Source organism: Agromyces kandeliae, assembly GCF_009674665.1.
Taxonomy (GTDB): Bacteria; Actinomycetota; Actinomycetes; order Actinomycetales; family Microbacteriaceae; genus Agromyces; species Agromyces kandeliae.
The window spans coordinates 1-112521 of sequence record NZ_WKJD01000016.1 but is presented as its reverse complement, the minus strand read 5'-3'; the positions used below and the strand labels follow the sequence as shown (position 1 = coordinate 112521).

Sequence of the window (112521 nt, the reverse complement as noted above, 5' to 3'; positions counted from 1 at the left end):
TGGTGGCGACGAGCACCGCACCGCCGACGCCGGCGCCGAGGGCGACCGCTGCGCTCGTGCCGGACGCCGCGCCCGCCGCTGCCGCGCCCCCCGCGGCTCCGGCCGCGTGGCCGGCGCCGCCGACGGCGGTCCCGGCGACCACGTCAGAACCGGCTGCGGCCGCGCCCGCCGCGCCGATCCCGCCCGCGCCCGCCGCCGTGGTCGCGATGGGTGCCGCGTTGCCGAGCCAGGCCGTGTACGCGGTCGCCGCCGTCGTCCCCGCGGCGAGGGGGAGCAGGACGAGCGCGAGCCGCATGCCGACCTCGCGCGCCTCCGCCGCCACGATCGTGCACTTCGCGCAGCCGTCGAGGTGGGCCTCGACCTTGGCGGTGTCGCGCGAGCGGAGGCGCCCGCGCATGTACGCGCCGAGGCGGTCGACCGTCCAGCCGCACTCGGGCTCCCGGTGGGCGTCGGCGAGGTGCGCCCGGATCCACTGCTGGCGCAGGCCCTCGCGTGCGCGGTAGGCGAGCGCCGCCGTCGCGTTCGCGCTCATGCCGAGCAGCGGCGCGATCTGCTGCGGCGACATCCGCTCTACCTCCGCGTACCAGAGCACCTCCTGCCATCGCTCGGGCAGGGCGCGGAACGCGGTCGCGGTCGTCGACCGGTCGAGCGCCTCGAGCGCGGCCGCGTCGCCGGTCGCGGGATCCTCCACCGACTCGAGCTGGTCGAGCGGCGCCTCCCGGTTGGCGCGGCCCCAGCTGGCGGCCGTGTTCCGGATCGTCGTGAAGAGGTACGGGCGGAACGCCCCGTGCGGGCCCTTGCCCGACCGGATGGCGTCGAAGGTCCGCGTGAACGCCTCTGCGACGAGGTCGTCGGCGTCGAGCGTGGTGTGCGAGCGGGCGACGGTGCGGGCGGATGCCTCGTGGCGACGCCAGAGTTCGGCGTACGCCTCGCGGTCGCCGGTGCGGGTCGCCGCGATCAGGTCGGCGTCGGCGGGCGCTGAACGTGCTGGGGTCACGTGCCTGGTCCTCCTCGTGCGGGCGCGCTCGCCCGGATCGCGTGCGATGCCCTCGGGTGCCGGCGGTCCGCGCCGGTCGGGCCGCAGTGCGGTCCCGCTCATTCCACCAGATGAGCGGCCGGATCGACGAAACGCGATATCAGCCGACCGGCTTCCGTCGCCGGATCGTGGGAAGTCGCGTCATGATCCGGCCGGGATCGCGTCTCTCATGGTGAGGGACCGCGCACCGGGGAAGGGCCGGGTGGTCGCTCGGGATCGAGCGGACCGCGTGGGGGATCGCGCGGAACGGCGACCGGGACGGAGCGAGGGGCGAAGGGGAACAGGCCCCCCGCTCCGCCCGGGGCGGGGGTCTGCCGCGCCGACCCGCGGCGTCCGTGTCAGGCGATGCGCCCGCCCGCGCCCCACACCGCGGTGACGGCGAGGTCGTCGTCGAGCAGCACCGCGTCTGCGGCGAATCCGACGTCGAGTCGGCCGAGGTCGCCCGCGCGCCCGATCGCGGACGCGGGCGTGACCGTGAGCGCGCCGACCGCCTCGTGCAGCGGGATCCCCGAGTCGAGGACGGCGCGTCGCAGCGCCTCGTCCTGCGTGAGCGTCGACCCGGCGATCGCGCCCGTGTCGGCGAGTCGCGCGACGCCGTCGCGCACGTCCACCGAGAGCGATCCGAGCACGTACTCGCCGTCCGATGCCCCGGTCGCGGCCATCGCGTCGGTCACCAGCGCGACCCTCCCCGACGCGCCCGAGAACGCCAGGCGCACCACGTCCGGATGCACGTGCACCCCGTCGCCGATCACCTCGAGGGTCACGTGGTCGGCGTGCATCGCGGCGACGACCGGTCCGGGTGCGCGGTGGTGGATGCCGCGCATGCCGTTGAACGCATGCGTGAGGATCGACGCCCCCGCGTCGAACGCGCGGAGCGCGGTGTCGAAGTCGGCGCCCGTGTGGCCGACGGCGACCGCGACGTCCGCGTCGACGAGTCGCGCGATCGCCGCGGTCGCCCCCTCGTGCTCCGGCGCGATCGTGACCTGGCGGAGCGTGCCGCCGGCAGCCTCCAGCAGCCGGTCGAGCGCCGCGTCGTCGGCGGTGCGCAGCATCGACGGGTCGTGCGCGCCGCGGAACTCGTGGTCGAGGAACGGGCCCTCCAGGTGGGCGCCGAGCACGAGCGGGTCGGATGCCACGACCGCTGCGATCGCGGTCAGTCGCTCGGCGAGCACGTCGACGGGCGCCGTCACCAGCGAGCAGACGCTCCGCGTCGTTCCATGCGCCCGGTGCACCGCCAGCGCCGCGCCGATGGCGCCGGCGCCCTCGTCGAACGCCGCGCCCCCCGCGCCGTGGCAGTGGATGTCGACGAAGCCGGGCGTGAGCCATCGGCCCGCGGCATCCGTCACCTCGGCCCCGCCCGCCCGCACGGCGGGTGCATCGCGCCACGCCTCGCCGATGCCCCGCCCCGCGATCCGGTCGCCCTCGAACCGGACCCACGCGTCGGGAACGCTGTCGCCGCCCGAGACGATGCGGGCGGAGTGGATGACGGTCGTCGGCGCGGAGGTCACCGGGCCACGATATCGCCGGCACCCGCGAGGTCGTCGGGCACCGCGACCGCGCACGTCATCCGCGGCATGGCCTCGCGGCATCCGTTGCTATGCTTGGCGGCGTCGCGACTGGCGTTGAGATGGGTGACCATCGGGGAGCGACTGGCACGGACCGACCGCACGCCTGGGCCGGTACGCGAGGCCTCGGGGCGCGAGTCGCGCACGAGGCGATTTCCGCAGGTCCGCATGTCATCTTCGAAGGAGCCATCCATTGGCTGAGTCACTCACCACCGACGCCCCCGCCGACGCCGTCGCGGGCGCCGCATCCGTCTTCAACCAGCCTCTCGCCGAGGTCGACCCCGAGATCGCCGAGGTCCTCGAGCTCGAGCTCAACCGCCAGCGCTCGACGCTCGAGATGATCGCGAGCGAGAACTTCGTGCCGGTCTCGATCCTGCAGTCGCAGGGCTCGGTGCTCACGAACAAGTACGCCGAGGGCTACCCCGGTCGCCGCTACTACGGCGGCTGCGAGTTCGTCGACGTCGCCGAGAACCTGGCGATCCAGCGCGCGAAGAGCCTCTTCGGCGCCGAGTACGCGAACGTGCAGCCCCACTCGGGCGCGACCGCGAACGCCGCGGTGCTCTCCGCGATCGCCACGCCCGGCGACACGATCCTCGGCCTCGAGCTCGCGCACGGCGGTCACCTCACGCACGGCATGAAGCTGAACTTCTCGGGCAAGCTCTACAACGCCGTCGCGTACGGCGTCGACCCCGAGACCTTCCAGGTCGACATGAACGTGGTGCGCGACAAGGCGCTCGAGCACCGCCCGCAGGTCATCATCGCGGGCTGGTCGGCCTACCCGCGCCAGCTCGACTTCGCCGCGTTCCGCGAGATCGCCGACGAGGTCGGCGCGAAGCTCTGGGTCGACATGGCGCACTTCGCCGGACTCGTCGCCGCCGGCCTGCACCCCAACCCCGTGCCGCACGCCGACGTCGTCTCGTCGACCGTGCACAAGACGATCGGCGGCCCGCGCTCGGGCTTCATCCTCGCCCGCGACATGGAGCTGGCGAAGAAGCTCAACTCCAACGTGTTCCCCGGCCAGCAGGGCGGCCCGCTCATGCACGTGATCGCCGCGAAGGCGACGGCGTTCAAGATCGCGGCGTCCGAGGAGTTCCGCGACCGCCAGGAGCGCACGGTGCGCGGCGCGCGGATCCTCGCGGAGCGCCTCGTCGCCGACGACTCGCGCGCGGCGGGCGTCGACGTGCTCACGGGCGGCACCGACGTGCACCTCGTGCTCGCCGACCTGCGCACCTCCGAGCTCGACGGCCAGCAGGCCGAGGACCGCCTGCACGAGGTCGGCATCACCGTGAACCGCAACGCGGTGCCGTTCGACCCGCGCCCCCCGATGGTCACCTCGGGCCTGCGCATCGGCACGCCGGCGCTCGCGACCCGCGGGTTCGGCGACGCCGAGTTCACCGAGGTCGCCGACGTCATCGCGCTGGCGCTGCAGGCGAACCCGGATGTCGCGGCGCTCCGGTCGCGCGTCGATGCGCTGACCGCGGCGTTCCCGCTCTACCCCGGCCTCCAGCAGTAGCCGGCCGCCGCGGCCCCGGGGCGAGCGCTCGCCCGCCCCGGGCCCCGGCCGGACTCGGTGAAGGAGTTCCGTCGCGACACGCCGCCCGTGGCATCCGCCGACCGGCATGTCGGCCGGAATCTCCTTCGCTCCGCACCCGATGACCAGCTCGGAAAGGCTCCCGAAATGACCGCGATCACCCTCGACGGCGTCGCCACCGCGTCGGCCGTGAAGTCCGAACTCGTCTCGCGCATCACCGACCTCCGAGCCAACGGCGTCGTGCCGGGCCTCGGCACCCTGCTCGTCGGCGACGACCCCGCGTCGCGCTCCTACGTCGCGGGCAAGCACCGCGACTGCGCCGAGGTCGGCATCGAGTCGATCCGCGTCGACCTGCCCGCGTCGGCCACGACCGCCGACGTCCGCGCCGCGATCGACGACCTCAACTCGGCGCGCGAGGTCACCGGCTACATCGTGCAGCTCCCGCTGCCCACCGGCCACGACGAGAACGCGATGCTCGAGCTCATCGACCCCGACAAGGACGCCGACGGGTTGCACCCCACCAACCTCGGCCGGCTCGTGCTGGGCATCGAGGGCGAGCTGCGCTCCCCGCTGCCGTGCACGCCGGCCGGCATCGTCGAGATGCTGCAGCGCTACGACGTCCCGATCCGCGGACAGCACGTGACGGTCATCGGCCGCGGCCTCACCGTCGGACGCCCGCTCGGCCTGCTCTTCACCCGCAAGGGCCTCGATGCCACGGTCACCCTCACGCACTCGCGCACCCGGGACCTCGCCGCCGAGGTCGCCCGCGCCGACATCGTCGTCGCGGCCGTCGGGGTGCCGCACATGGTCAAGGCCGAGTGGATCAAGCCCGGTGCCGCGGTCCTCGACGTGGGCATCACGCGCGTCGCCGACGAGGAGACCGGCAAGGGCAGGCTCACGGGCGACGTCGACCCGGCGGTCGCCGAGGTCGCCGGCCACCTCTCGCCGAACCCCGGCGGCGTCGGCCCGATGACCCGGGCCATGCTCCTCGCCAACGTGGTGAAGGCGGCCGAGATCAAGCTGCACGGCCGCTGAGGCGTGCGGCGGATGCCGCGGCATCCGCTGTCAGCCTGAACGTCCCCCGGCGTTCACCGGGCGTGCACCCCGCGGACGCATCGCGAGCCTAGCTTCGCGGCATGAGCCGCAGCGACTCCACCGAGGCCACGGCCGCCGCGCCCGCGATCGCGATCATCCCGGCCCGCGGCGGGTCCCAGGGGCTGCCGGGCAAGAACGTGGCGCGCGTCGGGGGCGTCCCGCTCGTCGCGAGAGCCGTGCATGCCGCGCTCGCCGCGGAGCGCATCGGGCGCGTCGTGGTGACCACCGACGACGAGGAGATCGCGGATGCCGCGCGCGGCGCCGGCGCCGAGGTGATCGATCGTCCGGCCGACCTCGCGAACGCGACCGCATCGAGCGAGTCGGCGCTGCTGCACGCGATCGGGGCGCTGGCGCACGGGCCCGAGGCGGCGGAGCGGCGTCGGGCGCCCGAGGTCGTCGTCTTCATCCAGGCGACCTCGCCGTTCATCGACCCGGCCGACCTCGACGCCGCCGTCGCGCGCGTCGGGCAGGGCGAGCGCGACGTCGTGTTCGCCGCGACGCCCACCCACGGGTTCCTCTGGCGCGAGCGCGCCGACGACGCCGACGGCGCGAGTGCGGTCGGCGTGAACCACGACCCGACGAACCGGCCGCGGCGTCAGGACCGCGAGCCCGAGTTCCTCGAGACCGGCGCGTTCTACGTGCTCCGCACCGACGGCTTCGTGCTGGCCGGGCACCGCTTCTTCGGCCGCATCGGCATCCAGCGCGTCCACCCCGACACGGCCATCGAGATCGACGACGCGGCCGACCTCGCGCGTGCCCGAGTGCTCGCACCGCGCGTCGACCGGCGGCTCGCAGGCGGAATCGCCGCCGCGCTGGCACGCCGCGAGGGCGCGGCGTGGGTGGCCGACCCGCGCCATCCGTTCATCGACGTCGACGCGGTCGTCACCGACTTCGACGGCGTGCACACCGACGACACGGCCGCGGTCGACGAGCTCGGTCGGGAGTCGGTCCGCGTGAGCCGGGCCGACGGGCACGGCGTGGCGCGCCTGCGCGACGCCGGCATCCCCGTGCTCATCCTGTCGGCCGAGGCGAACCCGGTCGTCAGCCGTCGCGCCGAGAAGCTCGGCGTCGACGTGATCCAGGGCCTCGCCGACAAGGGCGCCGCGCTCCGCGAGTGGGCGGCCGCGCGCGGCATCCGCCTCGACCGCATCGCCTACGTCGGCAACGACCGCGGCGACATCCCCGCGCTCGACCTCGTCGGCTGGCCGCTCGCCGTGCCCGACGCCGCCCCCGACGCGCTCGAGCGCGCCCGTCACGTGCTCGAGCGGCACGGCGGCCACGGCGCGGTGCGCGAGCTCGCCGAGCTCGTGCTCGCCGCGCGCGACGCGAAGCTCGGCTCAGCGGCATCCGACCTGGCGCGCGAGTCGCGCGAACTCGACCCCGCCCACCCCACTCGCGAGCAGCGCGAGGCCATCGCCGCGGCGTCCTCCGCGACCTGACCCGACCACGAAAGCGAGCCACCTTGTCCCTGCGCATCGGCCACGCCGCCATCGGCGAGTACGAACCCGCCTACGTCATCGCCGAGATCGGCCTGAACCACAACGGCGACGTCGAGATCGCCAAGCGCCTCATCGAGGTCGCCGCACGCGCCGGCGCACAGGCGGTGAAGTTCCAGAAGCGCACGCCCGACCTCTCGACGCCCGAGCACATGAAGCTCATGCCGCGCGAGACGCCATGGGGCACGATGACGTACCTCGACTACCGCCACCGGGTCGAGTTCGGTCGCGACGAGTACGCGGAGATCGCGCGGCACGCCGCCCTGCAGGGGCTCGACTGGTTCGCCTCGCCGTGGGATGTCCCGGCAGTGGCCGACCTGGAGTCGTACGGGGTCGTCGCGCACAAGGTCGCGTCGGCGTCGGTGACCGACCTCGAGCTCCTCGAGGCGGTCCGCGACACGGGCAAGCCCGTCATCCTCTCGACCGGCATGTCGACGCTCGACGAGATCGACCGTGCCGTGACCGTGCTCGGCACCGAGCGCCTCGTGATCATGCACGCCACGTCGAGCTACCCGATGCCGTCCGAGGAGGCGAACCTCCTCATGATCCCGGCGCTGAAGCGACGCTTCCCGGGCGTGCCGGTCGGCTACTCGGGTCACGAGCGCGGCCTGCAGATCTCGATCGCCGCGGTCGCCCTCGGTGCGGTCGCCGTCGAGCGGCACGTCACGCTCGACCGCACCATGTGGGGGTCCGACCACTCCGCCTCGCTCGAGCCGCAGGGCCTCGAGCACCTCGTGCGCGACATCCGCATCATCGGCGAGGCCCTCGGCGACGGCGTCAAGCGCGTCTACCCGGGCGAGGAGGCCCCGAAGGCCAAGCTCCGCCGGGTGCCCGCGTGACGGGTGCCCCGAGGCCGGCGGCTCCCGGGACGGATGGCGTGGCGCGGCGCCTGCTCGTCGTCGGCGACTCCGACTCGTACGTCAAGTGGGGCGCGGCGCTCGCCTCGACGCTGCCCGGCGAGTGGACGTCGCGACTCGTCGTCGTCGCCTCGCCGGTGCAGCCGAGCGAGCGGCAGCTCGGGCACGCGCTCGACGGGACGCGCTTCGCGCCCGCCGACGTGCGGATCCTGCCGCTCGACGGGCGGGCGGGCCTCCCGGGGCTGGACGACGAACTCGACGCCTTCGATCCGCACGCGGTGCTGCTCGCGCTGCGCGGCCCGTTCGTCCGGGTGGTCGCACCGCGGCTGCTCGGGCGCCGGAACCGTCCGGTGCTCGTGAGCGGATTCCCGGGCCTCACCATCCCGGCCGTCCCGAAGGCCGTCGTCTACCGCGAGCAGACCGACCTGATCGTGCTGCACAGCCGCCGCGAGGTGCGCGAGTTCCGTGCCAACGCCGAGGACCTCGGCGTGGACCCCATGTTCGGGCTCGCGACGCTGCCGTTCCTCTCGAGCGTCGACTCGACGGATGGCACGGCTCCGCCCGGAACGGACGTCATCTTCGCGGCGCAGGCGAAGGTCCCCGTCGGTCCCGATGAGCGGATGCTCGTCCTCTCCTCCCTCGCGGGGCTCGCCCGACGGCGGCCCGACCGACGCGTCGTCGTCAAGGTCCGCGCCCGCGCGGGCGAGGCGCAGACGCACGCGGAGGCGCACGACTACGCCGGACTGATGGCCCGTCTCGGCGCCGCAGATGGCGTCCCGCCGAACCTCGTCGTCGAGGACGGGCCGATGGCGGCCCACCTCGCGCGCGCAGGCGCGCTCGTGACCGTGAGCTCGACGGCCGCGCTCGAGTCGATCGCGCTCGGCCTCCCGACGCTGCTCCTCGACGACTTCGGGGTCTCGCCGGCGATGATCAACACGGTGTTCGAGGGCGCCGGGCTGTTCGGGTCGACCGACGACCTGGCGGCGGGGCGCTTCCGGCTCGCCGAGCCCGCCTGGCTCGAGGACAACTACTCCCACGGCCGAGACGCCGACGACTGGGCGGCGCGGCTCGCCGCGCTCGTCGAGGCGCGCGAGATCGTGCCGCTGCCCGGCATCGAGCGGCGACACGACCTGTCGGGAGGCGCGCTCCGCTCCGCGTTCGAGCGGCGCCGCATGCTCGGCGAGCACGATCGGAGCCTCACGGGCGCGCTCGCCTGGGGCGTGGGCGTGCCGGCTCGGGGGATCGTCCGACGCGTGCGGCGCGCGCGGCGCCGACTCGCGCGAGCGCTGGCCGCCGTGGCTGCGGCGGGCGCGGCCGGGGGCGGGGCATCCGCCGCCGGGACCGGGACGGCCGCCTCAGTCGACCCGGGTCGCGTGCCGGGCGACGTGCGCGAGGTACGCCTCGGCGTTGCGCCGGATGCCGGCCTGCTCGTCGGCGGTGAGTTCGCGCCGGACCTTGCCGGGGACGCCCGCGACCAGTGAGCCGGGCGGCACCACGGTGCCCTCGAGCACCACGGCACCGGCCGCGACGAGGGACCCAGCGCCGATCACCGCACCGTTGAGGATCGTCGCACCCATGCCGATGAGGCAGTCGTCCTCCACGGTGCAGCCGTGCAGCACGGCGCGGTGGCCCACCGAGACGCCTGCGCCGATCGCGACGGGGTAGCCGGCGTCGACGTGGCAGACCACGCCGTCCTGCAGGTTGGAGCGCTCGCCGAGCGCGATCGGCTCGGCCTCGGCGCGCAGCACCGCGTTGTACCAGACGCTCGACTGCGCGGCGAGGCGCACGTGCCCGACGACGACGGCGCCGGGCGCGACGAAGGCGGTCGGATCGAGCTCGGGCGCGGGCACGTCGGCGAGCGCGAGGATGCGGGCGGAGGCGTCGGCGGTCATGCCGCCAGCCTATTCCCGGCTGCTGCGGCCCGATCGAACGGATCCCATCCGCACCGTCGCGGGGCCCGAGCGGTGCAGTCGGCATCCCCTCGACACCGGGCTAGTCCTCGGGAGTGCCGGAACGCCGTCCGACGGCGAGGCGGATGCCGCGCACGGCGGCGCCCAGGGCGAGGACCGCCACGCCCGCCGCGATCGACGCGACCGGGAGCGTGACGACGAGCACGACGCATCCGACCGCCCCGAACCACGAGAGCCAGCGCGGCACGAGCCGTTCGCCGGCCGGCTGCGTGATGGCCGAGGCGTTCGCCACCAGGTAGTACAGCAGCACGCCGAACGACGAGAAGCCGATCGCGCCGCGGAGGTCGGCGACGAGCAGGAGCACGATGACGGCGGCGCCCGTCGCGAGCTCGGCGACGTGGGGCACGCCGAACCTCGGATGCACCGCCGTCAGCTGGCGGGGCAGTTCGCCGTCGCGCGCCATCGCGAGGCTCGTGCGGCCGACGCCGGCGACGAGCGCGAGCAACGAGCCGAGCGCGGCCACCCCCGCAGCGATGCGGACGACGGGCTCGGCCCAGAGCCACCCGGCGACCGCGACGACGTCGACGAGGGGGGCGACGGATGCCGCGAGCGCGTCGGACCCGAGCGCGCCCACCGCCGCCGTGCCGACGAGGGCGTACACGACCACGACGACCGCGAAGGCGACGCCGATCGCGCGAGGGATCGTCCGGCGGGGCTCGCGCACCTCCTCGCCGAGCGTCGCGATGCGGGCGTAGCCGGCGAACGCGAAGAAGACCAGGGCGGCGGCCTGCAGCACGCCGTAGACGTCGAGCGCGCCGGGCGCGGCGTCCGTCACCTGCAGGGATGCCTCGGGCGCGGTGCCGCCGACGCCCCATCCGACGCCCGCGACCGCGGCGAACCCGGCGGCGACGACCACGACGAGCACCGCGAGCACGGCCGAGACGATCACCGAGGCGACGCGCGCGGTGCGCGTGACGCCGAGCACGTTGACGCCGACGAGCACCACGACGGCGGCAATGGCGACCGGTTTCTGCCACGCGAGCGGTACGAGGTAGGCGGCGGCGGTGAGCGCCATCGCGGCGCAGCTCGCGGTCTTGCCGATGACGAAGCCCCATCCGGCGAGGAACCCGGGCCAGGCGCCGAGCCGCTCGCGCCCGTACCGGTACGCGCCGCCGGCCTCGGGGTACCGCACGGCGAGCTGCGCGGTCGACCCCGCGTTGGCGAACGCGACGGCCGCGGCGATCGCGAGCCCGGCGAGGAGCCACCCGCCCGCGGCCTGCGCCGCCGGCGCCCACACCGCGAACACGCCCGCGCCGATCATCGCGGCGAGCCCGATCGCGACCGCGCCGCGGAGCCCCAGACGACGGGCGAGGCGGTCGTGCGGCGAGGGGGAGGCGGTCACGCTCGAACCCTACGGCAGCGCGGCGGACGCCCGGGGCGACGACGGGCGACCGGATGACGCGGCATCCGCTCGTAGGATCGGAACCATGACCGCCGAGCCGACCGCCGCCCCCTCGCACGCCGCCGTCGACCGCGTCGCCGCCGCACTCGCAGCCGACGGGATCGAGCCGCGCATCGTGTGGTTCGACGACGCCGTCACGACCGCCAAGCTCGCCGCCGACGCGCTCGGCGTCGAGGTCGGCCAGATCGCGAACTCGCTCGTCTTCACGCTCGACGACGAGCCGATCCTCGTGCTCACCTCCGGGGCGCACCGCGTCGACACCGCGTGGCTGGGCGCCGAGCTCGGCGGAACGATCGGCCGCGCGTCGAAGGATGTCGTGAAGGCCGCGACCGGGCAGGTCATCGGCGGGGTCGCCCCGGTGGGGCACCCGGCGCCGGTGCGCACGTTCGTCGATGTCGACCTCGCCGGCTACGACGAGGTGTGGGCCGCGGCGGGTCACGCGAAGACGGTGTTCCCGACCACGTTCGACGAGCTCGTCCGCATCACGGGCGGCACGCCCACCGCGGTCGAGCCCGGCTGAGCCGGGGCGCGCCGCCGCAGGGCCGGTCGATCAGGCGTCGCGCCGCGCGCCCTGCGCGGCGTGCACGGTGAACACGCCCGGCTCGCGGAAGCCGTGCTCGGCGAACGCCTCGACGACCTTGCGCGCGACGACGGGAACGAGGTCGTCGATCACGAGCGCGATCGCCGCACCACCGAAGCCGCCGCCCGTCATGCGCGCCCCGATCGCGCCGTTCGCCTGGGCGGTCTCGACCGCGAGGTCGAGCTCGGGCACCGAGATCTCGAAGTCGTCGCGCATCGACACGTGCGAGGCGTCGAGGAGCGGCCCGATCGCGCCCGGGCCCAGCTCCCGGAGCGTGCGCACCGTGTCGAGCACGCGCTGGTTCTCGGTGACGACGTGCCGCACGCGGCGGAAGGTCTCGTCGTCGAGCAGGTCCTGCGCGCGGTCGAGGTCGTCGACGGCCACCTCGCGGAGCGACGCCGCGCCGAGCGCCGCGGCGCCCGCCTCGCACGACGCCCGCCGGGCGGCGTAGCCGCCGGTCGCGTGGGCGTGGCTGACGCGCGTGTCGATGACGAGCAGCGACAGGCCGGCCTCGGCGAAGCCGAGCGGGATGACGTCGGCGTCGAGGCTTCGGCAGTCGAGGAACACCCCGGAGTCGGCCTCGCCGAGAAGCGACGCGGACTGGTCCATGATCCCGGTGGGTGCGCCGACGACGCGGTTCTCGGCGAGCCGCCCGACCTTCGCGAGCGTCGGGCGGTCGAAGCCGAGCCCCCAGTGCTCGTCGAGGGCGAGCGCCACGGCGCACTCGATCGCCGCCGACGACGAGAGGCCGGCGCCGACGGGCACGTCGGAGTCGATGTGCAGGTCGACGCCGCGCACGTGCGCGAGGTCGGCGCCGGACTCGCCGAGCGCCCAGACCACGCCCAGGGGGTACGCGGCCCAGCCGCTCACGGCGTCGGGGGTCAGCTCGTCGAGGTGCACCTCGATCGTGTCGGGCGAGAACGTCGACGAGACCCGCACGACGCGGTCGTCGCGGTCGCCGAGCGCGACCGTCGTGCGGCGGTCGATCGCGAACGGGAAGACGAAGCCGTCGTTGTAGTCGGTGTGCTCGCCGATCAGGTTCGCACGGCCGGGGGCCGACCACACGCCGGCGGGGCGGCGGCCGTACTGCTCGGCGAAGAGGTGCTGGGCGGAGGCCACGGCGTCGGTCACAGGACAACTCCTTCGATGGCGGTGCGCAGCGCGGCGGCCTGCGTCTCGGGCGGGACGTCGCCGATCCAGGCGCCCATGGCGGCCTCGGACCCGGCGAGGTACTTGAGCCGATCGGCGGCGCGGCGCGGGCTCGTGAGCTGCATGGTGAGCCGGACGTCGTCGCGGTGCTCGTGCACCGGGGCCTGGTGCCAGGCCGCGATGTACGGCGTGGGCGTGTCGTAGAGCCGGTCGACCCCGCGGAGCAGCCGCAGGTAGACGCGCGAGAGCTCGTCGCGCTCCTCGGCCGTCGTCTCGGCCAGGTCGGGCACGTGCCGGTTCGGCACGAGGTGGATCTCGACGGGCCAGCGCGCCGCGAACGGGACGTACGCGGTCCAGTGGTCGGCGGCGAGGAGCACCCGCTCGCCGGAGCGCTCGCGCTCGAGCACGTCGGCCTGGAGCGTGGACCCGTAGGCGTCGATCGCGGCGAGCAGCCGCTCGGTGCGCGGGGTCACGTAGGGGTAGGCGTAGATCTGGCCGTGCGGGTGGGGGAGCGTGACGCCGATCTCGCGGCCGCGGTTCTCGAACGGGAACACCTGCTGCACCCCCGGGAGCGCGGACAGCGCAGCGGTCCGGTGCGCCCAGGCCTCGATGACCGTGCGGGCGCGCGAGACCGACTGGGTGCCGAACGAGCCCTCGTGCTCGGGGCTGAAGCACACGACCTCGCAGCGGCCGTGGGAGGGCAGGCGGCGGCCGATGCCGACCGAGCGCACGTCGTCGAGGGCGGATGCCGCGGCATCCGTCGTGCCGTCGGCCGGCCACTCGGGCAGGTCGGGCCCGAACGAGGGCGAGCGGTTCTCGAACACGGCGACGTCGTAGGTGCTCGGGATCTCGGACGGGTTCGTCTGAGTCTGCGGCGCGAGGGGGTCGGCGTCGGCCGGCGGCAGGAACACGCGGTTCTGCCGTGCGGCGGCGATCGAGACCCATTCGCCCGTCAGCGGGTCCTGCCGCATCTCGGCGATCGCGGGGCGTGGGTCGAGGGCGCGCGCGTCGACGGCGCGCTCGGGCGGGAGCGTCGTGTCGGCGTCGTCGAAGTAGAGGAGCTCGCGGCCGTCGGCGAGCGTCGAGCGACGCACGGCGATGCGCGGGTCGAGGAGGCCGGGTTCGGTCTGGTGCACGGCGCCACGGTACGCGATTTTCGTTTGAGAAACAAGAGGGTTTCGTATTGCAAAGTCGGTTGCCACGCCCCACACTGGTCCTCATGCAGCCCGATGCCGCACACCGCCGCAGGCTCACCGCCGACCTCGTCGCCGAGCGCGGGTTCGTCCGCGTCGTCGAGCTCAGCGAGTCGTTCGGCGTCACCCCCGTCACCGCGCGCGCCGACCTCGACGCGCTCGAGCGCGGAGGCCTCGTCCGTCGCGTCCACGGCGGCGCCGTGCCCTCGGGGGCGGGTGCCGCCGAGCCGCGGCCCGAGCGCGAACCGAGCTTCGAGGAGGCCCTCGCGTCATCCGTCGTCCCCAAGCAGCTCATCGGCGAGCGAGCCGCGGCGCTCGTGCGGAGCGGCCAGAGCGTCATCCTCGACGTGGGCACGACGACGCTCCAGGTCGCCCGGGCGCTCCGCGCCCGCGACGACCTCGACGACCTGACGATCTTCACCAACGGCCTCTCGATCGCCCTCGAGCTCGAGTCGGAGATCCCGCGGTTCACCGTCATCGTGACGGGCGGGACGCTCCGCCCCCGCCAGCACTCGCTCGTCCACCCGCTCGCGGGCTCCGTGCTCGACGAGGTGCACGTCGACCTCGCCGTGATCGGCTGCAACGGCGTGGACCCGGGGCTCGGCGTGACGAACGCCAACCTGCCCGAGGCATCCGTCAAGTCGCTCATGCTCCAGCGCGCCGCGCGCGCCGTCGTCGTGGCCGACGCGTCCAAGCTCGGCGAGGTCCACCTCGGGCGCATCGCCCCGGTCGACGCGTTCGACGCGCTCGTGACGGATGCCGCGGCCCCCGGCATCCTCATCGGCGAACTGCGCGACGCCGGACTCGACGTCCTCGTCGCCCGACCCGCCGACGCGCCATAGGGTGGTGTGCATGAATCTCCCCACGGGCGATCAGTTCGAGCTCGAGACGACCACCTCCACGGGCGATGTCCGCGCGACGATCACCGCCGTCGCCGCAGGGCTGCGCACCCTCACGATCAACGGGATCGACCTCGTCCCGCCGTACGGCGAGGACCAGACGCCGCCCTCGGGCTCGGGCATCGTGCTCGTGCCGTGGCCGAACCGGATCCGCGACGGCGTGTGGCGCCACGGCGAGCAGACGTACCAGCTCGCGATCACCGAGCCCGCGAGGCAGAACGCGATCCACGGGCTGCTCCGGTACGCCGAGTACGTGCCCGTCGAGCAGGACCGCGACTCGGTCACGCTCGCCGCGACGATCTTCCCGCAGCTCGGCTACCCGTTCCTCGTGCGCACCGCGGTGCGGTACGAGCTGGTCTCCGACGGGTTGAAGGTCACGCACTTCCTCGAGAACGTCGGCGGCGAGCCTGCGCCGGTCGCGGTCGGGACCCACCCCTTCCTCAAGATCGGCGGCGTGCCGACGGAGGACCTCGTGCTGCGGCTCGACGCGGCCAGCCACCTCGAGGTCGACGACCGCCTGCTGCCGACCGGCGAGGTCCCCGTCGACGGCACCGAGTGGGACTTCCGCGAGGGGCGCCGCGTCGGCGACGTCGACCTCGACGACGCGTTCGGCGAGGTCGCCTCGGTCGACGGCACCGTCGAGCACACGCTCGCGGCCCCCGACGGCCGGACGGTGTCCGTGTGGGCCGACGACGAGTTCGCGTACGTGCAGGTCTACACGACCGAGAGCTACCCCGGGGAGAGCCGGGCGATCGCGGTCGAGCCGATGACCGCTCCCGCCGAGGCGTTCAACTCGGGCAAGGGGCTGCGCTGGCTCGACCCGGGCGAGCAGTGGGAGGTCAGCTGGGGCATCCGCTTCGCCGGCTTCACCGCCGAGTGACCCACTGCCCCCGATCTGTGCTCGGCCGCGTCAGAACGCGCAGCTGCCCGAGTCGACGCGGTCGCTGAGCGACGGCGCCTCGTCGGCGAGCGGCCCGAGCGTGCCGACCGGAACGGCGAAGCCCACGTTGTCGACGGTCTGCGACTTCGCGAACACCACGCCGCCGACCTCGCCGTCGCCCGTGAGCACGGGGCCGCCCGAGTTGCCGTGGTCGACCTCGGCCGCGAGCGTGACGACGTCTCGCGAGGTCGTGTCGCCGTCGATCGAGATCGTGATCGGCCCGTTCGCCATGACCCGCGCCGGTCGCAGCTCCAGCGGACCGCCGAACGGGTAGCCCGCGACGGCCACGTCGGCGTCCGCACCCGGCGAGTCGGCGATGGCGAGCGGCGCGACGTCCAGGCCGTCGACGGCGATCACCGCGAGGTCCACGTCGGGATCGAACGCGACGACGCGGCCCGCGACCGGGCCGCGGCCCGGCGCCTCGACCATCGGCTCGGTGACGCCGGCGACGACGTGCGCGTTCGTGACCACCCGGTCGGGCGCCACCACGAAGCCCGATCCGGTGAGGTTGCCGCCGCACTCGAAGGCCAGCCCGGTGACCCTGACGACGGATGCCGCTGCCGCGTTCAGCTCGGGATCGTCGACGCCGCCCGACGGCAGCTCCGGCGCGACCGTCGGCCCGTCGAGGACGCCGGTGAGCCACGGGATCGCCTCGCCGAACGCCGCGGTGCGGAGTTCGGCCATGAGCGTGCGCGCCGGCTGCGGCGTGACCTGGTCGATGCCGCGGACCACCCAGGAGCCCGCGACCGCCGGCGAGACGACGGGGACGCCCATCGAGCCGACGCCCGAGGCGACGAGCGCGACGACGAACGCGGTCACCATGGTGTTCACGATCGCGCCGAGCACCCGGTCGATCGGTCCGAGCTTCACGGTCTCGGCGCCCCGGCCGAGCGCGCGCCCGATCGCGCTGCCGATCGAGACGCCCGCGACGAGGAGCAGCACGGCGACCGCGATCGCGATCGGCGCGCGCCACTCGGGCGCCGCGACGAACGACACCACCCACGGCATCGCGAGGTACGCGGCGATGCCGCCGCCCACGAGGCCGAGGAGTCCGCCGAGGGTCCGGAGCAGGCCGGCGCGCCATCCGTGCACGAGCGCGCCGATGAGGACGAGCACGAGCAGGATGTCGAGGACGAGGCTCCAGGTCATGCGGGTTCGCTCCGATCTGCCGGACGACCAGCCTGTCGCATCCGCCTCGGAGCGCGCTGTGGGTGCGCCGGCGCCCGGCTCGGGCGCCGTGCGCGCCGGGACCGACGCCGACGGCCCCTCCAGCGTGCCGGAGGGGCCGTCGGTCGCGGGGTCGGTGCCCGCGGTGTCCGCCTACTGCGGCATGAGCACCGAGTCGATGAGGTACACGGTCGCGTTCGCGGTCATGACGCCGCCGCAGATCACGTTCGCGTCGTTCACCATGAGCTCGTCGCCCGAGCCGGTCACCTCGACGGTGCCGCCCTGGACGGTGGTCTGCATGCCGACGACCTCGTCGGGCGCGAGCTGCCCGGGCACCACGTGGTAGGTGAGGATCGAGGTCAGCAGTTCGCTGTCGCCCTGCAGGGTCTCGATCGTGGCCGCGTCGATCTCGGCGAACGCGTCGTCGACGGGTGCGAAGACGGTGAACTCGTCGCCGTTCAGCGTGTCGACGAGGTCGACGTCGGGGTTGATCCCGCCAGAGACCGCCGCGACGAGCGTCGTGAGCAGCGGGTTGTTCGAGGCCGCCACGGCGACGGGGTCCATCGCCATGCCCTCGACCGAGCCGGCGCCGTCCGGCACCTGCTCGGCGTACCCGGCGCATCCGGGGCCGACCAGGTTCGCCGCCGGGTCGGCCATCGTCTCCTCGGTCTCCATGGGCTCCTCGCTCATCGAGGTCTCGTCGTCGGTCGCGGGCTCGTCGGTCGTGCCGGCGCTGCAGCCGGCGAGGCCGAGCGCGGCGACGGCCACGATCGAGAACGCCGCCAGTGCGGTGCGGTGCGTGCTGCGCGTGGATCGCATCGGTCTCCTCCTTGGATGGTGCGGCCCGCTCTCGGGCCGTCGTGTGGGGTTCGGGGCGGCGTGCGCGACGGTTTGGTCCGGCCCGGCCCGGGCGTGTCGGCGGTGCCGGATGCCGCGGCGAGCGACCGCGCGATCAGGTTCCGTTCACCCGGCATCCCATAGCCTCGACACCATGACGACGACCCTCATCGCCGCCGCCGAACCCGAACTCACCGGCCTCGCCGCCTGGGCCGTCGACCTCATGGAGACCCTCGGCGCCCCGGGCGCGGGCCTCGCGATCGCGCTCGAGAACCTGTTCCCCCCGCTGCCGAGCGAGGTCATCCTGCCGCTCGCGGGGTTCACGGCCAGCCAGGGATCGTTCTCGCTCGCCGAGGTGCTGTTCTGGACCACCCTCGGCTCGGTCGTCGGCGCCCTCGCGCTGTACTCGGTCGGCGCGCTGCTCGGGCGCGAGCGGACGCGCGCGATCATCAAGGCCGTGCCCCTCGTCGACGTCGCCGACGTCGACCGCACCGAGGAATGGTTCACCAGGCACGGGAAGAAGGCGGTGTTCCTCGGGCGCATGATCCCGCTCTTCCGCAGCCTCATCTCCGTGCCGGCGGGCGTCACCCGCATGAACCTCGCGCTGTTCCTCGTGCTCACCACGACGGGCAGCCTCATCTGGAACACGGTCTTCGTGCTCGCGGGCTACGTGCTCGGTGAGAACTGGGCGGTCGTCGAGCCCTGGGCCGACGGGTTCCAGGTGGCCGTGATCGTCGCCGTCGTGATCGCGGTCGGCGCATTCGTGGCGAAGCGGGTCGTCCGCAATCGCGAGCACCGGCGCCGTGTGGCGGCCGGCCAGGAGACCCGCGGCGGCATCTGAGCCCGCCACTGCCGCTCCGGGGTCGCGGCCTCATGTCACCCGTGCACCGGCGAGCCCTTCCGGACTACCCTGATCGCGTGGGCAGCCCCCGAGGTCGTCGCGGAGCCGGAACGTGATCCCGGCCACCCGGTACGCCGGTCGGAACGGCGTCGACCTCGCCTACAAGGTGTTCGGCGAGGGCGACCGCGACATCGTGCTCTCGTTCGCGTTCATCTCCAACGTCGACGTGTTCTGCGAGCTGCCCGAGCACCTCGAGTTCATCGAGCGGCTGAGCGGCCTCGGCGCTCGGGTGATCCTGTTCGACAAGCGGGGCACCGGGCTCTCGGATCGCGGCGGCCTCGACGCGAGCCTCGAGGACCACGCCGACGACCTCGCCGCGATCCTCGACGCGGCCGGCAGCAGGCGGGCGACCATCATCGGTTGGTTCGACGGCGGCGCCACCGCGCTCGTCACCGCGGCGCGGCACCCCGAGCGCATCGACGCGGTCATCGCCTACGAGGTGCTCGCGGTCGGTCACGCCGACGAGGACTTCCCCTGGGAGCTGGACGCATCCTGGATCGCGAGCCTGATGGCCGGCCTCGACGCGTCCGAGTGGGGTCGCGGGCTCGTCGTCCGGCAGTTCTGGCAGGCCGAGGGCGCCGACCGACTCGTCGCGTGGTGGGAGCGCTACGAGAGCATGTCCGCGACGCCGACGGCCGCGCGGCGGCTCGCCGAGGCCATCGTCCGGCTCGACATCCGGCCGTACCTCGCGGAGGTGCGCGCGCCCGTCCTCGTGCTGCACGACACCGCGCTCGAGGCGATCGACGAGGCGCCCATCCGATGGCTCGCCGACGCGCTCCCCGAGGGGCGGCTGCAGCTCGTGCACCGGTCGTCGGCGCTGCCGGCGATCCTCCCCGACAGCGCGCTCGTCGACGAGATGGAGGAGTTCCTCACGGGCAGCCGCAGCGGTGGGCGGCGCGACGTGCTCACGACCGTGTTCACCGACATCGTCGGCTCCACGGCCGCGCTCGCGCAGACCGGCGACGAGCGCTGGCGCAGCATCCACGCCGCGCACGACGAGGCCCTGCGGCGCTCGATCGCCCGATTCTCGGGCACGGAGGCCAACACCACCGGCGACGGGATCGTGGCCACCTTCGCCCTGCCGTCGTCCGCGCTGCACTTCGCCACCCAGGCGCTCGAGTCGGCCGCCGCGCTCGACCTCGAGCTGCGCGTCGGCGTCCACTCGGGCGAGCTGATCATGCGGGGCGACGACCTCGTCGGGCTGGCCGTGCACGCGGCGGCACGCATCTGCGCGGCCGCCGACCCCGGGCGCATCATGGTGAGCGACACGGTCCGCACGCTCCTGCTCGGACTCCCGTTCGCCTTCGAACCCGCCGGCGAGCGCGACCTGAAGGGCGTGCCGGACCGGTGGCGGCTCTGGTACTGCGTGGACGGGCCGGACGGCACCGAGGCGCGGCGGGCCTGATCCCCGCGCCGACGGCACCGCTCCGTCGACGGCCCCGCCAATCCCGGCGGCGTCCCGCACCGAATCACCAGCGACCCTCCCCGCCACCGCAGGAGCACCGAATGACCCTCGTCCAGGCGCCGCCCCCGGTGACGCTCCGCGCCGCACCCGCGGCCGCGCGGCGTCGACCGGCTCGGTCTGACATGCTGGAACGCGTGACGGACGGCGAGCACGGGCCCGCGGCATCCGACCCGACCCTCGACGACCTGCTGGTCGCCACGGGTGTCGGCGATCGGGCCGCGTTCGGCGCGCTGTACGACCGCACCGCGGCCCGGATCCTCGGCCTCGTGCGTCGTGTCGTGGTCGACCCGGCCCAGGCCGAGGAGGTCGCACAGGACGTGTTCCTCGAGGTGTGGCAGACCGCACCGCGGTTCGAGGCCGCGAGGGGATCCGCGATCTCGTGGATGTTCACGCTCGCGCACCGGCGCGCGGTCGACCGGGTGCGCTCCGCGCAGTCGGCCCGCGACCGCGACGCCCGCATCGGGGCGCGCGACCTGGACGTGCCGGTCGACAGCGTCGCTGAGGCGGTCGAGGTACGGCTCGACCACGAGCGGGCGCACGTCGCGCTCGCCGAGCTCAGCGACCTGCAGCGCGAGTGCGTCACGCTCGCGTACTACGGCGGGCTGACGCAGTCCGAGATCGCCGAACGGCTCGACGTCCCGCTCGGCACCGTGAAGACGAGGATGCGCGACGGCATGATCCGCCTGCGGCGCGTGATGGGGGTGAGCACATGACCGACGCCGAGTCCCCGGCGCGTCGGGAGCCCGACGACTTCGACGCGCTGCTCGCGGCCTACGCGCTCGACGCGGTGACCGAAGAGGAACGTGCGATCGTCGAGGCCCGCCTGGCGGAATCGCCCGAGCTCCGCGCGGAACTCGCGGCGCACCTCGAGGCGGCCGCCGTGCTCGCCGACGCCGCTCCGCCCGTCGCGCCGCCGCCGGCGCTCAAGGCGTCCGTCTTCGACCGCCTCGACGACGTGCCGCAGGTCTCCGCCGCGGGCGCCACCGCGCCCGGGGGGCCGGCCCCTGCCGCGCCGGGAGCCGAGCCGCCGGGAGCCGAGCCGCCGGGAGCCGAGCCGCCGGGAGCCGAGCCGCCGGCCGCATCGACGGCCGACGAGCGCGAGCCCGGGGCATCCCTCGCCGGGCCCGCCGAGCGCGCCGCCCGCCGACGCTGGTTCCAGCGCCCCGGCGTGGTCATCGCCGCGGCCGCGGCCGCCGTGCTCGTCGTCGCCGGCGCCGTGGTCGGCGTGAACTGGCCGGGGCCGGCCGGGTGGGGAGCGCAGCGTTCGGTCCAGGCGATCGCGGAGGCCCCCGACGCCGAGTCGGTCACGGTGCCGTCCGCCGAGGGCGGCGAGGTGACGATCGTGTGGTCCGAGGAGCTCGGTCGATCCGCGGTGCGCGCGTCCGACCTGCCCGACGTCGGCTCGGCCTCGACCTACGAGCTCTGGTACATCGACGAGGCCGGCGCTCGGCCGGCGGGAACGTTCGACCCGGACGCGGGCGCGGCCTACGTCGTGCTCGAGGGGGAGTTCACCCCCGGGGTCGTCGTCGGGATGACGGTCGAACCGGCGGGCGGGTCCGAGGCGCCGACCACCGACCCCATCGTCGTCGTCGAGACCTGATCGGTTCGGCTAGGGTCTGAGAGGGCTGCGCGCCCCCACCTCCACCCCCGACGACGAGGAGTGACGCATGCGCATCGGCATGTTCCTGAGCTACGCAGGCGGCTTCCGCGAGGCCGCCGCCGAGGTCGCCGAACTCGAGCGCGCCGGAGTCGACCTGGTCGTCGTCCCCGAGGTCTACTCGTTCGACGCGGTGAGCCAGCTCGGGTTCCTCGCGGCCCGCACCTCGCGCATGACGCTCATGAGCGGCATCCTGCAGCTCTACACCCGCACGCCGTCGCTCACGGCGATGACCGCGGCCGGCCTCGACTACGTCTCGGAGGGCAGGTTCGAGCTTGGCATCGGCGCCTCGGGGCCGCAGGTCATCGAGGGCTTCCACGGCGTGCCGTACGACGCGCCCCTCGGTCGCATGCGCGAGATCGTCGACGTGTGCCGCATGGTGTGGCGTCGCGAGCGCGTCGTCCACGAGGGCAGGAACTACACGATCCCGCTCGCGGCGGGTCGCGGCACGGGCCTCGGCAAGCCGCTGAAGCTCATCAACCAGCCGGTGCGGGAGCGGATCCCGATCACCATCGCATCGCTGGGCCCGAAGTCGGTCGAGCAGACCGCGGAGATCGCGGAGGGCTGGCTGCCCATGTTCTTCCACCCGGAGCGCGCAGCCGACGTGTGGGGCGCGTCGCTCGAGGCGGGCCGCGCGCGCCGGGCGCCCGAACTCGGAGCGCTCGACGTGTTCGCGAGCCCCGCGCTCGCGATCACCGATCGACCCGAGCTGATCGAGGCGGCGATCGCGGCGGTCAAGCCGAACCTCGGCCTCTACATCGGCGGCATGGGCGCGCGGGGCAAGAACTTCTACAACGACCTGATCGCGAGCTACGGGTTCGCGGCGGAGGCCGAGCGGATCCAGGACCTCTACCTCGACGGCCGTCGCGACGAGGCGGTGGCCGCGGTGCCCGACGAGCTCGTCCGCGCGATCTCGCTCATCGGGTCGCCCGCCGAGGTCGCCGAGCGCGTCGACGCGTTCGCGCGGGCCGGCGTGACGACGCTGAACGCGACGCCGCTCGGTCGCGATGCCGGCGAGCGACTCGCGCTCATGTCGGGACTGCGCCGCATCGTCGGCTGACCGGAGCCCTGCGCGGTCGCGGGGTGGCCGAGCCGCCCCCGGCCGGATCGGCACCGCACATCGCGCGGCCGCGCCGCCATGCGGCGTCGACCCCCGTTCGAGGGTGTTCCCAGCACCCGGTCGCGGACGTACGCTCGGTGCACCGCACGAGGCAGTGCGGAAGGGGACACCTGGGGAGGAGCCGCCGCGTCGGGGCATCGGGGCCCAGCACGTCCCCGGATTCCCCCACGGCGGTGCCCCGGTCCGCCGCTCGCCGTCGACGCACCGGTCGCGTGACATCATGGTGCCGAACGCGCAGCGCACGCACGCGGACGGGGAGGTCGGATGGCCCGGGGTGACGCCGTCGACGCGATCGTGGTGGGATCGGGCCCCAACGGGCTCGCCGCCGCAGTCACCCTCGCCCGCGCCGGGCTCTCGGTCCGCGTCCACGAGGCGGCGGCGGAACCGGGGGGAGGCGCCCGCACCGCGGAGCTCACGCTGCCCGGGTTCCGTCACGACGTGTGCTCGGCCGTCCACCCGATGGCGCTCGCGTCGCCGTTCTTCCGCGCCTTCGGGCTCGAGCGGCGCATCGAGCTCCGGGTGCCCGAGCTCTCCTTCGCCCACCCGCTCGACGGCGGACGGGCGGGACTCGCCTGGCGCGACTTCGACCGGACGGTCGCGGGGCTCGGCCGCGACGGCCGCGCGTACCGCCGCCTGCTGGCACAGCTCGTCGCGCACGAGGCGGCCGTGACCGAGTTCACCGGGTCGACGCTGCTGCGCGCGCCGCGGCATCCGCTCGTCGCCGCCGGGTTCGGACTGCGGGCGCTCGAGCAGGGCACGCCGGCGTGGAACCTGCGATTCCGGGGCGACGTGGCACCGGCGATGCTCACCGGCGTCGCCGCGCACGCGATCCGACCGCTGCCGAGCCTCGGGACCGCCGGCACGGGCCTCGTGCTCACCACGCACGCGCACGCGCGCGGCTGGCCGATCCCCGTCGGGGGCAGCGGTGCGATCGTCGCCGCCCTCGTCGACGACCTCGTCGCGCACGGCGGCGAGGTGGCGACGGATGCCGCGGTCGACGACCTCGCGGCGCTGCCGCCGGCCCGTGCCGTCCTCCTCGACGTCACCCCGCGCGCGCTCGCGCGCCTGGCGGGCGACCGGCTGCCGGCCCGGTACCGCCGCGCACTCCGCGGATTCAGGTACGGCAACGCCGCAGCCAAGGTGGACTTCGCGCTCGCGGGGCCGGTGCCCTGGGCGGATCCCGCGGTGGCAGGCGCGGGAACCGTGCACCTCGGGGGCACCCGGGAGGAGATCGCCGCGGGCGAGCGCGACGTGGCGCGCGGGCGGCATCCGTCGTCACCGTACGTGCTGGTGTCGCAGCCGTCGACGCTCGACGAGTCGCGCGCGCCCGAGGGACGGCACGTGCTGTGGACGTACACGCACGTCCCCGCCGGCTCGACGCTCGACCCCACCGAGGCGGTCACGCGGCAGGTCGAGCGCTTCGCGCCGGGATTCCGCGACCTCGTGCTCGCGTCGTCGTCGCGCTCGGCCGAGCAGATGCAGGCGGAGAACCCGAACTACATCGGCGGCGACATCGCCTCGGGCGCCCCGTCGCTCGCACAGCTCGTACGTCGCCCCGTGCTGTCGCCGGACCCGTGGCGCACCCCGCTCGCGGGCGTCTACCTCGCGTCGGCCTCGACGCCGCCCGGCCCGGGCGTGCACGGCCTCGCCGGCTGGCACGCGGCCGCGAGCGCCCTGCGTCACGAGTTCGGGCTCGGGATGCCGCGGCTCGCGCCGTGACGGCCATCGCGTCGGCGTGAGGATCGGTGGGCCCCGTCGGGCTCGAACCGACGACCCGCGGATTAAAAGTCCGCTGCTCTGCCAACTGAGCTAGAGGCCCGCCTCCAGCGTACCGCCCGCGACGGCGACGATTCCGCCGACCGCGGAACGCCCGCCCGACCGTGGGCGGTTCCCGGCCGGCGGGGGTATCGTGTCCGCGATGACCGCAGACTTCCACCGCCCCACGCGGTTCCCGCCGCGCATGTTCGAGGGGTACCTGGGCGCCGAGGACCCGGCGTACGTGAGCCGTGTCGCGCACGACACCGCCGCAGCGGTGCTCTCGCGTGTGCGGGAGGACCCCGACCCCGAGGTGGTCGCCCGCCTCGTGTCGTACACCGACGAGCACGGCATCGACGCGATCGCCGAGCTGTGGTCGCAGGCGTCGCCGAAGAGCCTGCCGGGCGCGCTCTGGCGCATCTACCTGCTGCGGACGATGATCCGGCAGGATGCGCAGGGGGTCAGCCTCGCGTTCCAGCGCGGCGCCGAGGTCTCGCGCACGATCGACCAGGTCGTCGCGGGCGCGCCGACCCCGGCCGGGCCGGCGGAGGTGCGCGAGCTCGCCGACACGATCCTGCGCGGCGTGTTCTCGGGCGACTTCGCCGCGGCGCTCGAGCGCGCCACCGCGTTCTGCCGGGTCGCCTCGGCCGGCTTCGCGAGCCTCGCCGACGATGCGGATGCCGCGGACGCCGCGCATCCCGACCGGCCGGGAATCCTCACCCAGCGTGCGCTGCGGCTCTCCTCGCTCGCCGAGGAGCTCGCGGCGTGCGCGCGCCTCTGGCGTCACGACAGCCTCGACTGAGTGCGTCGCGGCGTCGTTCGACTCGACGGGGAATAGACCCGCGGTCGACCTCGTTTAGACTGTTCGTGGCCGGTCGCAGTAACCCCGGGCTCCAATATTCGCCGCTCCGAGCGGCCTCGCGCCGAGAGGCGTTCTGCGGCCGGCCATCTTCCTGCCCGCCTGCACGCGGGCCCGGCGAACGAGGCATGGACGCCTGGGCCGGCACGTCACCGGTCCGCTCGGCGTAGCATCGAGGAATGGCCGACACCGTCTCGTTCCTCGTCGACCCGCTGCCCGTCGATGCGTCGCCGGAGTTCCTCGAGGCGTCCTTCCGCGAGATCGAGCCGGGATCCGGCGCGCTCGCCGTGAACGACCTCGCGCCGCACCGCGGCGACGGCGTCTTCGAGACGCTCGCGATCGTCGACGGGCACGTTCAGGAGATCGGGCCGCACCTCGCCCGCCTGGCGAACTCGGCGCGCCTCACCGAACTGCCGGAGCCCAACCTCGAGCAGTGGTCGCTCGTCATCCGCCGCGCTGCCGAGCGGGTCCCGGCCGAAGGCGAGTTCGCCCTCAAGATCGCGCTCAGCCGCGGGGTGGACCCGGGCACCACGCCGACGGGCTGGGTGCACATCACGCCCGGCGCCGACTTCCAGGCCGCGCGGGAGCGCGGCATCCGCGTCGTCAGCCTCGACCGCGGCGTGTCGCGCGGCGCGGGGGAGCGAGCGCCGTGGCTGCTGCTCGGCGCGAAGACGCTGAGCTACGCGGCGAACATGGCGGCGATCCGCGAGGCCAAGCGCCGCGGAGCCGACGACGCGCTGTTCACCTCGTCGGACGGATTCGTCCTCGAGGGGCCGACGTCGAGCGTGATCGCGCGGCTCGGCGACGAGTTCGTCACGCCGCCGCCCGCCGCCGGCATCCTGCACGGCACGACCCAGCGCAGCATCTTCGCGCACCTCGAGCGGCAGGGCCGCACGGTCGCCTACCGCGACCTCACCCTCGACGACCTCAGGCGAGCGGATGCCGCGTGGCTGGTGTCGAGCGTGCGCATGGCCGCGCCGATCGTCGAGCTCGACGGCGAACCGCTCGCCGTCGACCTCGAGGAGACGGCCGCGCTGAACGCGTACCTCCTCAGCCCGCGCGACTGACGGTCGACCGACCGTCGCGCCGCCGACGAACGACCTCCGGCCGACGGACCACGACGACCATCCACGACGACGACGGCCCGGCCCCCTGCGGGGACCGGGCCGCGACGCGCGGAGCGAGGATCAACCGAAGCGACCGGACACGTAGTCCTCGGTGGCCTTCTCGGACGGGTTCGAGAAGATCGTCGTCGTCTCGTCGTACTCGATGAGCTTGCCCGGCTTGCCGGTTCCCGCGATGTTGAAGAACGCGGTCTTGTCGGAGACGCGCGAGGCCTGCTGCATGTTGTGGGTCACGATGACGATCGTGTAGTCCTGCTTGAGCTCCTCGATGAGGTCCTCGATCGCGAGGGTCGAGATCGGGTCGAGCGCCGAGCAGGGCTCGTCCATCAGGATGACCTCGGGCGAGACCGCGATCGCGCGCGCGATGCAGAGACGCTGCTGCTGCCCGCCGGACAGGCCCGAGCCCGGACGGTCGAGCCGGTCCTTGACCTCGTTCCAGAGGTTCGCGCCCTGCAGCGACTGCTCGACGAGGGCGTCCGCATCGGACTTCGAGATGCGCTTGTTGTTGAGCTTCACGCCCGCGAGGACGTTCTCCTTGATCGACATCGTCGGGAACGGGTTGGGCCGCTGGAAGACCATGCCGACCTGGCGGCGCACGAGCACGGGGTCGACCTCGGGGTCGTACAGGTTGTTGCCGTCGATGAGCACCTCGCCCTCGACGCGCGCGCCCGGGATGACCTCGTGCATGCGGTTCAGGGTGCGGAGGAAGGTCGACTTGCCGCAGCCCGACGGGCCGATGAACGCGGTGACGCTCCGCGGCTCGATCTCGAGGGAGACGCCCTCGACGGCGAGGAACTTGCTGTAGTAGACGTTCAGGTCTCGGACTTCGATGCGCTTGGACACTGTGGTTCCTATCTGGGGGTCAGCGACCGTACTTGGGGGCGAAGAACCGCGCGACGAGTCGGGCGACGAGGTTCAGCACCATGACGATGAGGATGAGCGTGAGGGCGGCGGCCCACGCGCGGTCGAGGTACGCCTCGGGCGGGTTCCCCTGGTTGGCGTACTGGGTGTAGACGAACACGGGGAGGGACTGCATGCGCCCCTCGGTCATGTCGTAGTTCACGCTGTTGGTGAATCCCGCGGCGATGAGCAGCGGAGCGGTCTCGCCGATGACGCGGGCGATCGAGAGCATGATGCCCGTCGTGATGCCGGCGATCGAGGTGGGCAGCACGACCTTCACGATCGTCAGCCACTTCGGCACGCCGAGCGCGTACGAGGCCTCGCGGAGTTCGACCGGGACGAGGCGCAGCATCTCCTCGCTGGAGCGCACGACGACCGGGATCATCAGCACCGCGAGGGCCACCGCACCGGCGATGCCGGTGCGCGTGCCGGGACCCCAGAAGATCGCGAAGAGCGCGTAGGCGAAGAGGCCGGCGACGATCGAGGGGATGCCCGTCATGACGTCGACGAGGAAGGTGATGCCACGGGCGAGGCGGCCGCGGCCGTACTCGACGAGGTAGATCGAGGTCATCAGCCCGATCGGGATCGAGATGAGCGCAGCGGTGCCCGTCATGAGGACGGTGCCGACGATCGCGTGCAGCGCACCGCCGCCCTCGCCGGTCACGTTGCGCATCGAGTAGGTGAAGAACTCGACGTCGAAGCGGTTGAGCCCGAACGTGACGACCGTGATCGACAGCGAGATCAGCGGGATCATCGCGAGGAGGAACGCGCCGGTGACCAGCGCGGTCACGAAGCGGTCGGTCGAGCGTCGCGCCCCTTCGACGATGCGCGAGAGCAGGGTGATCGTGGCGACGTAGATGATCGCGGCGACCACGAACGTGCCGACCCAGTTGAACTCGGCGCCGCTCAACGCGATGACGCCGAACAGGCCGGCCGAGACCAGGAGGCTCGCGCCGAGCACCATCCACGGCGCACCGTTGGGGAGCTTGCCGGCGGTGAGCGAGTTGCTGACCGGTGCCGCGGTCGGACCGCGGGTCTCGGGAGGGGTGATCGTCGTGGTCATCAGTTCGCTCCCGAGAACTCGGCGCGGCGAGCGACGATCCAACGGGCGATCGCGTTCACCGCGAAGGTGACGATGAAGAGGATGAGGCCCGTCGCGATGAGGACGTTGACGTTGATGCCGTACGCCTCCGGGAAGCTCAGGGCGATGTTCGCGGCGATCGTCGACGGGTTGACCGACGTAAGCAGTTGGAACGTGATCGCGCCGGTCGCCGAGAGCACCATCGCGACGGCCATCGTCTCGCCGAGTGCGCGACCGAGGCCGAGCACGGCGGCCGAGATGATGCCGGGACGACCGAACGGGAGGACCGCGGTCCGGATCATCTCCCACCGCGTGGCGCCGAGGGCGAGCGCGGCCTCCTCGTGGAGGACCGGCGTCTGGAGGAAGACCTCGCGCGAGATCGCGGTGATGATCGGGATGATCATGACGGCGAGCACGAGGGCTGCGGTGAGGATGGTGCGGCCGGTGCCGGAGACCGGCCCGGCGAAGAGCGGGAACCAGCCCAGGTTGTCCACGAGCCAGGTGTAGATCGGCTGGACGGCGGGGGCGAGCACGCCGATGCCCCAGAGGCCGAACACGACCGACGGGACGGCGGCGAGCAGGTCGACGATGTAGCCCAGCACCGACGCGAGGCGGCGCGGGGCGTAGTGCGAGATGAAGAGCGCGATGCCGATCGAGATCGGCAGGGCGATGAGCAGCGCGAGTGCCGCGGCCCAGATGGTGCCGAAGACCAGGGGCCCCACGTAAGCCCAGAAGTTGCTGTCGAGGATCGAGGCGTCCTCGCTGTCGGCGACGAACGCCGGGATGCTCTGGACGATGAGGAACGTCGCGACCGCGGCGAGCGTGACGAGGATCATCGAGCCGGCGAAGACCGCCGACTTTGAGAAGACGCGGTCGCCTGGGCGCTGCTTCGCCCGGATCGGCGCGGCTGCGGTGGTCATCTGGAGATCCTCCGGTCGGTGGTGCGTGGGACATGGCCGTGCCCGGCCCCGGTGCTGCTGACGCTACCGGGGCCGGGCACGTGCCACCTACTGGATCGAGTCGATCGCCGCGGTGACCTTCTCGCGGAGCGAGTCGGAGATCGGGGCCGAACCGGCGGACTCGGCCGCGACGTCCTGGCCCTCGGGGCTGGCGATGTACGACAGGTACGCCTTCACGAGCTCGACGTTCTCGGGCTCGGCGTACTCCTGGCAGGCGATGAGGTAGCTGACGAGGACGATCGGGTAGACGCCGGCCTCCTCCGAGGTGCGGTCGAGCTCGATCGCGAGGTCGTGCTCGTCGCGGCCCTCGACGAACGGCGAGGCGTCGACGATGGCCGCAGCGGCCTCCGGCGAGTACTCGACGAACTCGCCGCCCACGCCGACCGCCACGGTGCCGAGGTCACCGGCGCGCGACGCGTCGGCGTAGCCGATGGTGCCGGTGCCGTTGGTCACGGCGTCGACGACACCCGAGGTGCCCTGGGCGCCCTCGCCGCCCTCGAACGGCCACACGCCGTCGGCCTCGTAGGTCCACACGTCGGGCGCGGCCGCACCGAGGTAGTCGGTGAAGTTCTCGGTGGTGCCCGAGTCGTCCGAGCGGTGGACCGGGGTGATCGCGAGGTCGGGGAGCTCGACGCCCTCGTTCGTGGCGGCGATCGCCTCGTCGTTCCAGTTGGTGATGTCGCCGGCGAAGATGCCCGCGATCGTGGCCGGGTCGAGGGAGAGGCTGTCCACGCCCTCGAGGTTGAAGATCACGGCGATCGGCGAGATGTAGAGCGGGAGCTCGACGACGCTCGTGTCGGGCGCGCACTTGGCGAAGCCGCCCTCGGCGATCTCCTCGTCGTTGAACGCGCGGTCGGAGCCGGCGTAGTCGCTGGCGCCCGAGAGGAAGGTGTCGCGACCGGCGCCCGAGCCCGAGGGGTCGTAGTCGATGGTCACGTCGGGGTTCGCGGTCTGGAAGCCGGCGATCCACGCCTGCTGGGCCGAGTCCTGCGACGACGCGCCGGCGCCGACCAGGTTGCCCGAGAGCGTCGAGTCGGAGCCGGACTCGCCCGAGCCGCCCTCGTTCGCGGCGCAGGAGCTGAGCGCGAGGGCCGCCGTCATGGCGATGACGGCAGGCGCGGCGAAACGCTTGAGGTTCACGTGATTCCCTTCCGGGGGTTGGATTGCAGGTTGTGGGGCCGGGTGCCGACCCGCCTGCGACGCTAACCAGCGTGCGTGACGAGCGTCCCCCACGGTGGTGAACGGAAGGTGAACTGGGTCTGTCCGGCCGGGATGCCGTCGCTGTGAGTCCACCGTGACGGCGGCGCCCCGCAGATCGTCGGGTCCGTGGGTGCTAGCCGCTGATGGACTCGATCGCCTGCATGGCCCGCTCGCGCAGCGATTCCGAGATCGGCGCCGATCCAGCCCCGACGGCGGCGGCCCGCTGGCCCTCCTCGCTCGCGATGTACGCCAGGTACTCCCGCACGACCTCGACGTTCCGAGGGGAGGCGTACTGCTCGCAGGCGATGAGGTAGCTGACGAGGACGATCGGGTAGACACCGGCCTGCTCGGTGGTCCGATCGAGGCTGATGGCCAGGTCGCCGTCCGCCCGCCGCTCCTCGAGCGGTGACGCGTCGACGATCGCCGCGGCCGCCTCGGGGGAGAACGAGACGAACTCATCGCCGACGCGGACCGCCGCCGTGCCGAGGTCTCCGGCGCGCGACGCATCTGCATAGCCGATGGTCCCCACGCCGTTGCCGACAGTGTCGACCACGCCCGAATTGCCCTGCGCGGCCTCGCCGCCCGAGAACGGCCACACGCCGTCGGCCTCCCATTCCCACACCTCGGGTGCGGCGGCGTGCAGGTAGTCGGTGAAGTTCTCGGTCGTGCCCGAGTCGTCGGAGCGGTGCACCGCGGTGATGGGGAGATCGGGAAGCGCCGCCTCGGGGTTCGTCGCGGCGATCGCCGGATCGTTCCAGTCCGTGATGTCGCCGGCGAAGATGCCCGCGATCGTCGCGGGGTCGAGGTCCAGCGTGTCGACGTCGTCGAGGCGGAACACCACGGCGATCGGGGAGATGTACAGGGGCAACTCGATGACCGTGGAGTCCGGGGCGCAACGACCGAAGCGGCCCTCCGCGAGTTCGTCCGCGGTGTAGGCGCGATCCGAGCCGGCGAAGTCGCTCGCGCCCTCCATGAAGGTGTCGCGTCCGGCGCCCGAGCCTGCCGGGTCGTAGTCGACCGTGACGGCGGGGTGTGCGGTCTGGAACGCCGCCACCCACGACTGCTGCGCCGCGCCCTGCGCCGATGAACCTGCGCCGACCACGTATCCGTCGAGCGTCGACCCCGTGTCGCCGGTCGACATCTCGTTGACGGCGCAGGAGGAGAGGACGGATGCGGCGACGGCGGCGAGCGCGACGGCCGCGGTCGTGCGGATGCGGTTCACGGGGACCCTTCGGGGACGTTCGGGGGGATCGGGAGCGGGGCGGGAGTCGACCGGTGCGAGCCGGACTCGTGGCCGCGTCCGGTGAACATCGAAACCGAGACGGGTGAACGGATGGTGAACACTCGGAGTCGTGAGGGTGTGTGGAACCTGCGTATCCCCTGCATCCCGCCGGCCCGCGGCTCCGGCTCAGGCGGCCGGCGCGTGCGTCTCGATCGCGATGATGCCCGACGACGGGTTCGTGGACGACAGGTGCACGACGCTGAACGCGCCGACCTCGAGGCTCGCGGCATCCGTGACGTAGGACCCGAGGGGGGTCCCGGTCGCGAGCGCGATCTCGCGCATCATCTCGGGCATGACGGGGCCGTGACCGCAGATCACGGCCGTCTTGCCGACGCGCACGCGCTTGCCGATCACGCGGCGCACCTCGTCGTTGCCGGCTTCCCACGCGTCCTGGCTGATTCCCTCGTCGCGCTTGACCTTCATCCCCGTGGCCGCCGAGAGCGGGGCCACGGTCGTCACGCACCGGACCGCCGGGCTCGAGACGATCTTCCGCGGGCCCCAGGCGAGGACGGTGCCGACGAGCGCGGCGGCCTGCTGCACGCCCCGCTCGACGAGCGGCCTGGTGCTGTCGGTGCCCTTCCAGTTCGAGCGATTCTGCGCCTTGCCGTGCCGGAGCACGATGAGCGCGAACGTCTCGGTCACGCCCTGGTCGACGAGCGCGGCGAAGTTGTCGAGGATCTCGCGGTCGGGGCCGTAGGTGAGGTACCCGCGGGCGCGCTTGATGGTCACCCACTCGAGCGCGGCGATCTCGGCGTTCGGCCGGAACGTCGACGCGAGCACCGCCTTCTCCGTGACCTCGGCCGCCCAGTAGTGCACGATCTTCTCCCGGCCGCTCGGCAGCGGGTAGCGCGAGACGCCGACGGGCACGCCCAGGGCGACGGCCAGCCCGGTCTCCTCGGCGATCTCGCGGACGGCGGTCTGCGGGAGCGTCTCGCCCGGGTCGACCTTGCCCTTCGGGATCGTCACGTCGCCGTGCACCGTGCGGTGCACGACGAGCACGTGGATGCGACCGTCGATCACGCGCCAGCAGACGGCGCCGGCCGCGTAGACGGCGGTGGCGACCTGGCTCATCGGCGCGCCGCTCGCGTCGCACGCTGCGCGATGCGCTTGCTGCGCTGCGCGACGCGCTGGATGCGGAGGTGCTGCAGGTCGTCGAGCGGGCGGCCGGAGTCGTCCGTCGAATGCCTGACCCAGGTGCCGTCGCCGTCGAGCCACCACGATCCGGTGCGCTCGTCCATCGCCTCGTCGAAGAGGCCGCCGATCGCGCTCACGTGGTCGGGGTCGGTGAGCCGCACGAGCGCCTCGACCCGACGGTCGAGGTTGCGGTGCATCATGTCGGCCGACCCGATGTAGACGACCGGGTCGCCGTCGTTCCGGAACGAGAAGATGCGCGAGTGCTCGAGGTAGCGGCCGAGGATCGAGCGGACCCGGATGTTCTCGCTCAGCCCGGGGATGCCGGGGCGGAGGCTGCAGATGCCCCGAACCCAGACCTCGACCGGCACGCCCTCGTTCGACGCGCGGTACAGCGCATCGATGATGGCCTCGTCGACCATCGAGTTGACCTTGATGCGGATGCCGGCGGGCTTGCCCTCCTGCGCGTTGGCGGTCTCCTGCGCGATGAGCTTCAGCAGGCCCTTGCGGAGGTGGAGCGGAGCGACGAGCAGGCGCTTGAACTTCTTCTCGATCGCATAGCCGGAGAGCTCGTTGAACAACCGGGTGAGGTCCTTGCCGACCTGGTCGTCGGCGGTCAGCAGCCCGAGGTCCTCGTAGATGCGGCTGGTCTTCGGGTTGTAGTTGCCGGTGCCGATGTGGCTGTAGTGCTTGAGGCCGTCCTTCTCCTGTCGGATGACGAGCGCGAGCTTGCAGTGCGTCTTCAGCCCGACGAGGCCGTAGACCACGTGCACGCCCGCCTTCTCGAGCTTGCGCGCCCACGTGATGTTGGCCGCCTCGTCGAACCGCGCCTTGATCTCGACGAGTGCGAGGACCTGCTTGCCCGCCTCGGCGGCGTCGATCAGGGCCTCGACGATGGGACTGTCGCCCGAGGTCCGGTAGAGGGTCTGCTTGATCGCGAGCACGCCGGGGTCGGCCGCCGCCTGCTCGAGGAACGCCTGGACGCTCGTCGCGAACGACTCGTACGGGTGGTGCAGCAGCACGTCCTTCTCCGCGACGGCGGCGAAGATGTCGGCGGGGCGGTTCGGCTCGGACGGCTGCAGCTGCACGTTCGTGGTCGGGACGTGCGTCGGGTAGTGCAGCTCGGGTCGGTCGATGCGCGCGAGGTCGAAGAGCCCGCCGAGGTCGAGCGGGGAGGGCAGGGTGTAGACCTCCTGCTCGGTGACGTCGAGCTCGCGCACCAGGAGGCCGAGCGTGACCTCGTCCATGTCGTCCGAGATCTCGAGTCGGATCGGAGGACCGAAGCGCCGACGCAGCAGCTCCTTCTCGAGCGCCTTGATGAGGTTCTCGGTCTCGTCCTCCTCGATCTCGACGTCCTCGTTGCGGGTGACGCGGAACACGTGGTGGTCGAGGACCTCCATCCCCGGGAAGAGGTCGCCGAGGTGGTTCGAGATGAGCTCCTCGAGCGCGATGTAGCGGGCGTCCTCGACGGGCTCGGCCGGGTCGACGCGCACGAAGCGCGGGAGCATCTGCGGCACCTTCACGCGCGCGAACTCCTGTCGGCCCGTGCGGCTGTTCCGCACGCGGACCGACAGGTTCAGCGACAGGCCGGAGATGTAGGGGAACGGGTGGGCCGGGTCGACCGCGAGCGGCATCAGCACGGGGAAGATCTGCGAGCTGAAGTACCCGTGCAGGTGCTCGCGGTGCGTCTCGTCGAGCTCGCCCCACGAGACGATGCGGATGCCGGCTTCCGCCAGCGCCGGCTTGACCAGCTCCTGGTAGGCGGCGGCGTGGCGCGACTGCAGTTCGTGCGCCTTCTGCGAGATGTCGGCGAGCACCTCGTGAGGGGTCCGTCCCACGTTCGTCGGGACGGCGAGGCCCGTGTTGATCCGGCGCTTCAGGCCCGCGACGCGGACCATGAAGAACTCGTCGAGGTTGGAGGCGAAGATGGCGAGGAAGTTGGCTCGCTCGAGCACGGGCAGTCGGGGGTCCTCGGCGAGTTCGAGGACGCGCTGGTTGAAGGCCAGCCAGCTGAGCTCCCGGTCGAGGTAGCGCTCGGCGAGGAGTTCGGGCGCACCGTCGGTGTCGAGCGGTTCGAAGTCGTCGTCGAAGTCGCTCGCGGTGCGGTCGTCGTCGAGGGTGCTCTCCGCAGTCATCCACACATCATGCCACCGGGCTGCGACGCGGTGGTGAAGCGCAGGTCACCGGGCGGTGACGTTCGCGTCCTGCTCGTCCTCCTCGTGGACGTTGAAGCGGTAGCCGACGTTGCGCACCGTGCCGATCAGGCTGTCGAGGTCGCCGAGCTTCGCGCGGAGTCGACGGACGTGGACGTCGACGGTGCGCGTTCCGCCGAAGTAGTCGTAGCCCCACACCTCGCTGAGCAGCTGCTCCCGAGTGAACACGCGCGACGGGTGGGCCGCCAGGAACCGGAGCAGCTCGAACTCCTTGTAGGTCAGGTCGAGCGTGCGACCGTGGACCTTCGCGGAATAGCTGGCCTCGTCGATCACGACGCCGGACGTCTGGATGCGCTCGGCAGGCTGGGCCGCCTGCGCGCGGCCCAGCGCGAGTCGGATCCGCGCGTCGATCTCGGCGGGGCCCGCGTGCTCGAGGATCACGTCGTCGATGCCCCAGTCCGAGGTCACCGCGGTGAGCCCGCCCTCCGTCACGACGAGGATCAGCGGCACCGAGAGACCGGTCGTCCGCAGGATCTGGGCGAGGGCCTTCGCACCGGCGAGGTTGGTCCGGGCGTCGAGGAAGACGAGGTCGGCCTCCGGCGCGCGCACCAACTGATCGGGTGACGCCGGGATCACGCGCACTCGATGCGTCAGGAGAGACAGGGCCGGGAGAACATCTTCGTTTGCTGCCGGCGTCAGGATCAGCAGCTGCGCCACGCACACCCTCCAGTAGTAAGGTGCGGTCAATACTACGGGACACCGAGCGGTGGACGACGGCGAAGGGGGACGGCGTGACGCAGGACGACGCGGCAGCACCGGCGACGGGCCTCGCGCGGTGGGCCGTTCCCGCCGTCTGGCTCATCTCCGCGATCGGGTCCGCCGTGGTCGTCGGACTCGCTTGGTCAGGAACGCGCGTGTGGTTCCACGACACGGGCCCGTACGCCGCGCTCGGCGTGCTGGGCATGGTGTTCGCGGCATCCGTCATCGCAGCGCTGCTGCTGCAGCTCGCCTCGCGGAGGCCGCACGGATACGTCGGACGGGCCAGCGCGTCGATCGCCGGCGCCGTCGTCCCGGTGGCCGTCGGAGCGCTCGCGCTGCTGCCGGTCGTCGGTTGAGCAACGGGTAGACTCGCACCATGTCCTCGCTGCTCGCGCTCGAACTGTTCTTCATCGGCCTGCTCGGTCTCGCGAGCCTCACGATCGCCTGGATCAGCGGCGTCGTCGTCTACAAGCTCTTCAAGGGCCAGCGCTAGATCGTGATCGAACTGCCGGTCGACCTCCCAGCGGAGCTCGTTCCGCTCTCCTGGCTCATCGGGGTCTGGGAGGGTTCCGGCGTGATCGACTACGCCATCGGCGACGGCTCGGTCACCCACGAGTTCGGACAGCGCGTGAGCTTCAGCCACGACGGCCTGCCGTACCTCAACTACACGTCCTACACGTGGCTGTTCCCGTCGGATGCCGACGGCGAGCCGACGCCGCTCGCCGCGGAGACCGGCTACTGGCGCCTCGCCCGTCCGCTCGGAGAAGGCGACCAGGGCCCGGCGATGCTTCCCGCGGTCGGCGCGACCCGGTTCCCCGACGCCGAGGCCGTCGAGACGCTGCGCAACGACGCCGGCGGCTTCGACCTCGAGGTCTCGATCGTGCATCCGGGCGGCGTGAGCGAGCTCTACCTCGGCCAGGTGAAGGGACCGCGCATCGACCTCGCGACCGATGCCGTCATGCGCACCGCCGGTGCGAAGGAGTACGCCGCGGCGACCAGGCTCTACGGGCTCGTCGAGAACCACCTCCTCTGGGCGTGGGACATCGCGGCACTCGGCCAGGACCTGCGCACGCACGCGTCCGCCCGGCTCGCGAAGGTCGACTGATGTCCGGCTCGCCGTTCCTCGCGCTGCCCGGCGCGGTCGTCGGGGATGCGCCCGATGAGGCGGTCGCCGCGCACTACGGCAACCCGATGGTCGAGCAGCGCCGGCTCGAGGAGGGGCGCGCGATCGTCGACCTGTCGGACCGCGGCGTGCTCACCGTCACCGGTCCCGACCGGCGGTCGTGGCTGAACTCGATGGCGAGCCGAGCGCTCGACCACCTCGCTCCCGGCGAGAGCGCCGAGGCGCTGTTCCTCGACGCGTCGGGCCACGTCGAGCATGCCGTGCACGTCGTGGACGACGGCGAGCGTACGTGGCTGGTGCTCGACGGCGACGCGGCGCCGTCGCTCGCGACCTGGCTCGATCGCATGCGGTTCATGCTGCGCGTCGAGGTCGCCGACGTGAGCGACGGGTTCGCCGTGGTGGCGGCGATGCCGCGCGACGACGGGTTCCCGGTCGAGCTCCCCGACGGCGCCCTGGTCTGGCGCGATCCGTGGCGGCAGGTGCTCCCGGACGGATACGGGTACGCCCCGGAGGACGGCCACGCGGGTGCCGGCTGGAACTACGCCGAGGCGATCGTGGCGCGCGATGCGCTCGGGGCCCTCGTCGGCGCCGTGCGATCGGGGGCCGTCGAGGTCGCCGGCTCCCTCGCGCTCGAGGCGCTGCGCATCGCGGCCTGGCGTCCGCGCTTCGCGACCGAGGTCGACGAGCGCACATTGCCGCACGAGCTCGACTGGCTGCGCAGCGCGGTCGACCTGCACAAGGGCTGCTATCGCGGGCAGGAGACCGTCGCGAAGGTCGTGAACCTCGGTCGGCCGCCGCGTCGACTGGTGATGCTGCACCTCGACGGCAGCGACACCATCCTGCCGAAGCCCGGCGACCCGGTCGTCGGGCTCAAGGCCCGTCCCGAACCCGCCCCGGGCGAGGAGCCCGAGCGGCGCGCGGTCGGCGCCGTCACCTCGGCGGCGATGCACCACGAGCTCGGCCCGATCGCCCTCGCGGTGATCAAGCGCTCGGTTCCCGCCGACCTCGAGCTCATCGTGGAGAGCCACGGCATCGACGTCGCCGCGTCCCAGGTCGAGATCGTGCCGGCCGGAGCCGCCGCGGCGGTCGACGTGCCCCGCCTGCCGAGGCTCGGCATCCGCCCGTGACCCGTTCGCCCGGCGGGGCGGGCCGGCTGGCCGGTCGTCTCGGTCGGCTGCGCGACTCGCTTCCGGCGATCGTGCAGATCACCGTCACCGCGATCGCGGCGTACTCGTTCTCCGTGTTCGTCGTCGGGCACGAGCAGCCGCTCATCTCCGCCCTCGTCGCGATCACCTCGCTGGGGTTCGTGCGCGATGCGCGGCCCGTCCGCGTGCTCGAGACCGTCATCGCGATGACGCTCGGCATCGCCCTCGCCGAGGCGCTGCTGCTCGTCGCGGGCAGCGGCATCTGGCAGTACGCGCTCGCGCTGGCGGTGACGCTCGCCGTGGCGCGATTCCTGTCCGGCAACGCCTCGTTCGCGATCGCCGCTGCCGTGCAGTGCTCGCTCGTGATGCTCGTGCCCGCACCGGAGGGCGGCCCCTTCGTCCGCACGCTCGACGCCGTCGTCGGCGGAGCGTTCGCGCTCCTCGCGACCGCGGTCATCCCACGCGATCCGCGGCGCACGGCGCTCCGCGACGGTCGGCGCCTGCTCGACGAGCACGTCGCGGTCCTGCTCGAGCTGGCCGCCGCACTCGGCAGGGGTGAATCGGATGCCGCAGGGCGGGCGCTCTCTCGCGCTCGTGCCACCCAGCCCGCGGTCGAGGCGTGGACGGCGAGCGTCGACTCGGGCATCGCGATCGCCCGCCTCTCGCCGATCGTGCGCCGGGCCAGGTTCGACCTGGAGCGGCAGCGGGCGATGCTCTCGGGCGTGGACCTCGCGACCCGCAACCTCCGCATCATCGCGCGCCGGGTCGAGTGGAGCCTCCGGGACGGTCGTCCGCGCGAGGAGGTCGCCGACGTGGTCGCCCGCATCGCCGTCGCCGTCGAGGTGCTCGACGAGTCGCTGCGCGACGTCGCCCAGCAGCCCGTCGCGAGGCAGGGATTCTCGGAGATCCTCAAGCACCTCGACCCCGTCGCGATCCTCCCGGACGGCTCGCAGGGCGACAGGAACACGCTCGCGGCGCTCCGCCCGTACCTCGTCGACCTCCTCACCGCGACCGGGCTCGACCTCGACGAGGCACGGGCACTGCTTCCGGGCGACTGAGCCGCCGCTCAGCGGGGTGCGACCGACGCCCAGTCGAGCGTGAGCTCGCCGAGACGCCAGCGCCGAGCGCCGTCGCGCACCGGCCAGCCGGCATCGCGCAGGTCTCGCGCGAGCGCGATCCAGCGTTGCGACGGGCCGTACACGGACAGCGGCGCATGCACGCGCCAGCCGCGGTCGAGGGCCTCGAGCAGGTCGTGGACGCGCTCGCCGGGGACGTTGCGGTGGATCAGGGCCTTCGGCAGTCGCTCGGCCACCACCGACGGCGCGTGCAGGCCGGTGAGGCGCAGGCTGATCGTGAAGCTCTGCGGGCCGGCATCCGTCACGCCCACCCAGCTCGAGATCCGGCCGACCTCGTCGCAGGTGCCCTCGACGAGCAGGCCGCCCGGCGCGAGCCGGCCGGTCATGCGCGCCCAGGCATCGGCGACGTCGCCCTCGTCGTACTGGCGGAGGACGTTGAACGCGCGGATCACGGCGGGTCTTCCACCCCCGGGCACCGGAACCTCGAAGCCGCCGAGGCCGAACGAGACGGGCAGGTCGTCGGGGAACGGCGTGCGGCCGGCGCGCACCGCATCGAGCTGCGCCTCCGCGGCGCGCACGCGGGCCGGCTCGATCTCCAGCCCGAGCACCTCGACGTCCGGTCGGGCGCGGCGGAGCCTCGCCGCGAGCTCGAACGCGGTCACGCCGCTCGCCCCGTAGCCGAGGTCGACCACGAGCGGCTCGGCGGCACGGCGGAACGCCGCCTGCTCCGCGATCCAGCGATCGACGCGGCGCAGGCGGTTCGTGTTCGTCGTTCCCCGCGTGACCGAGCCGACCGGCATGTCCTCCAGTGTCGCAGCCCGACGCGGCTCCGGCAGTCCGTGCCGGCGGCGGCATCCGTCATGGTTCGACCCCGCCGATGGCCGAGGGCGACCGGGTCGCTAGGCTGGACCGCATGGTCTACACCCTCGTGCTGCTGCGCCACGGCCAGAGCGACTGGAACCAGAAGAACCTGTTCACCGGCTGGGTCGACGTGCGGCTCAGCGACCAGGGCCGCGCGGAGGCGACCCGCGGCGGCGAACTGCTCGTCGAGAAGGGGGTCCTGCCCGACGTGCTGCACACCTCGGTGCTGACCCGCGCCATCCAGACCGCGGACCTCGCGCTCGAGGCCGCGGACCGGCTCTGGATCGACGTGCGTCGCTCGTGGCGGCTCAACGAGCGCCACTACGGCGCGCTGCAGGGGCTCGACAAGGCCGAGACCCTCGAGAAGTACGGCCCCGAGCAGTTCATGCTCTGGCGCCGCTCGTTCGACACGCCTCCGCCGCCCCTCGCGGACGACGCGGAGTGGTCGCAGGTCGGCGACCCGCGCTACGCGAACCTCTCCGACGACGAGATGCCCCGCACCGAGTGCCTGAAGGACGTCATCGCACGCATGCTCCCGTACTGGGAGTCCGACATCATCCCCGACCTGCAGGCCGGCAAGACGGTGCTCGTCACGGCGCACGGCAACTCGCTGCGCGCGCTCGTGAAGCACCTCGACGGGATCTCCGACGACGACATCGCGGAGCTGAACATCCCGACCGGCATCCCGCTGGTCTACGAGCTCGGCGACGACTTCATGCCGACGAAGCCCGGCGAGTACCTCGATCCCGAGGCCGCCGCCGCGGGCGCCGCGGCCGTCGCCGCGCAGGGCAAGAAGTAGCCAACCGGACGAGCACGACGACGAGGGCCGAGCGGATGTCGCATCCGCTCGGCCCTCGTCGTGCGACGGGCGGGTTCCCCCGTCAGGCGACCGGCTCGGGCACCCAGTCGCCGGTGGCGAGGTAGTCGACCTTCTGCGCGATCGCGACCGCGTGGTCGGCGAACCGCTCGTGGTACCGACTGGCCAGGGTCGAGTCGACGGTGTCGACGGCCTGGCCCTTCCAGGTCTCGCCGAGCACCTTGTCGAACACCGAGAGGTGCAGCGCGTCGACCTTGTCGTCCTCGTTGCGGATGGCCTTGGCCAACTCGACGTCCTCGCTCTCGAGGAGGGTGACGAGCTTGCGTGCGATCTCGACGTCGAGCGCACCCATCTCGATGAAGGTGGGGCGGAGGGACTTCGGCACCACCTTGTCGGGGAAGCGGTACCGCGCCAGCTGCGAGATGTGCGTCGCGAGGTCGCCCATGCGCTCGAGCGAGGCCGAGATGCGCAGCGCGCTGACGACGATGCGCAGGTCGCGCGCGACGGGCTGCTGCCGGGCGAGGATCGTGATGGCGAGCTCGTCGAGCGCCTGGGCGCGCTGGTCGATGAGGTGGTCGTCGGCGATGACCTCCTCGGCGAGGCTGACGTTCGACTCGTTGAACGCGCGCGTCGCCTTCTCGATGGCCTGGGCGACGAGCGTCGCGATCTCGACGAGGCCGTCCTGAACCTCGCGCAGTTCCTGCTGGAACACCTCACGCATGTGTTTGACCCCTTCGATGGTCTCGGGCTCCCACGACGGGCACGCGGGATGACCGGTCGCTGACCGGCACTCGACATCCTCGCCGTCGAAGGTGAACGGCAGGTGCCGTGCTGCTGAACTCTCCCTAACCTACCCCCGGCCGGCCTCCGCCCGGGTGAGGCGGGGGTGACCGGCATGGTTAGGGTGGTGCCATGGACTCCACCTGGTCGGTGCTGGTCGCGCTGACCTTCGGCATCCTCCTCGGGGCCGGGTTCACGGTCGTGCTGCACATGGCCGAGCGCCGCGGCCAGAGCGCGGCTCGCGTCGTGGCACCGACGATCCCCGACGGCGTCGACCAGGTGCTCGACGTCCTCGAGTCCGCCGGCGTCGTGCTCGATCCGTCCAACAATGTGCTGCGCGCGTCGCCGGGCGCCCTCGCGATGGGGCTCGTCCGCAACCAGATGCTCGCGCACGCCGAGCTGGTCGACCTCGTCTCGGGCGTGCGTCGGACGGGTGAGCCCGCCGCGCTCGAGATCGAACTCCCGCGGGGCCCGTTCGGCGACGCGACGATGCAGCTCCAGGTCCGCGTGGCGCGCCTCGGGACGCGGTTCGTGCTCCTCCTCGCCGATGACCGCACCGAGGCGCACCGGCTCGACGAGGTGCGCCGCGACTTCATCGCGAACATCAGCCACGAGCTGAAGACGCCGATCGCCTCCGTGAGCCTGCTCGCCGAGGCGCTCGACCAGGCCGCCGACGAGCCCGAGCAGGTTCGCCGCTTCGCCGACCGCCTCGGGGTCGAGTCGACCCGGCTGGCGCACATCACCGGCGAGGTCATCGAGCTCTCCCGGCTGCAGGCGCGTGATGCGCTCCGCCGCGACGAGCTCGTCCAGGTCGACCGAGTGGTCGCCGCCGCGGTCGACCAGAACCGGGTGGTCGCCGCGGCGAAGGGCGTCGACGTGGCCGTCCGGGCGAAGTCCCGCGCCGAGGTCTACGGCGACGAAGCGCTCCTCGTCGTCGCCCTGCACAACCTGATCTCGAACGCGATCGCCTACTCGAGCGAGGGCGGGCGGGTCGGGGTCGGCGTCATCGTCGACGACGACGCCGTGGAGATCTCGATCGCCGACCAGGGCATCGGCATCGCGCCGGAGGACCTGGACCGCGTGTTCGAGCGCTTCTACCGCGTCGACCAGGCGCGCTCGCGGAACACGGGCGGCTCCGGCCTCGGCCTGAGCATCGTCAAGCACACGGTCCAGAACCACGGCGGCGACGTGCGCGTGTGGTCGCGGCCCGGTCGCGGCTCGACGTTCACGATCCGCCTCCCGCTCGCGGAGCGACCGATCGCCCGCGAGGCCGGCGTCGCCGCCGCGCCCGATTCCGTCGCGCCGGCACCCGTCGCGCAGGACGCCAAGACCCGTATCGCCGCGGCACTTCCGGCCGCGCCATCCCGAGGAGACCGAGAGTGACCCGCATCCTGCTCGTCGAGGACGAGATCGCGTTGAGCGACCCGCTGAGCTTCCTGCTCGAGCGCGAGGGCTACGAGGTGGAGGTCGCCGCCGACGGCCTCGCCGCCGTGGCCGCATTCGATCGCGACGGCGCCGACCTCGTGCTGCTCGACCTCATGCTCCCCGGCCTGCCGGGGACGGAGGTCTGCCGCGAGATCCGCCAGAGCTCGAACGTGCCCATCATCATGCTCACCGCCAAGGACTCCGAGGTGGACATCGTCGTCGGGCTCGAGCTCGGCGCCGACGACTACGTGACGAAGCCCTACTCGACCCGCGAGCTGCTCGCGCGCATCCGCGCGGTGCTGCGCCGCCGCATCGAGCCCGACGACCTCGACGAGGCCGTCATCGAGGGAGGCCGGGTCAGGATGGACGTCGACCGCCACACCGTCGAGGTCGACGGCGAGGCCGTCGCGATGCCCCTCAAGGAGTTCGAGCTGCTCGAGCTGCTCATGCGCAACGCCGGCCGCGTGCTCACGCGCGGCCAGCTCATCGACCGCGTGTGGGGGAGCGACTACTTCGGCGACACGAAGACCCTCGACGTCCACATCAAGCGGATCCGGTCGAAGATCGAGGTCACGCCCTCCGAGCCCGTGCAGCTCGTGACCGTGCGCGGGCTCGGCTACCGATTCGAGGCGTAGCCCCCGAACGAGAAGAGCGGATGCCGCCGGCTCGCGCCGCGGCATCCGCTCTCGTGGTCGTGGCGTCCCTACGGGACGAGGTCCTCGTACTCGGGGAGGCGGCCGTCGAGGACGGGCACCTGGATCTCGACGCCCTCGGCGCTGCCGGCCTGCAGGTAGACGGACACGAGCCCGCCCACCTCGGCGTCGAGGTTCTCGATGAGCAGCGGCTCCTCTTCGGCGGTGCCGAGGGAGACGGTCTCGCCGCCGTCGACGTCGATCTCGAAGGTGTCGCCCTGGTCGACGAACTGCAGCGAGAGCGTCTCGTCGTCGGTGCTCGTGTTCGTCACCGAGAGCACGAGGTTGCCCTCCTCGCCGTCGTCGCTCACGACGAGCACGTTGCGCACGTCGAGCGCGCCGACATCGGCGGAGACGCCGTCGCTCGCGTCGTACTTCTCGGTGGTCGCCTGGTAGGTCAGCATGGCGCAGCCGCTGCCGCCGAGGGCGATGCCGAGAGCCAGTGCAGCGGATGCCGCGAGACGCGCCTTCACAGAACCTCCAAGGACGAGCGTGCGCGCAGCGGAATGCGCCCGCGCGCGTGTGATCGAAGTCGAGTGTAGCCTAGCGCGTCGCCGCCCTCGGGGCGGGGAGGCGGAACCTTAGCACTACCTCGGTGTGATATCCTGAAAGTTGCCGAAAGGACGTCTATTCATGCTTTTTGAGGTTGGCGAGACCGTCGTTTACCCCCACCACGGTGCCGCAACGATCGTCGAAGTCAAGAAACGCATCATCAAGGGCGAAGAGAAGCTCTACCTCAAGCTGAACGTCACGCAGGGAGACCTCGTGATCGAGGTGCCCGCAGAGAACGTCGACCTGGTCGGCGTGCGTGACGTGATCGGCAAGGAGGGCCTCGACAAGGTCTTCGAGGTGCTGCGCGCCCCCTTCACCGAGGAGCCGACCAACTGGTCGCGTCGCTACAAGGCGAACCTCGAGAAGCTCGCCTCGGGCGACGTGATCAAGGTCTCCGAGGTCGTGCGCGACCTCTGGCGCCGCGATCAGGACCGCGGCCTGTCCGCAGGCGAGAAGCGCATGCTCGCGAAGGCCCGCCAGATCCTGATCTCCGAGCTCGCGCTCGCAGAGAAGACCGACGAGGAGCAGGCATCGACCGTCCTCGACGAGGTGCTCGCCTCCTAGGCCGAGCCCCATCGACGATCGCCGCCTGCGCTGACGCGCACGGCGGCGATCGTCGTCTCGGGGTGGATCCGGGCGGGGCCATCGACCCGCGAGCGACGTGTCACGGCGACTACGGTGGAGGCGTGAACGACTCCACCGTCGCCGTCATCGTCGTCGCTGCCGGCTCCGGCACGCGACTCGGGCATCCGGAACCCAAGGCCCTCGTCCCCCTCGGCGACGACACGATCCTCGGTGTCGCATTGGATGCCGTGCTCGGCATGCGCGAGGCGCCGTTCGTCGTCGTGGTGGCGCCGGCCGATCGCGTCGACGAGGTGCGCGAGCGCTGTGCGACGCGCGCGGCCGAGGCAACCGTCGACCTCGTGGTCGTCGCCGGCGGCCTGACCCGGCAGGAGTCCGTGGCGCTCGGCCTCGCCGAACTCCCGCGCGAGATCGAGGTCGTGCTCGTGCACGACGCGGCTCGGCCGCTCGCGCCCTCCGCGGTGTTCGACGAGGTCGCGGCCGCGGTCGAGGCGCGCGGGCACGGGATCGTGCCGGGCCTCCCCGTCGTCGACACGGTCAAGCGAGTCGACGGCGAGGGACACGTCCTGGAGACCGTGGATCGCTCCGAGCTCGCCGCGATGCAGACGCCGCAGGGCTTCCCGCGGGAGGTGCTCGAGTCGGCGTACGCGGCGGCCGGGGCCGACTTCACGGATGACGCGGCGCTGGTGGCCGCCGCCGGGGTGCCGGTCGACGTCGTTCCGGGCGACGCGCGCGCATTCAAGGTCACGGTGCCGTCCGACCTGCACCGTGCCGAGCAGCTGCTCGCCGAGCGCCGGGCCGCCGTCGCAGCGGCCGAGAGGTCGGCGCCGCGCGCGCTGCCAGCGCACTCGGCGCCGACCCGCGTCGGCACCGGCATCGACGTGCACGCCTTCGCCGACGCGCCGGACACGCCGCTCTGGCTCGCGGGCCTGCACTGGCCCGGAGAGCGCGGCCTCTCCGGGCATTCCGACGGCGACGCCGTCGCACACGCGATCTGCGACGCGCTGCTCGCCGCCGCCGGTCTCGGCGACATCGGCGGCATGTTCGGCACCGACGACCCGCGGTTCTCCGGCGCGCACGGCGAGGTGTTCCTCGCCGAGACCGTGCGACGGCTGCGCGAGGCCGGATGGCGCATCGGCAACGTCTCCGTCCAGGTCGTCGGCACTCGTCCGAAGCTCGCGCCCCGCCGCACCGAGGCCGAGACCCTGCTGACCGGCATCGTCGGCGCGCCCGTCAGCGTCGCCGCGACGACGACCGACGGACTCGGCTTCACCGGCCGCGGCGAGGGCATCACCGCGATCGCGACCGCGGTCATCTTCCCGGCCCCGGGCTCGGCGTGAGTCGGCGAGTCGATCCGCATCCCTCCGGGCCCGTTCCCGATCGCAGCGTCGCGCGAGCCGTTCTCCGAGCTGGCGCGCCGGTACGCTTGACCCGTGACCGTGCGACTCCACGATTCGAAGGCCCAGGCCCTGCGTGACTTCGTGCCCCTCGAGGAGGGGCACGTCGGCATGTACGTCTGCGGACCGACCGTGCAGTCGAGCCCCCACATCGGGCACCTCCGGAGCGCGCTCGTCTACGACATCATGCGTCGCTGGTTCGTGGCGAGCGGGTACGCGGTCACGTTCGTCCGCAACGTCACCGACATCGACGACAAGATCCTGAACGCCGCCGCCGAGGAGGGCATCGGCGAGCAGTGGTGGTCGCTCGCGTACCGGGTCGAGCTCGAGTTCACCGCCGCCTACAACGCGCTCGGCATCCTGCCGCCCACGTACGAGCCGCGGGCGACCGCGAGCGTCACGCAGATGCAGCGCATCATCCAGCGGCTCATCGATCGCGGGCACGCCTACCCGGCGCCCGACGGCTCCGGCGACGTCTACTTCGACACCGGCAGCTGGCCGACCTACGGCGAGCTGACCCGGCAGGCGCGCGAGAACATGGAGGCGGCCGCCGACTCCGACCCGCGCGGCAAGCGCGACCCGCGCGACTTCGCCCTCTGGAAGGGGCACAAGCCGACCGAGCCGCGCTCGGCCGGATGGGAGTCGCCGTGGGGCCCCGGTCGTCCCGGATGGCACATCGAGTGCTCGGCGATGGCCGCGCGCTACCTCGGCGCGGAGTTCGACATCCACGGGGGCGGCCTCGACCTGCGCTTCCCGCACCACGAGAACGAGCTCGCCCAGTCCACCGCGGCCGGCGACGGCTTCGCGCGCTACTGGGTGCACAACGGCCTCGTGAACGTCGGCGGCCAGAAGATGTCGAAGTCGCTCGGCAACTCGGTGTACGCGCACGAGCTGACGGCGCTCGCCTCGCCGCTCGCGGTCCGATACCTGCTCGGGCAGGCGCACTACCGATCGACACTCGACTACTCGGCCGACTCGCTCGCCGAGTCCGAGGCGGCGGTCGACCGCATCCGGACCTTCCTCACGCGCGTCGAACGGCGCCTCGCCGGAACCCGCTACGCCGAAGGGGGTGCGGATGCGACGTGGCCGGACCAGTTCGCGGAGGCAATGGACGACGACCTCGGCGTGCCGCAGGCGCTCGCCGTGCTGCACGAGACCGTGCGCGCCGGCAACCAGGCCCTCGACGGCGAGGACCTCGCGACCGCCGCCGACCTGCGCGGGCAGGTGCTCGCGATGGTCCGGGTGCTCGGCATCGACCCGACGGACCGGCTCTGGGCGACGGATGCCGGGCCCGCGGCGACCGCGCTCGACACGCTCGTCGCCCGGCTCATCGAGGATCGCCGCGCTGCGCGCGCGTCGAAGGACTGGGCCGCCGCCGATCGCATCCGGGCCGAGCTCGCCGATGCCGGCATCACCATCGAAGACAGCCAGACCGGAACGCATTGGAGCCTCACCTCATGAAGGGCAGCAGCGGAAAGCCTCGCGCGGGAGCCGTGCGCAAGAAGGGCAAGGGCCAGAAGGTCGGGACCGGCGGCCACAGCCGCAAGGCCCTCGAGGGCAAGGGCCCGACGCCGAAGGCCGAGGATCGTCCGTACCACCAGGCGCACAAGCGCAAGGCGGCCGCCGAGCGCGCCGCGGCGAAGTCCGGCGGGCGCGGCGGGCAGCGGCCCGGCGCCCCGCGCGGTGCGTCGGGTGCGGCGCGCCGGTCGAAGTCGGGCGACGAGTCCGAGATCGTGACCGGGCGCAACGCCGTCGTCGAGGCCCTCCGCTCCCGGATCCCGGCCACGACGCTGTACGTCGCCGCCCGGATCGAGATGGACGACCGCGTCAAGGAGGCGCTCAAGGTCGCCACCAACCGCGGCATCGCCGTCCTCGAGGTCATGCGCCCCGAGCTCGACCGGCTGGCCGGCGAGGGCGGAGTGCACCAGGGGATCGCGCTCAAGGTCCCGCCGTACGAGTACGCGCACCCGGTCGACCTGCTCGACGAGGTCGTCGACTCGGGCGAGACGCCGCTGTTCGTCGCGCTGGACGGCGTGACCGACCCGCGCAACCTCGGCGCGATCATCCGCTCGACCGCCGCCTTCGGGGGGCAGGGCGTCATCGTGCCGCAGCGTCGGTCGGTCGGGGTGACCGCGTCCGCGTGGAAGACGTCGGCGGGCGCCGCCGCACGCGTGCCCGTCGCGATGGCGTCGAACCTCACGCAGACGCTGAAGGCGCTGAAGGAGCGCGGCGTGTTCGTGCTCGGCCTCGACGGCGGCGGCGACGTGTCGCTGCCGGGCCTCGACTTCGCCGACCGACCGATCGTGGTCGTCGTCGGCTCCGAGGGCAAGGGCCTCTCGCGCCTGGTCACCGAGACCTGCGACGCGGTGGTGTCGATTCCCATCTCGGCGGCGACCGAGTCGCTGAACGCGGGCATCGCGGCATCCGTCACGCTCTACGAGATCTCCAAGCTGCGCGCCGGATCCGCGGAATAGCCCGCGACGTCGGACGTCGGAGGCGCCGGGGCGTGGCCGCCCGGCGCCTCAGACCTTGAGCCGCCAGTCGCCCTCGTCGTCAGGGTCGTGCACGGCGATCGCCGCGGTGTCGGGCGCGACCGCCGGGAGCTCCGCAGTGATCGCCTCCGTGGGCGGGCCGATCACGGTCGCCTCGTCTCGGCGGTGGCGCAGCACGTCGTTGATGTACGCCGTGAGGGCCTCGGCGAGGGGGATGTCGCGGCCCTCGGTCTGCGCCATGTACCACCGGTGCTCGAGCATCTCGTGGAACACCTCGGCCGGCTCGAGCTTGCCGCGCAACTCCTGCGGCACCGCGCGGACGACGGGCTCGAAGACCCGCATGAGCCACTCGTGCGCGACCATCTCCTCGTCCTCGTCCCGACGGTAGGTGGCACGGTACGAGTCGAGGTCGTTGAGCAGTCGGCGCGCCTGGTTCTCGCCGGCGTCGAGGCCCGTGAGCCGCAGGAGCCGGCGCTGGTGATGCCCGGCGTCCACCACCTTCGGCTGGATGCGCAGCGTGGTACCGGTGGTGTCCGTGCGGATGGCGAGTTCTTCGATGTCGAAGCCGAGGTCGTTCAGCCGGTTCACGCGTTCGTTGATCCGCCAGCGCTCCGCGACGCCGAAGGACTCGCTGCCCGTGAGCTCGCTCCAGAGCTTGCGGTAGGCGTCGACGATGCCGTCCGAGATCCGCACGGGGTCGAGTTCGTCGGCGACGCGTCCGCCTGCCTCGAGGTCGAGCAGTTCGCCCGCGATGTTGACGCGGGCGATCTCGAGGTCGTTCTCGCGCTGTCCGTTGGAGAGCCCGCCCTCGTAGAGCTTGCCGGTCTCGGCGTCGACGAGGTAGGCCGCGAAAGCGCCGGCATCGCGCCGGAACAGCGTGTTGGAGAGCGAGACGTCGCCCCAGAAGAAGCCGATGATGTGCAGGCGGACCAGCAGCACGGCCAGCGCGTCCACGAGTCGCGTGGCCGTGTCGGGCCGGAGGGTCTGCGAGAACAGCGCACGGTACGGTAGCGAGAACCTGAGGTGGCGCGTGACGAGCACGGGCGCGAGGGCCTCTCCGTCGGCGTCCGTCCGGTTCGTGATGACGGCCACGGGCTCGACGCACGGGATCTCGAGGCGCTGCAGCGTCCGGAGCATCTCGTACTCGCCCTTGGCCATCTCGGCCGTCGTCTCCTTGATGGCCACGACGTGTCCGCTGAGGTGGGCGAAGCGCACGAGGTGCCGGGAGATGCCCTTGGGGAGCGCGGCGATGTGCTCGCTGGGCCAGGCCTCGAGCGGGAGATCCCACGGGAGGTCGAGCAGGGCCGGGTCGGTCATCGCCGACGTGATCGAGAGAGTGCCGCTCATCAGCCCCAGCGTAGCGGGGAACGACGAAGCCGGCCGGGCCGAGGGCCCGACCGGCTTCGTGGACGACCGGAGTCGATCAGCTGGCGACTGCCTCCTTGAGCAGGCGCTCGCCAGACTCGGCGTCGAAGACGTGCACGTGCTTCGGGGTCGGCAGCAGGTAGACCGTGTCGCCCGCGAACGGGTGGCTGCGACCGTCGACGCGCGCGACGATGTCGGTGCGCTTGCCCTCGATCTCGGAGTGGCCGTAGAGGTAGCCGTCGGCGCCGAGCTCCTCGACGAGGTCGACCTTCACCTCGAGGCCCTCGCCGGGCGTGTTCGAGACCTGGATGTCCTCGGGGCGGACACCCACGGTCACGACGTTGCTCGAGGCGGTCGCGAGCGCTTCGCGCTGCACGTCCACCGTGGCGGTGCCGAACTTGATGCCGCCCTCGACGAGCTCCGCGTGGAACAGGTTCATGGCGGGCGATCCGATGAAGCCGGCGACGAACACGTTGCTCGGCCGCTCGTACAGCTCGCGCGGGGTGCCGACCTGCTGGAGGACGCCGTCCTTCAGGACCGCGATGCGGTCGCCCATGGTGAGCGCCTCGGTCTGGTCGTGGGTGACGTAGACCGTGGTGACGCCGAGGCGGCGCTGCAGCGAGGCGATCTGGGTGCGGGTCTGGACACGGAGCTTGGCGTCGAGGTTCGACAGCGGCTCGTCCATGAGGAACACCTGGGGCTGGCGGACGATCGCGCGGCCCATGGCGACGCGCTGGCGCTGGCCGCCCGAGAGCGCCTTGGGCTTGCGGTTGAGGTACGGCTCGAGGTCGAGCAGCTTCGCGGCCTCGAGGACGCGCGCAGCGCGCTCCTCCTTGCCGACGCCCGCGATCTTGAGCGCGAAGCCCATGTTCTCCGCGACGGTCATGTGCGGGTACAGCGCGTAGTTCTGGAAGACCATCGCGATGTCGCGGTCCTTCGGCGGAACATCGGTGACGTTGCGGTCGCCGATGAAGATGTTCCCGTCGTTGACCTCTTCGAGGCCGGCGAGCATTCGGAGCGACGTGGACTTGCCGCAGCCGGAGGGACCGACGAGGACGAGGAACTCGCCGTCTGCGATCTCGAGGTCGAGCTGGTCGACGGCGGGACGGGTGCCACCCGGGTACAGGCGGGTGGCCTTGTCGAACGTGACTGACGCCATGGTTCTGTTCTCCTTCACCGGCAGGTACGTGCCGGACGATCCGTTGTGAATGGAAACGTCGACTTCGATGTCGACGCCTCCTCAGTATGCCATGGGTGCGCCGGTCGTCCGTCATCGTGACGTCCGCACCCCCCCTGCGGGCGGGTGGGGCGGATGCCCCGTCCGGCCCGCGTCCGGGCGTCGTTTGGACGATTCCCAGTGATCGCTCCTACACTCTTCGGTGCGTGCGCCCGCATGCGCGCGCGCCCCCACAGCGACCCGGAGTTGACCCACGATGAGCACTGGCGGATCAGAGCCACGCCCCACCCGCAACCAACGCCGAGAGGCCGCCCGCGAGAAGGCCCGCGTCCTTCGGGAGGAGCAGCGCAAGCGCGACCGTCGGAACAAGTTCCTCATCCAGGGCGGTGTCGTGCTGGCGATCGTCGCGGTCGCGGCGCTGATCGGCGGCCTGATCTTCAACAGCGTCCGCCCCGAGGGCCCCGGTCCGCAGAACATGGCGAGCGACGGCATCCTCCTCGTCGGCGGCGAGGGCGGCATCGAGGCCGTGGAGACCCCGGCGATCCCCGCCGGAGGGGAGCCGACCGCCACGGTGCCCGACGAGAGCGGCACGGTCGCCAACGTCGTCGTCTACGTCGACTACCTGTGCCCGTTCTGCGGTCAGTTCGAGACGACCAACTCCGCGACCATGCGCACCATGGTCGAGCAGGGCGCAGCGACCCTCGAGATCCACCCGATCGCGATCCTCACGAACAAGTCCGCCGGCACGCAGTACTCGCTCCGCGCCGCGAACGCCGCCGCATGCGTGGCGGAGGAGTCGCCCGAGGCGTTCTTCGACTTCAACGCGCTCATGTTCGAGAACCAGCCCGAGGAACTCACCGCTGGGCTCACGAACGACGAGATCAAGGACATCGCCGCGCAGGCCGGCGCCGCCTCCTCGGTGGACTCCTGCATCGACGACACCCGGTTCAAGAGCTGGGTGCAGGATGCCACGGAGCGGGCGCTCACCCAGCCGATCCCGAACTCCGAGCTCGCGTCGGTGACGGGCACGCCCACCGTGCTGGTCAACGGCAAGCAGTACGTCGGTTCGCTCGAGGACCCTGCCGAGTTCCAGGCGTTCGTCCTGCAGGCCACCGGCGAGAGCTACTCGGAGTCGGAGGCCACCCCGACCCCGACCCCGACGCCCGAGGCGGGCTGACCCGACCGCGATCGCGCTGCGCGGGCCCGGCCGCCGGCCGGGCCTTCGCCGTGCGTGCCTGACCCGCGCATCGGTAGGATGTCAGGGTCCCTGCCGGCTTGGCGCAATTGGTAGCGCACCGCTCTTGTAAAGCGGTGGTTACGGGTTCGAGTCCCGTAGCCGGCTCGATGTCGAGATCCTCCCGCGGCCCGGAGCCGAGCCCGGCGCCATCCCGTCCCGCCGTGCCCGCCGACCGGGACCGCGCCCACCACCACGCGCACGCCGAGTCCTCCCGGATGCCGATGTGGGCGGCCATCGCGCTCACGATCGTGACGGGCGGCCTGGTCGCGCTGCAGTCGCGGGTCAACGGCGAGCTCGCGCGCGAGCTCGCCGACTTCTCGGTCGCCGCGGCGATCTCGTTCGGCTCGGGCCTGGCGATCCTCGTGCTGCTCGCGGCCGTCTGGCCCGAGGGGCGACGGGGGCTGGTGCGCCTGCGCGGCGCGCTGCGGGCCGGCCGACTGGCGTGGTGGATGCTCCTGGGCGGCGTCGCCGGCGCCTGGTTCGTGGCGACCCAGGGGCTCGCGGCGGGCGTGCTCGGCGTGGCGCTGTTCACGGTGGCGTTCGTCGCGGGGCAGACCCTCGGCGGCGTCGTCTTCGACGCGATCGGGCTGGGGCCGGGCGGCCGCCGGCCGCTCAGCCCGACCCGCATCGCGGGGGCCGCACTGGCGCTCGTCGCCATCGGCTGGGCGGTGTCCGCCCAGGTCGCCGGGGCCGTGCCGATCTGGCTCATGCTGCTGCCGTTCTCGGCCGGCATCGGGGCGTCCTGGCAGCAGGCGATGAACGGCCGCGTCCGCACGGCGTCCGCGAGCGCGCTCGCGGCGACGCTCATGAACTTCCTGGTGGGCACCGCGGTGCTGGTCGTCGTGATGCTCGCGCACGCGGCATCCGTCGGCTGGCCCATCGCGTTCCCGACGGCCCCGTGGCTCTACGCGGGCGGCGCCATCGGGTGCGTGTTCATCGCAGCGCAGGCGGTGCTGGTCCGGCGAGTGGGCGTGCTCGTGCTCGCGCTCGGCCTCGTTGCCGGCCAGCTCGCGGCCGCGCTCGCGCTCGACCTGCTGCTGCCGACCTCGGCGCGGCCCGTCGGCTTCGCGACGGTCGGCGGGACCGTGCTCGCGCTCGTCGCCGTCGCGCTCGCGAGCATCCGCTGGCGCCCCGCGCGGCACCTCGCCGCCGAGGCGGGACCGACGGTGACGACCGAGGAGGCCGGCGAGGTCACGTCAGGGCGGTGAACCGCTCCGCGACGGGGGACCCGGCGCGACGCTGCGGTCGGTCGGCCGTGCTGCGGCCGCCGACGTAGAGCCAGCCGAGCAGGTGCTCGTGGTCGGCGAGGCCGTGCATCCGCGCCACCGCCGGATGGCGCGTGAACGGTCCCGTGCGCCACATGACGCCCCACCCGGCGTCGTCGAGCAGCAGGGCGAGAAGGTGCCCGACGCCGGCCGCGGACACCTCCTGCTCCCAGGCCGGGACCTTCGGGTGCGGTCGCGCGATCGCGACCAGCGCGAGCAGCAGGGGGGCGCGCAGCGGCTTGGCCGCGAGCTTCGCCGCGGCGGCGCCGTCGAATCCGGACGCCTCGACGAGCGCTTCCCCGAGACGGGCCCGGGCGTCGCCGCGCAGTGCGATCACGCGCCACGGCGCGAGGGCGGCGTGATCGGCGACGGTCGACGCGGCCTCGAGCAGCGAGACCAGTTCGGCATCGCTCGGCGCGTCATCCGTCACCTTCGGCCAGGAGCGACGTGCCAGGACGGCGTCGCGGGCGGCGCCCACGCTCAGGACTCGGGCGTGAACTCGAGTGCGATCGAGTTCATGCAGTAGCGGTCGCCGGTCGGGGTGCCGAAGCCGTCGGGGAAGACGTGGCCGAGGTGCGAGCCGCAGTTCGCGCAGCGAACCTCGGTGCGCATCATGCCGAGCGACGTGTCCTCGATGAGCTCGACCGCCTCGGGTCGCACCGACTCGTAGAAGCTCGGCCAGCCGCAGCCGGAGTCGAACTTGGTGCCCGACTTGAACAGCTCGCTGCTGCACGCGGCGCATGCGTAGATCCCGGCGCGCTCCTCGTCGAGCAGCTCGCCCGTCCACGGGCGCTCGGTCGCGGCCTCGCGGAGCACGGCGTACTGCTCGTCGTCGAGCTGGGCGCGCCACTCGTCGTCGGACTTGTCCACCTGGTACGTCATGCAGTCTCCTCGGGGTCGGATGGGCGTCTCCCATCGTCGCAGCTTTGCCGGACGTCGAGTGCAACGTGTCCCGGAGCGACGGTGTTCCCGGCGGCTGCGCCGCAGCCGGTCGAGGACGGCAGCGGGTCCCGCATCCGGGCCGCGCCGACGTGCGGGGCGGGCTCCCGGCATCCGCTCCCTAGGATGTGGTCGACGGCGGATGCGGGAAGCGAGGCGCGATGGACGCGAATGGGCTCGACGAGGTGCAGCGCGACATCCTCGCCTTCGAATCGCGGCCGTGGCGCGACCCCGCGCGGAAGGCCGACGCCATCCGCGACGAACTCGGACTCTCCGCGGCCCGGTACTATCGGCTCCTCGGCGCGCTCGTCGACTCGCCGGCCGCCCTGCGGTTCGACCCGATGCTCATCGGTCGCCTGCAGCGGCAGCGCGACGCACGTGCGCAGTCGCGTGCGCGCCGAACCATCCCGACCGCCCGGCCGCTCGCCTGAGCGCCCCGACCGACTGGACGACAGGTGCAGAAGTTCCCCCGCGACCGGTTCGATTCGATCCCGCACGGCATGGACCGGGTCGGCGCCCACCGCGCCCCGGCCCGCCGCGGGCGCCGCTGGGTGACCTTCGCGTGGGCCGCGCTCGCGACCGTCGTGCTGGCCGGGGCGGGCATCGCCGCCGTCGCGGCGTACAACCAGCGACTCGACTTCGACGACACCGCCCTGCCGACGGCGCCGGCCTCGGCCGTGCCGACCGCGGAGCCCACCCTCGCCCCGGACGTGACCGTCGCGGTCCTGAACGGCACGACGACGAGCGGCCTCGCCGCGCGGGCGGGCGAGGTGCTCACCGCCGCGGGCGTTCCCGTCGGCATCACCACGAACGCCGACCGCTCGGACATCGAGCAGACCGTCGTGTACTACGCGTCGGCCGACCTCGAGGGCGCCGCCCGAGGCGTGGCGCAGCAGCTCCCCGAGGCCGAGGTGCGGCTGTCCGAGGAGTTCGGCGAGGAGGGCATGCAGCTCGTGGTCGTCCTGGGTGCGGATTACGCGGACGCCGTCGCCGAATGACCCGTCGGCGAATCGTTGCCATTCTGCGACCATTCGCGGCGCCGGAGCCCTTGTGCGGGGCCGCCACCCCGTGAGTATCTAGAAACGGCCGCTCGAACACCCGTGTGAGCACCCGACGCCGGTCCCCGTCGTCGACGTCGGCACGACGACGGCCCGGTACAGCCGAAGGCACGTGCTGACTTCGATACACACGGCAACATGGGAGCAACGCATGGCGAACGGAACCGTGAAGTGGTTCAACGCTGAAAAGGGATACGGATTCATCACCGTCGACGGCGGGGGGCAGGACGTCTTCGTCCACTACTCCGCCATCGACATGGCCGGCTACAAGGTCCTCGAAGAGGGTCAGCAGGTGACCTTCGAGGTGGGCTCGGGCTCGAAGGGCCCGCAGGCCGAGGCGGTCCGCCCCGCCTGAGTTCGATTCTTCGGAAGCGCCGCCGGATGCCCCCGGCGGCGCTTCCGCATGTCCGCGTGCCCGGGCCGGGCGTCGCCTCGCTTGCACTCGACGCATGCGAGTGCCAGAATCGGTTTAGCACTCAGTCGATTCGAGTGCTAACCCACGGTTCTTAGACGTCCGGGAAGGGACGAGAGACACACATGGCAAAGATCATTGCTTTCGATGAGGAGGCCCGCCGTGGCCTCGAGCGTGGCCTCAACACGCTCGCCGACGCGGTCAAGGTGACCCTCGGCCCGCGCGGCCGCAACGTCGTGCTCGAGAAGAAGTGGGGCGCCCCCACCATCACGAACGACGGCGTGTCGATCGCCAAGGAGATCGAGCTCGACGACCCGTACGAGAAGATCGGTGCGGAGCTCGTCAAGGAGGTCGCGAAGAAGACCGACGACGTCGCCGGCGACGGAACCACGACCTCGGTCGTGCTCGCCCAGGCGCTCGTCCGCGAGGGCCTCCGGAACGTCGCGGCAGGCGCCGACCCCATCTCGCTCAAGCGCGGCATCGAGAAGGCCGTCTCGGCCGTCTCCGAGGAGCTCCTCGCCACCGCCAAGGAGGTCGAGACCAAGGACGAGATCGCCGCGACCGCGTCCATCTCGGCCGCCGACCCGCAGATCGGCGAGATCATCGCCGAGGCGATCGACAAGGTCGGCAAGGAGGGCGTCGTCACCGTCGAGGAGTCGAACACCTTCGGCACCGAGCTCGAGCTGACCGAGGGCATGCGCTTCGACAAGGGCTACCTGTCGGCGTACTTCGTCACCGACCCGGAGCGCCAGGAGGCGGTCTTCGAGGACCCGTACATCCTCATCGCCAACCAGAAGATCTCGAACATCAAGGACCTGCTCCCGATCGTCGACAAGGTGATCCAGTCGGGCAAGCAGCTCCTGATCATCGCCGAGGACGTCGACGGCGAGGCCCTGGCCACGCTCGTCGTGAACAAGATCCGCGGCATCTTCAAGTCGGTCGCCGTCAAGGCGCCGGGCTTCGGCGACCGCCGCAAGGCCCAGCTCCAGGACATCGCGATCCTCACCGGCGGCCAGGTCATCTCCGAGGAGGTCGGCCTCAAGCTCGAGAACGCCACCCTCGACCTGCTCGGCCAGGCGCGCAAGGTCGTCATCACCAAGGACGAGACCACCATCGTCGAGGGCGCTGGCGACCCCGACCAGATCGCGGGCCGCGTCGCCCAGATCCGCTCGGAGATCGACAACACCGACTCGGACTACGACCGCGAGAAGCTCCAGGAGCGCCTCGCGAAGCTCGCCGGCGGCGTCGCCGTCATCAAGGCGGGCGCGGCCACCGAGGTCGAGCTCAAGGAGCGCAAGCACCGCATCGAGGACGCCGTCCGCAACGCGAAGGCCGCCGTCGAGGAGGGCATCGTCGCCGGTGGCGGCGTGGCGCTCATCCAGGCCGGCAAGGTCGCCTTCGGCAAGCTCGAGCTCTCGGGCGACGAGGCGACCGGCGCGAACATCGTCAAGGTCGCGATCGAGGCTCCGCTCAAGCAGATCGCCCTCAACGCCGGCCTCGAGCCGGGCGTCGTCGCGAACAAGGTCTCGGAGCTCCCCGCGGGCCACGGCCTCAACGCCGCGACCGGCGAGTACGGCGACCTCCTCGCGCAGGGCATCATCGACCCCGCCAAGGTGACCCGCTCGGCGCTGCAGAACGCCGCGTCGATCGCCGGCCTCTTCCTCACCACCGAGGCCGTCGTCGCCGACAAGCCGGAGAAGGCTGCGCCGGTTCCCGCCGACCCGACGGGCGGCATGGACTTCTAGTCCCTCGCGGACCCTCGGGTCCGCACCGCGGCAGCAGCCGCACCGACGCGCGAAGGGCGCCTCCTCCGGGAGGCGCCCTTCGTCGTGCGGGGCGAGGACCGCTCGGGCCCGAGCACCGCGGTCAGCGCACGAACAGGCGGGCGTTCGCCTGTTCGGCGTCGGCGTACTGCATCGCGGCTGCGCCGAGTGCCTGGTTCAGGCCCGCGAGGCTGTGCTCGACGTGCTGCTGCGTCAGTCGCCAGTCGGCCACGGCGGCCTGGAACGCGGACGACGCCTGACCCGACCACGAGGCCTGCAGCCCCGTGAGCTGGGCCAGCAGTGCGGCCACCTCGGACTGGATCCGCCCGATCGTGCCCTGCATGCTCTGCGTCGCCGCGTGCACCTGCTCGCTGTCGACCTGGTACCTCGTCATGGTCATCCCTCCGGTTCGTGATGGACGCGACCGTACGCTGTCGTCACCCGATCGGAGGGGCTCCGGCCTCCACGCCGGGGCGCGGCCACGTCCGCGGTCGTGTGGAGGACGAGTCCGCGAGTGCGGCGAGGCTCAGGAGTGGGAGACCCGCTGGGGGGCTGCGCCAGAGCCGGCGAGGGGGAGCGACACGCGGAAGGTCGCGCCGCCGCCGGGCGTCTCGACGACGTCGACGTGACCGTTGTGCGCCGAGACGATGGAGGACACGATCGCGAGGCCCAGGCCCGATCCGCCCGTCTCGCGCGTGCGCGAGGTGTCGGCGCGCCAGAATCGCTGGAAGATCTTCTCGCGGATCTGGGGTGGGATGCCCTCGCCGTGGTCGACGATCTCGAGGAGCGCCCGCTCGGCGTCGTCGTCGACCGAGATGCGGATCTCGATGGGGCTCTCGACCGGCGTGAAGCGGATCGCGTTGCCCATCAGGTTCGTGATCACCTGGCGGACCTTGTTCTCCTCGGCGAGCACGATCGCCCGGCGCACCGGCACGACCTCCGCCGACGCTGCGGCAGGGCCGGACCCCAGGTCACGGCCGTCGCCGACTGCATCGGCGTCGACCGTCGCCGCGGCGCGCACCGAGCCGCCACGGCCCGATCGCGCCGCCGTCGTGGTGCGACCTCCACGGCGGCTCGAGCGGGCCGGGGCGCCGTCCTCGTCCGCCTGGTCGTTCGCCCTCCGGCCGCGCAGGCGGGCGAGCGTGGCTCCCGCGAACGCCATGGGGCCCGACGATCGCGTGGCGGCCGAGTCGAGGTCGACCTCGACATCTGCCGAGACGACCTCGGTCGACCCGGTCGCGATCGCCTCGGGCGCGATCACGGTCACGGTGCGTCCGGGGTTCGCCGCCATGGCGTCGAGCGCGGCGTCGCGCGCGAGGGGCACGAGGTCGACCTCGGCCAGGTCGAGCGGCTTCGCCTCGTCCAGGCGCGCCAGCGCGAGGAGGTCCTCGACGAGGCCGCCCATCCTCACGGCCTCCTTCTCGATGCGATCCATCGCCTGGGCCACGTCCTCCGGGTTCTGCAGGGCGCCCATTCGGTACAGCTCGGCGTACCCGCGCACGGAGACCAGCGGCGTGCGGAGCTCGTGCGAGGCATCCCCCACGAATCGCCGCATCTGGTCGATCGTCCGCGCGCGATCCCGGAACGCCCGGTCGATGCGGTTCAGCATCGTGTTCAGCGAGCGGTTCAGTCGCCCGACCTCCGTGTTCGGCGTCGCTCCTCCGAGACGCTGGCTGAAGTCGCCGTCGGCGATGGCGGCCGCCGTGGCCTCCACCTCGCGCAGCGGCGTGAACGTCGTCGTGACGAGCATCCGCGTCAGGAGCGCGCCGACGAGCACGACGCCGATGCCGAACCCGAGGAAGATCGTGAGGTACGCCGCGAGCAGCCGCTCGGTGTCCTGCGACGAGATCGCGATGAGGATCGGCGCGAGGTTGCCCTGGTCGTCGGCGTACATGACCGCGTAGACGCCGCGGAACGTCAGGTCGCCGTTGGCGTCGGGGAGCGAGAACACGCGGTAGCCGCCGCCCGCGTTCTGCGAGTAGACGTCGGCCTGCGTGAGCTGCTTGGGGATGAGGGGGAACACGCCCGGGTCGCGCGTGCCCCAGTTGTGCGCGAGGAACGTGCCCGAGTTCGCGTCGTAGATCGCGACGAAGACGTCATCGGAGGCGTTGAAGTCGAACGCCCCGCCGTCGGAGGCCGTCCCCCCGTCGCCGCGCGTGAGGTACTCGGAGATCTTGCTCGACGCGATCGACTCGAGCTTCGTCTCGAGCTGCGACTCCACGTACGACCTGAGCATCGCCGCCGTTCCGATTCCGGAGACCAGGAGGCCGAGCGTCAGCATGAGGACGGTGACGCCCGTGATCTTGGTGCGGAGCGAGATCCGGCTCCAACGGTCGGCGAGGGTCTGGTGCATGGCGGGCCGAGTCTACGGATCCTCCCTGTACCGGGCCTGTACTAGGACCTCGACTTCAGCATGTACCCGAAGCCGCGCTTGGTCTGGATGAGCGGCTCCGAGGAGTGCTGGTCGAGCTTGCGACGGAGGTACGAGATGTAGCTCTCGACGATGCCCGCGTCGCCGTTGAAGTCGTACTCCCACACGTGGTCGAGGATCTGCGCCTTCGACAGCACCCGGTTGGGGTTCAGCATCAGGTACCGCAGCAACTTGAACTCGGTGGGGGAGAGCTCGACGGGCGTGTCGCCGACGAGCACCTCGTGCGTGTCCTGGTCCATGGTGAGCTCGCCGGTGCGGATCACCGCGTCCTCCTCGGCGTGCATCGTACGGCGCAGGATGGCGCGGATGCGCGCGACGATCTCATCGAGGCTGAACGGCTTCGTGACGTAGTCGTCGCCGCCGACCGTGAGGCCCGTGATCTTGTCCTCCGTGTCGTCCTTCGCAGTGAGGAAGAGGATCGGCGCCGTGTAGCCGGCCGACCGCAACCGCTTGGTGACGCCGAAGCCGTTCATGTCGGGCAGCATGACGTCGAGGATGATCAGGTCGGGCTCCTCCTCGAGCACGGCCGAGATGGTCTGCGCGCCGTTGGCCACGGCGCGCACCGCGAAGCCGGCGAACCGGAGGCTCGTCGTCAGCAGGTCGCGGATGTTGGGCTCGTCGTCGACGATGAGGATGCGTGGTCCGTCGCTCATGCAACGATTCTGCTGCGCGTGGGCTGGAACTTGGCTGGGAATTGCTCGAACGCGGTGCGAGCGGATGCCCTGAGCCTTCGACGCTCGCGGGCGGCCGTGCAAGACTCGCGACATGGCACGCGAACGGGTGGTGGTCGTCGGTGGCGGCCTGACCGCGGCGCGCGCGGTCGAATCGATGCGCGAGCACGGGGTCGATGACGAGATCGTGGTGGTGACCGAGGAGCGGCGGAGGCCGTACGAACGGCCGCCGCTCTCGAAGGGGTACCTCGCCGGCGACGAACCGTCCGGTGCGATCTACCCGCTGGATGCCGCGTGGTACCGCGACCACGGCGTCGACCTGCGCCTCGGGGTGCGCGCCACCGAGCTCGACCCCGACGCGCGCACCCTCGCGACCGACGCGGGCGACCTCGGATGGGACCGGCTGCTCCTCGCGACCGGGTCCTCGCCCCGGCGGTTCGAGGGCCCAGGTGCGGGCCTCCGGGGGGTCCACGTGCTGCGGACCCTGCCCGACGCCACCCGCCTGCGGACGGCGCTCCGACGAGGCGACCGGCGCGTCGTCGTCATCGGCTCGAGCTGGATCGGCCTCGAGGTGGCCGCCGCCGCACGCGGCTACGGCGACGCCGTCACAGTGCTCGGACGCGGCGAGGCGCCCCTCGTCGGCGCCGTCGGGCGCGAGCTCGGCGGCATGTTCGCCGACCTGCACCGGGAGCACGGCGCCGACGTGCGCGACGGGGTCGCGGTCTCGGCCATCGACGGGGAGCGCGGTCGCGTGCGGGGCGTCGTGCTCTCGACGGGCGAGGAGGTGCCGGCCGACCTCGTCGTCGTCGGCATCGGCGCGACGCCGAACGTCGAGCTCGCGGCATCCGCTCGCCTCACGGTCGACGACGGCATCGTGACGGACGCCGCGTTCCGCACGAGCGCGGACGGCGTCTACGCCGCCGGCGACGTCGCGAACGTGCTCAACCCGACCCTCGGCCACCGGTTGCGCGTCGAGCACTGGGCCAATGCCGACGCGAGCGGGCGCGCGGTCGGGCGCGTGCTCGCGGGCGAGGAGGTGGAGTACGACGAGATCCCGTACTTCTACACCGACCAGTACGACCTCGGCATGGAGTACTCGGGCTACGGCGAGCTCGCCGACCGGGCGGATCTCGTCGTGCGCGGCGACCTCGCCGCACGCGAGTGCATCGCCTTCTGGGTCCTCGACGGGCGCGTCGTCGCCGGGATGAACGTGAACGTGTGGGACGTGAACGACGAGGTGCAACGGCTGATCCGCACGCGCGTGCCGGTCGATCCGGCCGTGCTCGCCGACGTCGAGGTGCCGCTCGCCGGGATCGGCGCCGCCGCGTGAGCGGCATGCTCCGGCGCATCGGCCCGCGCGAGTTCGACTTCGCCAGTCAGGTCGCGGTCATGGCGATCGTGAACCGCACACCCGACTCGTTCTACGACCGGGGGGCGACCTTCGCACTCGACCGCGCCGTCGAGGCCGCGCACGCGGCGGTGGCCGACGGCGCCGACTGGATCGACGTCGGCGGCGCGAAGTTCGCGCCCGGACCGCCCATCCCGGTCGACGAGGAGGCGGATCGCGTCGTTCCCGTGGTCGCGGCGCTCGCCGGATCGGGTGCCGTCGTCTCGGTCGACACCTTCCACCCCGAAGTCGCCCGCAGGGCCATCGCGGCCGGCGCGCACGTGATCAACGACACGACCGGGATCCACGACCCCGCCATGGCCGACGTCGTCGCCGACAGCGACGCGACGATCGTGATCACCCACAGCCTCGCCGCGCCGCGGACGCCGCACCCCATGCCCCGGTACGGAGACGTCGTCGCGGAGGTCGCCGCGTTCCTGCGCGATCGGATCGACCTCGCTCGCGCGCACGGACTGCCCGAGGAGCGCATCGTGATCGATCCGGGGCACGACCTGAACAAGAACACCCTGCACTCGCTCGAGCTCACCAGGCGCCTCGACGAGATCGCCGCGGTCGGGCCTCCGTTGCTCGTCGCGCTCTCCAACAAGGACTTCGTGGGCGAGAGCCTCGGGCGCCGGGACCGTCGCGATCGGCTCGCCGGTTCCCTCGCCGCCGCGGTCTACTGCATCGGGCGGGGCGCCCGCATCGTCCGGGTCCACAACGTGCGCGAGACCGTCGACGCGGTCCGGATGGTCGAGGCGATCGAGGGATGGCGCGAGCCGGCCTTCCTCGAGCACAACCTGCAGTCGGGCGGTCCGCAGTGAGCTCCGGGATCACGGGGGCCGACCGCGCGCCGTTCGACGCGGATCGGATGCACGCCGCGTACGCGGTCGACGTCGTCGACTCCGGCGGCGGCCCGGACGCCGTCTTCTGCCGGGTCAACATGATCGAGAGCCTCGACGGCGCGGCGAGCCTCGGCGGCCGCAGCGGCGGGCTCGGCGACCCCGAGGACCAGCGGCTGATGTCGGTGCTGCGCTCGCACGCCGACGTGGTGCTCGTCGGGTCGGGCACGGTCCGCGCCGAGGGCTACGGAGGTGCGGCGGTCATCGAGTCGGATGCCTCGTGGCGCGCCGCGCGCGGTCGGGACCCGCAGCCGCGCTTCGCGGTCGTGTCGTCGCGGCTCGGGCTCGAGCCGGGGCATCCGTTCTTCGCCGACGCGGTCGCGCGGCCGATCGTGGTCACGAGCGAGGCGGCACCGCGCGACCGGCGCGGCGCGCTCGCCCGGGTCGCCGACGTGGTCGTCGCGGGCGATCGCCGCGTCGACCTCGCGGGCGCCATGGCCGAACTCGGGCGGCGCGGCATGCGCTCGATCCTCTCGGAGGGCGGACCGGGCCTGCTCGGCGCCCTCGCCGAGGCGGACCTGGTCGACGAGCTGTGCGTGACGCTCAGCCCGGTGCTCGTCGGCGGCGCGGCTCCGCGGATCTCGGGCTCGGCCGAGGAGCAGCCGCGGACGATGCGACTGGTGCACGCCATCCCGGGCGAGCGCATGCTCTTCCTGCGATACGCACGAGGCTGAGCCTCCCGAGCCGGGGGACGCATTGACACGATCGGATGGCGCCGCCTAGCCTCTGCGTGCGGCGCGCGATCCGCCCGCTCGTTCGACCAGGAGAGGTGATGGGGTGAGCGTCGACGCCGCCGATCGGACCCGGGAGCAGCAGTGCCCGGACGAGGCCCTGCGCGTGAACGTCTGGGCGAGTCCGGCGTTCTGGTGGCGCGTGGCGATCGTGCTCGTCGTGCTGTGGGGCCTCGTCGCCGGCGAGCGACGGCTGGCGTACTTCACCACCCAGAGCAACGTGATCGTCTTCGCCTACTTCGCCGGCGCGCTGTACTGGATGGCGCGTCGCGGAACCGCGGCGGCGCCGGCGCCCGTGCTGCGGGGCGGCGTGACCACCTGGATCCTCACGACCATGGTCGTCTCGCATGTCCTGCTCAACCACTTCGAGAACCCGATCCCCGGCCTCTTCGTCGCCGACCCGACGGACGAGCTCGCGAATCGCGCGATCTTCGCCATGCACTACGTCGTGCCGCTCATGGTCCTCGTGGACTGGGTCGCGTTCGGCCCGCACCGCGTCGTGCGATGGCGGGATGCCGCGTGGTGGCTCGTCTACCCCGCCGCCTACGGGCTCGTCTTCCTGTGGCGCGCGCTCGCCCTGCCCGAGGTGCCCGACCGGTTCCCGTACCCGTTCCTCGACACCGACGCCCTCGGCCCCTTCGGATCGCTGCTCGAGATGCTCCGGGTCGTGGCCTACATCGCGGTGCTCGGGCTCGTCGTGATGGCCCTCGACCGGCTCGCCTGGTGGGTCGGTGAACGGCTGCGCCGCGCGCGGCGCCGTGCGGAGGCATCCGCCTGACCGCGACTCAGGCGGCCGCGAGGGCGTGCGCGTCGAGGATCGTGTAGCTGTAGCCCTGCTCGGCGAGGAACCGCTGGCGGTTCAGCGCGAAGTCCTGGTCGACCGTGTCGCGCGCGACGAGCGTGTAGAAGTTCGCCGAGAGACCCGACTCCTTGGGGCGGAGCAGGCGGCCGAGGCGCTGGGCCTCCTCCTGACGCGAACCGAAGGAGCCCGACACCTGGATCGCGACCGTGGCTTCGGGGAGGTCCACCGAGAAGTTCGCGACCTTCGACACCACCAGCACCGTTGTCCGTCCGTCGCGGAACTCCTGGAAGAGCCGCTCGCGCTCGTCGACCGGCGTGGCGCCCGTCAGCTGCGGCGCGCCGAGCGTCTCGGCGAGCTCGTCGATCTGGTCGAGGTACTGGCCGATCACGAGGATGCGCTCACCGGCGTGCTTGGCCACGAGTTCCTTGACGACTCCGAGCTTCGCGGGCGCGGTCGCGGCGAGGCGGTAGCGCTCGTCGTCGGCGGATGCCGCGTAGGCGAGCCGCTCGGACTGCGGCAGGTCGATGCGCACCTCGTAGCAGGCGGCGGGGGAGATGAAGCCCTGCGCCTCGATCTCCTTCCACGGCGCGTCGAACCGCTTGGGGCCGATCAGCGAGAACACGTCGCCTTCGCGGCCGTCCTCGCGGACGAGCGTCGCGGTGAGCCCCAGCCGGCGCCGCGCCTGCAGCTCGGCGGTGAGCTTGAAGACGGGCGCGGGAAGCAGGTGCACCTCGTCGTAGACCACGAGCCCCCAGTCGAGCGCGTCGAGGAGCGCGAGGTGCGCGTACTCGCCCTTCCGCTTGGCGGTGAGGATCTGGTAGGTCGCGATCGTGACCGGCTTGACCTCCTTGGTCTGGCCTGAGTACTCGCCGATCTCCTCGGCGGTGAGGCTCGTGCGGCGCAGCAGCTCGTCGCGCCACTGGCGTGCCGAGACGGTGTTCGTGACGAGGATGAGCGTCGTGGTCTTCGCGGTCGCCATGGCGCCCGCGCCGACGAGGGTCTTGCCCGCACCGCAGGGGAGCACGACGACGCCCGAGCCGCCCTCGAAGAAGTTGTCGACGGCCTTCTGCTGGTAGTCGCGCAGGTGCCAGTCGTCCTGTTCGAGGTCGATCTCGTGCGGCGTGCCGGGCGTGTAGCCCGCGAGGTCCTCGGCGGGCCACCCGAGCTTCACGAGCTCCTGCTTCAGCGCGCCGCGCGCCCAAGCCTCGACGAGGAAGCTCGTGTCGTCCACCCGCTCGGTGAGCAGCGGCGCGATGCGCTTCGCGCCCGCGACCTCGGTGAGCACCGCCAGGTCGTCGCTGCGGAGCCGCAGCGCGCCGTCGTCGGTGCGGTCGACCACGAGGCGGCCGTATCGGTCGACGGTCTCGCGCATGTCGACGGCGACCGTCTGCGGCACCGGGAACTTCGCGTAGCGCTCGAGCGTGCCCAGCATGTCGTCGGCCGTGTGGCCCGCCGCGCGTGCGTTCCACAGGCCGAGCCGCGTGATGCGGTACGTGTGGATGTGCTCGGGCGCACGCTCGAGCTCGGCGAAGATGGCGAGGTCGTGCCGCGCGTCCTCGGCGAGCGGGTTCGCCACCTCGAGGAGCACGGTGCGATCGCTCTGGACGATCAGGGGGCCGTCTGACATAGCGGACCAGTCTATCCCGGGTTTGCCGGGGTCGGCTCCGAGGGCGACGGATGCCTCGACCGCGACGACCCGGAACGTGCGCTCGCGGCGGTCAGCTGCCGGCGGGTGCCGGTGCGACCGAGGCGATCGCGGAGATCGGCAGTGTCCGCTCGATGTCGGACTTGCGGTCCCGGGCCCGGAGCCGGCCGTTCGCGACGCTCGCCGGGGCGAGGAGGTAGTCGGCCGTGTCGCCGCCGGGCATCCGGACGGTGACCGTCAGCGTCTCCTTCGCGCGCGCCGCCGCTTCGAGCTGTCTCGCGAGCCAGGCCTGTTCGGTGCCGCCCTCGGCGTCGGCTTCGGCGAGACGGTCGAGCAGTGCCTCGAGCGGATCGGTGCGCGGAGCCGGCGTCGGCGCGTGCCCGACGTGGTGCCGTCGGAGGCGCACGATCCGTCCCTCCGCATCCTCCGCGGCGACCGGATAGCGTGCGTCGCTCAGTCCCCAGAAGACCACGTCGGGAGGGAACCGCGACAGCAGGCGGTGCGCGCCGTCCTGTCGGAGTCCGAGCGACGAGAGGGACTGGTCGACGAGGAGGGTGCCGATCAGCTGCGGGTCGTCGGAACGCACGGACGCGCGCGCGGGGGCCTCCGACGCGTCGGCCGCACCGACCCGGACGGCCCCGAACCGCGCCGCCGACTCGCTCAGGAGGTAGGCGAGCGGCTGCGGGATCCCCGTCAGGGAGATCTCCTCGAGGAAGGCGCGGATGCCCTCCTCGCTGTCGCCGGCCGCGAGCGCGCGGTTGACGGATGCCGCGGTCACGCGGTAGCTCGACGCGAGGTCGCGACCCTCGACCTCCGCGAACGCCCGGAGCCGTGCGTCGAGGGAGGGTTCGAGCGGGCCGGGGGAGACGATCGTGAGGTCGTGCTGGACGTAGACCTTGTCGACCTGCTTCGGGAAGTGGCGGGAGAGGCGCCCTGCGGCACCGGCCAGGTCGCCCGAGAGCACGAGCGATGCCGTCTCGAGCGGTTCGCCGGCGACCGCGAGGCCGAGTGCCTCGGCATCCTCGAGGAGCCGGTCCATGCCGTCCCGGAGCCAGGCGCCGCCGCCGGGGTAGTACCAGGCCACGTCGTCCCGGATGGACGAGGAGCTCAGCGCCTCGCTGCGGCGGACGACCAGGTCGCGCAGCGGCGCGGGGATGCGTGCGCGCCAGGCCTCCGCGAGCCGGGTCCACCGGGAGCCCGTGCCGAGCATGATCCACTCGGCGCCCGCGTCGGACTCGAGCCAGACCGGGCCGTCGCGGACGATGAGCCCGGCCTCGATCGCACGGCGCACGAGTCGGGGGAACTCGTCGAGCTCGACCCCTGCGGCCTCGGCGAGGCGCTTCGCATCGGGCAGCGCGAAACCGCCCTTGGCGAGCTCGCGGGCCGGCTGCACGGCGAGCCCCGACAGCAGCTCGGCGGTCGCGGCGACGGTGCCGTGCGCCGTCTCGGCGGCCCGTCGATCGAGCAGGCCGGTGTCGGGACGATCACCGGGCACGGCCACCGGCGGCGCGTGCCCCGCGAGGGATTCGAGGCTCGGCAGGTCGTCGTCGAGCCGAGACTGCAGCCGTGCGGCGATCTCGGTCGGCACGTGGATGCGCTCTCCGTCGCGCAGCAGCAGGAGCCTCGCCTCGAGGCGCTCGAGCACCGGGGCGGGATCCGCGGCCAGTGCGTCGGCGAGGTCGTCGGCCCCGAGCCCGCGCAGTTCGTCGGCCAGGCGGTCGAGGTCGGTCCAACCGGCGTCGTCGGAGGTCGCCGCCGCGGCGGCGAGCAGGGCGAGCGATGGGCGCTCGAGACGATCGACGGCGTGATCGATGGAGTCGGTCGCGGTCAGTGCCTCGGCCAGGTCGAAGAGGTCCCGGACGCTCGAGTGATCGAGTTCGCGCACCGCCAGCGCGGCCGCGAGCCGCTCGCGCGGGATCGCGCGGAGGCTCGCGGCGAGCACCAGCATGGCAGTCAGTCCGTGCCCTGTCGGGACTCCCGAGAGCGGCGCACGCCGTTGACGATGAGCAGCGCGATCAGGAGGACGAAGCCGATGGGCAATCCGATGAGCGGCAGCACGAGCACGAACGGCCAGATCCCCTCGCTGAAGCCGTCGTCGGCGCCGACTCCGGAGAGCGTGCCGATCATGACCGCGAAGAAGGCGATGATCGAGAGCCCGACGGTCGCGGCGACCATGTAGGCGAGGATGCGCTCGAGACGATGGTCGGTGATCGGGCCCTGATTGCTCACGGTCCCAGAATAGGCCCCACGGCCGTCCCGGCGGGTGCCGGACCGTAGACTGGGGGCCGACGTCGCCGCGGTTTCCGGCGCGCCCACCGAGACAGCGGGAGTTCCATCGATGCCCACCGGCAAGGTCAAGTTCTACGACGAGGAGAAGGGGTTCGGCTTCATCAGCGGCGATGACGGCCAGGAGGTCTTCCTCCACGCCTCGGCACTTCCCGCCGGCGCGACCGTGCGCTCGGGCACCCGGCTGGAGTTCGGGATCGCCCAGGGCAAGCGCGGCGCGCAGGCGCTCTCGGTGCGCGTGCTCGACGCGCCGCCGAGCCTCGCGCGGATGCACCGCAAGCCGGCGGACGACATGGCGGTCATCGTCGAGGACCTCGTGAAGGTCCTCGACGGCATCGGCGCGAACCTGAAGCGCGGCCGGTACCCCGACAACGCCCACAGCCGGAAGATCGCGGCCCTCCTGCGCAAGGTTGCGGACGAGCTGGATGCCTGACGCGGAGTTCCCCGGCGAGGCGGGCGAGGCGAGCGAGGCATCCGACCGCGGTGCGGTCGCCGACGAGGTCGGCCCGATCGTCGCCGACGACGTGCTGCTCGACGCGGTCGACCTCGCGCGCGGCGCGCTGCTCGAGGTCACCGCGGCCCAGTCGGTGGGCTCCGTGGTCGGCCACGTCGCCGAGGGCGAGCACGTGCTCTCCCTTCACTTCGCGGCCGACCTGCCCGGCTACCCGGGCTGGCACTGGTCGGTCACGCTCGCGCGCGTCGAGGGCGCCGACCCGACCGTGCTCGAGACCGAGCTGCTGCCCGGCGAGCAGGCGCTCCTCGCGCCCGAGTGGGTGCCGTGGTCGGATCGGCTCGCGGAGTACCGCGCCGCCCAGGCCGCGGCCGCCGCGGAGGCGGAGTCGGCCGAGGGCGACGACGAGGATGACGCGGACGCCGACGAGGAGCTCGACCGCGACCGGGGATCCGACGGCGACGAGGAGCTCGACGCCGACGGCGAGGGCGATGCCGACGAGGGCGACGACGAGTTCGGCGAGGAGGACGCCGGAGACGACCTCTTCGACGGCATCGACATCGACGCGCTCGACGCATCCGACGACGAGGGCGCCGACGACGAGGGCGCCGACGACGAGGACGACGACGACGAGGGTGACGCCGACGCCGCAGGCGAAGCGGACGCCGACGACCGGGAGCGCCCCGACGGGTCGGCCTGACGCGTCCGGGAGGCGCTCAGCGCGGGGCGTCGGGGTCCGGCCGGTGCCGTCGACGGCGGAGCTGCACGACGACGAGTCCGACGACCCCGAGCACGACGCCGATCGCGGCCGCGGCGACGAACCAGCCGAACCCGGCATCCGCCAGCGCGCCGGAGAACCCCATGGCGAGGCCGAGCGCCACGACCCACGCGACGGTTCCGGCGAGGAGCGCCTTGCGCGCGTCCGCCCGGACCGGCTCCGGGTCGGGATGCCGTTCGGACTCGGAGAGCCACAGCCGCATGGCCGTCACCCTATCCGTTCTGCGCGAGCACCCAGTCCAGCGACGCGGTGAGCGCGCGCACGTCGTCCGGCTCGATCGCGGTGAAGGTGGCGACGCGGAGCTGGTTCCGGCCGAGCTTGCGGTACGGCTCCGTGTCGACGATGCCGTTGGCGCGGAGCGTCTTCGCGAGGGCCGCGGCATCCGTCGACTCGTCGAAGTCGATCGTCACGACCACCTGCGAACGGTACTCCGGGTCGGCGACGAACGGCGTCGCCGCCGGGGTCCGTGCCGCCCAGTCGTAGAGGATGCCGGACGACTCCCGGGTGCGCGCGTCGGCCCAGGCGAGTCCGCCCGAGGCGTTCATCCACTCGAGCTGGCTCTCGAGCAGCAGGAGCGTGGCGAGCGCGGGCGTGTTGAGCGTCTGGTCGAGGCGCGAGTTGTCGACCGCGCTCTTCAGCGACAGGAAGTCGGGGATGTAGCGGTCGGATGCCGCGATGCGCTCGATGCGCTCGATCGCGGCCGGTGACATGATCGCGAACCAGAGACCGCCGTCGGAGGCGAAGTTCTTCTGCGGTGCGAAGTACAGCACGTCGAACTCCGCCGGGTCGGCGATGGCGCCGCCCGCGGCGCTCGTGGCGTCGATCACGGTCAGTGCCCCCGCGTCGCCGGCCACTCGGCGGACCGGCGCCTGGACGCCCGTCGACGTCTCGTTCTGCGGCCAGCCGTAGACGTCGACGCCGTCGAGCGGCAGGGCGTCGACACGGGAGCCGGGCTCGGACTTCCGGACGTCGGGCGCCTCGAGCCACGGCGCGGCGGCGGCCTTGGCGAACTTCGCGCCGAACTCGCCGAACGAGCAGAGCTGCGCGCGGCGCTCGACGAGGCCGAACGCCGCGGCATCCCAGAACGCGGTCGAGCCGCCGTTGCCGAGGACGACCTCGTAGCCGTCCGGGAGCGAGTACAGGTCGGCGATGCCCTGCCGCACCCGGCCGACGAGCTGCTTCACCGGCGCCTGCCGGTGCGAGGTGCCGAGCAGGCGCGGGCCGACCTCGGCGAGGTGCGCGAGCTGCTCGGGCCGCACCTTCGACGGGCCGCAGCCGAAACGGCCGTCGGCGGGCAGGAGCGACGAGGGGATCACGAGCTCAGGCATGGTCCGATCTTAGGCGTGGCGCGTTCGCCATGGCGGCGGATGACGCGGGGTCGGGCATTCGCCGCGTCCACCCTCCACCGCTCGCCGGCATGTCGGCCGCGGCCAGTAGTCTGTTCTGATGCACGAGGCGCCCGACCGCCGAGGGGGAGCGAATTGACCGACCTCATCGACACGACCGAGATGTACCTGCGCACCATCCTCGACCTCGAGGAGGAGGGCATCGTGCCGCTCCGTGCCCGCATCTCGGAGCGACTCGGGCACTCCGGTCCCACCGTGTCGCAGACGGTCGCGCGGATGGAGCGCGACGGGCTCGTCGTAGTCTCGGGCGACCGCCACCTCGAGCTCACCGCCGACGGGCGGCAGAAGGCCGTGCACGTGATGCGCAAGCACCGTCTCGCCGAGCGCCTGCTCGCCGACGTGATCGGCCTCGACTGGGAGTACGTCCACGAGGAGGCGTGCCGCTGGGAGCACGTGATGAGCGAGCACGTCGAGCGCCGCCTCGTCGAGATCCTCGGCCAGCCCACGCACTCGCCCTACGGCAACCCGATCCCGGGGCTGGAGGAGCTCGGTGTCGAGCCCGCGGCGCCGTTCATGCAGGGCGTGCGCAACGTCCTCACGGCCCTCGACGAGGGCGACGGCTCGGCCGACGGCGTCATCCGCAGGCTCGCCGAGCCCGCGCAGTTCGAGCCCGCGCTGCTCGGTCGGCTGAAGGCGGCCGGCGTGCTGCCCGGAACACGGGTCTCGCTCCGCCGCGAGGGCGCCGTCGTCGTGGTCTCGGTCGAGGGTCGCGACGATGCGCTCGAGCTGCCGTCGGAGCTCGCCGGCCATCTCTTCATCGGGGACTGATTCCCGGCTCCGGCCCGTGGTCGGGGCGTCCGGGACCCGAGGGCGTCGAATCCCTCCGTCGCACGGGGCGTGGATCGCCGATTCCGGCGCACCGTGACCGAAATGTGACAATCGACGACCTCTCGCGTATCCTCGATCGAGTCCGCCGGCGACAAGCCAGCCGACGGAACAGGGTCGAGACGCCTCCCGCGCTCACCGCTCGGCCCCGATACCCGTGACGCGCCCCCAAGCGCACAGGTGAGACGGAGCTTCGGCATCGTGGGGCGGAGGACACGTTTTGGCTCGATTCCCCCGGCGCCGTTCAGGCGCGATCACCGCCCCCAAGCCCAGGACCGGCACCGCCCTCGTGCGTCGCGCGACGCCGGCCGCTCCTGCGGCCGCGACGGACGTCGCAGTGGAGGCGAGGCTCCAGAAGGACTCCCTCGGCCGCCGGCTCCGCCGCGGCAGCGCGAAGAACGTGATGGTCATGTCCGTCGCCGCCGGCCTGGTCGGCACCCTCGCGATCCCCGCGTACGCGTTCGCACCGGGGAGCGACGGCATCCAGTTCGGCGCCACGGCGCAGACGCAGCTGACCAAGGCGGCCCCGCAGGACGTCGAGGTGGCCGAGGACGTCATCGCCGCGCCGATCTCCGAAGACGGCTACGACGCCGTCACCGGTGAGGAGATCCGGGCCGCCGAGGAGGCGCAGCGCGCCGCCGAGGAGGCCGCCGCCGCCGCAGAGGCCGCCCGCCAGGCCGCGGCCGAGCAGATGACCTCCTATGCCGCCGCCGCGAGCGAGTACACCCCCGCCGCCGTCTACGGCTCGGCGGATCCCGCCAGCGTCTACTCGGTCGCGCAGCAGTACCTCGGCGTCCCCTACGTCTACGGCGGCGCGACGCCGGCCGGTTTCGACTGCTCCGGCCTCGTCCAGTACGTCTACGCCCAGTTCGGCATCAGCCTCCCGCACTCGTCCTCCGCGCAGGGTGCCGCCGGAACGCAGATCCCCGTCTCCCAGGCCGTCCCCGGCGACCTCGTCGTCATGAGCGGCCACATCGGCTTCTACGCCGGCAACGGCATGATCCTCCACGCCCCGTACGAGGGCACGGTCGTCCGAGTCCAGCCGATCTGGACGAGCGACTACTGGATCGTGCGGATCTGACGTGTGAACAGCGCATGAAGCGTGACACGAATGGCGTGCCGGGAGGACCCGGCACGCCATTCGTGTCGTAGCCTTGACCGTGACGATTCCGAATACCGGGTAGGGGAAGTCCGATGGTCGGTCCACGCAGCAGCACCCATTCCGCGGGCGCGCGCGTGCTCTACGACCAGCGGCGCAGTAGTCAGCCGAGTCGCGACCGCGCCGGGATGCCGACGGGCACTGTCTTCATGACGGTGCCCGTTTCGCGTCTCCGGGGCGGTTCTGCGCACCCCGCGGCATCCGGATCGTCCTTCCCTTCACGCGGCTGGAAGCCATCCAGCACCGATCGAGAGGCACCCCATGCGCACGCTCGTGCTCAACGCCGGATATGAACCCCTCGCGGTCGTGTCGTTCAAGCGCGCCCTCCTGCTCGTCATGAACGAGAAGGCCACCGTGATCCTGCACGACGAGGGCAACCCGGTGCACGGTGCGAACGGCGAATGGGTCCGGCCCAGCGTCATCCTGCTCACCCGGTACGTGCGGACGCCGCGCGTCCACCAGGTTCCGGTGAGCCGCCGAGGCGTGCTCCGGCGCGATGAGCACCGCTGCGCCTACTGCGGCAAGTCCGCGGGGACGATCGACCACGTGCTGCCGCGATCGCGCGGCGGGCGCGACACGTGGGAGAACCTGGTCGCGTGCTGCCTGCGGTGCAACAACTCCAAGGGCGACCACACACCCGCCGAGATGGGCTGGACGCTGCGGATCACGCCCCGCATGCCGCACGGTCGCGGGTGGGTGGTGCGCGGGTTCGAGCGGCCGCTCCCGCAGTGGAGCGACTACCTCGAGCGAGCGGCCTGACACGCGCCTCGGCGCGCCGATGCGCCGCACGGTGACAAGCGCTCGGACCGTGCCCTAGGGTGGTACGAGTCCGGAGCACCCCCGGCTCCGGAGAACCCGCAACGCCCCCGCTTCCGCCTCCCCCCGAGCCGGCGCGGGACCGGAGGTACACGATCCTTGTACGGTGACGACGCGCACGGCCAGCCCCCGAGCCTGCGGCCCCGACGCCACTCCGCGCTGCCCGCGGACGGGTCCGCCGGTTGGTCGCCCGAGTACCACGACGCTGCGCCGCGCCCGGATGCCTCATCCCGCCCGCCCGTGACCGGCCGTCGCGCCGACCGCGAGCGTCCGGCCGATGGGGCGGGCGAGCGAGACGCGTCCGCGCTGCGCGAGCGTTCGGCGCTCCGCGATGCCGGAGCGGTCACGGGAATGCCGTCGGGTCGTCCGGAGTCGTCACGGCCCGTGCCACCGCGGGTGCCGCCGGCATGGCGACCGCCGCGAGACGAGTCGCGCGACGGGAACTCCGAGCAGCGGGCCGGCGCGGTGCGTCCCGAGGTCGACGAGTGGCGCCGCGAACGGGGTCGGCCCGCCGCCGTGCCGCCGCACGCGGGTCGCCCCGACCTCCCCTCGCCCGCGCCCCGCCGCGATGCCGCGCCCGACCGCCGCGCTGCACCCGATGGTGGCGTCGTTCCGGGCCGCAGGTCAGCGTCCGGGTATGCGCCGACGCCCGCTCAGACCGTGGCGTCGGCCCGTCCGACCCGACCGGAAGACCGCGGAGCGGCATCTGGTTCGCGCGGGTCCATGCCCACCCCCGGGGCCACCCGCCCCGCCGAGCGACTCGCTCCGCAGCCTCCGGGTGCGCGCCGCGCCCCGTCGCCCGACGCCGTCGCCGTCCCGGCCGCTGCGCTCGCCGATCCCGCCGGCATCCCCTCGGCGGTCGACGCCCCTGCTGCGGGCTCGCCGTCGCTGGCCATCGCCGCCGCCGCCGCGGGGGGTGCTGCACCCCCGTCGGTCGACGCACCGCCGAGCGGCCGACGTCGCGGAGCCTCACGAGCGCCGGCCCGGCGCGCCGCGACCCCGCCTCAGTCGCCGGCCGCCCGCGCCTCGGGGCCGGTCTCGCGACGGAACGGTCCGATGCGCGTCGCGGCCACCGTGCTCCTGGTGCCGGCGCTCGTCGGCACCGTGGCGCTTCCCGCCTACGCGTTCCTGCCGGGCGGTCACCTGCCGGGAGGCGCGCCGACCAAGTTCAGCCTCTCGGTCGCCGAGGCGCAGGCGCTCGAGGTCTCGGATCTCGCAGCCGGGGCGCCGGTCTCCAGCGACACCTTCGCGGTGACGACGCGTGAGGAGATCGACGCGGCGGCGGCGGAGGCGGAGCGTGCGGCCTGGGAGGCCGAACTCGCCTCGCGCGGCACGGGCGAGTACGCGATCGTGGCCCAGCGGGCCGAGGGCGACGACTACCCCTGGTGGAACCAGACGCCCGACGACTACGGCGGCGGCTTGTCGCCCCTGCGCTACTACTACCGCGAGTGCGTCGACTTCGTGGCCTGGCGACTGAACCGCGACGCGGGCGTGACGGGCGCGCCGTGGAAGTGGGACTGGGGCAACCTCGCCTCGGGCAGCGCATGGATGTGGGCCGATGCCTGGGCGGCGAAGGGCTGGCCGTCGAGCAGCGAGCCCGTCGTCGGCGCGGTCGCGTGGTTCCCGTACAACCACGTGGCGTACGTGCAGGCGGTCAACGGCGACGGCACGGTCACGATCGAGGAGTACAACTGGAACTCCGATCACTCGTACCACGTGCGGACCATCCCGGTCGGCGAGGCGCTCTACCTCTATCCGCCGGCCTGAGCGGGCGACGTCGTCCACGCGTTGGGCGACATCATGGCGAAACGATCGCGAGAAGTTGGACGTTCCGGACAATGACCACGTCCTCGCCCGGCCGATAGCCTGAGGCTTCCCTCCCCAGAGAAGCGAAGCATGGTGACCGCGATGACGCAGCCCTCAGACGACAACCGGTTCGACGAGAACGGGTTCGTCGACGAGCTCGCCCCGTCGACGTCGGCGATCGTGGTGCTCGGCTACAACTGAGCCCGTCGCCGGCCGCACCGGTTCGAGCGGGCCGGCCCACGGGCCGAGCCGGTCTCGTACGCCCGCTAGACTCTTCCGGTCAGCCTCTGTAGCTCAATGGAAGAGCAGCTCCGTCCTAAGGAGAGGGTTGGGGGTTCGAGTCCCTCCAGGGGCACCGTCGCAGTCGCCGTGTCCGCTCCGTTCCCGTAGCCCGGCGTCGCACGGGTTCACGCGCCCGATCGGTGCGGGTAGCGTGAGGCGGGTGAGCACGCCGATCGATCCCACAGCCACGTCCGCCTGGTCCGAGCTCGAGGCCCGGAGCGCCTCGTTCGAACCCGACCTGCGCGGCTGGTTCGCCGCCGACGCCGATCGCGTCGATCGGCTGAGCCTGCCGCTGGCAGACCTGCACGTCGACCTGTCGAAGAACCTCGTCACCGACGAGATCCTCGCCGCACTGGTCCGACTCGCGGAGCAGACGCACGTCGCCGAGCGGTACGCCGCGATGCTGGCGGGCGAGCACATCAACACCACCGAGGACCGCGCGGTGCTGCACACCGCACTGCGCCGGCCCGCCGGGGCCGAGCCGCCCCTCGTCGTCGACGGACAGGACATCGACCACGACGTCCACGAGGTCCTCGACCGGCTGGGCGCCTTCGCCGAGCGGGTCCGCTCGGGGGAGTGGCGCGGCGTGAGCGGCAAGCGCGTCACGGATGTCGTGAACATCGGCATCGGCGGCTCCGACCTCGGCCCGGTGATGGTCTCCGAGGCGCTGAAGCCCTATGCGGACGCCGGCATCCGCGCGCACTTCGTCTCCAACATCGACCCGACCGACGTGGCGCAGAAGACGGCCGGGCTCGACCCGGAGACCACGCTCGTGATCGTCGCGTCCAAGACCTTCACCACGCTCGAGACGCTCACCAACGCGCGGCTCGCGCGCGACTGGCTGTGGGCCGGGCTCGAGTCCTCCGGCGCGATCGGCGGCGACGAGGCATCCCGCACCGACGCGGTCGCGCACCACTTCGTCGCGGTCTCGACCGCGCTCGACAAGGTCGCGGCGTTCGGCATCGACCCCGAGAACGCGTTCGGCTTCTGGGACTGGGTCGGAGGGCGCTACTCGGTCGACTCGGCGATCGGACTCTCGCTCGCGATCGAGCTCGGGCCCTCGGTCTTCCGCGACCTGCTCGCGGGCTTCCACGCGGTCGACGAGCACGTGCGCACGACGCCGCTCGAGCGCAACGTGCCGATTCTCATGGGGCTCCTCAACGTCTGGTACACGAACTTCCTGGGTTCCCAGTCGCACGCCGTCCTGCCGTACGCGCAGCAGCTCCACCGGTTCCCGGCGTACCTGCAGCAGCTCACGATGGAGTCCAACGGCAAGTCGGTCCGCTGGGACGGCTCGCCGGTCACGACCACCACGGGCGAGGTCTTCTGGGGCGAGCCCGGCACGAACGGCCAGCACGCGTTCTACCAGCTGATCCACCAGGGCACGCGGTTGATCCCCGCCGACTTCATCGCGTTCGCGAACCCGGCCTACCCGCTGGCCGACGACGGGCGCGACGTGCACGGACTGTTCCTGGCGAACTTCCTCGCGCAGACCAAGGCGCTCGCCTTCGGCAAGACTCCCGAGGAGGTCGAGGCGGAGGGCACGACGGGGCCGCTCGTCGCGGCGCGCACGTTCGAGGGCAACCGTCCGACGACGTCGATCTTCGCGCCGGCGCTCACCCCGTCGGTGCTCGGCCAGCTCATCGCGCTGTACGAGCACATCACGTTCACGCAGGGCGTCGTGTGGGGCATCAACTCGTTCGACCAGTGGGGCGTCGAGCTCGGCAAGCAGCTCGCCCTGCAGATCGCCCCGGCGATCGAGGGCGACGAGGCGGCGATGGCAGGGCAGGATGCCTCGACCCGCGCGCTGATCGAGTACTACCGGTCGCACCGCGGCGGCTGACGCCCGCAGCTCCCGACGGAGGGTGCTCGGATCGCGCCTTGGCAACCCCTGTTCCCCGACCCCGCCGCGGGCTACGCTGTGCGTCAGGCTGTGCAGCGCCGGAGGTGGATGTGGGGAAGCTGACGTACGACTCGACCCTCGGTGTTGACTTCGACGATCGGGTGCTCGCGCACCTGCAGCTCGTGATCGGCGCGAAGCTCCGCCGAGGCGAGTCGTTCTACTTCAGTTGGCGCGACGACCCCGCGATCGGCAATGGTCGCAGCACGCTCTGGATGCACCCGCGGATCCCGCTCGTGTTCAAGTACTCCGGCGGCCGTCAGCCGTCGATCAATCGCGCATGGGTCGACGCGCTCATGTCCACGGCGAACTCGCCGGGTGGCCTGGTCCTCGTCCCCGAGCCCGAGGCGAGGAACTCGGTGGATCCGAACGGAGGGCACGAGTCGTGAAGCGCGTGAACATCATGTACGACGGTGCGCAGTACTCGGTCGGCGAAGCCGACGTCGAGGCGATCAAGGAGGCGATCGAGCGCGCGCACGAGCGAGGGCGCGCCGACTGGATCACGGTGAACTACGGGGAGGGCCGGCCGCAGCCCGCCCAGTTGCTGGTCGGCCCCGGCATCCCCGTCAGCATCGTGCCCATTCCCGCGGACGACCCGCTGCCCGGCGACGCCGATGCGGAGGCCGAGGAGCGCCGGGCCGAGCCCGCCACGGAGGCGGGAGCGGGCGGCGTCGACAAGGTCGACCTGGGCGACTGACCGTCGGTCCCGCACGACCTCAACGGATCGGCGGCCACTCCAGCTCATCGGTGTCGTCACCTGCGCCGTACCCGGGTTCCGGCGCCTCGACCATGGGGCGGATGGCGGAGAGCGCCGTCGTCGCCGCCCTGAGGCGTGAGACGAGCTCCTCGTCGACGAGTTCCTCGAGGTCCGTCTCGACCGGTTCGGTGAGGAGCTGGCTGGCGGGCCCGATCAGCAGGTGCGCGCGTGCGGCCGAGCCGTCGTCGCCGCGGATCGGGATGTCGATCGATGCCGCGGACCGGCGCGACGCGAGCGCGGCCGCGTAGTCGACGATCGCATCGGCGATCGCGCTTCCGGTGAGCAGCTCGCCGCCCGCGTAGTGGATCCGGTCCATACCTGCAGGTCTACCGGTCGGGCAGGCTCGACTCAACGGCTTGCGCTCGTGCGCCTGACGTGGTCTCATCCGGCCTGCGCGGTCAGGTCCAGCCGGCGGCGTGCGTCCATCCTGCGAGGTACGCGCGCTCGTTCGCACCGAGCCGCACGCCCGATCGGGGCACGGGCCGCTCGTCGAGTTCGCAGAGGTCGAGGATCCGCCGCACGATCGCCGGACGGAGCGGTGCGGTGGGGTGCTCGAGGATCTCGAGCTGCAGCGGCGCCTCGAGCATCGGCCACCACATCCCGATCGACGGGAGCAGGCGGGGCTCGTGGTCGGTGCCGTGGTCGGGTCGCTCGATCACGGCGCTCATTGCGCCCGCTCCTCGGTGATCCGCCCGTCGTCGTCCCGGACGGCGATGCGCTCGTCGGCGTCGGCGTCCTCCTGTGCGCGTGCGCGCCGCTGGACCTCGTCGACCGCGGCATCCATGACGCGGTCCTCCTCCGATCGTGCGGCCTTTGGTCCGTGTCCATCCGATTCGGACATGGTCACCCTCACCCCTCCGGTGGTCGGTGCGCCCCGAACGCGTTCCCCGTCATGGAGGTTACGTCGCGCGCTCGCGCTGCGGCAGGCCCTTGATCGCCCGCGGAGGTGGTGCTACCCGCCGACGGATGCCGGGTGCGCCTGTCGGAGGAGGGGAGCATGATGGGCGGATGGACCTGCCGGTGATGCCGCCCGTCAAGCCGATGCTCGCGAAGTCGGTGAAGGGCATTCCCGACGTCGGGCACGTCGAGCCGAAGTGGGACGGCTTCCGCACGATCGTGTTCCGCGACGGCGACGAGGTCGAACTCGGCAGCCGCAACGAGCGCCCGATGACGCGATACTTCCCGGAGCTCGTCGTGGCGCTGAAGCAGCATCTCCCCGAGCGGTGCGTCGTCGACGGCGAGATCGTGCTCGTCCGCGACGGCCGGCTCGACTTCGACGCGCTGCAGCAGCGGATCCACCCTGCCGCGAGCCGGGTGAAGCTCCTCGCCGAGCAGACCCCGGTCTCGTTCGTCGCATTCGACCTGCTCGCGCTCGGCGACGACGACCTGACGGGCCGCCCGTTCGCCGAGCGGCGCGCGCTGCTGGTCGGGGCGCTCGCGGCGGCATCCGACCCGGTCTTCGTGACGCCGGCGACCGCCGATCCCGCCGAGGCCGACGACTGGTTCGCCAGGTTCGAGGGAGCCGGTCTCGACGGCGTCGTCGCGAAGCCGCTCGACGGCACCTACCAGCCCGACAAGCGGACGATGTTCAAGGTCAAGCACGAGCGGACGGCCGACTGCGTGATCGCCGGCTACCGCTGGCACAAGACGGGCGGGATCGTCGGGTCCCTGCTGCTCGGGCTCCACGGCGACGACGGGCGCCTGCACCACGTGGGCGTTGCCGCGTCGTTCCCGATGGCGAAGCGACGCGAGCTCGTCGAGACACTGGCACCGTACGTCGAGGAGGACCTGTCGCGGCATCCATGGGGGGAGTGGGCCGACCAGGAGGCGCACCGCACCGGCCGTATGCCCGGCGCGGTCAGCCGCTGGAGTGCGGGCAAGGACCTGTCGTTCGTGCCGCTGCGTCCCGAACTCGTCGTCGAGGTCGCGTACGACCACATGGAGGGCGATCGGTTCCGGCACACGGCGCAGTTCCGGCGCTGGCGCCCCGATCGCACTCCCGAGAGCTGCACGTACGAGCAACTCGAGGCGCCGGCCGGGCTCGACCTGGACGAGATCCTGCCGATGTCGCGCTGAGCCGGGGCGGCGACGTCAGAGCACGGCGCGCAGCCCGGCCGATTCGGCCGTGTGGTGCTCGAAGACGAGGTTGGTCTCGGTGAGCGCCACCGCGGGATTCGCCGACAGGTTCTTCAGGACGAACTGGCGCACGTGCTCGCTGTCCCGCACGCGGACGTGGATGAGGAAGTCCTCGCTGCCGCCGAGGAAGAAGAGCTGCGCCACCTCGGGCTCCCGCCGCAGTTCGGCGGAGATCTGCTCCATCAGGTGGCGGGCGCCCGGGCGGATGCGGACCGAGACGAGCGCCTGGAGGGTGAAGCCGAGTGCGGCGGGGTTGATCTCCGCCGTGTAGCGCGTGATCACGCCGCGCTCGCGCAGCGAGCGCACGCGGGCGAGGCACGTCGACGGGGAGACGCCGACCTCGCGGGCGAGGTCGACGTTCGGGATGCGCGCGTTCTCGTGCAGCAGCGCGATGATCTGCCGGTCGATGTCGTCGAGCACGACCCGGGTGGGTTCGCTGAACTTCGGCAGATCGGACATGGCGGCACTCCTCCACGAACTTTCGAGACGGATGCCGTGAGTCTACCGAACATCATGCGGAGGCACTTCACAAACAGCGAACATGAGGCGACCATGGAAGGACACATCCACACAGCATTCGGAGCGTACCCATGCACGTCGGCGTGCCTGCAGAGATCAAGAACAACGAATTCCGCGTCGCGATGACGCCCGCGGGAGCGAACGCGCTCGCCCTGCGCGGGCATCGCGTCGACATCGAGGCCGGTGCCGGCGAGGGCGCGGGCTACCACGACGACGAGTACCGCGCCGCCGGCGCGAACATCGTCGCGACCGCCGACGAGGCATGGGCCGCGGAGCTCGTGCTGAAGGTCAAGGAGCCCATCGAGCAGGAGTACGGGTTCCTGCGCGAGGACCTCACGCTGTTCACCTACCTGCACCTCGCGGCTGACCTCCCCCTCACCCGGGCCATCCTCGATTCGGGCGTCACCGCGATCGCCTACGAGACCGTCCAGCTCGCGGACCGTTCGCTGCCGCTGCTCACCCCGATGAGCGAGGTCGCCGGCCGGCTCGCGCCGCAGGTCGGCGCGGCGTCGCTGCACGCGTCGAAGGGCGGCCGCGGCGTGCTGCTCGGCGGCGTCCCCGGCACCGCTCCCGCGAAGGTGGTCGTGATCGGCGGCGGCGTCGCCGGCGAGCAGGCGGCTGCGACCGCGATGGGCATGGGCGCCGACGTGACGGTGATGGACATCTCGCTGCCGAAGCTGCGCGAGCTCGACGCGCGCTACGAGCACCGGATCAAGACGCTCGCGTCCTCGCCCTACGAGACCGCCCGCCAGGTGCGCGACGCGGACCTCGTGATCGGCGCGGTGCTCGTTCCCGGCGCGGCCGCGCCGAAGGTCGTCACCGACGAGATGGTCGCCACCATGAAGCGCGGCGCGGTGCTCGTCGACATCGCGATCGACCAGGGCGGATGCTTCGAGGGGTCGCGCGCGACCACGCACGCCGACCCGACGTACCGGGTGCACGACGCGATCTACTACTGCGTCGCGAACATGCCCGGCGCGGTGCCCGCGACCTCGACGCCGGCACTCACGAACGCCACGCTGCCGTACGCGCTGAAGATCGCGGACCTCGGCTGGGAGGCCGCCCTCGCAGCCGACCCCGCCCTGGCCAAGGGCCTGAACGCCACGTCCGGCAAGTTGACCAACGAGGGGGTCGCGAAGGCCCACGGCCTGGAGCTGTCCTCCCTCGTCTGACGCCGGGGTGCCCGACCAGGCGCTCCGTGAGCACACGACGGCCGCCGACCCGATCCGAATCGGGCGGCGGCCGTCGTGGCATCCGCCGTCGACCGGAGCGCGCCACGCCCGCCGACGGTGGCGGTCGTGCCCGGGCGCGTCGGCGGGGCGCTCGTCAGGAGAGCGAGAGGAACAGCTTCTCGAGCTCGTCGAAGTCGAGACGCTCGCCCGAGCCGTCGACCTTGCCGTCGGGGTCGGCGGCGCAATCGCGCATCGCGGTCGAGATCACGGCGAAGCCCGCGCGGTCGAGCGCGCTGGACACGGCGGCGAGCTGGGTGACGACCGTGCGGCAGTCGGAGCCCGACTCGACGGCCTCGATCACGGCGTTGAGCTGACCGCGGGCGCGCTTCAGGCGGTTCGCGATGCGACGCTGGGCGTCGGAGGCGGACTCCGTGGCGATGTGGGTGGTCATGCGGCACCTCCGATGGTGAGGGGGAGCCCGGCGCGGTACCACTCCGTGATGCCGCCCGAGATGTTCACGGCGTCGACGCCCTGTGCCGAGAGGTACTCGGCCGCCTGCGCGCTCCGGCCGCCGCCGTGGCACATCACGTACACGGTCCGGTCGCGCGGCACTTCGTCGAGTCGTTCGACGAGCATGCCGAGTGGGATGTGGTGGGCGTCGTCGATGCGCGCCTGCTCGAGTTCGTGGTCCTCGCGGACGTCGAGGATCCACGCGTCGGCCACGGCGTGGGCGTCGGTGGGGGAGATCGACTTCATGTGCTGCTCCTCGTGCGATCGGGTGCCAGGGGAAAGCATACCCCCATGGTATCAATACCCGCCGGGTATCGAAATCCCACGGAGTGCGGCGATGCTCCGGGGGATCCGGCCACGCCGCCGTATGGTGTCGATGTGCAACGGCTCGATCGGAACGACGGGGACGACTTCCTCGACGACGGGACCGAGACCCCTGCCGCCGAGCGTGCCGGGTCGAGGGATCCGAGACGCGACCCCGCGACGCCCCACGCGGTGACGATCGGCGACCCCTCGGTGGTCGCCGGCAACATCGCCGAGCCGAGCTGGCGTCGCTGGCACGCCGAGCTCCGCGACCTCGGCGGCCGGTCGCCGCTCATCCACTTCGACGACGCGCCGCGCACGCGCATCGAGCTCTCCACGACCCACCCGGGCGGCCTGCCGCAGTTCATCACCGGCAAGTCCACCCTCCTGTCGAGCCTGATCCGCGACGAGCTCGCACTGCGCAACGCACGGCTCGCGGCGGCCGAGATCACGCAGAAGGGCGTCGAGCTCCGTTCCGTCCGCGGCATCGAATCGGTCCACCTCGCGATCGGCCTGGCGTCCTGGCAGTCGGCCGGGGAGGACTTCCTCGCCCCGGTGCTGCTGCGTCCGCTCGCGATCCGCCGCTACGGGCGCGACTTCGAGCTGAAGCTCAAGGGCCAGCCCTTCCTCAACCCGGCGCTCGCCCGCGAGTTGCACGACCGCTTCCAGATCACGCTCGACGCCGACGCGTTCGTGGCGCTCGCGATCACGAACGGCATGTTCAAGCCGCAGCCCGTGATCGACCGGCTTCGCGGGCTCACCTCGCACCTGCCGTACTTCCACGTCGCGCCGCGCCTCGTGGTCTCGTCGTTCGCCGAGGTGGGCCCGGCGATGGGGGCGGATGCCGCGCGGCTCGAGCACCCCGTCATCGACGCGATCGCCGGCAACCCGAACGCCCGCGCCGCCGCGTCGCGGCAGGCGGAGCCGCCCCGCATCGTCCCCCAGGACGAGCGGCCGCCCTCGACGGACCGTCTCCTGCTCGACGCCGACGCCGAGCAGGAGCAGGTGATCGCCCGCATCGAGCAGGGCGACTCGATCGTCGTGAAGACGCTCCCCGGCACGGGCGGGACGCAGACCATCGTGAACGCGATCGGCGCGCTGCTCGCGAACGAGCGCCGCGTGCTGGTCGTCGGCGCCCGTCGTGCGAGCCTCGACGGCATCGCGCACCGACTCGGCCAGGTCGGACTCGGCGGGCTCGCCGTGAGCACGGATCGCCTTCGGCGGGACCTCATCCAGTCGATCACGCGCAACGAGAAGGCCGAGCAGCCCCGTATCGCCGACATCGACGACGCATTGGTGCGCCTCCGTCGCGTGCTGCTCGACTACCGGAACGCGCTCACCCGCAACGACGGCGAGCTCGGCGTCTCGGTGCTCGATGCGCTCACCGCGCTCGCCGGCCTCGCGTCGATGCCGGTGCCGCCCGACACCACGGCCCGGCTCGATCGCGATTCGCTCGTCGCGCTCGCCGATGGGCGCGACTCGGTCGCGGCGGACCTGGTCCGTGCAGCGACCCTCGGCGAGTTCCGCTACGGCCCGGGCGACTCGCCCTGGTACGGTGCGGACTTCGCCACGTCGGAGGAGGCGACGGCCGCCCACGAGCTCGCCAAGCGGTTGAGCACGACCGACGTGCCCCGACTCCTCGACCGCGGACGGGCGCTCATCGCCCAGACGCGCCTGCGCCAGTTCGAGTCCGTCGCCGAGCTCGGCGTCTTCCTCCGGCTGCTCCACGACGTGCGCGACACGCTCGACAAGTTCCTGCCGTCCGTGTATGATCGCCCGCTCGGCGAGCTCATCGCCGCCACCGCGCCCCGCCGCGAGACCGGGATGTCGGGCGCGAACCGGCGCCGACTGAAGCGCCTCGCGCTCGAGTACGTGCGCCCCGGGGTGCACGTCGGCGACCTGAACGGCTCGCTCCGAGGCATCCAGCAGCAGCGCACGCTGTGGCACCGCTACTCGGAGGCGGGCGCGGTGCCGAGCGTGCCCGTCGGGCTCGACGACGTGCACGTCGCGTATCACACGGTCGCGGCCGACCTGCAGGAGCTCGACGCGCCGCTCGGGCTCGCCGGGACCCCCAAGCGACTCGCCGCTCGGCCGCTGCGCGATCTCGAGGCGACGCTCGTCGGCCTCGCCGCGGAGTCCGAGGTGCTGCTCAACCTGCAGGAGCGGACGGCGCTGCTCCAGAAGCTCCGAGGTCTCGGGCTCGACCCGCTGCTCGTCGACCTCGCCAAGCGACATGTGCCGGAGCAGCAGGTCGCCTCCGAACTCGAGCTCGCGTGGTGGCAATCGGTGTTCGAGACGATGCTCGCGGGAGATCCCGCGCTCCTCGGTGCGAACACGAGCGTGCTCGACCGCCTGGAATCCGACTTCCGCCTCGTCGACGACGCGCACGCCTCGGCGGCGGGACCCCTGCTCGCGTGGCGCCTCGCCGAGGCGTGGCGCGTCGCGCTCGTCGACCAGCCCGACGAGGCCGAGCGACTGCGCCGGATGCTCCGCGGCGACCGCGTGCGTCCGGACCGCCTGCATCGGGAGTCACCGCACCTGTTCCGGCTGCTGGCTCCCGTCTGGCTCGCCTCGCCGTACGAGGTGCCCGAGATCGACGATGCCATCCGGTTCGACACGGTCCTCCTCGTCGACGCCGGCGCGACCACCATCGCCGAGAACCTGGGCGCGATCCGGCGCGCGAGCCAGGTCGTCGCCTTCGGCGACCCGGTCACGCAGACGCCCACGCGCTTCGAGGTCGCGATCCCGGCGGATCCCGATGAGCGTCCGCCGGCCGAGCACGGCGTCGACGCGCTGCACGCCGACTCGGCGCTCGCGCGCCTGGCCGACCTGCTGCCGACCCTCACCCTCACCCGGAGCTACCGGGCGGGCGGCGAGGATCTCGCCGAGCTCGTGAACCGCCGGTTCTACGGCGGGCGCATCGTGTCGATGCCGTGGGCGGGGAGCTTCCTCGGCCACGGCAGCCTCGGCCTGCACTACGTCCGCGGCAACGGGCTGCCCGATGCCGTGACCGGCACGGTCGAGAGCCTCGACGCCGAGGTCGCGAAGGTCGTCGAACTCGTCATGGAGCACGCGGTCAAGCGCCCGCGCGAGTCGCTCATGGTGATCACGGCGAGCGCACGGCACGCGGCCCGCGTGCACCAGGCCGTGCTCGCCGCGTTCGCCAAGCGCAGCGACCTGTCGGACTTCATCCTGCGCGACCGCGCCGAGCCGTTCACGGTGCTCACGCTCGAGCAGGCCGTCGCGCAGAGCCGCGATCGCGTGGTGTTCTCGATCGGCTACGGCCGCACGCCGCACGGACGCCTGCTGTCGAACTTCGGCGCGCTCGGCGAACCGGGCGGCGAGCGGTTGCTCGCGGTCGCGATGACCCGCGCGCGCCGTTCGATGGACATCGTGTCGGCCTTCCGCCCCGAGGACATCGACGCGGACCGCCAGCGCCACGGCGTCGTCGCGCTCGCGAGCGTGCTCTCGCACACCGAGGAGCAGAAGGACGCGATGCCGGACCGCGGGCCCGGCGACCCGATGCTCGTCGACCTCGCGACGCGGCTCGAGCGCCGCGGCATCCGCGTGAGCGTCGGACACCGCGACACGCTCTCGCTCGCCGCGTCGTACGCAGGCAAGGCCGTCGTCGTCGAGACCGACCAGGCGCTCGTCGGCCAGAGCCTCCGCGAGTCGCTGCGGCTCCGGCCCGACGTGCTCCGACGCCTCGGCTGGCATTACCTGCGCGTGCACAGCTTCGAGCTGTTCGGCGACCCAGAGTCGGTCGCCGAACGCGTCGCCTCGGTGCTCGGGAGGGGAGCGCCGGCGGTCGAGGAGGCCGAGTCCGCGTGACCGGCCCGGCCGACCGAGACGACGGCGAGCAGGCGGATGAGGCGGCCCCGCGCCAGCGCGTCGAACGCTCGCGGGGCGCACGGCGTGCACGCCTGACCCCCGCACCGGGCACGGATCCCGAGCCCGAGTCGGCGGTGCCCGGAGCGCACGACGAGTCCGAGGACGGCCCGCCGCGGACCTCCCGTCCGGAAGACGATCGGATCACGCGCGAGCGCCCGCCGCACTGGTGAGCGGCGAGGGCGCCCGGCGATCGAGTCGACGGGCGCCTCCGCGCGGAGCGCGGGCTATTCGGTGCGCTGCGATTCCGGCTGCCGCGCGCGATCCGCGGCGAGCAGGTCGCGGATCTCGGCGAGCACCGTGAGCTCGGTCTCCGGGTCCTCGGCCTTCGACGCGCCGGCCTGTCGGCGCGCCTCGGCGCGCTCCTTCAGCACGTTCATCGGCAGGACGAAGACGAAGTAGACGACGGCGGCGACGATGACGAACGTGAGGATCGCACCGAGCACGGCGCCGAACTTCACCTCCGCGACGCTGCCGTCCATCGTGGGGATCTCCCAGACGAACGCGGAGTCGAGGCTGTCCGCGCGGAAGAGCGCGCCGATCAGCGGGTTGAACAGGTTGCTCACGATCGAGTTGACGACCGACGTGAACGCGGCGCCGATGACGACCGCGACCGCGAGGTCGATCACGTTCCCCCTGAGGATGAACTCCTTGAATCCCTTGAGCACTCGCTGTTCTCCCTTCGTCTGCGGTGTGGTGGGCGCGGGCAGGACGTCGATCCTATGCGGCGGTCGACGACGGGCTCGTCGTCGAAGTCGAGGACCCGGAGGACGACGACCCGGAGGACGACGATCCGGACGACGTCGAACCGGACGAGGACCCTCCGGAGGACCCGCCCGATCCGGACTCGGAGGCGGAGGAGGACCCGTCCTTCCCGCTCGCGCGCGAGTCGGTCCGGTAGAACCCCGACCCGTTGAAGGTCACGCCGACCGTGCCGAAGAGCTTGCGCAGGCGGCCGGAGCACGTCGGGCATTCCGTCAGCGTGTCGTCGGTGAAGGCCTGCTGGATGTCGAAGGCCTCGCCGCACTCGGTGCAGCGATAGGAATAGGTGGGCATGGTGGTCTCTCGGGTTCCGTCGGTGGAATGCGGGGGAGTACGCCTCGCGAGTCAGAACGCGACGATCCGCGTGGGGGTCACGACGCCGTTCACCGGCTGGTCGTGGACCTCTCGCGGCACCTCCTCGACGAACTCTCCGTCGAAGACGATGGCGTACACCGGGGGACATTTTCCCATCGAACCGAGGGTCTTGTCGAAATACCCGCGTCCCCAGCCGAGGCGCATGCCCGTGGCATCCACCGCGGCAGCCGGCACGAGGATCAGGTCGACGTCGTTGATCGCCATCGGACCGAGGAGCTCGCCGACCGCCTCGGGCATGCCGTGCAGCCCGGTCACCTCGTCCTCCTCCTCGCCGACCGTCCAGTCGAGCAGGCCGTCCTCGCGCGTGATCGGGAACAGTACGCGGATGCCCCGCGCCTCCGCCCAGTTCACGAACGGCCGGGTGTCGGGCTCGGTCGGCATCGAGAGGTAGCACGAGATCGAGGTCGCCTCGCTCGAGCCGACGAGCTCCTGCAGGCGGGAGGTGAAGCCCTCGGTGGCCAGGTCGCGCTCGTGCGCGGGCATGTTCCGCCGTCGCTCTCGGAGCTCGGCGCGGAGGATCCGCTTGACCACGGTCGGATCGTCGGGCATGCCAGCCATCCTAGGACGATGCATCCGTCCCACGCCCATGCCGTACGGCTACGCTGATGCGCATGACTGAACGGATCACGAAGGCCGTCATCCCCGCTGCCGGCCTGGGAACGCGCTTCCTGCCCGCGACCAAGGCGATGCCGAAGGAGATGCTGCCGGTCGTCGACAAGCCCGCCATCCAGTACGTGGTCGAGGAGGCCGTCGGCGCCGGGCTCACCGACGTGCTGATGATCACGGGCCGCAACAAGAACGCGCTCGAGAACCACTTCGACCGCGTCGCCGAGCTCGAGTACACCCTCGAGCAGAAGGGCGACACGGCCAAGCTGCAGAAGGTCAACGAGTCGACCGAGCTCGCGCAGATGCACTACGTCCGCCAGGGCGACCCGAAGGGCCTCGGCCACGCGGTGCTCCGAGCCGAGATGCACGTCGGCGACGAGCCGTTCGCGGTGCTGCTCGGCGACGACATCATCGACGAGCGCGACGTGCTGCTCACCCGGATGCTCGCGGAGCAGGTCGCGCGCGACGCGACCATCGTCGCCCTGCTCGAGGTCGACCCCGACAGCATCCACCTCTACGGCGCCGCCGAGATCGAGGAGACCGACGACCCCGACGTCGTGCGGATCACGGGCCTCGTCGAGAAGCCCGCCAAGGAGGTCGCACCCTCGAACTACGCCGTCATCGGCCGTTACGTCATCAAGCCCGGGGTCTTCGAGGTCCTGCACCGCACGGCGCCGGGCAAGGGCGGCGAGATCCAGCTGACTGACGCGCTGATGGAGATGGCTGGCGACGTCGAGGGCACGGGCGGCGTCTACGGCGTCGTCTTCCGGGGCCGACGGTACGACACCGGCGACAAGCTCGACTACATCAAGGCCGTCATCCAGCTCGCCTCGGATCGCGAGGACCTCGGCGCCGACCTGCGGGCCTGGCTCGTCGAGTTCGCCGCCGGACTCGAACGAGGCTGACGTGCCGGTGGCATCCGTTCCGACCCTCGTCGACGGGTCGTTGACGCTCCGACCGATCAGGGTGCGCGACGCGCGCCCGCTCGAACGGGTGCTGCTCGACAACCGCGCGTGGCTGCGCAGGTGGGAGGCGACGTACCCCGGCGGGGGCACCGTGATCGATGCGCGGGCGAGCATCCGCAACCTCAACGCGCACGCGCGCGCCGGCACCGCGCTGCCGTTCGTGCTCGAGTGGGAGGGCGAGCTGGTCGGCCAGCTGAACGTGTCGTCGATCACGCACGGGTCGCTCGCGTCGGCGTCGATCGGGTACTGGGTCGCCAAGGACGTCGCCGGTCGCGGCATCACCCCCACCGCCGTCGCGCTCGCGACCGATCACTGCTTCCGGGTCCTCCGGCTGCACCGCATGGAGATCTGCATCCGCCCCGAGAACGGGCCGTCGCTCCGCGTCGTGGAGAAGCTCGGCTTCCGCTACGAGGGGCTGCGCCGCCGGTTCATCCACATCGACGGCGACTGGCGCGACCACTTCGCGTTCGCGCTCGTCGCGGAGGAGGTGCCCGGCGGGGTGCTCCGGCGGTGGCGCGAGGGCCGCGCGCCGACCGCCGCCGCGTCGATCCCGGACGCGGACCGCGAGGCCGCGCGCACCCCCCTTCGGGTGGGGGATCGCTGACACGCCCCACGGCGAGTGGGACCGGCAGCGCCCGGTGACCTAGCGTGGTGCCATGGATCCGATCGGCGGTGGCGTGCTCGTGGCAGTCGCCGCGACGCTGTGGATCGCCTACCTGCTCCCGAGCTGGCTCCGCCGACGCCAGTACCTCGCCACCGAGCGCAACGCGGTGCGCCTGCAGCAGACCCTCCGGATCCTCGCCGAGACGGCCGAGGCGCCCGAGGAGGTCCGCACCGGCGTATCGGCGCGTGAGGTCGCGGCGCAGGAACGGATCCTCCACGAGCACGAGCTGGCGGCGCGCCTCGAGGCGCAGGCCGCGGAGAACCTCGCCATCGCCGAACGCATCGCCGCCGAGGAGGCGGCCGCTGCGGCGGAGCGCGAGCTCGCGGCGCAGGCGGAGCGCGTCGCGGCCGCCGAGCGCGAGGCCGCGCGTCCGGTCGAGGCGGATGCAGCATCCGCGCGCAGCGCGGCGGCGCCCGGCGCTCCGAGCGCCGCTGCGGCCCGCCGTGCGCGGCGCCGCCGTCGCGCGATGTGCTCGCTGCTGCTCCTCGCGTCGCTCGTCGCGGTCGTCGCCGGGCTCGTCATGCTCGCCCTCGGCGGTACGGGTCTCGTCGCCCTCGGCGGCGGTGCCGGGATCGTCACCGCGATGACGGGCCTCGTGGTCCTCGCACGCCGTCGTCCGGCCCCGGCCGCCGCGGCCCCCGTCGCAGTGCCCGTCGCCGAGCCGTTCGAGCCCATCGACGTCGAGGATGCCGACACCGCCGAGGCGCCCGGATGGACGCCCCAACCGCTTCCGAAGCCGCTCCACCTCTCGCGCGGCACGATCGCCGCGAGCGTCATGGCCTCCATCGCCGAGGCCGAGCAGTTGAAGCGGGCCGCGAACGACGCCGAGCTCGCCGAGCGCGCTGAGCGGATGGAGCCGCAGGTCCCCGTGCTGCGGCCGCCCGCGGCATCCGTCGACCAGGCACCGACGCGGGCGGCCGGCGACGCGGAGACGCGGCGTCAGGCCGCCTCGGCGTCGGAGCCGGCCAATCCCTACGCGCGGATGGGCATCGTCGAAGGCGCGGAGCCCGGCATCGGCGACCTCGACCAGGTGCTGCGCCGCCGCCGCACCGCCGTCTGATCCGGGTGGTCCGGACCACGCCTCGCGGGATGGTAGAGTCGTTGACGGCTCGGGCCCATGGCGCAGTTGGTAGCGCGTCTCGTTCGCAATGAGAAGGTCGGGGGTTCGAATCCCCCTGGGTCCACCAACGAGATGAAGCCCCCGGAATCCGCTCGGATCCCGGGGGCTTCGTCGTCGCCTCGTACGCTGGAGGCATGAGCGACGCGATCGACCCCGACCGTCTCGACCGGGCCGTCGAGCACGCCCTGACCCGCCGTAAGGACTACGGTGAGGAGCGGCTCGACGAGGGGCAGCTCGACCCCGATCCGTTCGTGCAGTTCGACCGATGGCTCGCCGAGGCAGACGACCGCGGCGTGTACGAGCCCAACGCCATGGTGCTCGGCACGGTCGGTGCCGACGCCACGCCGTCGAGTCGGACGGTGCTGCTGCGCGGGGTCGACGATCGGGGGTTCGTCTTCTACACGGACCGGTCGTCCCGGAAGGGGCTGGCGCTCGCGGCGAACCCGACCGCCACGCTGCTGTTCCCGTGGTACCTCATCCACCGGCAGGTGATCGTCACGGGCGCCGTCGCGACGGTCGACGACGACGAGTCGGACGCGTACTGGGCGACGCGACCGTACGGCTCGCGCATCGCCGCGACCGCGAGCCGCCAGTCGCGACCGATCGGGTCGCGCGCCGAGCTCGAGGAGCGCGTTCGCGAACTCGAGGAGGAGTACGCGGGCGTCGACGACATCCGCCGCCCCGAGCGCTGGGGCGGCTACCGGCTGCGTCCGTGGCGGATCGAGTTCTGGCAGGGGAGGACCTCGCGACTGCACGACCGCCTCGTGTTCGAGCGTGACGCGGACGCCGGGTCGGGGCCGCCCTGGCGCGTCGAGCGCCTGCAGCCGTAGGTCGGGTGCCGGTCGCGCGCTGGTCGCGGCGGCGACGGGGCGCACCGCGGGAGCGTCCGTGACCGGGCGTAGGCTGGAGCGGATGTCGCAACCCCCAGGGCCTCCCGTTCGCGAGGCGACCGATCACCGCTGGCGCGCCTACTGGGTGTGCGTCGGCGTCGCCGCGCTCACGATCATGGACCTGACGAAGGTCAACGTGGCGCTGCCGTCGATCGAGGAGGCCCTCGGCGCCGGGCCGACCGAACTCGGCCTGCTGGTCTCGGGCTTCGTGCTCGCGTTCGGGCTCACGCTGGTGCCCGCTGGTCGCCTCGGCGACCAGGGATCGCGCAAGACGATGTTCATCATCGGGCTCAGCCTGTTCGCGCTCACGAGCCTCGTCTGCGCGATCGCGCCGAGCGCGCCCGTGCTGCTGGTCGGCCGCCTGCTGCAGGGAGTGGCCGCCGGCATCCAGATGCCGCAGGTCCTCGGCATGGTCCAGCAGCTCTTCCAGGGTGCGGAGCGCGGGGCGGCGTTCGGCCTGTTCGGGGCGACGATCGGCATCGCGACCGCATTCGGGCCGACGCTCGGCGGGCTCGCGATCGCGATCGGCGGGCCCACCGACGGCTGGCGCGGGATCTTCTGGATGAACGTGCCGCTCGCCATCGTCGCGATCGCGTTCGCCGCGCGCCTGCTGCCGGGACGGCCGCCGGGCGACACCCGGCGCATCTCGCTCGACCCCGTCGGGGTCGCGATCTTCGGCGTCGTCGTCACCGCCCTGATGTGGCCGTTCCTGCTCACCACGGGGTCGCCCGACGACGACCCGGCGCGGTGGTGGACGCTGGTCGTGTTCGCGGCGGCGCTCGCGGCGTTCCTCTGGTGGGAGCGCCGGTACGCGGCATCCGGTCGCGCCCCCCTCGTGCCCCTCGACCTGTTCTCGCTCCGCTCGTACCGGAACGGCACGCTCCTCGCGACCGTGTACTTCGCGGCGATGCCCGCATCGTTCCTGCTGACGACGCTGTACCTGCAGCAGGGGCTCGGGCTCGAGCCGGTGTTCGCGGGGATGGTGACGATCGGATTCGCGCTCACGAGCGCGTACACGTCGTGGCTCGGCGGCCGGCTCGTCAACCGCGTCGGGCGCCCCCTCGTCGTCGCGGGACTCGTGATGCTCCTCATCGGGTTCGCGCTGCTCGTCCTCGTCGCCGTGGCGACGCCGCCGCCGCTCACGCCGTGGCTCATGGCCGCCGTGATGCTGATCGGCGGCGCCGGCGGCGGGTTCGTGATCGCGCCGAACCAGGTGCTCGCGCTCGCCGACATCCCGATCCGGCGGGGCGGGCTGGCGGGGTCCGTCGGCCAGCTCGGACAGCGCATCGGCACGGCGATCGGCACGGCCGTGGCACTCTCGCTGTTCTACTCGACCGTGTACCGGGGCGAGGGGGCCGAGCCACGGATCGACGTGTTCCACCAGGCGTACGCGGTCGGCATCGCCGCCGTCGGGGCGCTGCTCGTCGTGGCGCTCGTGGTCGGCCTGGTCGACCTGCGCCAGCGGCTCGGGACGGCGCGCATCGAGCGCGAGCGTTCCGCCGACGAGGAACCACCTCGGCCGGTGAATGACGCGGAGACGGACGGGCCGGTCTCCGCCTGACCCGTCAGCGCCGCGGACGCACGTTCGTCACGCGGCCACCGCGCGCTCGGCCTCGAGCAGGCTCGCGAGCTCCCTCGCCGAGAGTTCGCGGCCGAACGCCGGGTGGCCCGGCTCGAGGGCGCGACCGTTGCCGAGCGCTCCGCCGTCGACGGGATCGAAGCCGAGGTCGTCGATGATGCGGGCGACCGCCGCTCGTGCGTCGGCGTCGTCGCCGACGACCGCGATCGCGCGTCGGAGCGGCGAGCCCGACGGCATGGGGTCGTCCTCCATGTCGTGGTAGCCGAGGTGGTTGAGGGACTTGACGACGCGGGCCGCGGGGTTCAGCGCCGCGTGGATCTCGCTGGTGGTGCGCTCGTCGGCGTCGACGTCGGGGATGTGACCGTCGACGGGCGGCCAGTAGTTGGTGGCGTCCACGACGACCTTGCCGTCGAAGGCGTTCCAGGGCACGGTCGGCGCCTTGCCGAACGGCACGGCGACGACGATGACGTCGGATTCGTCGGCGAGATGCGCGGCGTCGGCCACGCGCGCTCCGGGCGCGACGACCGAGACGAGGAGTTCGAGCGCGGTCTGGCGCGGGGAGCCGGCGAGTGCGACCTCGTAGCCCGCATCGACGAGCAGGCGCGCGAGCGCAGTGCCCACCTTGCCGGCGCCGAAGATGCCGATCGTCGGTCGTTCCGCCACGTGACCTCCTCCACTCGTGCCCGCTGCCGGGGGCGAGCGCATGCGACGTCGGCCGTCCGGCGCCGTCTCCATCGTGAACGCGCCCGTCGGGGCGGACATTCCCCGAGCCCCACGGAATAGTCTCTCAGCACACGGGGTTCCGATCAGGTGCATGCAGATGCATCGATCACAGGACAGGGGAGCAGCGGATGGCGCGCAACCAGGAATTCGGACTCGACACCTTCGGCGACGTGACGCTCGGGCCGGGCGGCGATCCGCTTCCGCAGGCACAGGTCCTCCGCAACGTCGTGGAGGAGGCGGAGCTCGCGGACCGCCTCGGCCTCGACTTCTTCGGCGTCGGCGAGCACCACCGCCACGAGTTCGCCATCTCCGCCCCTGAGGTCGTGCTCGCCGCGATCGCCGGGCGCACCGAGCGCATCCACCTCGGGTCGGCGGTCACGGTCCTGAGCTCCGACGACCCGGTGCGCGTCTACCAGCGGTTCGCGACCCTCGACGCGGTCTCCGGGGGTCGCGCCGAGGTCATCCTCGGACGCGGGTCGTTCATCGAGTCCTTCCCGTTGTTCGGCTACGACCTCAGCCAGTACCAGGACCTGTTCGAGGAGAAGCTCAACCTGTTCTCCGCGCTGCTCCCGCAGGAGCCCGTGACGTGGAGCGGGAAGCTGCGCGCCTCGCTCACCGACCAGGAGGTCTTCCCGAAGGTCGAGCACGGACGACTGCGCACCTGGGTCGGCGTCGGCGGCAGCCCCGAGTCCGTCGTGCGCGCCGCGCACTACGGCCTGCCCCTCGTGCTCGCGATCATCGGAGGGAGCCCGGCGCGCTTCGCCCCGCTCGCGGACCTCTACCGCAGGGCGCTCGCGCAGTTCGGGCACGAGTCGCAGCCGATCGCGGTGCACTCGCCCGGCATCGTCGCCGACAGCGACGAGCAGGCGCTCGAGACCCTGTGGCCGCACTACGAGACCATCATGAACCGCATCGGCCGCGAGCGCGGCTGGGGCGCGGTCACGCGGGAGCACTTCGAGGGCGAGGCGAACCCGAACGGCGCGCTGTACGCGGGGTCGCCCGAGACCGTCGCGCAGAAGATCGCCGCGACGATGCGCACGCTCGGCGCACAGCGCTTCGACCTGAAGTACTCCAACGGCACGCTGCCGCACGAGGCGATGCTGCGCACGATCGAGCTCTATGCGACCGAGGTGGTGCCGCGCGTGCGCGAGCTGCTCGCCGACGGCGAGGGCGAGGACGACGGCGATGGCGCCGCGGAGGCCGACCACGCCGACGACCCCGGGAACGACGGCGCCTGACCGGCCCGATCGCCCGCGACTACGGCTTCGCCGCGGCGAGCCGCTTCGACCTGCGCCGCACGGCGGCGCGGAACCACTCGGCGTCGGGCAACCGCGCGAGGAACGAGCCCGCCAGGATCGTGATGAGCACGTAGCCGGTGGCGAGCGGGGCGAGCGCGGGTTCGATGCCCGCACCGACCGCGAGTCCGGCGATGACGATCGAGAACTCGCCTCGAGGTGCCAGCACGAGGCCGGCCCGCCACTGGCCCAGGGTGCCCACGCCCGCGCGCCGCGCGGCGTACGCCCCGGACACGAGCTTCGTGAGGATCGTCAGTGCGGCGAGTCCGGCGGCCGGCAGCAGCATCGAGAGGATCTCCGCCGAATCGGTGGCCAGTCCGAAGAAGACGAAGAAGATCGCGGCGAAGAGGTCGCGGAGCGGGGTGAGCACCGCGCTCGCGTTCGCCGCCACCCGACCCGAGAGCGCGATGCCGACGAGGAACGCGCCGACCGCGGCCGAGACGCTCACCTCGGCCGCGAGTCCGGCGACGAGCATCACGAGGCCGAGCACCCCGAGCAGCAGCGGCTCGGCGTGCTCCGCGGGGAAGAACCGCGAGATGACGTGACCGTGGCGGAGGGCGAGGAAGAGGATCACGATCACGATCGTCACGGCGATCGCGACGCCGATGGCCCCCTGCAGCAGGCTCGCCCCGACCACGAGTGCCGACAGCACCGGGAGGTAGAACGCCATGGCGAGGTCCTCCATGACGAGCACGGCCAGCACCGAGGGCGTCTCGCGGTTGGAGAGTCGTCCGAGGTCGCGCAGCAGCTTGGCGACGACGCCGGACGAGGAGACCCAGGTGACGCCCGCGAGGGCGACGGCGGCGATGGGACCCCAGCCGAGCAGGAGCGCGATGGCCGCGCCGGGTAGCGCATTCATCAGCGCGTCGAGGATGCCCGCTCGTCGGGACGACTTGAGGCCGATGACCAGCTCCTCCGCCGTGTACTCGAGTCCGAGGAGCGCGAGCAGCAGGATGACGCCGATCTCGGCGCCGGTGGCGAAGAACTCCTCGCTCGCGTCGAAGGGGAGGAAGCCGCCGTTGCCGAACGCGAGGCCGAGCAGCAGGTAGAAGGGGATCGGTGAGAGGCCGATGCGGATGGCGAGGCGCCCCAGGAGGCTCATGGCGAGGAGCAGCGCGCCGACTTCGATCAGGAGCAGCGTGGTCTCGTGCATCGGGCCCCCGGCGTCAGTCGGGGCCGGTGGAGAGCAGTCGGGCCAATCCGTCGAGTCCGCCGCGTGTTCCGACGGCCACGATCACGTCACCGGCGCGCAGGACGTCGGCGGGGGTGGGCGACGGCATGACCTGGCCGTCGCGCATGATCGCCACGATCGACGAGTGCGTGCGCGTGCGCGCCTTGGTGTCGCCGAGCGGGTGATTCAGGTAGGGCGAGTCCGTCGGCAGTGCGATCTGCTCGGTGAACAGGCCGGTCGCCATGTCGGACAGGCTGGTCAGGCGAGCGAGCATGACGGAGGCGCCGAGGACGTCGGCCAGGGCGGCCGCCTCGTCGTCGTTCAGCGCGATGGTGTCGCGGCACTCGTCGGGGTCGTCCTCGTCGAAGACCCCGAGATCGCGCTCGCCGTCCCGGTGCGACACCACGCTGATGCGCCGACCGCTGTCGGTGACGAGGTCGTGGCGGAAGCCGATCCCGGGCAGGTCGACCTTCTCGATGCGAATTCCCACGATCGTCATCGTAGTCCCGCCAGGCGACCTCGCGGCTGAGGAACACTCAGGGATCGCGGTGCCGCGTCCGCGGCCGTCGGCCGCGTGGGATCGATCAGGCGGATGCCCCGGCGCGCGTGGTCATCACGAGGACGGGCGTACCGCCGTCGTCCTCGAGGGCGAACGAGACGTTCACGCTGCCGAGTTCGCCGAGCGACGCCACGTGCGTCCCTCCGCACGGGATCCGAGCCGATGCGTGCGGGAGTTCGCAGACCCAGGTGCGGCGGTCGGTGAGGTCCTCGCCCACGCGCTCGATGCGCACCCTCGCGTCGTCGGCGACCCATTCGGCGAGCGTCGCGTCGACGGATGCCGCGAGCCCGTCGAGTCCGTCGGCGAGCCCGGTCGCGTCGAACCCGGCCCGACGCAGCGACTTGTTCAGTCGGTAGCGGTCGACCGAACCGGACGGCTCGATGCGCGAGGACGCGATGGCGATGCCGTCGAAGTCGGGCGAGCCGAGCGCGTCCTCGCGTGCGGCCTTCGACCACCGGTCGGCCAGCGCGCGGTTCAGCGCGAGCGCGGCCGCGTGGCAGGCGGTGTGGCCGATCGACAGCGCCCGGCGGGTCGCGGCATCCGCCTCGAGCTCGACCTCGTCACCCTCGCCGACCGCGGCGTCGGCGTCGAGGAGGTGCACGACGAGGAACGACCAGCCCTCGGTGCCCGGGCGCACGGGCACGCTGCCGATGTGCAGGTCGTCGCCGTCGGTCGCGGCGACGACCGCGTCGCGGATCGCGTACTCGCGCGCGCCGGTGCGGAGCACTCCGGCGTCGGCGGGCTGGTCGGGCCAGGCTGCGTCGACCGGGTGGATGCTCGTGCGGTCCGTGATCACGGCGAGGTGGTCGCCATGGGGCGAAGCCATGAGCACGCGGCCATCGGCGCGCAGGTCGCCCGCCGGATAGGTGACGATCGTGTCGGCGTCGGGCAGCCCCATCAGACGCCGGACTCGCGCCGGCCCAGGACGTTGAACGGGATGGCGAGCGAGAGCGACACGCAGACGATGCCGCCGAAGAAGACGATCGCCTCGAAACCGGGTACGACGTCGGCGATGCTGAACACCCACATTCCGAACACGAACAGCGCCATGGCGATGAGGAACGGGAACACGCTCACGAGGGACCTCCTTCGGACGCGGCGGGCCGCCGCGGCGCCAGTCTAGCGATGGCGCGGGGTGCTCCGCCCGGCCGTCAGTCCTGCACGGGGCCGAGCCACGCGTTCGCGATCGTGTTGAGCGCGCTGTCGTCGCTCGAGGGGTGGAAGACGCCGGCGAGCACGTCGCGCTGCAGGCGGCCGAGTTCGTGTCCGGCGAAGTACGTCGCGCCGCCGGCGACCCGGATCGCCGCGTCGACGACGTCGCGCGCGGTCTGGACGGTGCGCACCTTCACGCCGGAGAGCTTGGCGAACCAGAAGGCTCCGTGGTCGGTGCCGTCGGCGACGTCGTTCGCGAGTCCGACGAGCTGCGGCGGCACGCCGTCGAGTGCGAGCGCGGCCTCGGCGATGCGTCGACGCACCGAGGGGTCCTCGGATCGGGGGAGGCCGGTGCGGGCCGACGTCCGAGCGCGTGCGGCGTCGACGGCGAGGTCGAGCGCCCGCTCGGCGAGGCCGGCGTAGACGGCGCTGAGGAACAGCTCGAAGCACGCGAAGATCGCGAAGACGAACGGGTCGGGGTTGGGGCCGGGGTCGAGACGGCGCACGATCCGGTCTGGCGCCGCGACGGCGCCGACGAGGACCGTCGTGCGGCTCTGCGTGGCACGCATGCCGATCGTGTCCCAGTCGTCGAGGGTGCGCACGTCGGGGTCCTCGCGGTCGATGAACCCGTAGACGAGTTTCGGGCCGTCCGCCGAGGCGGTGTCGAGCCCGTGCACGCCGAGGCGCGTCCACGCCGGCGAGAGCGACGTGAAGATCTTGCGCCCGGTGTAGCGCACGCTGCCGTCGGACTGCGGATCGGCGACGGTCCCCGAGCCGAAGAGCATCAGGTCGTTGCCCGCCTCGCTGATGCCGAAGGCGAAGACCTCGCCGGCCGCTGCCTCGTCGAGGACGAAGTCGAGGCCGTCGTCGCCGCGGTCGTGCAGCAGGCGCGCCACGCCCGTCCAGACCAGGTGCATGTTGACGCCGAGCGCGGTCGCCGGTGCGGCGGTCGCGAGCCGCGACTGCGCGCGGACGACGTCGGCGAGGCTCCAGCCGAGACCGCCGAGCCGGGCGGGCACGAGCGCGCGGAGGTATCCGCGTTCCGCGAGCTCGTCGAGGTCGTCGGCGAAGAACGCGTTCTCGCGGTCGTAGCGTGCCGCGCGGTCGCGGAATCGTGCGAGCAGGTCGTCGTCGAGCAGGGAGTCCACGGTCGTGTCGGCGGTCACGGCGCCAGCCTACGCCGGGCCGTTCCCGTCCGCGCCGGCCCCGCCGGCACCGCCGCCCGTCGGCGCCGGAACCCCGGTCGCGGAGGGATCCGCGCCCGATCCGGTCGTGCCGGCGCCGCCCCTCGGCCCGCGGCTCCCTCGGCTCGCGATCACGATGATCCCGACGACGATCGCGGCGATCACCGCGAGCACCGCGATCCACGGCAGCATGACGCCGACCGCGACGAGCAGGCCCGAGACGAACGCGGTGAGCGCGTTCCACCCGGCGACGACGCCGCTCCAGAAGTCGTTCGGGCCGGCCTGCGGCGCGAGCCCCTCCGAGAGCAGCTCGACCGTCAGCGTGGAGTAGTCGACCTGGTCGGCGAGCCAGTCGCGCTGCGTCGTGAGCGCGTCGAGCTCCGTCTGCCGGGTGGTGAGCTCGGACTCGATCGCGATGAGGTCGCCCACGTCGTCGGCCTGGGCGATGAGTGCCCGGAGCCGGTCGACCGAGGTCTCCAGCGAGGCGATCCGCGAGTCGAGGTCGCGCTTCTGCTGCGTGACGTCGGAGGCGTCGAGGCGCACGGAGTCGACGTCGCCGAGTTCGCGGAGGTCGGCGAGGACGGCGTCGAAGCGATCGGCCGGGATCCGGACCACGAGGGTGGCCCGCGCCTGCTGCGTGTCCGTTCCGGGCGTCTCGTTGCGACTGTCGACGCGCCCGTCGGCGGAGCGGACGAGTGCCGCGACCTCGGCGGCCGAGTCGATGGGGTCGTCGACCGTGATCGCCATCCAGCCCGTCGTGATGACGCTGCGGTCCTCCTGGATCGACCCGGCCTGCTCGTCCTCCGTGAAGGGCTGCTCGTCGCGCGGGGCGACACCGCCGTCCGCGGGTGCCTCGACGTTGACGTCGGGCTCCGACGCCGTCTGGTCGGATCCTCCCGAGCCCATGCTGCAGCCCGTGAGGAGGAGCGCTGAGAGGGCGACGAGCCCTGCGAATCGGATTCCTCGGCTGGTCATGCGGTCACCGTAACGCCGAGGCGGGAGCCGATGTCTGGACGCCGGCTGCAAGTCGGGTCACGATCGGGTTGCGGCCGCCTGTGAGCCGCCGGGCCCGTGGGCCCGGCCCGACGTCGCTCCCTGCGCGACTGCGCGTCAGTCGGAATCGGGATCGCGGCCCGTGCGCTCGCCGGATTCGAGCGTCGCGATGGCCGCGACGTCGTCCTCGTCGAGCCGGAACGAGAAGACGTCGAGGTTCTCGGCGATGCGCTCGGGGCTCGACGCCTTGGGGATCACGATCGTGCCCTGCGCGACGTGCCAGGCGAGCACGACCTGCGCGACCGACCGCCCGTGCTTCGCGGCGATCGGCTCCAGCACGCGATCGCCGAGCAGGCGCCCGCGTGCGAGGGGCGACCATGCCTCGGTGCGGATTCCGACCCGCTCGTGGAACGCCCGGAGCTCGCGCTGCGGGAGCCACGGATGCAGCTCGACCTGGTTCACGACGGGTGCGACGCCGGTCTCGTCGATGATCCGGTCGAGGTGGTGCGCGTGGAAGTTCGAGACGCCGATCGAGCTCACCCGGCCGTCGTCGCGCAGCCGCACGAGCGCACGCCACGTGTCGACGTAGCGGCCACGCGACGGCACCGGCCAGTGGATGAGGAACAGGTCGAGGCGGTCGATCCCGAATCGGGCCATCGCGGCGTCGAACGCGCGGAGCGTCTCGTCGTACCCGTGGTCGTCGTTCCAGACCTTGCTCGTGACGAAGAGGTCCGCGCGCGGCAGGCCGCTCTCGCGCACCGCGGCGCCGGCCTCGGCCTCGTTGCCGTACAGGGCGGCCGTGTCGAGGTGGCGGTACCCGAGTTCGATCGCGGTCAGCGCGAGCCGCGTGGCATCCGCCGCCGGCACCTTGTACATGCCGTAGCCGACCTGCGGGATCGCGCGCCCGTCGGCGAGGGGGACCAGGGGTGCGAGGGGCGGATGCGTCATCCGTGCGCCTTTCGTTCGGGTCCGGTCGGCGGCGAGCCGCTCAACTCGGGGTGATCGTGACCGGTTCGGTGTCGGGGATCGGGCTGGCGTCGCGCCCACGGAGGTCGGGATGCCAGCGTCGCGCGAGCGCCGGGACGAGGAAGCCGAGGAGGGCCAGCACCGTCGCGGCCCAGAACGCGCCCACCGCGTCGAAGCCGTCGATGAGGAAGCCGGCGAGCGCGGAGCCGAGCGCGGCGCCGATGAGCTGGCCGGTGCCGACCCATCCGTAGGCCTCGGCGGTGTCGGAGAACTTCACGCTCGCCGAGACGATCGCGAACAGCACGGCGAGGGCCGGCGCGATGCCGATGCCCGCGATGAAGAGCGTGATCGAGAGCCACCAGAAGTCCATCGAGAACGCGGCGAGCGCGGTCCCGGCGAACACGATGAACATGCGACGGGCCGTGGACCACGGGCCGATGGGCACGTGGCCGAGTCCGAGGCCGCCGGCGAGGCTGCCGATCGAGAAGATCGCCAGCACGATGCCCGCCTCGGCGCCATCGTGGCCGAACGCCGCGACCACCCCGGCCTCGATCGCGGCGCACGCGCCGATGAGGAGGAAGCCGACGATCGTCGCGAGCATGACCGGGGGGCGGGCGAGCACCTTGCCGAAGGCGCGCTTCGAGCGCGGGATGCGGACGCGGCCGAGCTCGGGGGAGGAGATGAACCAGGTGCCGCCGACCACCATGAGCGCAGCGGCGAGCAGGATGCCCCAGACGGTGCCGACCTGCGTCGAGACGAACGTCGTCACGACCGGTCCGACGACCCAGATGATCTCCTGCGCGGACGCGTCGAGGGAGAACAGCGGGGTGAGCTGTCGGGAGTTCACCATCTTCGGGTAGATGGTGCGGACGGCCGGCTGCACGGGCGGCGTCGCGAGGCCGCACACGAACCCGATCGCCATGTACAGGGGGACGGTGAGCGGGAGCACGCCGATCGCGACGACGGAGGCCACGCACACGACGAGGGTCGTGATGAGCACGGGTCGCATGCCGAATCGGCCCATCAGCCGGCTGGTCATCGGGCCCGCGATCGCCTGCCCGATCGAGGTCGCCGCGAGCACGAGGCCCGCGGCGCCGTACGACCCGGTCTGCTGTTCGACGTGCAGCAGGAACGCGAGCGAGAGCATGCCGGACGGGAACCGTGCGGTGAGCTGGGCGGCGATGATGCGCGCGACGCCCCTGGTCTTGAGGAGATCTGTGTAGCCGGCCACGGTGGCTCGATCCTATCGACGCGGATGCCGCCCGCCCGTGCATCGCCATCGCATCAGTTCTTCCATATATAACATCAGAATGATAATATTGCGGCGTGCACGCGTTCGACGTCCTGGGCGACCCCGTCCGCCGCCGCATCCTCGACCTCCTGGCCGACGGCGAGCGGCCGGCGGGCTCCGTGGTCGACGTCGTCGCGGCCGAGTTCGGCATCACGCAGCCGGCGGTCTCGAGGCACCTGCGCATCCTCCGCGAACACGGGTTCGCGACCGTGCGCGCCGACGGCGCCCGTCGCATCTACGCGCTCGACCGCGCCGGGCTCGACGAGGCCGACGCGCAGCTCGAGCACTACCGCCGGCTCTGGCCGCAACGACTCGACGCGCTGCACACCGAGATCGCGCGCGGAGCGCGCGCCCGACGGAGGGATGCATGATGGCCGTGACCGGAGAGATCCTCGCCGACGAGCCGGGCTTCCGGCTCGACTTCGACGACGTGTACGACACCGACCCCGACGACCTGTGGGAGGCGATCACCACCCCCGAGCGGCTCGCCCGATGGATGGCGGACTACCGGGGCGACTTCCGGCTCGGCGGGCACTGGCAGGCGCTCACCCGCGACGGCGACGTCTACTGCGACGGCGAGGTCGTCGCCTGCGAGCGGCCGAACGGGTTCGCGACGACCTGGACCGTGGTCGGCGAAGCGCCGACGCTCCTCACCGTGCGCCTCGAACCCGAGGGCGACCGCACGCGGCTGCGCCTGCAGCACGAGCACGTCACCCGGCCCGACTACGGCCCGGGCTGGCACACCTACCTCGAGAGCCTCGCGTGGCATCTCGCCGACCCGGCGGCGCCGAAGGATCGGGCGCGATGGGACGCGCGCTTCGAGGAGCTCGAGCCGGGCTACGCGGCGCGGCTCGCCGCGCTCACTCGGTGAGCGCCTTGACGATGCGCTTGACCGACACGGTCTCGGCGGTCCGGAGCTCCTGCGCGAACAGCCCCACGCGGAGTTCCTCGAGCATCCACCTCACCCGCACCAGCCGGGCGTCGACCGCCGGGTCGATCGGGAACGCGCCGCCCGCCTTCGCGTAGGCCGTCCGAGCCTGGTCGAACTCGGTCATGAGCTGACGATCGCGCCCCGGGTTCTCCTGCATGCGGCGGACGCGGACCGTGATCGCCTCGAGGTAGCGGGGCAGGTGGCGCAGCCGCTCGAGGCCGGTGGCCGAGACGAAGCCCGCCGGCACGAGTGACTCGAGCTGCGAGCGGGCGTCGGCGAGCGCCGACATGAGCTGCAGGCTCGAGGCCTTCGCGATCGCGCGGTCGGCCTCGCGCGCCGCGACGAGGATCCGCGAGACGAGTCCGACGGTCTCGAACATCCGGTCCACGACGCTCGCCGAGACGGCGTCGCGCACCGCCTCGAACTCGGCGCGCGTGCGCACGAGGCCGTCCGCATGGCGCGCCTGCAGCTCGGCGTCGACGACCGCGGCCAAGCAGTCGTCGAGGAGCGCCCGCGGCCCGGCGTACGCGCTCGAGGCCAGCGCGAGCTTCTCCTGGTTCGACAGGTGCTCCTGGACGTACGCCACGGGCGTCGGCGTCGCGAGGACCAGGAGTCGACGGATGCCGCGCCGCGACGCCCGGTCGCGTTCCTCGTCCGTCGCGACCAGCCGGAGCGCGACGGAGGCGCCCTCGTCGACGAGCGCCGGATACGCACGCACCACGTTGCCGGCCTGCCGGGTGTCGACATGGCCCGGGAGCTCGTCCCAGTCCCAGGTCGTGAGCCCCGAGCTCTCGGCGAAGGTGGGCGCGGATGCGTCGGCGGCCCCGCGACCGCCGCGCCGGGACGGGCCGCGGTCGCCACGGCCGGCGGCCGTGTCAGCGCGTGCCGGCGCCGTGGCATCCGCCTCGCCTCGCCCGGGCCGACCCGGGGCCTGACCCGAGAACGTCGAGGCGACCGCGCGCCCCGCCCGCTCGGCGAGCCGGGCCTGGAGCGCGACCAGGTCCTTGTCGTCGCCCGCCGTGCGACCGCGCTCGTCGACCGCGCGGAACGTCACGCGCAGGTGCGCGGGCACGCGGTCGACGTCGAAGTCCTCCGCCGTCACGGGGGCGTACGTGAGCCGCTTGATCACGTCGGCCACGGTCTCGGCGAACGGCGCGCGCGCTTCGCCCGACTCCGGCCCCTCCGGCAGCTCGGCGGCGATCTTCGCCGCCCACTCGGCGGCCGGCACCACCTGGCGGCGCAGCACCTTCGGCAGCGTCCGCAACATGGCGGTGATGAGCTCGTCGCGGAAGCCGGGAACCTGCCAGTCGAACCCGGTCGGCTCGAGGCGCGGCAGCAGGACGAGCGGCACCTGCACGGTCACGCCGTCGTCATCGGCGCCCGGCTCGAACCGGTAGCGGAGCGTCAGCGTCTGGTCGCCCTGCCGCCACCGGTCGGGAAGTCCGCCGTCGGTCGTGACCTCGTCGTCGCCGAGGAGGTCGGCCCTGGTCATCGTGAGCAGGTCGGGGTGCGTGCGGTGCTCCCCGCGCCACCAGCGCTCGAACGCGCGCGCGTCCGTGGCATCCGCCGGCAGTCGCTGCTCGTAGAAGGCGACGACGGCCTCGTCGCCCGCGAGCACGTCGCGGCGACGGGTGCGCTCCTCGAGCTCGCCGAGCTCGCGCCGCAGCTCGCGGTTGCGACGGACGAACGCGAAGAGGCGCTTGTCGAGCCGATTCCAGTCCCAGTCCTCCTCGACGAGCGCGTGCCGGACGAAGAGCTCGCGCGCGAGCGCGGCATCGACCCGGGCGAGCTGGATGCGCCGCTTCGGGATGATCGGCACGCCGAACAGCAGCACCTTCTCATCGGCGACCGCGGAGCCCTGCCGGCGCTCCCAGCGCGGCGACGAGTACGAGCGCTTCGCGAGCGGGCCGGCGAGCTGCTCGGCCCAGGCCGGGTCGATCGCCGCGGCGGTCCGCGCGAACAGGCGGCTCGTCTCGACGAGCTCGGCCGCCATGATCGCGGCCGGCGGCTTCTTCGCCAGGGCGGAGCCCGGGAAGACCACGAACCGCGCGTTGCGCGCCCCCGCGAACTCCGCCTGCTGCCGGCGCCCGCGCCGCTCGGCCTCGCGCTGGGTCCCCGCACCGCCGCGGCCGCTCGAGGTGCGACCGTCGTCGCGGATGCCGATCTGCGAGAGCAGCCCGGCCAGCAGGGAGCGATGGATGCCGTCGGGGTTCGGCGCGCCCGCCGCGCTCGCCACGTGGAGGCCCAGCGGCTTCGCGAGCCGCACGAGCTGGCGGTAGAGGTCCTGCCACTCGCGCACGCGCAGGTAGTTGAGGAACTCGGTGCGGCACATCCGACGGAACGCGCTGCCGGAGAGCTCGCGCTGCTGCTCCTCGAGGTGGTTCCAGAGGTTGAGCAGCGAGAGGAAGTCGCTCGTCGGGTCGACGAAGCGCCGGTGCATCTCGTCGGCCTGCTCGCGACGTTCGAGCGGGCGCTCGCGCGGATCCTGGATCGTGAGGCCCGCGACGATCGCGAGCACCTCGCGGCTCACGCCCTGGGACTTCGACTCGAGCACCATGCGCGCGAACCTCGGCTCGATCGGCAGGCGGGCCAGCTGGCGGCCGATGCGCGTGAGCCGCGGGCCGCCCGCGGCATCCGCCTCGTCGATCGCACCGAGCTCGCCGAGCAGGTCGACGCCGTCGCGGATGCCACGGGCGTCGGGCGGCGTCAGGAACGGGAAGTCCTCGACCGCCCCGAGCCCGAGCGAGGCCATCTGCAGGATGACCGCAGCGAGGTTGGTGCGGAGGATCTCGGGATCGGTGAACTCGGGTCGCTTCTCGAAGTCGTCCTCCGAGTAGAGGCGGATGGCGATGCCGTCGCTCGTCCGGCCCGACCGCCCGGAGCGCTGGTTCGCCGACGCCTGCGAGATCGGCTCGATCGGCAGCCGCTGCACCTTCGAGCGTGCCGAGTACCGGCTGATGCGTGCCGTGCCGGCGTCGACGACGTACCGGATGCCGGGCACGGTGAGGCTCGTCTCGGCGACGTTGGTGGCGAGGACGACGCGTCGCCGGAGCCCCGCGACCTTCGACGGCTCGAACACGCGGTGCTGGTCGGCCGACGACAGCCGGCCGTAGAGCGGGAGCACCTCGGTCACGTCGGCCGCGCCGCGGCGCTGGGCGTGCGCGCGCACGGCCGCCTCGGCGTCGCGGATCTCGCTCTCGCCGGAGAGGAAGACGAGCACGTCGCCCGGTGCCTCGCGGCCGAGCTCGTCGAGCGCGTCGAGGATGCCGCGCTGGATGTCGCGGTCCTCCGCGGCCGCTCCCTCGTCGTCGTCGCCCTCGACCGTGCCGGACCCGGCTGACTCGGCGACGAGCGGCCGGTACCTGACCTCGACCGGGTAGGTGCGGCCGGAGACCTCGATGATCGGGGCCGGCGTGCCCGCGGCATCCGCGAAGTGCGCGGCGAAGCTCTCGGGGTCGATCGTCGCGCTCGTGATGACCACGCGGAGATCGGGCCGACGCGGGAGGAGCCGCTTGAGGTAGCCCAGCAGGAAGTCGATGTTGAGGCTGCGCTCGTGCGCCTCGTCGATGATGATCGTGTCGTAGCGACGCAGGTCGCGGTCGCGATGGATCTCGTTCAGCAGGATGCCGTCGGTCATCACCTTGATGCGCGTGGCCTCGCCGGCGCGGTCGGTGAAGCGGACCTGGTAGCCGACGAGGTCGCCGAGCTCGACGCCGAGCTCCTCGGAGACGCGCTCCGCGATCGTCCGCGCCGCGATCCGGCGCGGCTGGGTGTGCGCGATCGACTCCCGACCCAGCTCGAGGCAGATCTTCGGCAGCTGCGTGGTCTTGCCCGAGCCGGTCGCGCCCGCGACGATGACGACCTGGTGGTCGCGGATGGCACGGGCGATGTCATCGCGTCGACCGCTGACCGGCAGGTCGGCCGGGTACGTGATCGTGGCGGGGACGGGCGCAGGCATAGCCCTCAATCCTACGCTCGCGTCACCGCGCACGAGGATGCCCGGTCGGGAGCCGCGGGGCCGCCCGCCGGGCACTGCCCTCGGCGCTCAGGCGGCGGAGGCCGCCGGGACGTGGTGGTTGCCGCGGACGAGGTCGGCGGGGTCCCACGTCGCCTTGACGTCGCGGAGCCGGGCCCACGTCGCATCGTCGAAGAAGCGGCTCGCGTCGACCGGGTGCTCGACGAAGTTGGGGTACTCGCCCACGGCGAGGGGTGCGAGCACGGCGTCGAGTCCGTCGAGCCCGCGGGCGACGGCGGCGCCGGACTCGGCGTCCATCGGCACGCCCAGCCCGAACACGAGGATCTCGCCGGGCAGGGTCGCCCGTGCGCCCGCGCCGGCGGGACGCCGGCCGAATGCCCCGCCGATGTGGCGGATCTGGAGCATCGCGAGCGCACCGCCGGCACCTGCGAGCTCGGCCATCGACTCGACGGCGGAGTCCGGGAGACCGTCGACGAGCGCGGTCGTCGACCGGTAGGGGAGCGGGGACTCCGGGTCCATCGCGAGCGTCCCGAGCGCGATGGGATCCTGCGGGCCGAGCGTGTCCATCACGGGGGCGAGGTCCTCGAGCGGGCGCAGCAGGCGTCGTGCCTCGGCCTCGCGGCCGAGGTGGGCGGCCATGACGATCGCGAGGGACTGCCCGCGCACGACGTCGGGCACGTCCGGCGTCGGCGGGAAGTGGATGATGCTCACCCACGTCGTGAGCTCCTCGGGGAACGAGGGGAGCAGCCGCGTCCAGGCCCGCAGGACCTCCGCAGCACGGTCGACCGGGTAGAAGAACGATCCGGCGGTGAGCTCGGGCACCGCCACGACGTCGAACTCGATGGCGGTGACGACGCCGAAGTTGCCGCCGCCTCCGCGCAGCGCCCAGAACAGGTCGGCGTGGTGCTCGGCGTCCGCGCGGACGTGTTCGCCCTCGGCCGTCACGAGCTCGATCGCGCGGACCGCATTGGCCTGCAGGCCGTGGCGCCGGGTGAGCCATCCGATTCCACCGCCCATCGAGTACCCCGCGATGCCGACGTCGAGCGAGGAGCCGTGGAGCCCCGCGAGCCCGCGCTCGGAGAGCATCGGCGCGACGTGCTCCCACTTCGCCGCGGCGCCGACGCGGACCCGTCGTGCGACGGCGTCGATCTCCACGTGGGTCATGCGCGACGTGTTCACGAGCATCGCGCCGGCGAGCGTGTCGCGGGAGGAGGCGCCGTGGCCCGTGCCCTGCGCCGCGACGCGGAGGCCGGCGCCCCGGGCGACGGCGACGGCCTGGGCGACCTCCTCCGCGTCGCGCGGAAGCGCGATGAGCTCCGGGCGCTGGTCGTCGAGGAGGTTGAACGTGGCCCGCGCCTCGTCCCAGCCGTCGTCTCCGGGGGAGAGCACGGTGCAGGCCGAGGTGGCGGTGTCGATCGTCGTCATGGTGGTGCTGCCTTTCAATGAACAGAGGTGTGCGACGAAAGAACCGTACGACCCGGATCGGGGGATGTCAATTGATCGAACACATATGTGCGTAGAATTCAGGGATGGCACGGAGATACGAGCAGAGGGCACGAGCGGAGCAGCAGGAGCGGACCCGCCGCCGGATCGTCGAGGCCGCGCTCGAGCTGCACCGGACCGCCGGACCCGCCGAGAGCTCGTTCAGCGCCGTCGCCGAGCGGGCCGGCGTGCAGCGCAGCACCCTCTACCGCCACTTCCCCGACGACCGCGCGCTCTTCCTCGCCTGCTCCGGACTGCACGTCGACGAGCACCCGTTCCCCGACGCCGCGCCGTGGCGTGCGATCGCCTCGCCCCGTGCCCGCGCCGAGACCGGCATCTCGGCCGTCTACGCGTACTGGGCCGAGAACGAGTCGCTCATCGCCAACGTGCTGCGCGACGGCGAACGCGACCCGGTGCTGCACGAGGTGAACGAGCTCCGCATGGGCGCACCGATGGCCGTCGCGCGCGACGCGCTCGTGGAGGCCTGGCCCGAGCACGCGCGGACGCCGGAACTCGTCGCCGCTGCCGCGCTCGCCGTGGACTTCCGGACCTGGCAGACCCTCGTGCGCCGCAGCGGGCTCCGCCAGGCGGATGCCGCGGAGCTCATGGCCTCGAGCCTCGTGCACGCCGCCGAGCGGGGCGCCGCATCGGCCTCGGCCGCCTGACGCGCTCCCCGCACGTGCGCGGATCCCGCCGGCCGGAGACGTCCGGTGCGTTCGCGCCCCGCGAACGAGGGATGGCTCCCACGGCGAGAGCGTGTTGCATGGCCGTATGAGCGAGACTGCAGTACCGCGAATCCGACTCAACGACGGCACCTCGATCCCGCAGCTGGGCTTCGGCGTGTTCAAAGTCGACCCGGCCGAGACCGAGCGCATCGTCACCGACGCGCTCGACGTCGGGTACCGGCACCTCGACACCGCGCGCATCTACGGAAACGAGGAGGGCGTCGGACGCGCCGTCGCCGCGTCCGGCATCCCGCGCGAGGAGCTCTACGTCACGACCAAGCTCTGGAACGACGACCAGGGCACGGCGTCGGCGCTCGAGGCATTCGAGGGAAGCCTCGAGCGACTCGGGCTCGAGTACGTCGACCTCTACCTGATCCACTGGCCGGTGCCGGCGCAGGACCGCTACGTCGATTCGTGGCGGACGCTCGAGCAGATCCGCGAGTCGGGCCGCGCCCGCTCGATCGGCGTCTCCAACTTCATGGTGCCGCACCTGCAGCGGCTGCTCGACGAGACCGACGTGGTGCCGGCCGTCGACCAGATCGAGCTGCACCCGGCGCACCAGCAGCCCGAGGTGACCGAGTTCGCCGCCGAGCACGGCATCGAAGTCGAGTCGTGGGGTCCGCTCGGCCAGGGCAAGTACCCGCTCCTGGAACTGCCGGAGGTGACGGAGGCCGCCTCCGCCCATGGGAAGACGTCGGCCCAGGTCGTCATCCGGTGGCACCTGCAGCGCGGCTTCATCGTCTTCCCGAAGTCGAACCGCCGAGAGCGCATGGTGGAGAACTTCGACGTGTTCGACTTCGCGCTCTCCGACGACGAGATGGACCGCATCACCGCGATCGAACGCGAACATCGACTCGGCCCGGATCCGCACCACTTCGGCTGAGCGATCGGCGCGTGATCGGGGGGTTCGGCTCGGTTCCGGCCCCCGGCCATGGCGCGCGGATGCCGCGACACGCGCGGGATCCGAGGCCGATTTGCGACCGCGGGCGGGCGCTGCGTATGGTTGTCCTCGTCGCCGCGGCGGCCCGGAGCGAGAGCGAGGGGCGAAGCGGTCAGGTCTTAGCCAAACAGCCTCGAAGGCGCTCTATTGCGACTCGGTTGCTTCAAGCCTAAGATGACGACTCCACACCTCCAACGGACTCGACGGCCTCGCGGTCGGGGTCCGGGATCACGAACCCATCGCGGCACTGCCGAGTGGGCCGGATCCACAGGAGCGCGTGGTATAGTAGGGAAGTTGCCTTGAGGGCAGGCCGTTGGGCTGTAACTCGGGTGCGTCCGTTCCTTGAGAACTCAACAGCGTGCACTATGTTCAATGCCAATTTATTTGA

General features: G+C 72.5%; 110 protein-coding genes, 4 tRNA genes, 2 pseudogenes and 1 riboswitch (1 of these 117 only partly in view). Of the genes and pseudogenes, 64 read left to right on the top strand and 52 right to left on the bottom strand.

Features of this window, described 5'->3' with window-relative positions:
* Together GJR97_RS10725 and nagA are read right to left on the bottom strand one after the other, a co-directional pair.
* Positions 1-997, bottom strand: partial view of a sigma-70 family RNA polymerase sigma factor gene (locus GJR97_RS10725; protein WP_195760673.1) — the 5' portion only. It extends 500 nt beyond the left edge of the window; only the first 997 of its 1497 coding nucleotides appear in the window; it begins with the start codon at positions 995-997; its stop codon lies beyond the left edge, outside the window.
* A gap of 377 nt (positions 998-1374) precedes the next feature.
* Positions 1375-2544, bottom strand: coding sequence for an N-acetylglucosamine-6-phosphate deacetylase (gene nagA / locus GJR97_RS10720; RefSeq protein WP_324613400.1), 1170 nt, complete (start codon positions 2542-2544; stop codon positions 1375-1377).
* 94 nt (positions 2545-2638) lie between these two features.
* A riboswitch (ZMP/ZTP riboswitch) is annotated at positions 2639-2720 on the top strand.
* 74 nt (positions 2721-2794) lie between these two features.
* On the opposite strand from nagA, the gene glyA reads away from it, so the two are divergent.
* The 5 genes and pseudogenes from glyA to GJR97_RS18780 form a co-directional block, all read left to right on the top strand.
* The gene (gene glyA / locus GJR97_RS10715) at positions 2795-4114 is read left to right on the top strand and encodes a serine hydroxymethyltransferase (RefSeq protein WP_154346469.1); all 1320 of its coding nucleotides are present in this window, start codon (positions 2795-2797) and stop codon (positions 4112-4114) included.
* Between the two features lie 165 nt (positions 4115-4279).
* Positions 4280-5167 (top strand): bifunctional methylenetetrahydrofolate dehydrogenase/methenyltetrahydrofolate cyclohydrolase, encoded by an 888-nt coding sequence (locus GJR97_RS10710; protein ID WP_154346468.1) that lies wholly within the window; start codon positions 4280-4282, stop codon positions 5165-5167.
* A 101-nt stretch (positions 5168-5268) separates the two neighbouring features.
* Entirely contained in the window at positions 5269-6666 is a 1398-nt protein-coding gene (locus GJR97_RS10705; protein WP_154346467.1) for an acylneuraminate cytidylyltransferase, read from the top strand.
* A 23-nt stretch (positions 6667-6689) separates the two neighbouring features.
* Complete coding sequence (locus tag GJR97_RS10700; RefSeq protein ID WP_154346466.1) at positions 6690-7562, top strand: N-acetylneuraminate synthase family protein; 873 nt, start codon at positions 6690-6692, stop codon at positions 7560-7562.
* Positions 7559-8647: pseudogene (locus tag GJR97_RS18780) on the top strand (DUF6716 putative glycosyltransferase); the annotation flags it as partial. The gene GJR97_RS10700 and the pseudogene GJR97_RS18780, both read left to right, overlap by 4 nt.
* A gap of 288 nt (positions 8648-8935) precedes the next feature.
* Here the strand turns inward: GJR97_RS18780 and GJR97_RS10695 are convergent.
* Both GJR97_RS10695 and GJR97_RS10690 read right to left on the bottom strand, forming a co-directional pair.
* Positions 8936-9472, bottom strand: coding sequence for a gamma carbonic anhydrase family protein (locus GJR97_RS10695; RefSeq protein ID WP_154346465.1), 537 nt, complete (start codon positions 9470-9472; stop codon positions 8936-8938).
* Positions 9473-9572: 100 nt separating this feature from the next.
* The gene (locus GJR97_RS10690) at positions 9573-10892 is read right to left on the bottom strand and encodes an APC family permease (RefSeq protein ID WP_324613399.1); all 1320 of its coding nucleotides are present in this window, start codon (positions 10890-10892) and stop codon (positions 9573-9575) included.
* Positions 10893-10977: 85 nt separating this feature from the next.
* Between GJR97_RS10690 and GJR97_RS10685 the strand changes: the two genes are divergently transcribed.
* Entirely contained in the window at positions 10978-11472 is a 495-nt protein-coding gene (locus GJR97_RS10685; protein WP_154346464.1) for a YbaK/EbsC family protein, read from the top strand.
* 30 nt (positions 11473-11502) lie between these two features.
* Here GJR97_RS10685 and galK read toward each other — a convergent pair whose 3' ends face one another.
* Together galK and galT are read right to left on the bottom strand one after the other, a co-directional pair.
* Positions 11503-12663 carry a galactokinase gene (gene galK / locus GJR97_RS10680; RefSeq protein ID WP_324613398.1) on the bottom strand — a complete coding sequence of 387 codons (1161 nt, stop codon included), beginning with the start codon at positions 12661-12663 and terminating at the stop codon, positions 11503-11505.
* Positions 12660-13817 (bottom strand): galactose-1-phosphate uridylyltransferase, encoded by a 1158-nt coding sequence (gene galT / locus GJR97_RS10675; protein ID WP_324613397.1) that lies wholly within the window; start codon positions 13815-13817, stop codon positions 12660-12662. The genes galK and galT overlap by 4 nt, the downstream gene beginning before the upstream one ends.
* Before the next feature lie 83 nt (positions 13818-13900).
* On the opposite strand from galT, the gene GJR97_RS10670 reads away from it, so the two are divergent.
* A complete protein-coding gene (locus tag GJR97_RS10670) occupies positions 13901-14716 on the top strand; it encodes a DeoR/GlpR family DNA-binding transcription regulator (protein WP_154346463.1) in 816 nt (271 codons plus the stop codon).
* A gap of 10 nt (positions 14717-14726) precedes the next feature.
* Positions 14727-15653, top strand: coding sequence for an aldose 1-epimerase family protein (locus GJR97_RS10665; RefSeq protein WP_154346462.1), 927 nt, complete (start codon positions 14727-14729; stop codon positions 15651-15653).
* Positions 15654-15683: 30 nt separating this feature from the next.
* On the opposite strand, the gene GJR97_RS10660 is transcribed toward GJR97_RS10665, so the two are convergent.
* Positions 15684-16862, bottom strand: coding sequence for a MarP family serine protease (locus GJR97_RS10660; RefSeq protein ID WP_154346461.1), 1179 nt, complete (start codon positions 16860-16862; stop codon positions 15684-15686).
* A 171-nt stretch (positions 16863-17033) separates the two neighbouring features.
* Complete coding sequence (locus GJR97_RS10655; protein WP_154346460.1) at positions 17034-17699, bottom strand: fasciclin domain-containing protein; 666 nt, start codon at positions 17697-17699, stop codon at positions 17034-17036.
* Between the two features lie 172 nt (positions 17700-17871).
* Between GJR97_RS10655 and GJR97_RS10650 the strand changes: the two genes are divergently transcribed.
* From GJR97_RS10650 to GJR97_RS10625, 6 genes are all read left to right on the top strand, one after another.
* Positions 17872-18558: a DedA family protein gene (locus GJR97_RS10650; protein WP_154346459.1), complete on the top strand. Its 687-nt coding sequence runs from the start codon at positions 17872-17874 to the stop codon at positions 18556-18558.
* 112 nt (positions 18559-18670) lie between these two features.
* Complete coding sequence (locus GJR97_RS18775) at positions 18671-20023, top strand: adenylate/guanylate cyclase domain-containing protein (RefSeq protein WP_154346458.1); 1353 nt, start codon at positions 18671-18673, stop codon at positions 20021-20023.
* A 182-nt stretch (positions 20024-20205) separates the two neighbouring features.
* Positions 20206-20796, top strand: coding sequence for an ECF RNA polymerase sigma factor SigK (sigK, locus tag GJR97_RS10640; RefSeq protein ID WP_154346919.1), 591 nt, complete (start codon positions 20206-20208; stop codon positions 20794-20796).
* Positions 20793-21683, top strand: coding sequence for an anti-sigma factor (locus GJR97_RS10635; protein WP_154346457.1), 891 nt, complete (start codon positions 20793-20795; stop codon positions 21681-21683). The genes sigK and GJR97_RS10635 overlap by 4 nt, the downstream gene beginning before the upstream one ends.
* Before the next feature lie 67 nt (positions 21684-21750).
* The gene (locus GJR97_RS10630; RefSeq protein ID WP_154346456.1) at positions 21751-22800 is read left to right on the top strand and encodes an LLM class F420-dependent oxidoreductase; all 1050 of its coding nucleotides are present in this window, start codon (positions 21751-21753) and stop codon (positions 22798-22800) included.
* A 324-nt stretch (positions 22801-23124) separates the two neighbouring features.
* Positions 23125-24579 (top strand): phytoene desaturase family protein, encoded by a 1455-nt coding sequence (locus tag GJR97_RS10625; RefSeq protein WP_154346455.1) that lies wholly within the window; start codon positions 23125-23127, stop codon positions 24577-24579.
* 27 nt (positions 24580-24606) lie between these two features.
* On the opposite strand, the gene GJR97_RS10620 is transcribed toward GJR97_RS10625, so the two are convergent.
* Positions 24607-24679, bottom strand: a tRNA-Lys gene (locus tag GJR97_RS10620).
* 99 nt (positions 24680-24778) lie between these two features.
* Here GJR97_RS10620 and GJR97_RS10615 point away from each other — a divergent pair.
* A complete protein-coding gene (locus tag GJR97_RS10615; RefSeq protein WP_154346454.1) occupies positions 24779-25417 on the top strand; it encodes a DNA-directed RNA polymerase subunit beta in 639 nt (212 codons plus the stop codon).
* Positions 25418-25653: 236 nt separating this feature from the next.
* Positions 25654-26541, top strand: a complete 888-nt coding sequence (locus tag GJR97_RS10610) for an aminodeoxychorismate lyase (RefSeq protein ID WP_154346453.1) — start codon at positions 25654-25656, stop codon at positions 26539-26541.
* Between the two features lie 120 nt (positions 26542-26661).
* Here GJR97_RS10610 and pstB read toward each other — a convergent pair whose 3' ends face one another.
* The 8 genes from pstB to GJR97_RS10570 form a co-directional block, all read right to left on the bottom strand.
* Positions 26662-27441 carry a phosphate ABC transporter ATP-binding protein PstB gene (pstB, locus tag GJR97_RS10605; RefSeq protein WP_324613396.1) on the bottom strand — a complete coding sequence of 260 codons (780 nt, stop codon included), beginning with the start codon at positions 27439-27441 and terminating at the stop codon, positions 26662-26664.
* 19 nt (positions 27442-27460) lie between these two features.
* A complete protein-coding gene (pstA, locus tag GJR97_RS10600; protein WP_154346452.1) occupies positions 27461-28561 on the bottom strand; it encodes a phosphate ABC transporter permease PstA in 1101 nt (366 codons plus the stop codon).
* Positions 28561-29499, bottom strand: a complete 939-nt coding sequence (gene pstC, locus GJR97_RS10595; protein ID WP_154346451.1) for a phosphate ABC transporter permease subunit PstC — start codon at positions 29497-29499, stop codon at positions 28561-28563. The genes pstA and pstC overlap by 1 nt, the downstream gene beginning before the upstream one ends.
* Positions 29500-29586: 87 nt before the next feature.
* Positions 29587-30678, bottom strand: coding sequence for a phosphate ABC transporter substrate-binding protein PstS (locus GJR97_RS10590; RefSeq protein ID WP_324613395.1), 1092 nt, complete (start codon positions 30676-30678; stop codon positions 29587-29589).
* 193 nt (positions 30679-30871) lie between these two features.
* Positions 30872-31960, bottom strand: a complete 1089-nt coding sequence (locus GJR97_RS10585) for a phosphate ABC transporter substrate-binding protein PstS (RefSeq protein WP_324613394.1) — start codon at positions 31958-31960, stop codon at positions 30872-30874.
* A gap of 186 nt (positions 31961-32146) precedes the next feature.
* Positions 32147-33091, bottom strand: a complete 945-nt coding sequence (locus tag GJR97_RS10580; protein ID WP_154346450.1) for an NUDIX hydrolase — start codon at positions 33089-33091, stop codon at positions 32147-32149.
* Positions 33088-35286: an RNA degradosome polyphosphate kinase gene (locus GJR97_RS10575; protein WP_154346449.1), complete on the bottom strand. Its 2199-nt coding sequence runs from the start codon at positions 35284-35286 to the stop codon at positions 33088-33090. Before GJR97_RS10575 ends, GJR97_RS10580 begins: the two co-directional genes overlap by 4 nt.
* Positions 35287-35331: 45 nt before the next feature.
* Positions 35332-36021 (bottom strand): response regulator transcription factor, encoded by a 690-nt coding sequence (locus GJR97_RS10570; protein ID WP_324613393.1) that lies wholly within the window; start codon positions 36019-36021, stop codon positions 35332-35334.
* A gap of 74 nt (positions 36022-36095) precedes the next feature.
* Here GJR97_RS10570 and GJR97_RS10565 point away from each other — a divergent pair, with 74 nt between their 5' ends.
* The 4 genes from GJR97_RS10565 to GJR97_RS10550 all read left to right on the top strand — a co-directional run bounded on the left by GJR97_RS10565 (position 36096) and on the right by GJR97_RS10550 (position 39389).
* On the top strand, positions 36096-36419 hold the full coding sequence (locus GJR97_RS10565) for a hypothetical protein (RefSeq protein ID WP_154346447.1): 324 nt from the start codon (positions 36096-36098) through the stop codon (positions 36417-36419).
* Positions 36420-36559: 140 nt separating this feature from the next.
* The gene (locus tag GJR97_RS10560) at positions 36560-37168 is read left to right on the top strand and encodes a nitrobindin family protein (RefSeq protein ID WP_129233641.1); all 609 of its coding nucleotides are present in this window, start codon (positions 36560-36562) and stop codon (positions 37166-37168) included.
* Positions 37168-38313: a CAF17-like 4Fe-4S cluster assembly/insertion protein YgfZ gene (ygfZ, locus tag GJR97_RS10555; RefSeq protein ID WP_154346446.1), complete on the top strand. Its 1146-nt coding sequence runs from the start codon at positions 37168-37170 to the stop codon at positions 38311-38313. Before GJR97_RS10560 ends, ygfZ begins: the two co-directional genes overlap by 1 nt.
* A complete protein-coding gene (locus tag GJR97_RS10550) occupies positions 38310-39389 on the top strand; it encodes an FUSC family protein (RefSeq protein WP_324613392.1) in 1080 nt (359 codons plus the stop codon). Before ygfZ ends, GJR97_RS10550 begins: the two co-directional genes overlap by 4 nt.
* 8 nt (positions 39390-39397) lie before the next feature.
* Here the strand turns inward: GJR97_RS10550 and GJR97_RS10545 are convergent, their stop codons facing one another.
* Positions 39398-40207: a class I SAM-dependent methyltransferase gene (locus tag GJR97_RS10545; protein ID WP_154346445.1), complete on the bottom strand. Its 810-nt coding sequence runs from the start codon at positions 40205-40207 to the stop codon at positions 39398-39400.
* Positions 40208-40320: 113 nt separating this feature from the next.
* Here GJR97_RS10545 and GJR97_RS10540 point away from each other — a divergent pair, with 113 nt between their 5' ends.
* Entirely contained in the window at positions 40321-41067 is a 747-nt protein-coding gene (locus GJR97_RS10540; RefSeq protein WP_154346444.1) for a phosphoglyceromutase, read from the top strand.
* Between the two features lie 82 nt (positions 41068-41149).
* On the opposite strand, the gene phoU is transcribed toward GJR97_RS10540, so the two are convergent.
* Positions 41150-41806 carry a phosphate signaling complex protein PhoU gene (gene phoU, locus GJR97_RS10535; protein ID WP_154346443.1) on the bottom strand — a complete coding sequence of 219 codons (657 nt, stop codon included), beginning with the start codon at positions 41804-41806 and terminating at the stop codon, positions 41150-41152.
* A gap of 191 nt (positions 41807-41997) precedes the next feature.
* Here phoU and GJR97_RS10530 point away from each other — a divergent pair, with 191 nt between their 5' ends.
* Positions 41998-43248 carry a sensor histidine kinase gene (locus GJR97_RS10530; RefSeq protein ID WP_154346442.1) on the top strand — a complete coding sequence of 417 codons (1251 nt, stop codon included), beginning with the start codon at positions 41998-42000 and terminating at the stop codon, positions 43246-43248.
* Positions 43245-43925 (top strand): response regulator transcription factor, encoded by a 681-nt coding sequence (locus GJR97_RS10525; RefSeq protein WP_324613391.1) that lies wholly within the window; start codon positions 43245-43247, stop codon positions 43923-43925. Before GJR97_RS10530 ends, GJR97_RS10525 begins: the two co-directional genes overlap by 4 nt.
* A 68-nt stretch (positions 43926-43993) precedes the next feature.
* Here GJR97_RS10525 and GJR97_RS10520 read toward each other — a convergent pair whose 3' ends face one another.
* Positions 43994-44455: a hypothetical protein gene (locus GJR97_RS10520; RefSeq protein ID WP_154346441.1), complete on the bottom strand. Its 462-nt coding sequence runs from the start codon at positions 44453-44455 to the stop codon at positions 43994-43996.
* A 160-nt stretch (positions 44456-44615) separates the two neighbouring features.
* Here GJR97_RS10520 and GJR97_RS10515 point away from each other — a divergent pair, with 160 nt between their 5' ends.
* From GJR97_RS10515 to rlmB, 4 genes are all read left to right on the top strand, one after another.
* Positions 44616-45098: a CarD family transcriptional regulator gene (locus GJR97_RS10515; protein WP_067948714.1), complete on the top strand. Its 483-nt coding sequence runs from the start codon at positions 44616-44618 to the stop codon at positions 45096-45098.
* Between the two features lie 80 nt (positions 45099-45178).
* Positions 45179-46456: a 2-C-methyl-D-erythritol 4-phosphate cytidylyltransferase gene (gene ispD, locus GJR97_RS10510; RefSeq protein ID WP_407643597.1), complete on the top strand. Its 1278-nt coding sequence runs from the start codon at positions 45179-45181 to the stop codon at positions 46454-46456.
* A 93-nt stretch (positions 46457-46549) separates the two neighbouring features.
* On the top strand, positions 46550-47974 hold the full coding sequence (cysS, locus tag GJR97_RS10505; RefSeq protein ID WP_324613389.1) for a cysteine--tRNA ligase: 1425 nt from the start codon (positions 46550-46552) through the stop codon (positions 47972-47974).
* Complete coding sequence (rlmB, locus tag GJR97_RS10500; protein ID WP_154346440.1) at positions 47971-48987, top strand: 23S rRNA (guanosine(2251)-2'-O)-methyltransferase RlmB; 1017 nt, start codon at positions 47971-47973, stop codon at positions 48985-48987. Before cysS ends, rlmB begins: the two co-directional genes overlap by 4 nt.
* Positions 48988-49035: 48 nt before the next feature.
* Here the strand turns inward: rlmB and GJR97_RS10495 are convergent, their stop codons facing one another.
* Both GJR97_RS10495 and GJR97_RS10490 read right to left on the bottom strand, forming a co-directional pair.
* Complete coding sequence (locus GJR97_RS10495) at positions 49036-50352, bottom strand: DUF4032 domain-containing protein (protein WP_154346439.1); 1317 nt, start codon at positions 50350-50352, stop codon at positions 49036-49038.
* Between the two features lie 76 nt (positions 50353-50428).
* Positions 50429-51529, bottom strand: coding sequence for an ABC transporter ATP-binding protein (locus GJR97_RS10490; protein ID WP_154346438.1), 1101 nt, complete (start codon positions 51527-51529; stop codon positions 50429-50431).
* 274 nt (positions 51530-51803) lie between these two features.
* Here GJR97_RS10490 and GJR97_RS10485 point away from each other — a divergent pair, with 274 nt between their 5' ends.
* The 3 genes from GJR97_RS10485 to GJR97_RS10475 all read left to right on the top strand — a co-directional run bounded on the left by GJR97_RS10485 (position 51804) and on the right by GJR97_RS10475 (position 53992).
* Entirely contained in the window at positions 51804-52724 is a 921-nt protein-coding gene (locus tag GJR97_RS10485; RefSeq protein WP_154346437.1) for a DsbA family protein, read from the top strand.
* Positions 52725-52816: 92 nt separating this feature from the next.
* A tRNA-Thr gene (locus GJR97_RS10480) sits at positions 52817-52889 on the top strand.
* Between the two features lie 56 nt (positions 52890-52945).
* Positions 52946-53992: a DMT family transporter gene (locus GJR97_RS10475; protein ID WP_195760672.1), complete on the top strand. Its 1047-nt coding sequence runs from the start codon at positions 52946-52948 to the stop codon at positions 53990-53992.
* Here GJR97_RS10475 and GJR97_RS10470 read toward each other — a convergent pair.
* Both GJR97_RS10470 and msrB read right to left on the bottom strand, forming a co-directional pair.
* Positions 53976-54527 (bottom strand): nitroreductase family protein, encoded by a 552-nt coding sequence (locus tag GJR97_RS10470; RefSeq protein WP_324613388.1) that lies wholly within the window; start codon positions 54525-54527, stop codon positions 53976-53978. The genes GJR97_RS10475 and GJR97_RS10470 overlap by 17 nt on opposite strands.
* Positions 54528-54529: 2 nt before the next feature.
* Positions 54530-54931 (bottom strand): peptide-methionine (R)-S-oxide reductase MsrB, encoded by a 402-nt coding sequence (gene msrB / locus GJR97_RS10465; protein WP_154346435.1) that lies wholly within the window; start codon positions 54929-54931, stop codon positions 54530-54532.
* Positions 54932-55149: 218 nt separating this feature from the next.
* Here msrB and GJR97_RS10460 point away from each other — a divergent pair, with 218 nt between their 5' ends.
* The 4 genes from GJR97_RS10460 (at position 55150) to groL (ending at position 58203) form a co-directional block, all read left to right on the top strand.
* Positions 55150-55419 carry a DUF3263 domain-containing protein gene (locus GJR97_RS10460; protein ID WP_154346434.1) on the top strand — a complete coding sequence of 90 codons (270 nt, stop codon included), beginning with the start codon at positions 55150-55152 and terminating at the stop codon, positions 55417-55419.
* A gap of 24 nt (positions 55420-55443) precedes the next feature.
* Positions 55444-55986, top strand: a complete 543-nt coding sequence (locus tag GJR97_RS10455; RefSeq protein WP_154346433.1) for a LytR C-terminal domain-containing protein — start codon at positions 55444-55446, stop codon at positions 55984-55986.
* 211 nt (positions 55987-56197) lie between these two features.
* The gene (locus tag GJR97_RS10450) at positions 56198-56401 is read left to right on the top strand and encodes a cold-shock protein (RefSeq protein WP_067948690.1); all 204 of its coding nucleotides are present in this window, start codon (positions 56198-56200) and stop codon (positions 56399-56401) included.
* A 182-nt stretch (positions 56402-56583) separates the two neighbouring features.
* The gene (gene groL / locus GJR97_RS10445; protein WP_154346432.1) at positions 56584-58203 is read left to right on the top strand and encodes a chaperonin GroEL; all 1620 of its coding nucleotides are present in this window, start codon (positions 56584-56586) and stop codon (positions 58201-58203) included.
* A gap of 121 nt (positions 58204-58324) precedes the next feature.
* Here the strand turns inward: groL and GJR97_RS10440 are convergent, their stop codons facing one another.
* The 3 genes from GJR97_RS10440 to GJR97_RS10430 all read right to left on the bottom strand — a co-directional run bounded on the left by GJR97_RS10440 (position 58325) and on the right by GJR97_RS10430 (position 61305).
* A complete protein-coding gene (locus GJR97_RS10440) occupies positions 58325-58615 on the bottom strand; it encodes a WXG100 family type VII secretion target (protein WP_154346431.1) in 291 nt (96 codons plus the stop codon).
* Between the two features lie 132 nt (positions 58616-58747).
* The gene (locus GJR97_RS10435; protein ID WP_154346430.1) at positions 58748-60574 is read right to left on the bottom strand and encodes a sensor histidine kinase; all 1827 of its coding nucleotides are present in this window, start codon (positions 60572-60574) and stop codon (positions 58748-58750) included.
* A gap of 41 nt (positions 60575-60615) precedes the next feature.
* Positions 60616-61305, bottom strand: coding sequence for a response regulator transcription factor (locus GJR97_RS10430; protein ID WP_154346429.1), 690 nt, complete (start codon positions 61303-61305; stop codon positions 60616-60618).
* Between the two features lie 112 nt (positions 61306-61417).
* On the opposite strand from GJR97_RS10430, the gene GJR97_RS10425 reads away from it, so the two are divergent.
* The 4 genes from GJR97_RS10425 to GJR97_RS10410 all read left to right on the top strand — a co-directional run bounded on the left by GJR97_RS10425 (position 61418) and on the right by GJR97_RS10410 (position 65121).
* The gene (locus GJR97_RS10425) at positions 61418-62653 is read left to right on the top strand and encodes an NAD(P)/FAD-dependent oxidoreductase (protein WP_154346428.1); all 1236 of its coding nucleotides are present in this window, start codon (positions 61418-61420) and stop codon (positions 62651-62653) included.
* Between the two features lie 5 nt (positions 62654-62658).
* Entirely contained in the window at positions 62659-63534 is an 876-nt protein-coding gene (gene folP, locus GJR97_RS10420) for a dihydropteroate synthase (RefSeq protein WP_154346901.1), read from the top strand.
* On the top strand, positions 63531-64286 hold the full coding sequence (locus GJR97_RS10415) for a pyrimidine reductase family protein (protein ID WP_324613387.1): 756 nt from the start codon (positions 63531-63533) through the stop codon (positions 64284-64286). Before folP ends, GJR97_RS10415 begins: the two co-directional genes overlap by 4 nt.
* Positions 64287-64389: 103 nt before the next feature.
* On the top strand, positions 64390-65121 hold the full coding sequence (locus tag GJR97_RS10410) for a Pr6Pr family membrane protein (protein ID WP_324613386.1): 732 nt from the start codon (positions 64390-64392) through the stop codon (positions 65119-65121).
* A gap of 7 nt (positions 65122-65128) precedes the next feature.
* Here GJR97_RS10410 and GJR97_RS10405 read toward each other — a convergent pair whose 3' ends face one another.
* The 3 genes from GJR97_RS10405 to GJR97_RS10395 all read right to left on the bottom strand — a co-directional run bounded on the left by GJR97_RS10405 (position 65129) and on the right by GJR97_RS10395 (position 69019).
* Positions 65129-66772, bottom strand: a complete 1644-nt coding sequence (locus GJR97_RS10405; protein WP_154346427.1) for a DNA repair helicase XPB — start codon at positions 66770-66772, stop codon at positions 65129-65131.
* A 91-nt stretch (positions 66773-66863) separates the two neighbouring features.
* Positions 66864-68738: a helicase-associated domain-containing protein gene (locus GJR97_RS10400; protein ID WP_154346426.1), complete on the bottom strand. Its 1875-nt coding sequence runs from the start codon at positions 68736-68738 to the stop codon at positions 66864-66866.
* Between the two features lie 5 nt (positions 68739-68743).
* A complete protein-coding gene (locus GJR97_RS10395) occupies positions 68744-69019 on the bottom strand; it encodes a hypothetical protein (RefSeq protein WP_242492281.1) in 276 nt (91 codons plus the stop codon).
* A gap of 109 nt (positions 69020-69128) precedes the next feature.
* Between GJR97_RS10395 and GJR97_RS10390 the strand changes: the two genes are divergently transcribed.
* Together GJR97_RS10390 and GJR97_RS10385 are read left to right on the top strand one after the other, a co-directional pair.
* Complete coding sequence (locus GJR97_RS10390) at positions 69129-69509, top strand: cold-shock protein (RefSeq protein ID WP_129234506.1); 381 nt, start codon at positions 69129-69131, stop codon at positions 69507-69509.
* Entirely contained in the window at positions 69502-70227 is a 726-nt protein-coding gene (locus tag GJR97_RS10385) for a DUF3027 domain-containing protein (protein ID WP_154346425.1), read from the top strand. The genes GJR97_RS10390 and GJR97_RS10385 overlap by 8 nt, the downstream gene beginning before the upstream one ends.
* A gap of 16 nt (positions 70228-70243) precedes the next feature.
* Here the strand turns inward: GJR97_RS10385 and GJR97_RS10380 are convergent, their stop codons facing one another.
* Positions 70244-70507 (bottom strand): DUF2530 domain-containing protein, encoded by a 264-nt coding sequence (locus GJR97_RS10380; protein WP_154346424.1) that lies wholly within the window; start codon positions 70505-70507, stop codon positions 70244-70246.
* A gap of 10 nt (positions 70508-70517) precedes the next feature.
* On the bottom strand, positions 70518-71633 hold the full coding sequence (serC, locus tag GJR97_RS10375; RefSeq protein WP_154346423.1) for a phosphoserine transaminase: 1116 nt from the start codon (positions 71631-71633) through the stop codon (positions 70518-70520).
* A 153-nt stretch (positions 71634-71786) separates the two neighbouring features.
* On the opposite strand from serC, the gene GJR97_RS10370 reads away from it, so the two are divergent.
* The 8 genes from GJR97_RS10370 (at position 71787) to GJR97_RS10335 (ending at position 79196) form a co-directional block, all read left to right on the top strand.
* Positions 71787-72479: a metal-dependent transcriptional regulator gene (locus GJR97_RS10370; protein ID WP_154346422.1), complete on the top strand. Its 693-nt coding sequence runs from the start codon at positions 71787-71789 to the stop codon at positions 72477-72479.
* Positions 72480-72756: 277 nt separating this feature from the next.
* Positions 72757-73617: a C40 family peptidase gene (locus GJR97_RS17880; RefSeq protein ID WP_229276219.1), complete on the top strand. Its 861-nt coding sequence runs from the start codon at positions 72757-72759 to the stop codon at positions 73615-73617.
* A gap of 339 nt (positions 73618-73956) precedes the next feature.
* On the top strand, positions 73957-74454 hold the full coding sequence (locus tag GJR97_RS10360; protein ID WP_129235496.1) for an HNH endonuclease: 498 nt from the start codon (positions 73957-73959) through the stop codon (positions 74452-74454).
* A gap of 1113 nt (positions 74455-75567) precedes the next feature.
* On the top strand, positions 75568-76278 hold the full coding sequence (locus tag GJR97_RS10355; RefSeq protein WP_195760671.1) for a CHAP domain-containing protein: 711 nt from the start codon (positions 75568-75570) through the stop codon (positions 76276-76278).
* A 322-nt stretch (positions 76279-76600) separates the two neighbouring features.
* Positions 76601-76672 (top strand) — tRNA-Arg (locus GJR97_RS10350).
* Positions 76673-76759: 87 nt separating this feature from the next.
* The gene (gene pgi, locus GJR97_RS10345) at positions 76760-78442 is read left to right on the top strand and encodes a glucose-6-phosphate isomerase (protein WP_324613385.1); all 1683 of its coding nucleotides are present in this window, start codon (positions 76760-76762) and stop codon (positions 78440-78442) included.
* Between the two features lie 110 nt (positions 78443-78552).
* Entirely contained in the window at positions 78553-78888 is a 336-nt protein-coding gene (locus GJR97_RS10340) for a DUF7882 family protein (RefSeq protein ID WP_324613384.1), read from the top strand.
* Positions 78885-79196 (top strand): hypothetical protein, encoded by a 312-nt coding sequence (locus GJR97_RS10335; RefSeq protein WP_154346419.1) that lies wholly within the window; start codon positions 78885-78887, stop codon positions 79194-79196. Before GJR97_RS10340 ends, GJR97_RS10335 begins: the two co-directional genes overlap by 4 nt.
* Before the next feature lie 19 nt (positions 79197-79215).
* Here GJR97_RS10335 and GJR97_RS10330 read toward each other — a convergent pair whose 3' ends face one another.
* The 3 genes from GJR97_RS10330 to GJR97_RS10320 all read right to left on the bottom strand — a co-directional run bounded on the left by GJR97_RS10330 (position 79216) and on the right by GJR97_RS10320 (position 80097).
* A complete protein-coding gene (locus GJR97_RS10330; protein WP_154346418.1) occupies positions 79216-79572 on the bottom strand; it encodes a hypothetical protein in 357 nt (118 codons plus the stop codon).
* Positions 79573-79654: 82 nt separating this feature from the next.
* Entirely contained in the window at positions 79655-79924 is a 270-nt protein-coding gene (locus GJR97_RS10325) for a hypothetical protein (protein ID WP_154346417.1), read from the bottom strand.
* Entirely contained in the window at positions 79921-80097 is a 177-nt protein-coding gene (locus GJR97_RS10320) for a hypothetical protein (RefSeq protein ID WP_154346416.1), read from the bottom strand. The genes GJR97_RS10325 and GJR97_RS10320 overlap by 4 nt, the downstream gene beginning before the upstream one ends.
* Positions 80098-80264: 167 nt before the next feature.
* Between GJR97_RS10320 and GJR97_RS10315 the strand changes: the two genes are divergently transcribed.
* The gene (locus GJR97_RS10315) at positions 80265-81332 is read left to right on the top strand and encodes an ATP-dependent DNA ligase (RefSeq protein ID WP_154346415.1); all 1068 of its coding nucleotides are present in this window, start codon (positions 80265-80267) and stop codon (positions 81330-81332) included.
* A gap of 15 nt (positions 81333-81347) precedes the next feature.
* Here the strand turns inward: GJR97_RS10315 and GJR97_RS10310 are convergent, their stop codons facing one another.
* Entirely contained in the window at positions 81348-81851 is a 504-nt protein-coding gene (locus GJR97_RS10310) for an Lrp/AsnC family transcriptional regulator (protein ID WP_154346414.1), read from the bottom strand.
* Between the two features lie 131 nt (positions 81852-81982).
* Between GJR97_RS10310 and ald the strand changes: the two genes are divergently transcribed.
* On the top strand, positions 81983-83083 hold the full coding sequence (gene ald / locus GJR97_RS10305; protein ID WP_154346413.1) for an alanine dehydrogenase: 1101 nt from the start codon (positions 81983-81985) through the stop codon (positions 83081-83083).
* Positions 83084-83237: 154 nt separating this feature from the next.
* Here the strand turns inward: ald and GJR97_RS10300 are convergent, their stop codons facing one another.
* On the bottom strand, positions 83238-83534 hold the full coding sequence (locus tag GJR97_RS10300) for a metal-sensitive transcriptional regulator (RefSeq protein ID WP_154346412.1): 297 nt from the start codon (positions 83532-83534) through the stop codon (positions 83238-83240).
* Positions 83531-83839 (bottom strand): rhodanese-like domain-containing protein, encoded by a 309-nt coding sequence (locus GJR97_RS10295; protein WP_154346411.1) that lies wholly within the window; start codon positions 83837-83839, stop codon positions 83531-83533. The genes GJR97_RS10300 and GJR97_RS10295 overlap by 4 nt, the downstream gene beginning before the upstream one ends.
* Before the next feature lie 132 nt (positions 83840-83971).
* Here GJR97_RS10295 and GJR97_RS10290 point away from each other — a divergent pair, with 132 nt between their 5' ends.
* Both GJR97_RS10290 and GJR97_RS10285 read left to right on the top strand, forming a co-directional pair.
* Positions 83972-87727, top strand: coding sequence for an AAA family ATPase (locus GJR97_RS10290; RefSeq protein WP_154346410.1), 3756 nt, complete (start codon positions 83972-83974; stop codon positions 87725-87727).
* Positions 87724-87957, top strand: coding sequence for a hypothetical protein (locus GJR97_RS10285; protein ID WP_154346409.1), 234 nt, complete (start codon positions 87724-87726; stop codon positions 87955-87957). The genes GJR97_RS10290 and GJR97_RS10285 overlap by 4 nt, the downstream gene beginning before the upstream one ends.
* Before the next feature lie 54 nt (positions 87958-88011).
* On the opposite strand, the gene mscL is transcribed toward GJR97_RS10285, so the two are convergent.
* Complete coding sequence (gene mscL, locus GJR97_RS10280) at positions 88012-88452, bottom strand: large conductance mechanosensitive channel protein MscL (protein WP_324613383.1); 441 nt, start codon at positions 88450-88452, stop codon at positions 88012-88014.
* A gap of 23 nt (positions 88453-88475) precedes the next feature.
* Here mscL and GJR97_RS18770 point away from each other — a divergent pair, with 23 nt between their 5' ends.
* Positions 88476-88685, top strand: coding sequence for a hypothetical protein (locus GJR97_RS18770; RefSeq protein ID WP_324613463.1), 210 nt, complete (start codon positions 88476-88478; stop codon positions 88683-88685).
* 14 nt (positions 88686-88699) lie between these two features.
* On the opposite strand, the pseudogene GJR97_RS18765 reads toward GJR97_RS18770, so the two are convergent.
* Positions 88700-88840: pseudogene (locus GJR97_RS18765) on the bottom strand (FmdB family zinc ribbon protein); the annotation flags it as partial.
* 51 nt (positions 88841-88891) lie between these two features.
* On the bottom strand, positions 88892-89470 hold the full coding sequence (locus GJR97_RS10270; RefSeq protein ID WP_154346406.1) for a 5-formyltetrahydrofolate cyclo-ligase: 579 nt from the start codon (positions 89468-89470) through the stop codon (positions 88892-88894).
* 62 nt (positions 89471-89532) lie between these two features.
* Between GJR97_RS10270 and GJR97_RS10265 the strand changes: the two genes are divergently transcribed.
* The 6 genes from GJR97_RS10265 (at position 89533) to GJR97_RS10240 (ending at position 94727) form a co-directional block, all read left to right on the top strand.
* Positions 89533-90432 (top strand): UTP--glucose-1-phosphate uridylyltransferase, encoded by a 900-nt coding sequence (locus tag GJR97_RS10265; RefSeq protein ID WP_154346405.1) that lies wholly within the window; start codon positions 89533-89535, stop codon positions 90430-90432.
* Positions 90433-90439: 7 nt separating this feature from the next.
* On the top strand, positions 90440-91096 hold the full coding sequence (locus tag GJR97_RS10260; protein WP_324613457.1) for a GNAT family N-acetyltransferase: 657 nt from the start codon (positions 90440-90442) through the stop codon (positions 91094-91096).
* A 52-nt stretch (positions 91097-91148) separates the two neighbouring features.
* On the top strand, positions 91149-92216 hold the full coding sequence (locus tag GJR97_RS10255) for a hypothetical protein (protein WP_154346404.1): 1068 nt from the start codon (positions 91149-91151) through the stop codon (positions 92214-92216).
* A 51-nt stretch (positions 92217-92267) separates the two neighbouring features.
* Positions 92268-92343: transfer RNA gene (locus GJR97_RS10250), tRNA-Ala, on the top strand.
* A gap of 67 nt (positions 92344-92410) precedes the next feature.
* Complete coding sequence (gene pdxH / locus GJR97_RS10245; protein WP_154346403.1) at positions 92411-93106, top strand: pyridoxamine 5'-phosphate oxidase; 696 nt, start codon at positions 92411-92413, stop codon at positions 93104-93106.
* An 82-nt stretch (positions 93107-93188) separates the two neighbouring features.
* Positions 93189-94727 (top strand): MFS transporter, encoded by a 1539-nt coding sequence (locus GJR97_RS10240; RefSeq protein ID WP_154346402.1) that lies wholly within the window; start codon positions 93189-93191, stop codon positions 94725-94727.
* A gap of 27 nt (positions 94728-94754) precedes the next feature.
* On the opposite strand, the gene GJR97_RS10235 is transcribed toward GJR97_RS10240, so the two are convergent.
* Positions 94755-95408: an NADPH-dependent F420 reductase gene (locus GJR97_RS10235; protein ID WP_195760670.1), complete on the bottom strand. Its 654-nt coding sequence runs from the start codon at positions 95406-95408 to the stop codon at positions 94755-94757.
* A gap of 188 nt (positions 95409-95596) precedes the next feature.
* Between GJR97_RS10235 and GJR97_RS10230 the strand changes: the two genes are divergently transcribed.
* Positions 95597-96706, top strand: a complete 1110-nt coding sequence (locus GJR97_RS10230) for an LLM class flavin-dependent oxidoreductase (protein WP_154346400.1) — start codon at positions 95597-95599, stop codon at positions 96704-96706.
* Between the two features lie 19 nt (positions 96707-96725).
* On the opposite strand, the gene GJR97_RS10225 is transcribed toward GJR97_RS10230, so the two are convergent.
* The 8 genes from GJR97_RS10225 to GJR97_RS10190 all read right to left on the bottom strand — a co-directional run bounded on the left by GJR97_RS10225 (position 96726) and on the right by GJR97_RS10190 (position 104019).
* Positions 96726-97916 (bottom strand): cation:proton antiporter, encoded by a 1191-nt coding sequence (locus GJR97_RS10225; protein ID WP_154346399.1) that lies wholly within the window; start codon positions 97914-97916, stop codon positions 96726-96728.
* Positions 97917-97929: 13 nt separating this feature from the next.
* A complete protein-coding gene (locus GJR97_RS10220; protein ID WP_324613382.1) occupies positions 97930-98424 on the bottom strand; it encodes a cation:proton antiporter regulatory subunit in 495 nt (164 codons plus the stop codon).
* 94 nt (positions 98425-98518) lie between these two features.
* Positions 98519-99391, bottom strand: coding sequence for an alanyl-tRNA editing protein (locus GJR97_RS10215; protein WP_154346397.1), 873 nt, complete (start codon positions 99389-99391; stop codon positions 98519-98521).
* Complete coding sequence (locus GJR97_RS10210) at positions 99391-99570, bottom strand: hypothetical protein (RefSeq protein ID WP_154346396.1); 180 nt, start codon at positions 99568-99570, stop codon at positions 99391-99393. The genes GJR97_RS10215 and GJR97_RS10210 overlap by 1 nt, the downstream gene beginning before the upstream one ends.
* Positions 99571-99644: 74 nt before the next feature.
* Positions 99645-100811: an acyl-CoA dehydrogenase family protein gene (locus tag GJR97_RS10205; protein ID WP_324613381.1), complete on the bottom strand. Its 1167-nt coding sequence runs from the start codon at positions 100809-100811 to the stop codon at positions 99645-99647.
* Between the two features lie 9 nt (positions 100812-100820).
* Entirely contained in the window at positions 100821-101804 is a 984-nt protein-coding gene (locus GJR97_RS10200; RefSeq protein WP_154346395.1) for a DUF4349 domain-containing protein, read from the bottom strand.
* A 135-nt stretch (positions 101805-101939) separates the two neighbouring features.
* Positions 101940-102770, bottom strand: a complete 831-nt coding sequence (locus GJR97_RS10195) for an aldo/keto reductase (RefSeq protein ID WP_154346394.1) — start codon at positions 102768-102770, stop codon at positions 101940-101942.
* 40 nt (positions 102771-102810) lie between these two features.
* The gene (locus tag GJR97_RS10190) at positions 102811-104019 is read right to left on the bottom strand and encodes an MFS transporter (RefSeq protein WP_324613380.1); all 1209 of its coding nucleotides are present in this window, start codon (positions 104017-104019) and stop codon (positions 102811-102813) included.
* A gap of 95 nt (positions 104020-104114) precedes the next feature.
* Between GJR97_RS10190 and GJR97_RS10185 the strand changes: the two genes are divergently transcribed.
* Complete coding sequence (locus GJR97_RS10185; protein ID WP_324613379.1) at positions 104115-104450, top strand: ArsR/SmtB family transcription factor; 336 nt, start codon at positions 104115-104117, stop codon at positions 104448-104450.
* A complete protein-coding gene (locus GJR97_RS10180) occupies positions 104450-104950 on the top strand; it encodes an SRPBCC domain-containing protein (RefSeq protein WP_195760669.1) in 501 nt (166 codons plus the stop codon). Before GJR97_RS10185 ends, GJR97_RS10180 begins: the two co-directional genes overlap by 1 nt.
* Here the strand turns inward: GJR97_RS10180 and hrpA are convergent.
* Positions 104940-108968, bottom strand: coding sequence for an ATP-dependent RNA helicase HrpA (gene hrpA, locus GJR97_RS10175; protein WP_154346392.1), 4029 nt, complete (start codon positions 108966-108968; stop codon positions 104940-104942). The genes GJR97_RS10180 and hrpA overlap by 11 nt on opposite strands.
* 87 nt (positions 108969-109055) lie before the next feature.
* Positions 109056-110411: an FAD-binding oxidoreductase gene (locus GJR97_RS10170; protein WP_154346391.1), complete on the bottom strand. Its 1356-nt coding sequence runs from the start codon at positions 110409-110411 to the stop codon at positions 109056-109058.
* Positions 110412-110515: 104 nt separating this feature from the next.
* Between GJR97_RS10170 and GJR97_RS10165 the strand changes: the two genes are divergently transcribed.
* Positions 110516-111133 carry a TetR/AcrR family transcriptional regulator gene (locus tag GJR97_RS10165; protein ID WP_154346390.1) on the top strand — a complete coding sequence of 206 codons (618 nt, stop codon included), beginning with the start codon at positions 110516-110518 and terminating at the stop codon, positions 111131-111133.
* A 106-nt stretch (positions 111134-111239) separates the two neighbouring features.
* Positions 111240-112076, top strand: a complete 837-nt coding sequence (locus tag GJR97_RS10160) for an aldo/keto reductase (protein WP_154346389.1) — start codon at positions 111240-111242, stop codon at positions 112074-112076.
* Positions 112077-112521: the final 445 nt, after the last annotated feature.

Bases quoted from the DNA above. Each gene is read 5' to 3' on its own strand.
- GJR97_RS10440 (WP_154346431.1), bottom strand. From the start codon at position 58,615: ATGACGAGGTACCAGGTCGACAGCGAGCAGGTGCACGCGGCGACGCAG.
- GJR97_RS10660 (WP_154346461.1), bottom strand. From the start codon at position 16,862: ATGACCTGGAGCCTCGTCCTCGACATCCTGCTCGTGCTCGTCCTCATC.
- GJR97_RS10405 (WP_154346427.1), bottom strand. From the start codon at position 66,772: ATGTCAGACGGCCCCCTGATCGTCCAGAGCGATCGCACCGTGCTCCTC.
- GJR97_RS10685 (WP_154346464.1), top strand. From the start codon at position 10,978: ATGACCGCCGAGCCGACCGCCGCCCCCTCGCACGCCGCCGTCGACCGC.
- GJR97_RS10625 (WP_154346455.1), top strand. From the start codon at position 23,125: ATGGCCCGGGGTGACGCCGTCGACGCGATCGTGGTGGGATCGGGCCCC.
- GJR97_RS10170 (WP_154346391.1), bottom strand. From the start codon at position 110,411: ATGACGACGATCGACACCGCCACCTCGGCCTGCACCGTGCTCTCCCCC.
- GJR97_RS10630 (WP_154346456.1), top strand. From the start codon at position 21,751: ATGCGCATCGGCATGTTCCTGAGCTACGCAGGCGGCTTCCGCGAGGCC.
- GJR97_RS10380 (WP_154346424.1), bottom strand. From the start codon at position 70,507: ATGCGGCTGTGGCTCTCCGAGTCCGAACGGCATCCCGACCCGGAGCCG.
- pstA (WP_154346452.1), bottom strand. From the start codon at position 28,561: ATGACCACGACGATCACCCCTCCCGAGACCCGCGGTCCGACCGCGGCA.
- GJR97_RS10165 (WP_154346390.1), top strand. From the start codon at position 110,516: ATGGCACGGAGATACGAGCAGAGGGCACGAGCGGAGCAGCAGGAGCGG.
- groL (WP_154346432.1), top strand. From the start codon at position 56,584: ATGGCAAAGATCATTGCTTTCGATGAGGAGGCCCGCCGTGGCCTCGAG.
- phoU (WP_154346443.1), bottom strand. From the start codon at position 41,806: ATGCGTGAGGTGTTCCAGCAGGAACTGCGCGAGGTTCAGGACGGCCTC.
- ald (WP_154346413.1), top strand. From the start codon at position 81,983: ATGCACGTCGGCGTGCCTGCAGAGATCAAGAACAACGAATTCCGCGTC.
- GJR97_RS10320 (WP_154346416.1), bottom strand. From the start codon at position 80,097: ATGTCCGAATCGGATGGACACGGACCAAAGGCCGCACGATCGGAGGAG.
- hrpA (WP_154346392.1), bottom strand. From the start codon at position 108,968: ATGCCTGCGCCCGTCCCCGCCACGATCACGTACCCGGCCGACCTGCCG.
- pstC (WP_154346451.1), bottom strand. From the start codon at position 29,499: ATGACCACCGCAGCCGCGCCGATCCGGGCGAAGCAGCGCCCAGGCGAC.
- GJR97_RS10695 (WP_154346465.1), bottom strand. From the start codon at position 9,472: ATGACCGCCGACGCCTCCGCCCGCATCCTCGCGCTCGCCGACGTGCCC.
- GJR97_RS10360 (WP_129235496.1), top strand. From the start codon at position 73,957: ATGCGCACGCTCGTGCTCAACGCCGGATATGAACCCCTCGCGGTCGTG.
- GJR97_RS10425 (WP_154346428.1), top strand. From the start codon at position 61,418: ATGGCACGCGAACGGGTGGTGGTCGTCGGTGGCGGCCTGACCGCGGCG.
- GJR97_RS10330 (WP_154346418.1), bottom strand. From the start codon at position 79,572: ATGGACCGGATCCACTACGCGGGCGGCGAGCTGCTCACCGGAAGCGCG.
- GJR97_RS10530 (WP_154346442.1), top strand. From the start codon at position 41,998: ATGGACTCCACCTGGTCGGTGCTGGTCGCGCTGACCTTCGGCATCCTC.
- GJR97_RS10705 (WP_154346467.1), top strand. From the start codon at position 5,269: ATGAGCCGCAGCGACTCCACCGAGGCCACGGCCGCCGCGCCCGCGATC.
- ygfZ (WP_154346446.1), top strand. From the start codon at position 37,168: ATGTCCGGCTCGCCGTTCCTCGCGCTGCCCGGCGCGGTCGTCGGGGAT.
- GJR97_RS10575 (WP_154346449.1), bottom strand. From the start codon at position 35,286: ATGACTGCGGAGAGCACCCTCGACGACGACCGCACCGCGAGCGACTTC.
- GJR97_RS10180 (WP_195760669.1), top strand. From the start codon at position 104,450: ATGGCCGTGACCGGAGAGATCCTCGCCGACGAGCCGGGCTTCCGGCTC.
- GJR97_RS10460 (WP_154346434.1), top strand. From the start codon at position 55,150: ATGGACGCGAATGGGCTCGACGAGGTGCAGCGCGACATCCTCGCCTTC.
- GJR97_RS10665 (WP_154346462.1), top strand. From the start codon at position 14,727: ATGAATCTCCCCACGGGCGATCAGTTCGAGCTCGAGACGACCACCTCC.
- GJR97_RS10615 (WP_154346454.1), top strand. From the start codon at position 24,779: ATGACCGCAGACTTCCACCGCCCCACGCGGTTCCCGCCGCGCATGTTC.
- GJR97_RS10355 (WP_195760671.1), top strand. From the start codon at position 75,568: ATGCGCGTCGCGGCCACCGTGCTCCTGGTGCCGGCGCTCGTCGGCACC.
- GJR97_RS10325 (WP_154346417.1), bottom strand. From the start codon at position 79,924: ATGAGCGCCGTGATCGAGCGACCCGACCACGGCACCGACCACGAGCCC.
- GJR97_RS10495 (WP_154346439.1), bottom strand. From the start codon at position 50,352: ATGAGCGGCACTCTCTCGATCACGTCGGCGATGACCGACCCGGCCCTG.
- GJR97_RS10230 (WP_154346400.1), top strand. From the start codon at position 95,597: ATGGCGCGCAACCAGGAATTCGGACTCGACACCTTCGGCGACGTGACG.
- GJR97_RS10650 (WP_154346459.1), top strand. From the start codon at position 17,872: ATGACGACGACCCTCATCGCCGCCGCCGAACCCGAACTCACCGGCCTC.
- GJR97_RS10265 (WP_154346405.1), top strand. From the start codon at position 89,533: ATGACTGAACGGATCACGAAGGCCGTCATCCCCGCTGCCGGCCTGGGA.
- GJR97_RS10195 (WP_154346394.1), bottom strand. From the start codon at position 102,770: ATGACGCATCCGCCCCTCGCACCCCTGGTCCCCCTCGCCGACGGGCGC.
- rlmB (WP_154346440.1), top strand. From the start codon at position 47,971: ATGAAGGGCAGCAGCGGAAAGCCTCGCGCGGGAGCCGTGCGCAAGAAG.
- sigK (WP_154346919.1), top strand. From the start codon at position 20,206: ATGCTGGAACGCGTGACGGACGGCGAGCACGGGCCCGCGGCATCCGAC.
- GJR97_RS10515 (WP_067948714.1), top strand. From the start codon at position 44,616: ATGCTTTTTGAGGTTGGCGAGACCGTCGTTTACCCCCACCACGGTGCC.
- msrB (WP_154346435.1), bottom strand. From the start codon at position 54,931: ATGACGTACCAGGTGGACAAGTCCGACGACGAGTGGCGCGCCCAGCTC.
- GJR97_RS10255 (WP_154346404.1), top strand. From the start codon at position 91,149: ATGGATCCGATCGGCGGTGGCGTGCTCGTGGCAGTCGCCGCGACGCTG.
- GJR97_RS10435 (WP_154346430.1), bottom strand. From the start codon at position 60,574: ATGCACCAGACCCTCGCCGACCGTTGGAGCCGGATCTCGCTCCGCACC.
- GJR97_RS10310 (WP_154346414.1), bottom strand. From the start codon at position 81,851: ATGTCCGATCTGCCGAAGTTCAGCGAACCCACCCGGGTCGTGCTCGAC.
- GJR97_RS10490 (WP_154346438.1), bottom strand. From the start codon at position 51,529: ATGGCGTCAGTCACGTTCGACAAGGCCACCCGCCTGTACCCGGGTGGC.
- GJR97_RS10225 (WP_154346399.1), bottom strand. From the start codon at position 97,916: ATGCACGAGACCACGCTGCTCCTGATCGAAGTCGGCGCGCTGCTCCTC.
- GJR97_RS10215 (WP_154346397.1), bottom strand. From the start codon at position 99,391: ATGGGGCTGCCCGACGCCGACACGATCGTCACCTATCCGGCGGGCGAC.
- GJR97_RS10300 (WP_154346412.1), bottom strand. From the start codon at position 83,534: ATGACCACCCACATCGCCACGGAGTCCGCCTCCGACGCCCAGCGTCGC.
- GJR97_RS10315 (WP_154346415.1), top strand. From the start codon at position 80,265: ATGGACCTGCCGGTGATGCCGCCCGTCAAGCCGATGCTCGCGAAGTCG.
- GJR97_RS10160 (WP_154346389.1), top strand. From the start codon at position 111,240: ATGAGCGAGACTGCAGTACCGCGAATCCGACTCAACGACGGCACCTCG.
- GJR97_RS10385 (WP_154346425.1), top strand. From the start codon at position 69,502: ATGCCTGACGCGGAGTTCCCCGGCGAGGCGGGCGAGGCGAGCGAGGCA.
- GJR97_RS10670 (WP_154346463.1), top strand. From the start codon at position 13,901: ATGCAGCCCGATGCCGCACACCGCCGCAGGCTCACCGCCGACCTCGTC.
- GJR97_RS10400 (WP_154346426.1), bottom strand. From the start codon at position 68,738: ATGCTGGTGCTCGCCGCGAGCCTCCGCGCGATCCCGCGCGAGCGGCTC.
- GJR97_RS10635 (WP_154346457.1), top strand. From the start codon at position 20,793: ATGACCGACGCCGAGTCCCCGGCGCGTCGGGAGCCCGACGACTTCGAC.
- folP (WP_154346901.1), top strand. From the start codon at position 62,659: ATGCTCCGGCGCATCGGCCCGCGCGAGTTCGACTTCGCCAGTCAGGTC.
- GJR97_RS10430 (WP_154346429.1), bottom strand. From the start codon at position 61,305: ATGAGCGACGGACCACGCATCCTCATCGTCGACGACGAGCCCAACATC.
- GJR97_RS10710 (WP_154346468.1), top strand. From the start codon at position 4,280: ATGACCGCGATCACCCTCGACGGCGTCGCCACCGCGTCGGCCGTGAAG.
- GJR97_RS10450 (WP_067948690.1), top strand. From the start codon at position 56,198: ATGGCGAACGGAACCGTGAAGTGGTTCAACGCTGAAAAGGGATACGGA.
- GJR97_RS10655 (WP_154346460.1), bottom strand. From the start codon at position 17,699: ATGCGATCCACGCGCAGCACGCACCGCACCGCACTGGCGGCGTTCTCG.
- pdxH (WP_154346403.1), top strand. From the start codon at position 92,411: ATGAGCGACGCGATCGACCCCGACCGTCTCGACCGGGCCGTCGAGCAC.
- GJR97_RS10390 (WP_129234506.1), top strand. From the start codon at position 69,129: ATGCCCACCGGCAAGGTCAAGTTCTACGACGAGGAGAAGGGGTTCGGC.
- GJR97_RS10240 (WP_154346402.1), top strand. From the start codon at position 93,189: ATGTCGCAACCCCCAGGGCCTCCCGTTCGCGAGGCGACCGATCACCGC.
- GJR97_RS10610 (WP_154346453.1), top strand. From the start codon at position 25,654: ATGGCCGACACCGTCTCGTTCCTCGTCGACCCGCTGCCCGTCGATGCG.
- GJR97_RS10200 (WP_154346395.1), bottom strand. From the start codon at position 101,804: ATGACCAGCCGAGGAATCCGATTCGCAGGGCTCGTCGCCCTCTCAGCG.
- GJR97_RS10295 (WP_154346411.1), bottom strand. From the start codon at position 83,839: ATGAAGTCGATCTCCCCCACCGACGCCCACGCCGTGGCCGACGCGTGG.
- GJR97_RS10270 (WP_154346406.1), bottom strand. From the start codon at position 89,470: ATGCCCGACGATCCGACCGTGGTCAAGCGGATCCTCCGCGCCGAGCTC.
- GJR97_RS10540 (WP_154346444.1), top strand. From the start codon at position 40,321: ATGGTCTACACCCTCGTGCTGCTGCGCCACGGCCAGAGCGACTGGAAC.
- serC (WP_154346423.1), bottom strand. From the start codon at position 71,633: ATGCCTGAGCTCGTGATCCCCTCGTCGCTCCTGCCCGCCGACGGCCGT.
- GJR97_RS10580 (WP_154346450.1), bottom strand. From the start codon at position 33,091: ATGAGCCAGGTCGCCACCGCCGTCTACGCGGCCGGCGCCGTCTGCTGG.
- GJR97_RS10485 (WP_154346437.1), top strand. From the start codon at position 51,804: ATGAGCACTGGCGGATCAGAGCCACGCCCCACCCGCAACCAACGCCGA.
- GJR97_RS10545 (WP_154346445.1), bottom strand. From the start codon at position 40,207: ATGCCGGTCGGCTCGGTCACGCGGGGAACGACGAACACGAACCGCCTG.